The sequence below is a fragment of the Methanobrevibacter acididurans genome, from assembly GCF_046197875.1.
GTDB lineage: Archaea > Methanobacteriota > Methanobacteria > Methanobacteriales > Methanobacteriaceae > Methanobrevibacter_A > Methanobrevibacter_A acididurans.
On record NZ_CP166991.1, the window covers coordinates 1,175,515 to 1,290,857 of the forward strand.

Sequence of the window (115,343 nt, forward strand, 5' to 3'; positions counted from 1 at the left end):
TAGTTGAGTGTTGTATAGTTCTGTTAATACTGTTGAGTACATCATACTGTTTCCAAAACTTATTAAGGAGTTTATCATGTTTTTGGGTGGTTGTCTACTTCTTCCTTCCATATGAAATTTTTCTGGTAGGATTTCATCAAATTTTGTATAGTATTCTGCCCGAATTCTTCCTTCGACATTTAGGATTTCTGTGATTTTCTTGGTTTGTTTTAGTCCTTTTAATGTTTCTTCTATTTGGTTTTCTATTTTATAGTAGGATAATACTTTTTGTATATTTTTTGCTGATCCCTCTACAAAAAGTTTAGCTAATTCTAATCTTTTATTTTTTTCTATGTAGAAAATAGATTGTTTTATTATCAAATCTCCTGAGAGTAAGGATTCTCTAGGATAAAATGTACCATTGTAATATCCATAATAATTGAAAAAGTGTACAGGTATTCCGTTTCTAGCAAATAAGCTCATGACTTGTGATGAGAATGTTATTTGTCCATATGCATAGATTGAGTATATTTTGTTAATAGGTAATGGTTTTTTACCTTTTTCATTTATGAAATATATGGTGTTTTCTTTTCTTTTTAGTATTCCTTCTGATAAGAGGTAATAATTTTTCTTATTCACATTAATATCCTCCTTTAAAAGTTTTAAAATATTTTTATGAAAAGCAAAACTCTAAATAAGAACATTTACGACATATTTTTGATTTTTTAGGTTTAATCATAGGATTGGAGTTTATAATATTAATTTCTTTAATGATTTTTTTAAGTTCCTCTTCATTTTCATGATTTAATTCTATTTTAGTTTTTTTCTTAATTGAAGGATAATCTAAGTATCCAATAGTATTTTTAACATCTTTTACTTCTCTTAAATAGTATAAATAGTAGAGTAATTGGTATTTATCTGGTTTTTCCATTTTATTTGATTTTTTCACTTCATGTACTTCAAGTATGTTCTTGTTTTTATGAATAAAATCTATGTTAATTTTATTATCTATTAAAAATTCTTTTTCTTTTTTATAAGTAGTTTCATGTAATATTTTGCCTAATGAAACATTATCTGATTCTTGTTCCATTTTAATATGATGTGAAAATAGCCATAATTTTGTTTTACAAATAAAATAATAATTTATTTGAACTCCATTTACCCATTCACACATTGTTTTATCCCCTATTTTTTCTTATAGTTTTACGTGAATTTAAAAAAAGTTAGTTGATATCGGTTCATAATTAAAACCTTTATTTAAGGAGTATAAATCATTTTCAGTATCCCCTATCATGTTTTTAGGTATAATATAAAAGTAGGAAAAGTGATTTAAGTCATCTTCAACTTCACTTTTCAATTCTTCATTGCTTAAGCTTATATTGAAAATAAACTTGTTTAAAATTGATGAAAATTCTTTTTTCAATATTTTATATTTAAGATAATCCTCATTTTCTAATCTTTCTAGTTGCTTTTTATAAAATTCTAATATTTTTTCCCCATCTATACAGTTTTTTATAATGAAATCTTGATCTTTTTCCTTAAGATATTTAATTTCAGAATAAGTGAATAAAAAATGTTCTTTTTCTTTTTTATACAAGTCTTGAATTTCATTTAAATTCATAGTTTCTATAGTTTTAGTTAATTCTAAACCATAAGTTATTGGTAATTCTGTTTCTACAAAAATTGAATATTGACTTAGTGAATCATCTATAATTTGTATTCCTGTTTTTTTATCCATTAATTTTGAATATTGTAACTGATTCCAGTTTATTATATTTTCACGATCAGTTAATATGAATTTATCCTCATTAGAATCATTTAATTTATTAATATCTTTTGATACATGTTTATAATAGTTGATTATGTCATTATAATTGTAGTTCTGGTTTTTTATAATGTTTTTAGTTTCTTTTATACGTGTACTTTTCTCTTTATCATCATAAATGTATTCATAATAGGATTTATTATGTGAATCTTGGATATTGGTTAAGTAAATGTTTCCTTTCTGATTATAATTATCATATTTTTTGTATAATTCCCCATTACGATTACATCTTCCCCTTACTTGTTCTATAGAGTCTAAGGTTGCGAAATCTCTAAAAACAAAATCAAAACTAACATCTACTCCTGCTTCAATACTTTGAGTACTTACAAGAATATAATTAGAATCATCATCTTTTTGAGAATTATTTATTTTTCCAATAATTTTTGATTTAGTTTGACTAAGTAGACTACTGTTTAAAAGATCTATACTGAAATTTAAATCTTCACAATATTTTGATAATTTTTCATATATTAATCTGGATGTTTTAATTGTGTTTAAAACTATTAAACCTTTATTATAACCTTTATTGAAATTTTCTTTAATTTTAGTAATATAATATTTAATGAAATCTTCATTTTCTATGTTTAAAATTTGAAAATCTTGAATTTGTGTCCTATTAAAAAGGGAATGGTTAAAATAGAAACTAGGATTTTCTATTAAATTATAGGTAGAATAAGAAATCTTAGATGATTTATCTAATTTTAAATCATTAAATTCAGGTAATGTAGCACTCATTATAATAAAATAAGTATTATAGTTTAAGGCTAATTCATTAATAAGGTAATATAAACTATTCCAATGTTTAAGTGGTAAAGATTGTATCTCATCAAGGATAATAACTGAATTACTTAAACTATTTAACATATATTTATTACTTTTATAACTATTTATAAGAGTATTAAATAAACTTACAAAAGTAGTACAAATTACAGGGTAATTGAAAAATTGGTCATTTAAAATAATCCTTGATTTATCTTCATCACTTTTACTTGTAAAAATGGTTTCAGTTGCTGAATAAATCTTCCTAATTTCTGAATCATCTTCACTTAAACCATAATCATCACGTATTCTATCATAATTTTGTTCTATTATATTAATAAAAGGCATACTATAAATTATCCTATTAGCACTTGTCTTAGATATAATATCTATTGCAAGTTTCATTGAAGTGTTAGTTTTACCTCCACCTGTAGGCATCTTTAAAAAGAAAACCCTATTACTTGGCTTATTTTTTAATGATTTAGATAAATTAGTACTTGCTTCTTGTAACATTTCTAATCGTAAATCATTAATGTTTTCTACATGTTTTACAGGGTTTTCCCAATTTTTATTATAAGATACATTATAAAATGAGCTTTGCATTCGTTTTAAAAGTTTAGAATCAATATTATTAGTGAAGGTTTGAGAATTAAATTCTTTTAATGTTAAGTTCTCTTTAGAACTTGCAATAACATCACTTGTTATGAGTAATGAGTAAATGTAATTATAGAAAAATGAAACTGTTGAAGAATTTTTAAACTTATCACTAGTAAATATACTTGTATTATTTTTTTGGAAATCTTGCATATTTTTAACTGAAAAACTAGTATTTAATTCTTTACTAGATGCAATACCTAAATACATTAGCAATAAATTATAAGTTAATTCTGTATTTCCCTTTAAAGAATATGCAAATTCATTTTCAGAGTATACATCTTTTAATTTAGAGTGATGTCCATAAATTATATAACTTAAAAGGAGGATAAATGGTTTATTAACTTTATCAATATTAATATATTTTGATAAAAAAAGAATACTGCCTGTTAAAGAGTGATTAGGATCTAATTTTTTAACAAAAGCTAAATTCCAATATTTATTAATGAAATCTTCTTGTTCTTTATGAATAATTGGAATATTTTTATTTAATCTATTTAACTGGAAATTAAATGATAATTTCCCGTAATCATGGAAAAATACAAAATCATGTATAATTTCAGTAAAAGATTTAAAATCTAAATTAATAAAACCTTCATTTTGTAATGATTTATGGAAATTTAAAAGCACATCATTATTTATTAAGTTATTAAAAACAATAAGTGTTTTACTTAAGTGATCATTTAAAATTTCATCAGGATGAGCGTAAAATATGAATTTATCATTATTTAATTTAATACTTGATGATAATAGTTCATATTTTACATTCTCAATGCTCATATTAGGTTGATCCATTTATTTTCCCCAATTTTTGAAAGTTCAATTGTACATGAGTCTTTAAGTTCAAAGTGGTCAAAGTAACAATTTTCACCAGGTCCCACTCCATAAAAAGAGATTGTTGAGAATTTAAAATCTGTGAAATTCTCCCTTTTTATTGGATAATCTTTAATAATATATTCAAAATAACTTTGAAGGTTTCTCATACCATTATTAGATTGGAAACTAAAAACAATAGTTGCATCTTCCATATTTGATTTGTTAGTTACTAAATTTGTATTGTTAATCAGTTCCCTGTTTAATGATCCATGAATTTCAACAGGATTATTAAAGAAGTCATTAATATTATCTGTTGTGATGATTTGGGATTCATAAGGGATTATGTTTTTTAATTCATAATTTAAGGGGAATTCATTTCTACCCATATACAATGAGTAAATGGTTGTTTTATCTTTCAAACGTTCAATGAATATTTCTTCTTCCTTTTTTAAAGTATCTGGGAAACTTAAGTATAATTTATAGTAAGGATTTATTAGAACATCTTGATGAATGTTTATTATTGAATTAGATACATTATTGAAGGTTACTCTTTTACTTTTTAAATCAAATAATGGTTGAACACTAATTTTGATATCATATAAATCTTCAATTTCACATTTAATAGTATAATCATCAATAATTTCATAACTATTGTAATCTATCCCTAATACTGCACCTATCATTCCAATGATGCTGGTTTTTGGAGGGATAAGGTAAGTTAGTACACCTCCACTAGTTGCAAATCCTTTAGTGAAACATCCAAATCTACTCCAAATATCTAATTCTATGATATTTTGATATTTCATATAATTTTTCACCATCCCTCCCTAACATTTTTTATATTAAATCATTAGGGGTGAATTTGTTGATTTTACTATTATCTGGCACGTTTAATTGGATTTCATCTTCATCAAAGTAAATATCAATGTTTTCAATATATTCATCATATTTATTTAATTTTGATAAAAGTTTATCCATGTTTAATTCAATTTGCCCAATACCCATACCTCGGGTTTTCTTATTATTTATACTTACTAATTCTTTTAATTCACCAATACTTATTGCAGAAACCTTACCTTCAATATTTGATATGTTTTTAAATTTAATTAACATTAAAAATTTAGAATCAGTTTTTTTACTAGTACTTTTACGAAGGTTAGTTCCAAACCATAATGATTTCTTAAAAAGTTCTAAGTCTTCTTCACGTAAGAGATTTGGATAATTATTTGGATTAACAGATATATCATAGCTTATTATTGCATCATCAACAACATATTCAGATCCATTAGTTTTCTGTGTACCTGACTTTGTTGCAAATGGAGCCCCGATTTGTAAACGTTTAATTTCTGCATCATTTAAATCTATACCATAACTTAATTGTATAGGACCATAAATTTGTTTAGAATCTTTTTTGAAACTAAATGTTCCACCAAACATTCTAACATCCGGAGAACTTTTTAATAATTTTTCAAAATCATTACCAAAAATGTTTTTCATCACATCATCACGTGTTTGATATTTAGCATCCTCAAAATTAGCCCCATCAACCAATCGCGGATAAAAGAAAACAACATCCTCATTATTTTCAAGATTTTCCAAATTTTCTTTAATATATCTACGTATATTATATTTAATACATTTATCTGTAGTGAAAACTTTACCATCAAAGTTTCTGGGGCTGTTATCTATGAAATCACCATTAGGATTACCCATTACAGTTTCTGTTAAATAGATTCCTTGATAATAATTTTCTACTTTTTCTTCTACCATTTTATTCATCTCCTTTATAAACATATCCACTATTTAAAATATTAGTTGTGTAATATCCTGTGAAAAGTAATAATACATAATCTTCGTAATCAAAACCTGTTTCTTCATTAAAAATAGAATTTATATCCTTTTCAAACATACTAAATACATATTTACCTTTTTGACTCATTTGTCCTATATAAAAATTATTTTTTTGTAAAATTTCAGTTACGAAAATTTTCCGTATATTATTACGATTCACATTACTAATAAAATTATTAAAAATAGATTTTTTATCTTTAACTGATTTAGTGTTATCAATAAGCCGTATGAATTGACCTATTAAAAAGTATTTACATGCAGGATCAGTTTCAATTATTTTATCAATTTTTTCATAGTCATTTTTAAAATTAGATTTATCTTCTTTTTCTTGTCCAAAAATCTCTTTTAAAGAGATTATACTTTCATTATTTAACATTTTATCACCCATAAATTCTTTTTTTAACATAAAATAATAATTAAGTCTTTTAATAATAGGAAATTTCGCCTTCTCCCTTAAATTTTTCTCAAATTTTATTAAAGAAGTTAAAACAATATCATTTATCATTTTCTTATTTAATGCATCAGGATTTAATTCATAAATAAAATCAAAAATATTATTCATATAAGTAATAAAAACTGATGTAATATTTGAATCAAAACCTGAGAAAATACCGGATCCTCCAGTTATATCCTTTGTGAAAATTTGGTAAAAATGTATTAATTTAGGGAATTTATAACTTCCTTCACTATCCACATCATAGAAAAATTCTCGAAAAATTGGTTCTAATCCAAAATAATTTTGAATTTTATCCAATTTCCCCTTATACTGTTTAGGTACAGTTTCTTTAAATAAATAATTTAACTCACATTCATCATATAATTTTAAATCTTCAAATTTAACAAGAAATGCTTTATAATTTGTAATATACTTTTTAATACTCATTACAACATTTTCTTTTTGATATATCATTAAATCAAAATTAAAATCATTACTTTTATCAATTAAAAAACGATTTAATTTATCAAACTTATTAGTTTCAACATTAGCAATCTCTAAAAAACTTTTAAAACCTTCTTTATTTTTACTTTTAGGAATAACCATTAAATAATTATTACCCATAATATTTTTCAATTTACTGATTGCATAAACCATACTTGAATTACATTTCCTACATAAATGTAATTTAGAATTTAATAAATCCGCATGGTAATTAAAACTTGTTTCAGGCCGGAATGCAAAGCATTCTAAACTTGGATAAGTCACACCTTTAGATCCACAAATACTGCAAGTACCATAATCAAAATCAAGTATGCTTTTATCTCTTAAGATTAAGAATTTTGAGTAGTAATAAAAAAAGTCATTAATTAAATCATATTTATCCTCAAAAACACAAAGTAAATAAAAGTTACTTCTTTTTTCAAAACCTTCAGTCTTTTTAAAGTCTTGAACTTTCTCAGTTAAAACTTCTAAGTTATCTTGTAAAAATTGATAATATTTAGCTATTAAATTTTCCACTTCAGTTAATGTAACATTTTCAAAAAAATATTTTAAATTTCCATATTCCTTTGTATTAAAACTGCATTTATCTAAGTAGGATTCTTTATACTCTGGTATGATTTTATTTGCTACTTCAGTGAAGTCTTTACCATTAAGGTTCGCTTTTAAGCTTCTATCTATTTTTTTTTCTAATTTAGAATTAATATCTAATTTAATAAGAAATGGTGTGAATCCTAATAAATTACTATTTGATGGTATTATGCTACTTTGAGTTGTTGTATGATACAAATCCTTATTAAAAGCTGAATCTTTATAAAAATGTTTCTTGTACTCTTTCTTTTGTGTGATGTTTCCTAAATGAAACTCATTACCCCTATAGTTTATTTCAAAAATATAATCCGTATCCCGTATATTTTCCCCAAAACCATCAAGTTCTTCTTTTATTAACCAATTTCCAAATTCTACTAAGTCATTTATCATATGTTACCCCTCATTACCATTAATATTTAACATACCAAATCCTAGTGAACCCTTTTCACCTACCCCTACATTATATGCGAATTCTATTAATTTAGGGTCACCTTCTAATTTTAAATCCATAAAATAAGCCCTATGATACGTTATATCCTCACCTGTTTTTATACTTATTCGTCTACTTTTAACTTTACGCATTTTAGAGGAAAAATTAATTTCCTTACTTGTAGTTTCTAAATTATTAAATTCCAAATATTTACGAATTAAATTAGTTCTCAAATTACTGAAAAATTTATCACCAGGTTCTAAATCCCAAATCTTCAACTTACCATCAACTTCCCTTTTAGTTCTAACAAGAACTGGAGAAATAGTCTTAAAATCCATAGAATCACTTATAAAAGGTAAAGGTAATAATTCAATCCGATCAACATTAACATTTTGCCCATTAAAATTAACCACACTATCATCAACATAAGATTGAATCATAGTTTTAATAAGATAATCATTAGGTGAAGAAACAAAAAAATTAAAAACCCCATCACGAGAAATAATACCCTTTTTAGTTATTCTATGATTAGGAACCTGAATTTGACTAAAAGTAAAAAACTTAAAAGATTTACTAGAATGTAACTTACTAGCTAAATCCAAATCACTAATATTCTTATAAATAATACTAGAAAGAAGATAATTATAATTAAATGGTATGAAAAAATTCTTCCCCTCAGATTTTAATGTAATTTTAAACCTCATATAAAAATACCTTTACAAAAAAGAATATAATAAATCTTTCTATTTAATTCTAAAAATCTAATTAAATTACTTTTTATGATTTTCATTTTCAAAATATTCTTCAACTAATTTCAATACAAAATCTTGCATACTCAAATCTTGACGAATACAAGAAATATGAATTTGCTTTTTAAGCTCTTTTGGTACTCGAACATTAAGATTAACTAGTTCATTCTTTGGACTCATAACCTTTTACCTCAAAAAATAACATTTTTTTTATAATTATATATTATAATCAAAAAACTATTTAAATATTATTATCATTCAATTAATTTAATATTTTCAGAACACAAAAAAAATATTCTATTATATTATGGGAATTAAACAATATAATAAAAAAAATAAGAAAAAATAGTAATTATAATTATTTAATTTTTGTGAAAGTTATTAGTCCTAAAAATTAAAAAAATGGCTTTGTAAAAACCCAAAAAATATTATAAAATCACTTCTTAAAAAAATAATTTTTTTATAAAATAGAATAAGTATATACTTTTAAAAAATTAAAACCTATAAAATTGACCAAAATATATTTTTTAATAAAAAAATTTCTTTAAATAGTAATTTAAACATTTAAAGAACATTTTGATTATAAATTTAAGGACTTTTAGCCCAACTCTCAAATACTAAAAAAAATATGTAGGATAAAAAAATTTAGAAATAAATAGAATTAGTAATGTTTAAACTTTAACTGCATCTGTTTTCACAAGATTAAACATTTCTTGAACATTATCAGAAATGTTTTCTTCAGTTACAGGTATATTTAATAATTTTTTTCGTGAAACATATTCTTGAGCAAATGATCTACTCATGAACTTAACATTTTTAAAATCCATTACAATTTTTTCATAATCTTTATTTTCTAATTGTTTAAATAAATTTTCAGCATTTAATCTTATACCTAAATTAGAGGTAAATAAATCTGCTAAGTATATTTTTTTAATATTCAATTTTTTCATACCTCCCCAATACACATTTTTTTAATGAATTTTAATTAAATTAAATTTAATAAATTGATAAAATAATTTTATTTATTCATATAATTATAATTCTATTTTCATAAAAGTTTTGAATATAAATAAAAATAATCATTAACTTTTTTTTACCTAATTTAATTATTCTAAATGTTATAGATAATGTTTTACTTTTTACTTAATTTTAAGGGACTTTTCTCTTAAATGTTACATTTTTATAGAAAAACACTTTTTTTTCGTGTTCATAATGTTACATATATAACTATGAATTTATCATACTATTTATTATATAATATATTAATATTAAATAAATTTTAATATTTTATATTAATTTGTATAAATGTTACATTGTTACCTTTTTCTGAAGAGGGTGCCCCCCTATATAATAATATAATATAATTTACAAAAAAAATTTTCCATATAAGGGGGGGGTCTTATTTAAAATTTAAGTAACTTTTAAAAAAATATTAATATAAAGGCTCCGTTTTAAAATCTAAGAATTTTAAGCTTAGCTAAGCGTTACTTTTTTTAAGGTAACTTTCAGGTAACATTATTAAAAATGTAACATTTTTTATCATATTTTTAAATATTTAAAGAATCTTTAAACTCTGTTTAATCCATTTAATAGGTTAAATCTTTGATTTATGAGTTTATAGAGAAATAATAATTTAATACACAGTAAACTGTTTCAATATATTTGATTAACTCAGTATTATTAGTTTTCATTTAGTATTTTTATTTAAGAATTATACAATTTAGTTCTGCTCCCATATTCTTTTTATGTTTTTCACTTTTAAAAAAAAAACATTAAACCTATTTTTTAGATTATTTGTTTAAGTAAAAATATTTTTTTACAACATTATGTTGAAATTTCCCAATAAAACAAAATCTAAAGATTCTAAGTCTTATACTTCTTCTAAGTATGTGTTTCTTAAAACATTAGCTACTCTTACACATGTTTTTTTATAATCTGGATTAATATTAACATAATTAGTATAATAGTTTTCTTGAAAATCTAAAAATTTAGATTCAAACACCTCATAAATATTTTTAAAATTTTCCAAGTTATTATCTTTAAAATATTCTTTTTTATAAATAAAAACTTCTTTTAAATCTTTTAAAATAATATTAACTAACTTTAAAGCATTTAAATTAACATTATTAACATCACTTAGAATATAATTTAAAATATTATGGATCTCTAAATAATTACTAAATTCATCTTCAAGCACATAAGTTTCTTCAATATGATTTAATAAAGCTTCAGAATTCAATAAGATTCTTTTAACTAAAAATTCTTTATAATTTAAAACTTGAAATTTTTTAGGGATAATAATAAAAGATGAAGCATCATCTAAATTATCAACAAATGAAGGTTTTTGAAAAAATTTAATAAACTTATTAGAATCAATTATAAGATTATTTAATAAATTACTCTCCCGAATTTCTTGAACACACATACCCCCCTATAATAACACCTTCATAAAAAAAATAGAACATTTATTTTAATATTATATTGTTAAAAAAAACTTATATAAATTTTGGGTTTAAGAAATCAAAAAAAATTTCCGTGAATATTAAAATAAAGGAAAATCTAAATTAAAAAGATAATTAATTTAAATTATGCCAATTTTTATTTTTAAAGTATGACTTAATGATTCTAAATAATCAACATAATCCCAATTTTTTTCAGAGTCTAAAGCTTCCACATTATATTTTATATTTTCAATAAATTTTAAATCATTTTGTAAATTTGTTAATTCATTCCCATATCGAACTTTTTGTCTAAAATTAATTTTTTTAAAAGATTCTATTTTAGGCTGATTTTTTATATATTGATTTAAAAATTTCCAAAAATTCTCTTTAAAAAGATTTACTGCCATATTCAATATAGAAACCATATACTTATCATTGTCATGAAACTTTTCAATATATGAACATATAAATCGCTCAATTTTTTCTTTTTGTAAATCATTTTCATATTCAAATAATATATTTATAGGATTTTTATCTAAATATGAATAATTTTGATCATTTATTAAATTTACAGATTTTAAAATAATGTTTTCAATTCCATTTATATCCCATATAAAAGACATACCTTTCGCACGATTTAAAAATTTAATTTCATTATTATCAATTTTTCTTTTAATATATTCTATTAAAAAATTTTTATCATTACATAAAAAAATTTTCATATCTTTAATATCAAAAAGTTGATTTTTACTTTCTAAAAAAAAGATTTCCTTTAAAATCTTAATATCACATTTATTTTTAAAAAAATATTCTTGATATCTTTTACAAAACTTATCACAAACGTTTATTCTTTCAGAATTTTTTTGAATACATATGTCTGTTATATAAGTTATTATATTAGTATGACTATAAAAATCATTATTAAACTCATCCTTATTACTTTGAAATGTGTCTTCAAAATTTGTATAATTTTCTAAGTTATTTAAATAAAAAATATCCGCCCTTTTAACAAAAATAATAAAAAGTTTTAATGATTCTAAATTAATTAAATTCTTATTTAAAATCCCAAATAAAATTTGTAAATATAAATATTGATTTTTATTATTATAATTTATAAAAAAGTTATATAATTTTTTTATATCAATTGAATCTTTATTTAATAAAAATTTTAAAATTTGTTTAATTGTAGATCCATTCAATTCAAACAACAGATTATTAGAATAATAATATTTAAATGATGAACAAAGCAGATTGTTCTCACAAATACTTTTAAAAACATATTTTGGTATCAAAAAATTTAAGTCAATAAGTGTAGAAACAAAACTTATATCATTTAAAATTTGTTTAACATATATTAAATCTTTATTTTTTAAATCTTCACTTATACTTCTTTTATTTAATTTATTTAAATCTTCAATTTTTAAATAAGGATCATTACAGAAGTAAGTATTTAAAAATGACATTTTATCCGATTTAATAAATAAATCCATATTAACTATTTCAATTTTATATTTTTGTAACATTTCTAAATACTGTTTAATTAACACTAAATCTTCATATTTATTAGAATCAAATTTATCATTGAAAAATTCAAAGAAAAAATCTTTTTCATTTGCATAAGCAGTACCCATATCGTTATAATAAAAATTCGCATAACTTATATAATCTTTAATAAACTTCTTAATTTCCATTGAAAAATCATCATATAAATTAAATAATTTTTTTATACATTTGCATCTGAAAGTTAATAATGAATCAAAGCTTCTTAATTTGAATTTTTGAATAAACCAATTAACATTTTTACCAAAAACAAATTCATATTCCCATTTTAAAAATTTTGGGACATAATATACAAATAACTCAGATGAAATTGGCTTAAATTTATTTTCTTCTAAAAATTCTAAAAATTCTAAAAATGTAAATTGTAATTTTAAATCAGAATATAAATTAAAATTTTGAAATATGCAATTTTCATACAATGCATGGGATACTTCTAGTAACATTGAATGGTTTTTTAATACAATTGATTTACACAAATTTACTGATTGATTTATATAATTTTAAGTAATCTAAACATTTCTGATATTTCTTCTTTAGTTAATCTATCAATGTCATCGATTATGCATAATACTTTATGATTTACAAGTTCTTCATTGATACTGTTTTTTAATTGGTTTAAAGTTTTCTCTTCAGAATTTTTAGGAGCAAATTCTTCAAAAACATTTTTTAAACTATTACTAAAAGAACCTAATGTTTCTGAAATAATAGTTTTTGTTAAGGATAATTTATCTAATTTTAAGGAATACTTTCTTAATTCATCTTTTAAATCATCACCGGTAATGCTATTTATTAAATCTTCAAAAAATAAGTGTATTAATTGGTTATATGATGAATAAAGCCATGGATGGAAATTAACAATTTCAATTTCTGAATTTATTTCTTTTAAATGTTTTTGTGTAAGGTTTAATACTGAGGTTTTTCCATCACCCCATTCACCCATTAAACCAATAACTAAACACTCATTAACTTCACCTTGATTGTAATGATTATTAATATTTTTAGCTAGATTTTCTGCAAAATTATTTCTATTTAAACCTTCTTGATCTTCTTTAACGGTGGTAATTGGAGCATCTAAATCAAACATTATATTACCCCTTTCATATTTATGTTTGTTGTTTTTCTATTTTTTTGAGAATCATAATCCTTAAAAATTTTCAATTAATGAGTATTTTCACTTAATTTTTTTATATCTTCATATAAAGTTTTTAAATGTTTATCTCCCATATCTATGAGCGGTTCATACATGAAAGAATTTATATGTATATTTTCAGGTGTCATCAAATTGACTCTTTCTAATATTTTAGATTCAGGTGTGTCTTTCCCATATTTTTTGGTGTATATATCATATAATTGTGTTGTTTGATTAGTAGTTATATTTTCACTTTTTAAAGATAGTTTGCTTAACATAAATTTATCTGCTAATAATCGTATAGCCATTGACATCACGATTTTGTTTTCTAAATTTATTTCTTTGATTTTTTTTCCAGAAAGTTCGTCTGCTTGTTTAAAAATTAAATTATAAATTGTTCCATTATATGGTTTATTATCAATTTTAATTTTTTCTTTATTTATTCTAAATTTTTTAAAAACATCTGTAAAGTCATTTAGAGTTAAATTTTTTCCATCATCTTTATAATGTAAAATTTTAGTTAAATTTACATAAACTTCTTTATAATTTAAATTATCATCAGAATCTTCTAATAATTCTGTTAAATTACGTATAAATGGTATTATAGCTATTAAAGCATTAACGGACCCTGATTCTATTTTATTTTTTAAAGCTTTAAAAATATTTTTAGTATTTTGTTCAATGTTGAAAGATTTAATATTTATTTGGTATTCTTCTTTTACTGCATAATATGTATTTTCAGTACAAATATTAAGTCTAGATTTTAAGGTTCTATAAAAATCAAAATTATGTGTTAATATTATCATAGGGAATTTATCATCATTTGATAATTCTTTTAAATATTGAATTATTGCATATTTATTTTCATAATCAAATGAGTCTGCAATATCATCTAAAATTAAAATAGTATCTTCATCAACTTTTTTTCTTAATTCAATTTCATATAAAACGTTTAATAAATATAATGCTCTTTTTTGCCCTTCACTATAAAATTTTTTTAATTCTTCCCAAGTTATAGATTTACCTGGATAGTCTTTAGATTTAAACTTAAATGTAGGTACTTTATCATTTAAAATTACATTATTTTTATTTGTTAATTCTAATTCAAAATCTAAGAAAAATCTTTTATTAAATAAATCAGTTACATTTCCCCATTCTGTATTTTCCTTATTTGATTGTTTTCTTATTTTTTCTAAATCTGGAGCTTTTTCATTATATAAATCAATTAATTCATAATATGAATCTTTTTCTTGATTTAATATTGATAACCAATATTCTTTTTTTAATTGTAGAAAACTTTCTTCATGTAATCTTTTAATAAAAAATGGGTTATCTGATAAAAATTTTTTAAACTCAATTAAATCTTTATTTTTACTAAGTTTTTTATCAATATCATTAAATTTGTTTTTTAATTCTTCATTATTAAAAATTTTATCATTTTCTTTTTCTATTAAATTTTTTAATTCTTTTAAATTAGAAACAGGAGTTCCAATCCGATTAAATTTGATTTTGTGTTTTGCATTGAATAAATTATTTTTTTTAATAGAATTCATTAAATTTTTAAGCTGTGTATTATTAAATTTATCTTTAATATAAATAGGAGATTTATCTAATAATTTATCCAAACTTTTAATATACTCATCAATACTTTCTTTTACTAATTCATCATTTAAAGCATCTTGAACATTTTTCCCAAATAAAAGATCATATTTTATATTAACATCCATATCCTTATTATCTTTCAAATCATCTTCAATACTTAATAAAATTTTTAAAATATTATCTTCATTTTTGAAAACATTTTGAAATTCTTTTTCAATAATATCTTCAACATTATTATTTTTAGGCACTTTAATTTTAGAAAGATTTTTTAATAATTTTATAAGATTGTCTTTTTTTACAATTATTTCTTTAGTTATCTTATCAAATTGATCTCTACATTTTTTATTAACAATTAAATCATTATATTCCGTTAAATCATAATCTTCTTTTAATGATTCAATTACCAAAAAATATTTTTTAAAATCCTCAGAACTATATAATGGAACTTTTTCATTATTTAACTCTAAACTAACTTTATAAACAGGGTCCAGATCACACCAATTATTTTTAGGACAACCATCAGCACATAAATCTCTAAATGTATTAGTAAAAGAAGTCTTCATAGTCCCATTAGGAGCATAAATTAAAATAGTATTATAATTTACATCCTTTTCTTGATTTTGATAATGTTTACTGAAATAAAAATTATCAGATAAATATTTAATCCCATGACAATTTTTAAAACAAAAATCCAATGATTTCATAATTCTCTTGACACACCTTTTAAATTATTTAATAAAAAAAATAAAAAAAATAAAAAAATTTAATTTAATTTAATATATTCATAAAAACCTTCTATATATCTATGAAAGTATTTTCCTTTAGAGGATGCATTCATTAATCTTTGGTAAATATATCCTGGAACATTTTTATATTGGTAAATACCGCCACTATTGAAAGCTATTTCTAAGATTTTTAAATTTTCATCATAACCAACAGACGCTAAATCTGAGGAAGATACTGGTGTTCTTATCAAAATATCACCTCCTAAAAATTTTTATAGGCGAAAAAAAATTTGTTAGTGATAAAGGATTTATAAAAAAATTAATTTTTTTAGAGTTATGGTGGCTTTGAATTAATTTTTTAAAATAAAAGATTTATCCTAAAAAAACTTATTTCTACTATTATTATATGGTTACACATATTTAATTCTTTCGGTTATTATTATACTTAGTACTCTTATAACTTATATTTTCATCAACCATGAAAATAAATAAAATGATAATCATAAAATAAATTATTAAATTTATAAGTAATATGTATACTCAATACAATAAATATATAAATAATGAAATAGTGTGTATACATAATTAATTATACAACCCAGTAAATAACATATCAACATTACAACCCCCCACAAAAAATTAGGATAAAATTATAAAATTTTAAGAATTAAATGCGAAACCTAAAGTAAATATTTTAATCAATAATTAGCCCTATTAAAAAATTTCCAATAATTGAAATATTAAATAAAAAATTTATGAAATAAAATATATTATTAATTAAGAGGTAATGTTTATGATATTTTCTGAAAGATATAAATTAAAACCTGAACAAGCTTTTCAAAAAGAAAATATGAATCAATCTTTAAAAGTAAATATTTGGCATATAACTTATGAAAATTATTTTTTTAAACTAGATGAATATCAGCAAACAGCTAAAGAGTCCATAACTATTGAATTAATTTGGACAAAAATTTTTAAATTTGATATTAATAAAATACCAAATTACTATGATGCTTCAATAGCCAGAACTTTTCGAAAAACATTTTACCAATTAAAATGGTATGAAGTATATGATTTAATCGAAATCATCCTAAAATATGAAAACAACACAAAAAAGTATATAGAAGCTTTAAATAGAAGTTTTGAAGAGAATAATAATCTTTACAGAATTTTAAACAACAAAATAGTCCCTATAACAAATGATATTGAAATAAAATCAATAAAAGATAATTTTAAAAACCCTTATGATCCTGTAAAAAAACATATCCAGAAATCTTTAAATCATTTATCTAATAGAGAAAATCCCGATTATGCAAATAGTTATAAAGAGTCCATTAATGCTGTGGAATCCCTGTGTAATGTTATTTTAGTTGAAAAAGGTTATAAAAAAAAGAAGGTAAAAAATTACCCCCTAGGAAAATCTTTAAATATAATATTTAATTCTACAGAAAATGAATTCGATAAAAGTTTAAAAGCATGTTTTTCTACATTTTATGGGCATGCATCAAATTATAAAGGCATACGACATGGACAAGAAACTGAAGAAGAGGTAAGTTATGATGAAGCTAAAGTAACATTGATAATTTGTTCTGCTTTCATAAATTATTTACAAACATCAATTTTAGAAAATTAAATTATTATAAAACATATCTCTTAAGTTTAGGGTTATAGTTATAACTTATAGTTATAACTCTTTTCTATACAGGACCTTCGAAGGATTATAGTTTATTATATTATTATATTAAAATAATTTATACTATTAAGGAGTAATTGTATATGTATAATGTAAACGTAAACAAGTATTCTATTTACAATTCTTGTGTGGAAAATATTTAAATCTAAAAAAAAGATTATCATTAAATGAATATAATTAATTTAAACAAGAGCATGATGAAAACTAAAAAAAATAGTAAAAAAAAATTTTATAATTTATTATTAAAATCATCCACTTCTTTATTTAAATTACTAATATTTTCCTGTAAAACTTGCATATGAAAATCCTTCATAAAACTTGTTTGCTGCTTATTAGCCTTTTCAGGAACACTGAAAATTAAAACTTTTTCTTCTTCATCAAGAATAGTAGTGGTGCTTGAATAAATCATATCACCGGGGCGATACTTTAAAATCTCAACATCCCCTTGTATGGGTATGGTGTAGGTTCTAGTCTTATCCTCTACTTCCTCAAGTATTTCACCATATTTAATATGAGGCTTCTCCAATCTAGTATTCACTGTTTTTAAGTAATCTTTTAATAATTTAGTGTTTTGTGTTAAAATCTCAACCATAAAATCCTCCCCTTTCTTTTATTTTATTTTTTTTAGTCATTAAAGTAGTGATGATTTTTAAAATTTAATTTTAAATGCCAACGCCAAGCAGTATTAACAATATTAGTCAAACTACTATTAACCGGCCTCCAACCCAACTTTTCCCTAATCTTACTACTATCAGCAACAAGAATAGAAGGATCACCAGCCCTACGCTCACCAACTTCAACTTCAAACTTAATACCAGTAACACTCATACACTCCTCAATAACCTGCTTCACACTAAAACCAGTACCATGACCCAAGTTAAAAACATCACTACAACCCCCATCTTCGAGGTACTCATAAGCAAGTAGGTGTGCTTGTGCTAAATCCTCAACATGCACATAATCCCGGATGCATGTTCCATCAGGTGTTGGGTAATCTGTTCCGAAAATTGTTATATTATCCCGTTTACCAATAGCAGCATCCAAAATCAAAGGTATTAAATGGGTTTCTGGGTTGTGTTGTTCTCCAATTTCACAGTCAGGATCATCTCCAGAAGCATTAAAATATCTAAGTGAAACATAATGTAAACCATAATCCTCTGAACGTTTTTCTAATTCCTTTTCCACATGCACTTTAGATTCACCATAAGGGTTAATTGGTTTAAGTGGATGTGATTCTTTAATAGGAATACTTTCTGGTGTACCGTAAACCGCTGCAGTACTACTGAAAATAAATTTATTAACATCATATTCTTGCATTACATTTAATAAATTAACAGTATTTTCATAATTATTATGCATATACTTTTCAGGACACTTAACAGATTCACTTACACTTGTAAAAGCTGCAAAATGCATAACAGCACTAATATCATAAGTATTAAAAATATCCTCTAAACCTTCCCTATCTTCAAGGTCACATTTAACTAATTTACCCCACTTAACAGAAGACTCTTTACTTTCACAAAGATTATCCACAACAAGAGTATTATAACCCTTATTGTTTAATAGTTTATTTACATGGGAACCAATATATCCGGCCCCACCAGTTATTAAAATCATAAATAATAAATTCCCTAATTTAATTCTTTACTTACACATTTAAGTGCTTCATCAATAATTTGCCACATATCATAATATTTATAAGTGCCTAAACGACCACCAAAAATAATATTATTCTCCCTTTTACTTAAACTTTCATATCGTTTATATAATTCATTGTTTCTCTTATTATTTATAGGATAATATGGTTCCATACCTTTCTTCCATGCAACTGGATATTCATGAGTCACAACAGTTTTATTAGTTTTCGTGTTTTCAAAATGTTTATGCTCAATAATACGAGTAAAAGGCACCTTTGAACTTGTATAATTAATAACAGCATTACCCTGATAATTACTAGTATCCTTAATTTCTGATTCAAACTTCAAACTACGATACTCTAACTCACCATAACAATAATCATAAAACTCATCAATCATACCAGTAAAAACAAGTTTATCCGCAATGTTCATCCATTTATCCCTATCTTCAAAAAAATCAGTGTTTAATTTAACCTCAACACCTTCAAGCATCTTTTCAATAATTTGAGTATAACCACCAACAGGTATTCCTTGATAATTATCATTAAAATAATTATTATCAAAAGTAAAACGTACAGGTAAACGCTTAATAATAAAAGAAGGCAAATCCTTACAATCCTTACCCCATTGCTTCTCAGTATAACCCTTAACTAACTTCTCATAAATATCCTTACCAACTAAACTAATAGCTTGCTCCTCTAAATTACTTGGATTTTGAATATTACAGTCACGTTTTTGAGACTCAATCATACTCTTAGCTTCATCAGGAGTCATAACACCCCACATTTGATAAAAAGTATTCATATTAAAAGGCAAATTAAACAACTCACCCTCAAAATTAGCAACCGGTGAATTAGTATAACGATTAAAACAGGCAAACTGATTAATATAATCCCACACTTCCCTCTTATCTGTATGAAAAATATGAGCACCATACTTATGGACATTAACCCCCTCAACCGTTTCAGTAAAAACATTACCACCAATATGATCCCGCTTCTCAAGCACTAAACAAGCCTTACCTTGCTTACTCATCTCACAAGCAAAAACACTACCAAACAAACCAGAACCAACAATCAAATAATCATATTTCATATTATAACCTAAAAAAAATTTATTAAAGTTTTCTTAATTTTTATTTCTCAAGTAAGGATAATAAACATTTTTATATAAACTTCTTAAAAGCTTATTTTTTATAAAAAACATTCTCAATTTAATCTTAAAATCTGTACATCTTAAAGGAACTTCTTTAATTTTTAAATTATTATGAAAAATAAAAACATTAAACAAATATTCAGAAATAACACCTAAAACACGAGGCCTACTTGATAAATCATTATTTTCATACATTTTAAAAAGTATTGGAAAAATCCAATCACAATATTTGTCAATAATTTCCTTAGAAGATATAAACATGTTAAAATTTGATATAGGATAATATCCATGAAAAACATGATTAAATGATTCTACATACTCGGGAAAATCCTTTTTAATAATTTTATATGCTTCATCAAATAAATCATGAAATCCAAAATAAGTTTCATAATTTGTTCCTTTTAATGGTTCTGCACCATTACATAAAATTATATCATTGTTTTGAAGAATATTTAAAATATCCACTTTATTCAACAATCTTCCACCAAATTTTTTATTAACAAAATATCTTCTATAATGACACAACCCCACAATATCAGCATCTGAGTTTTTATTCAACCAATATAAACCAGTTAATTCAGAAAACTGAAAATTCATATAAGATATATTATCCCCTGAATCATCACTATAAAAACCATAGTTATCTTTACCATTACTTCCTATTAATAAAGGAATGTAAATTTCACTATTTTTAATATTTTTTTTAATGACATTAATTAATTTTTTATTATGAAAACAAACATAAATACTAATTTTTTTTACCAAAAATACCACCACATTTAAACAAGAAAAATTACATAAAGGATTTATAAATAAATTTTTATAATTAATAAATAGATTTCTTATTAATTTTTATTCTATAAATTTTTTTTAAAAATGAATTATTTTGTAAACTGAAAATTATTCTTGAATATAAAATTGCTTTTTTATATTTCTTTTTTAATATAGCATTATTTATCATATTAGCCCATTTTTGATTTAAATTTATAGAAACTCCAATATATTTTTCTAAATCAAAAATTTTATTCAAAATTTCTATTTTTTCATCATTAGATGATTGAAATTTAGCAAAATAACTAATTAAAACTAACATATATCCATTTGAGAGTAATTTTAATACATTTGCATTATCATTTTCATTAATTAAGTCTATAATTTTATAAAATCCTAAAATATAATTCAAAATCTTTTTTTTATCAACTGTTCTAGACATAGAATTAGTGTCTTCATCAGAAGTAGGAATTATATAATTATATCCATAAAAATCATTTAAATATAATGCTTTAGATATGTTAAACAAATAATCAATTATAAAATAAGCATCTTCAGGAAATCCTTTTTCCAAACAATGAATATTATTATTTATAATAACTTTCTTTTTAAATATTTTATTTACCATTGAAGTATCTTTAAAAGAATTATCATATTTTTTAGGATTACAAATTAATTCTTTATTATTCCCTACAAGGTTTACAGCATCTTGAGTTATACCATCAAAATAAATTTTAACACCACAAGATACTAAATCCACATTTTTTTGTACCATACTATTGTAAAGAATTTCACAAATATCTTTAGAATAAGTATCGCCACAATCAATAAACATTATATTATCCGAAGATGCTATTTTTACTCCCCTATTTCTAGGTTTACCTGGAGATCCAGAATTAATATTTAGATAAATAGGATTAATATTTTCATATTGAGTAGATAACTCTTTAATTAACATTTTAGAATTATCCGTAGAATTATCATCAACTATAATTAATTCAATATTTGAAAATCCAATAGTTTGGTTAATAATAGAATTAAATGTTTTCATTAAAGAAAATTCCTTATTATACACAGGCATGACAATACTAATTTTATAACTCATTTCTTTTATACTCCTAAAACATAAATTGGTAACATTTAAAAAAAAAACTTAATTTAATTTATTAATTACAATATTTCTAAAATTTGATAAAAATACTATAAAATTTGGAAATACTCCAAAAAGTTTATAACAAATATTAATAAACACATTAAAAAATAAAGAAACGGTAGTTAATCTAGTAAAAATTGAATAATTTTTATAATAACTTTTAGTTTTATTTAATAAAAATATTTGAGTTTTTTTATCTTCATGCAAATCAGTGCACAGAAACCATTTAGTCCAACCTAAGAGTAATTCTCCCTTAAAATTTAAAAATGGATTATCGTACTCTTCTAATAAATTAAAAATACTTAAAAAACCATTAGTCATATTAATAAGATTTTCCTTTTTAAAAGTTACAGAAATTGATTCTCCAAAATTTCTTACATTATATGCATAACCATAATAACTATTTAATATTATTATCCCTTTTGCAACTAAATAATATTTTACTGGAAAATAAATATCTTCATTTTGGGCATTTTCTGGGAAAAAAATATTATTTTCTAAAATTACTTGTTTCTTATAAATTTTATTCCATAATTGAGTAGTGAAACCTACACTGATAATTTTTGGAAAATCATTAATAGAATTAATTTTTATAAAATCAGAACAGCTGTCTAAGAAAGAATCTGGATTATTAATAATTCCATTTGAATTATAATTAAAACGTGAACTAACTATATCAACATTATTATTAATAATAGTATTATATAATTTCTCACACATTTCAGGATAATAAAAATCATCACTATCTAAAAACATTATATAATCTGCAGAAGCTATTTTTAATCCATTATTTCTAGGTAAACCTGCAGATCCACTATTTTCATTTAAAAAAATAGAAATAATATTATTATAATTATTTGATAAAACTTTCAACAAATCCTTAGTTCCATCACTCGAATTATCATCAACTAATATTAACTCAATATTATTAAAACCTAAACTTTGGTTAATTATAGAATTTACTGCAACCATTAAACAATTCACTACATTATATGTGGGAATAATTATACTAATTTTAGGTTTAATTTTAATCTCTCCTCAATTATAACCATTAATATTATTCTACAGTTACACATTTAGCTAAATTTTTAGGTTTATCCGGGTCTAAACCTCGCTCAATTGCAATATAATAAGATAATAATTGTAAAGGTATAATATAAACTAAAGGTGCAATTAAATCATCCACTTCATCATTTATTAAAAATAAATCATTTGCTTTACTGATTAATTTTTCATCATTAAAAGACCCTACAGCTATTACATCCGCTCCACGAGATTTAACCTCTTCTAAATTACTCATTGTTTTTCTATGATTTTCACCAGGAGGTAAAACCACTACAACAGGCACTCCTTGATCTATTAAAGCAAGAGGACCATGTTTTAATTCCCCAGCTGCATATCCTTCACCATGAATATAAGTGATTTCTTTTAATTTTAATGCTCCCTCTAAGGCTATAGGATAAGCATAACCACGACCTATAAAGAAAAAGTCTTGTGCATACTTATATTTTGATGCCATTTTTTCAATAATTTCACTATCTTTTAAAATATCCTCAAAATATTCAGGTACTTTCTGTAATCTTTCAAGTAAATTATCATCATGTGCTAAAAGAGCTGCAAATAAGTAAATACTTGTTAATTGACTTACATATGTTTTTGTTGCTGCAACACCAATTTCCGGGCCTGCTTGAGTATGTATCACATATTTTGCACGACGTGTTGCTGAACTTCCAGCAACATTTACTATTGCTAATGTTTTTGATGTTTCATTTGCAATATTCAATGCTTTAAGAGTATCTGCAGTTTCACCAGATTGAGAAATAAAAATTACTAAAGTTTCATCATTTAAAGTATTCTCAGAATATTTAAATTCAGACGCAAGTAATACATCTGTTGGTATTCCTGCAAGTGATTCCAATAAATATTTACCTGTTAAACTTGCATGGTAAGATGTTCCACAGGCTACAAAAACAATACGATTAATATCTGATAAATCATCTGTAATTTTTTTAATATTATCTTTTTCAGTTAATGTGTTTTTTATAGCTGTTCCTTCTTCATTGATTTCTTTAATCATAAAGTAATCATAACCCTCTTTTTCAGCCATTTCAGGAGTCCAATCAATAGTTTCCACAACCTTTTCTATTACTTGATCATGTTCATCTTTAATTGTCACCCCTTCAGTTGTAAGTGTAATTAACTCTCCTTGTTCAGGGAAAACGATATTATTTGCATATTTAAGTATTGCTGGTGAATCTGATGCTACAAAATAAGCATCTTCACCCATACCCACAATTAAAGGACTATCTTTTCTTGTTGCTACAACTTTATTTGGTTCATTTTTACTTATAGCTGCAATTGCATAAGCACCATGAATAATATTTATCACTTCTCTCATTGCAAATTCAAGATTTAAACCTTTTTTCATATATTTTTCAAGCAAATGTGGAATTACTTCTGTATCAGTATCTGATTTAAACACATGCCCCTCTTTTTCTAAATCTTCTTTAATATCTAAATAGTTTTCTATAATTCCATTATGAACTACTGCTACTGTTTGATTTTCATCAGTATGTGGATGTGAATTAATTTGATTAGGATCTCCATGTGTTGCCCAACGTACATGTGCAATACCACAATCACCTTCCATATCTGCAAGATTTAATTTCTTATCCACATCAATGATTTTTCCTGCATCTTTTTTAATGTTAATTTCATTGTTTTCTGTAGCTATTCCTACTGAATCATATCCCCTATACTCTAATTTACTTATACAATCAAGAAGTATAGGTGCTGCTTTTTTGTTTTTAAGTACACATCCAACAATTCCACACATTTTATCAATTATTCCCTTAATTTTTTTTAATTAATATGTTATATTTAAAAGAAAATTTTTATTAATTCTAAAATATTTTCCCCTATTTTTATAATAGTGATTAAAATAATTAATTATATAAATCTTTAATATTATAATTATATCTTAAGTTTTATACTTATTATATATTATATCAGAAAGTTTAGTATATAATTCTTATTATTTGAAACCTTTAAAAAGGATTAATAAAGGTTTATTTTTGATAAAAAAAATTATTTAAATAAAAAAAATGTGTTGTTGATTATATTATGGTAGATTCTAAAAATTTATTATATGAAGGTAAAGCTAAAAGTGTTTATGGAACTGAAAATCCTGATGAAGTTATTATGGAATTTCGTGATGATATGACTGCAGGTGATGGAGCACGTCATGAAACTATGGGTAAAAAAGGATATTATAATAGTATTATTACTAGTAAAATTTTTGAAATTTTAGAAGAAAATGATATTAAAACTCAATTTTTAGAATTGATTAAACCTGGAACTTTAAAGACTTTGAAATTAGATATGATTCCTATTGAAGTTATTGTTCGTAACCGTGCCACTGGTAGTCTTGTTAGAACTTATCCTTTTGAAGATGGAACTATTTTAAATCCACCTATTGTTCAAATGGATTATAAAGATGATGATTTCCATGACCCTATGTTAAATGAAACTATTGCAGAAGCCCTAAATCTTGCAACAAAAGAAGAATTAGAAACCTTAAAAAGTTTAGCATTAAAAATCAACCAAATATTAAGTAAAATGTTTGAAGCTATTGATATTATTCTTGTTGATTTTAAAGTTGAATTTGGAAAAGATTCCAAAGGAAATATTATTCTTGGTGATGAAATTAGTCCAGATAGTTGTAGATTATGGGACAGTAAAACCCTTGACATGTTAGATAAGGAATTATTCCGTCAAGGACACGACGATGAAGTTATGAATGCTTATGAAGAAATTTATAATCGCTTATTAACTGATTATGATAAAAAGAAATGGAACTTATAAATTAAAAAAAATGGTTGATTATTTTATGATATTTGATGTAGAAGTTAAAATAACATTGAAAGATGGTATGTTGAATCCTGAAGCAAGTACTATTGAAAGATCTCTTGCTTTACTTGGTTATTCTGTTAATAATACTAAAACTAGTGATACTATTAAATTTAGTATGGATGAAGAAGACCGTGAAAAAGTTAGAAGTGAAGTTGAAGATATGTGTGAAAGATTACTTTGTAATCCTGTAATTCATAATTATAAAATCACTGTTATTCCACAAGAAACAAGTTGTGGATGTAGTAAATAAAGATATGAGGATTAATATTATGAGTGTTGGTGTAATAAGATTTCCAGGATCTAATTGTGACCGTGATGTTTATCATGCAATAGAATTAGCTGGTGGAAATCCTGAATATATTTGGTGGAATAAAGAAAATATTAGTGACCTTGATGCCGTTGTGATTCCTGGAGGCTTTTCTTATGGAGATTACCTACGTGCTGGTGCTATAGCTTCTAACACTCCAGTTGCTGAAGGTATTAAAGCACTTGTTAAAGAAGAAAAACCTGTTCTTGGTATTTGTAATGGTGCACAAATATTAGGTGAATTAAAATTAGTTCCTGGAATCTTTATTACTAATAAGGTTCCTCGTTTTAATTGTGAATGGATAGATTTAAAAGTTGGAACAAATCGCACACCATTTACAAGTAGCTTTAAAAAAGGACAAACTGTTAAAATACCTATTGCACATGCAGAAGGTAGATTTTATAGTGAAAATATTGACCAATTACATGATAATGATCAAATAGTCTTACAATTTAAGGATAAAAATCCTAACGGCAGTATTGAAAGTATTACTAGTGTATGTGACAAATCAGGATTAGTATGTGCTATGATGCCACATCCAGAACGTGCTTCAGAAGAAATTTTAGGATCTACTGACGGTTTAGAATTCTTTAAAGGAATGCTTAAAAAAATATAAAAAAGGTATATAATTATGGTAGTTACTTTAATAGGTGCAGGTCCAGGAGACCCCGACCTCATAACATTAAAAGCAGTAAAAGCTTTAAAAAAAGCAGATGTTATAATTTACGATCGTTTAGCTAATGAACAAATATTAGAACATGCACCAGAAAATGTTAAGTTAATTTATGTAGGTAAAAAAGCTGGAGAACATTATAAAAAACAAGCTGAAATTAATCAGATTATTGTTGATAATGCTAAAAAATATGATAATGTTATTCGTTTAAAAGGTGGAGATCCTTTTGTCTTTGGGCGTGGAGGAGAAGAAATACTTGAATTAATTAATAATAATATTGATTTTAATGTTATACCTGGTGTTACTTCTGCTATTGGAGCCCCTACTAGTTTAAATTTACCTGTAACTCATCGTGCTGTTGCAACAAGTTTTACAGTCGTTACAGGCCATGAAGATCCAACAAAAATAGATAAACAAGTTCATTGGGATTACACTGCAGATACTTTAATTATTTTAATGGGTATTGGCAATATTAAATCTAATACTGAAGAAATAATGAAGTATCGTGACCCGGATACTCCTGCTTGTGTTATTGAAAGTGGAACATTACCTGAGGAAAATGTAATTTTTGGAAATTTAGGAAATATTGCAGAAAAAGAGATTCATACACCTGCAATACTTGTTATTGGTGATGTTATTAATGTTTATAAAAAAATTTATAATTTTAAAAATCAAAAATTAAGTGAATAAAAGTTTATTTTATTCTTTTTCTGATTTTATTGCTTTTTTTAGGCGAAAACTTATGTATTGTGTTCCTCCTCTCATTACTCTTTTAAATTCTGTCCAATCAAGATTGGCTAAGAATGTTTTTCCAATATATGCAAATGAGAAATAGTATTTACTCATTAAATTGTCTCTTAATTTTTCTATTTCTTTATGGTCTGCATAAGGGTAGTCTACTAAGCAGTTTAAGTATCCATCTTCATTTAACCATTTGCTGTAATCTTCAGTGATTAAGTATCCATTTTCTTTTGCCCATTTGTAGAATCCAGTTCCTGGGAATGGTACTGCTTGTTGGAAGAAACACATGTCAGGGTATAATTTTTTTGCAAATTCATATGTTTCATTAATAGTTTCTAGGTTATCTCCTGTTAAACCTATCATAAAGCATCCAAATACTTTTAAGTCTAGTTTTCTTGCATTGTTTGCAAAGTCTTGTGATTGTTTTAGTGTTATTCCTTTATGTGTTTCATCTAATACTTTTTGGTTTCCTGATTCATATCCACATACAAGTAGTCTGCAACCTGCTTCTTTCATTTTTTTCATTGTTTCATAGGTTAAGTCTACTCTTGTATTACATGACCAGACTGGTTGTATGTTTCTTTTTAGGATTTCATCACAAAAGTTTTGTACCCTTTCTTGGTTTACAGTGAATGTGTCATCTTCTATGAATATTTCTTTGATTTCTGGCATTTCTTTTAGGATGTATTCAAATTCATCAGTTAAGTCTTTTATGCTCCGTGTTCTGTAGTTTCGTCCTCCCATTGTTGAGGGGTATGAGCAGAAGTTACAATGGTTTGGGCATCCTCTTGATGATACTATTTGTATCATTGGTTTTTGTGCAAATGCATATGCATAATCGTTTACATCTAAAAATTGTTGATATACTTTACTTACATATGGCAATTCATCAAGGTTTTCTAATTGTGGACGATCTGGTGTGTGTTTAATTTCACCATTTTCACGATAAGATACTCCTAAAACTTTTGATATATCATCTGTTTGTATTATTTCTGGTACAGTGTAATCATATTCTTGTCTTACAACATAATTTATTCCTTCACATTCTTTTAATACTTGTTCTGGTAATATTGTTGCATGTGTTCCCCCAACAATAATTTTCACATTTGGATTTTCCTTTTTTATTTGATTTATTGTTTGATAATCATATTCACATGTTGCAGTGGTGATTTCTGTCATGATATAATCCGGATTATAATTTTGGACATCGTGTATTGTGTCTTCTTGAGTATATTTTCGTGTTATGCAATCTATTAATTTACAGTTTAATCCTTCTTTTTGGCAGACTCCTACACAATATGCTAGCCAGTAAGGGTAGTATAATGTTCCTGATTTTGTTTTTTCTGGCCATCTGCTTGCTCTACTTATATCGAATTTATATGGTAAATTTAAAAATAAAATTTTGTTCATAGTAAATAAATTCCTTAAATTATTTAATTAAATTTTTAATTATGAAAAACATTAACTTATTATAATAAATATTAATATATCTATTAAAGTATTATAAAGTTTTTTAAGGAAATTATTTGTATGAGTGAAGTGAAGAATCTTTTTAAAAATTCTAGTTGGATGATGATATCTCAAGTCATTACCAGTATTTGTGCTTTTGTTTGGACAATATTAATTGCTAGATACCTTGGAGCTAGTGATTTTGGAATAATGTCTTTTGCAATATCTTTTTCAACAATGATAAATATCTTTTTGGATTTAGGAATAGGTACTTATGCTACTAGAAATATATCACGTAAAAACAAGTTAGCCAGTGAATACTTAGGGAAATTAATTCCACTTAAAATTTTATTAACATTTTTAATATTATTTATAAGTTTAATAATTTTAATTTTAATGGGTAAAAATTATTTAAGTACAATAATTACCCTAATTTTTGTACTTGAAATTGCTTTCATGTCATTTAGCGGATTACTTCAAGGAGTATTTCAAGCTTTTGGAAAAATCAAATATCAAGCTATTGGAAACATAATATACAGTTTTATGCTTTTAATTTTTGTTTTCATAACTATCTATTTTAAATTAGGATTAATTTTTATTGCATGTTCTTATGCTTTGAGTTTTTTAATATTATTTATTTATTCTTATAAAAAGACCTTGAAGAATATCACCGTCCCTAAGTTTAAAATAGATTACAATTTTTGTAAAAAAGCTGTTAAATTATCTATACCTTTTGCTTTGACTGGATTTTTTTACACTATTTATTTTTCTATAGATACTGTTATGTTATCCTATTTAAGTGGAGATTATGCAACTGGTATTTATAATGCTTCTTATAAAATCATTAATGTTTTAACAACATTTTTCCCCGTATATCAAGCTGTAGTTTTTCCTTTAATGAGTAAACTGTTTGAAGGATCTGAAGATTTACTTAAATTAAGTTACAGTAAATCAGTCAAATATTTATTAATAATAATAATGCCTATTACTTTAGGAATTAGTTTGTATGCTACTCCTTTAGTTACTTTGATTTATGGTAGTGAATATTTGATGTCTGGTCCTGTTATGCAGGTGCTTGTGTGGACTGTTGGTTTCTTGTTTGTTAATGGTGCTGCTAGTACTTTATTGAATGCTTCTAATAAGGAAGTTTCTGTTACTAAGATTTATTGTGTTGCTGCACTTTTTAATGTTTGTTTAAATTTAGTATTAATTCCAAGTTATTCTTATCATGGTGCTGCTTTAGCTACTGTTTTAAGTGAGATTCTTATTTGTATTTTAATGGTTTATGTTGTTAGAAATACTCCTTATTGTCCGGATAAAAGTATTTTTAAGGATATTTTTAAGATTATTTTAGCTAGTGTTGTGATGTTTGTTGTTTTAGATTTTACTGGTTTGAATATGTGGTTTGGAATTATTGTTGGAATTATTATTTATAGTGTTTGTATTTTAGGTTTTAAGACTTTAGATAATGAGGATAAAGCTTTAGTTCATGACATTATTAAATAAATATTATGAAAATAATAAATATTATTGATTAAAAGATTTTTGTGAGGTTTTAGTTTTATGGATAAAAATGATTCAAAGAAAGTTGTTGCTATTACTCGTCCATTGAATCGTGTGAGTGAAGCTGTTAATATTGTTGAAAGTGAAGGTGCAATTCCTTTGGTTGTTCCTACTCTTGAACTTTGTTTATTAAACACTCCTTCTTTAAAAAAGTTAATGACTGATGCAAGTGATTTGGATTGGTTGATTTTTACTTCTGCAACTAGTATTGATAGTATTTTTAATTTTTATCCTGATTTTTTAGATAATTTAAATAGTAAGTGTAAGATTGCTGTTATTGGCCATAAGACTGCTGAGGTTGCTATTAAGAATCAGTTACCTGTTGATATTATTCCTGAGGATTATACTGCTGAGGGTTTACTTGAATGTTTTAGTACTATGGATATGAGTGGTTTGAATGTGGGTATTCCTCGAACTTTTAGTGCTCGTAAGATTTTACCTAATGAGTTAAAGAATATGGGTGCTAATGTATTGCTTGCAGAAAGTTATAAAAGTGTTATTCCAGAGGATACTGGTAAAATTGAAGTTTTAATTAGTAAGATTTTAAATGATGAAGTTGATGCTATTACTTTTACTAGTCCTTTAACTGTTAAGAATCTATTTGCAGTTGCATCCGATTCTGATAAGGTTAAACTTGCTTCTAAAATGAGTAGTAGTGTTTTAACTGTTTGTATTGGTCCTATTACTTATAAGATTCTTGATGATTTTAATGTGGATTGTATCTATCCCAATACTTATACGGTTAAGGATATGATGGAATTATTATTCCAAAAATTATAAAAAGGTTATTCTATAATGAGTTATGATTATAAAATTAGTATTGTAATGCCTGTTTTTAATGCAAGTAAGGATTTGAGTTTTGCATTGGATTCTATTTTAAATCAAACCATGAACTTAAGTGATATTGAAGTTATTATGGTTGATGATTGCAGTACGGATAATAGTTTAAGTATTATCCAAGAGTATTGTGGGAAATATTCTAATTTTAAGGTTATTGAACTTAAAGAGAATATTGGTGCTGCTTATGGTCCACGTAATATTGGTTTAAAACATGTTACTGGTGAATATGTGATGTTCTTGGATTCTGATGATAGATTCCATGAGAATGCATGTGAAACATTATACCATACCATCAGTAGTAATGATGCTGATATTGCTTTTGCACGATATCGTAGAATTTATCCAGAAAAAAAACTTATTTTAAAATCTTACTCTCCATATACTGATAATATTAGTGAATATAAGGATGATTTAGTTGATGGTGTTAATTTAACTGGAATTACTAGTTTTTTATGGAAACATTTTTTTAGTCGTTTAATTTATGGTAAATTAAAGAATTTAAATAGTGATAAAATCTTTATTAAAAACATTAATGATCATCCCGAACTTTTTAAGATTTTACCTAGTATTTGGACTAAAATTTATAAGACTAACTTTATTAAAGAACATAATTTAGAATTTCCACCATTTATTTCAGGTGAAGATTTAAATTTTGTTGTTAAAAGTTTCTTTTTAACCGATAGTATTATTTTTTTAAATGAAACAATTATTCATGATTATTACATGAGAAACACTGAAAACGATAAATCTATTACTAAGAATATTAATTATTCTCTTGTTTATGATTCCCTTGATAGTTATTATCATTGTAGTGAAATTTGTAAAGATTTTAAATTTAAAAAAAGTAATATTATCCTTAATCCTTTCTTACTTAATTGGATAAGTTTGTATAAACAATCAAATTTAAGTAAAAGTGAAAAAGATGAATTGTATAAAATCATTGATAGTATGAGTGGAATTTATAAGAATGGTTTTATTTCTCGTTTTTTAATTTTTTTTATTAAGTTATTATTAAAAACTTAAATATTTTAGTTTAAATAAAGTATAATTAATATTTATTATATAAGGTGGATTGATTTTTTTATGTCAACAATGATTTGGCCAATTTATATAGATCGTAATAAAAGTCGTGGTGAAGGTCGTAAGGTTTCACTGGATAATGGTGTGGCTGGTCCTAAGCTTAAAGAGGTTTATCAGGCTGCTAAGAATTTGAAGTTTAATCCTGAGATGGAGGAGGATGCTTCTTATCCTGGTGAGTGGTATAATCATAGTGGTAGGGTTTTTGTTGAAACTCCTATTCCTAAGAAGAATATTCTTATTGCTATTAGTGAAGAGATTAAGGTTTTACGTAATCGTAAACAAAACAAGAAAAGATAAAATTTTATTATTTTGAAAGATTTTTATGGATAATGTGAGTTTACCTGCAGAGATGCAGGAGAAGTATGAGGAAGCTAAAAATTTAATACTTGAAGCTAGTAGTATTCAGGTTTATAGTCATATTGATTGTGATGGTATGTGTGCTGGTGCTATTATTAGTACCGTGCTTGACAGGTTAGGCAAGAAACATGATTTGGACTTTGTTAACTTGGATAAATTGGAAGATTTGAGTATTGATCATGATTTAACTATTTTTAGTGATCTTGGTAGTGGTCAACCTGTTGATAAGAATGCTGGTAAGGATTCTAAGATTCTTATTCTTGATCATCACCCTCCACTTAGGAGTATAGATTATAATGATGATGTGGATTATACTTATTTAGAAGTTAATCCTATGTTTTATGGTATTGATGGTTCTGATAATGTTTCTGGTGGTGGTTTATCTTATTTTCTAGCTAGAACTTTTGGTTATAAGGATTTGAGTTGGATTGGGGTTTTAAGTGCTGTTGGTGATATGCAGAATAGTAAAACTGGTAAGCTTGTTGGGTTAAATAGGATTATACTCCAGGATAGTGTTGATTCAGGTTACGTGAAGTGTAATAGTGATTTGTGTTTGTATGGTCGTGAGACTCGTCCTTTATTTGTAGCTATGGCTTATTTTAGTGATGTGAATTTACCTATTACTAATAATCGTAATGAATCTATTGCTGTTTTAGATGGTTTAGGTATTCCTCATAAAACTGATGATGGTAGACAACGTACCCTTTGTGATTTAAGTAATATGGAGAAGGGTGAGTTGTTTAGTGAGTTGGTTCGTATGATGAGTAAGGTGGTTCCTGAGCGTTATGTGAAGTATATTCCTAAATTGGTTTCTGCTGATAGTTATGATTTCTTGTATGAGGATAATCATACTTTCCTTCGGGATGCTAGTGAGTTTTCTACTGCTATGAATGCTTGTGGTCGTAATCAGGAGTATGGTGTTGCATGTGAAATCTTGAAAGGTAATCGTAGTGATGCACTTGATGCACTTGAAGTTGTATCAAAAACTCATAAAATGAACTTACGTCAAAGTATTGAAAAAGTCACCAAAGAAAATAAGATAGTTGAGATGGAAAACCTACAATACTTTAACGGTTCTGGTATTAAAAGTGAGATTGTAGGTACAGTTGCTGGGATGATTTTAAGTTATGGTAACTGGAGAAAACCAATGATAGGTTTTACACAAGTTAGTGATGATAATCCTAATTGGAAAGTAAGTCTTCGATGTTCACGTTTACTTGCTTATGATGGAATACACTTTGGAAACATCATTCGTGAAGTGTCTCAAAGTCTTGGTGGAAATGGTGGAGGACACAGTGTAGCTTGTGGAGCATACATCCCTTATGATAAAAAGGATGAATTCTTAAATTTATTTAATCAAAAACTTGAAGGAAAATTAGATGTATAAAAAAAAATATATTTTATTTATATGAGGAGGTTAGTGTTTTTATGAAGATTTTTAAAAAAAGAGGAGAAATGACTCATTTTCAAATTTTAAGTGAAATAAGTAAAAATGAACCTAATCTTAAACAAAAAGATTTAGCAGAACGATTAGGAATAACTATTCAAGCAGTATCCGAGAATCTTAAAACATTAATTGAAGAAGGTTATGTTTCATCAGAGGATGGTCGTTCCCCTTATACAATAACACAGAAAGGTATATCTAAAGTTAAAAAAGATGCAATAGCCTTACGTAAATATAGTGATGAAACATTAGAAATAATGAATTATTATAAGTCTATATGGCCTGCAATAGCAACAGAACCTATAAAAAAAGGGGATAAAGTAGGATTATATATGGATAATGGTTTATTATATGCAAATCATGAAAAACATGATGCTCAAGCTGAAGCAATAAGTGATGCAGAATCAGGTTTTGATGTAGCATTAAACCAGTTAACTGGTCTTATAAATGTAGAATTAGGTCAAGTTTTAATTATTGCACTTCCCACTATTAAACAAGGCGGATCCAAGAAGGCCAATTTTAAATTAATTGATGAAATTTATAATGAGACTTATACTGAGTGGGGTCTTAAAAGTTTAGATAAAATTGCTGTAGTTGGAACTATCAGCCATGTAGTAGCTAAAAAATTAGGTATTCCTGTTGATATTGAATTTGCAGCTTCTCAATCTTGTGTAAGTTGCAGTAGAAAAGGTTTAAACACTCTACTTTTAACTGTTGGTAATATGAGTAAAAATATTGTTAAAACATTAGAAGATAATGATGTTAAATACAATATTGTTGATGCTAAATTATAAAAAAAAAGAGTATGTTATAAAAAGGTTTAAAAAAAAAAAATTTTAATTATAAACCTTTAAAATTATTTATTTTTATTTTCTAAATATTTTATAAGCAAAAGAAAAATTTTTTTATTCTTTTGCGAATTTAAGTAATGCTGCTGCAATGTCTATTGAATTATAGTCTTCTTCGATTAATTCTTCAATAGTGTGAATATATTTATCTAAGTTTTCTTCTTCTATTGTTTCTTTGATTTGATCTATTAAAAGATTGGTTTTCATTATTTCCATATCTTTATAGGATGGAGCTTTTTGTTGTTTTATCTTGGTTTTAGTGTATCTTTGAATATCTCTTAGTTTATATATTTCTTTTCCAGCAACAAAGGTAAATGCGTATCCTGCTTTTCCTGCTCTTCCTGTTCTTCCTATACGGTGTACGTAGTATTCGTTATCGTTTGGTACATCATAGTTGAATACTGCTTCTACGTTAGGTACATCTATTCCTCTTGCTGCTACATCTGTTGCTACAAGTATTTCGATTCTACCATTACGGAATTGACCCATTACTCTGTCACGATGGGATTGTTTCATGTCCCCATGTATTCCTTCAACACTGTATCCTCTACTTTTTAAGTCTCTGACTAATCTGTCTACTCTTTTTTTAGTGTTACAGAATATTAAGGATAAGTCAAGGTCATATACATCTAATAATCTTGATAATGTTTCGAGTTTGTTTTTTTCTCTTACTTCAAAGTAGAATTGATCTATTTCTGGTACGGTTAATTCGTGTTGTGCTACTTTTAAGTGTTCTGGGTTTCGTTGGTATTTTTTAGTTAATTTTTTTATTGCCTTTGGGAAGGTTGCACTGAAAAGAAGTGTTTGTCTTTTTTTAGGAGTGTATCGAAGGATTGTTTCTATATCTTCACGGAACCCCATATCTAACATTTCATCTGCTTCATCTAATACTACAGTTTCTATTCCTGAGAGATCTAATGTTTTTCTTCTTATATGATCCATTATTCTTCCAGGTGTACCTATGATTATATGCACTCCTTTTTTAAGTACTCTTATTTGTCTTCCAATTGGTTGTCCACCATATACTGGTAATATGTGTAATTTTTCCATACATTGAGATAATTTTCCAAGTTCTGTTGCTACTTGTATACTTAATTCCCTAGTAGGACAAATTATTATTGCTTGTGGTGATTTATCTGGTATGTAAATTTTTTCAAGTACTGGTATTCCAAATGCTACAGTTTTACCTGTACCTGTTTGGGATTGTCCCACTACATCTCTACCATTTAATGCTTCTGGTATTGCTAAAGATTGTATTGGACTTGGTTCTTCAAATCCCATCTTTTTTACTGCTCTTTTCAAATTGTCATTCATTTCGAAATCGTTAAAATCGGTTATTGCCATAAAAATCTGTTTTCCTTATATTATTTAAGTTTGTTCTTTAAAAAAATTATGTTTTAAATTAAAAAATAGTTTAAATTATTATCTTGTAAAAATAAGTTTTTTAATAATAAAATTTTTATAAATAATAAAAAATAAGTTTTAATAAAATTCTCATCATTTTTTATATAATAATATTATATTGTTTTATATTATATTTAAATTAGTTGGATAAAAAAAGGGAAAGGAAGACTAATAAAAATTTCTTAAATTATTGTTGGAAGTATGTATACTATTATTATTGTTCCTTTTTCTGTTTTGATTTCTCTTATATTAGTTGTTACTTCTAATTGGTCTTCTTGTAATAATTTGTTTGTTTCTTTTTCCACTAATTTTAAGTGTTGGGGGTTGTAGTTTTGTGTTGGTTTGATGTGTCCGTTTTTTTCTATTCCGTATATTATTGCATATTTTAGTAGTTTGTCTTTTTTTATGGATTTTTTAACATGTTTTTTTATGGTTTTTGCAAATTCTTGTGGTTTTGTGTTTATTGCATCTTGGGATTCATATTTAACATACTTGTTTTTTTCTAATTTTTTATTTTCAAATTCTTTTTCTAAATTTGTTTTAGTAATTTGTGTTTGTAAACTTGTAAATAGTGTTTCTAGGTTATGATTTTTTAAGTTTTCATTTAAGTATGTTAAGTAGTAATCTTTTAGGATTGTTTGGTTTTCTGGATTGATTTTTTGTATTAATTTTATTAGGTATTTTGTTGTGTCCTTAAATTCTGGATCTATTTTTATTTGATTGTAAATTTTTAGGTTTCCAATTTCAAGGGGTGTTGAGGATTTTGCTTCTCCTACATGGATTAAGTTTAAATTTTTTTCAGTGAATATTGATTCATAAATTTGTTTTAAGAATGCAGGATTTGGTTTGATTCCTGGATATTTGCTTGTTGTAAATGTTAGAGTGTATTTGTTATGATTTTTTGTGTGTATACGGTTTTCTTTACTAATTTTGTTTTTGTAAATATATTTTTCATCTTCAATATAGGTTTTACTGGTTTTATTATGGGTGTAATTGTCTAGTGTTGTTGTTATAGGTATTAAAGTGTTGTAAAATTCTGTGTGTTTGTTTAGTTCTTGTGTTTCATCAATGTAGTATTGGTAGAATTCATTGAATGTTAAGTTTTTACCGTAGAGGTTGATTTTGTTTATTATCCCTGTTTGTGTTCCTATTTGGATGGTTGCATCGGATTTTATGTTTTCTTCTAGGATCATGTTTTTGATTTCATTATTTTCAAGGGGTAAGTGTAGTGGGTATTGGAAGTTTTCAAGTTTTATTTGAAGTATTATGTCACTTATGTTGGACCATTTGAGGTTTTCTAAGTGTATTCCCCAGAACTTGGCATGTCCTTTACTCCATTTTCTGTTTTTTTCATAAGCGGAAAATAGTATTCGGTTGTTTATGGTTTTTATTATTCCTGCACGAAAGATGGAATCATAATCTAAGAGGTTTTCTGTTTGTTTAGTATGGTATAGGATTATTAAATCTTTATATAATAAGAGGCATACATTGTATTTGGATTGTTTGCTGCTGGAGTTTAAGGATTCACGGAATGTGTTTAGTAAGTCGTTTACATCACGAGGGTAGGGTTGTGGGTATGTGTTTTTTAGGTTACTTATCCATGTTTTTATTGAGGTATTGTTTGGTGTGATGTTTATAAATGGTATGTTTTCTCCAAGTGTGTGTTCTGCTAATTTTTTTAGGAAATCTTTCAATTCATTATCAAGTTTTAAAACTGTTTTTTTAGGGTTGTCTTCTTGTGTTTCCTCATATTTTGCAGGTTTACTGTATAATAAGACTTGTTCTACGTTGTTGTTTTCTTTTTCTATTAGTGTATTCATTATACTTTTTCTCCCTTTGATGAGTATTGACATTGTGTGTTGAATCTACAACTTTTGCATTTGTTTGGATTTTTTGTGTGCATGAATGGTTTTTCACCTTTTAGTAGACTGTGCATTCTTTTTATGGTTTGTTCTATATTGTATTGGTTGGTTTCATCAAAGTTTTCTTTGTAGAATATGTTTGGTGTTCCTCTTTGTCTTAGTGCTCCTATGATGGGTCTTGGATCTTTTGTTGTGTCTTTGAATGCTAGGCAGTATGCTCGTATTTGATCTATTTGTGATTTGTATGCACGTTTTCCTGGTTTATCATCGATTATGACTATGTTTTCTGGTGTCATCCATATTTCATCTATGAATCCTCTTATTCCATATTTTTTACTTATTATGAACATTTCACGGGTGATGGTTTTTTCTTCATGACTTATTTCTATTGTTTCTTCTAGTGTTGCTGGTGTTGCGTGTGCTTTGAAGTTGTCTTCTAATTTTTGATGTTCTTGTGTTCCTTTTTTCATGGATTTTGTGTCTGGGGCTGTGATTCCTTTTAGGTGTTCTAGGTATAATTGGTATTCGCAGTATCCTAGTTTGTTTAACCAGCTTATTGAGAAGTTGTTTATTCCATCGTATACTTTTAAACCTTTGACTTTGGGATGTTTTGTAAGGTTTATGTTTGAATTGTAATTGTTTATTGATTTGTTTTTCATGAAAATTTTTGTCCTATAATGTCTTAACAATTATGGTTTTAGATAATTATATTTATTAAAAAGTTACATATAATTTTTTATAAATAACCTTAATATTTTTTTTGGAAAAAATTTATAAATTTTTTATAAAAATCTTTTAAGGGTAGAACAAAAATTTTTTTAGTGAGATAAAAAAAACAGGATATAAATCTTTTAATAAAGTAGTAGGGGCTTGTGGGATAATATAATGGTTAGTAAAGAATATGAGGAAGTGGAGTTTAATTTATTTCAACAATTTTATTTAGAGGATAAATTGGATGATGAGATTAAGCAATTTACTATTACCTCCGATGATATATTGGATAAGTATAAGAGTGGTAGTTTAAGTGAGGGTGATGTGTTAAGTGTGCCTTTTAGTTTTGATAAGGTGGATGAGTCTAGTTTTATTAAAATTAATAGTATTAGTGAGGATAAGATTCATTTATCTTATTGTCATGTTAATCATATGCTTGAGCGGGAACGTAAACATGAGAGTGAAATTGAACAGTTTAAAAGGTTAGGGTATCCTAATGAGTTACATAAAGGTTATATCTTAATTGTGTGAAATGATGAAATTATATTTTATAAAATATTTTATTTATTATAGTGAAATGGTAATATGAGAAAATTAGTAGGGCCTATAATTGTTATTTGTATTGTGATTGCTATATCTGCATTGTTTTTAAGTGTAGTTATACCTCACGAAGAAGCAGAGACAACTGACACTAGTAGTGTTAATAATAATCCGGATTTACCTCATGATATGACGGTTACTCCATCTACCGAGGTTGGTAATGGTATCCATGTAATTAAGGAGAATAATAATGGTGTTTATATTGCTAGTTTGAATAGTAGTGATGGGCAAACTTATTATTTTACTAGTAGGGAAACTGTTTATAAGTTATATAAATCTAATAAGGGTAATTGGACTGAACCATTTAATTGTACTGTTAAAAATGGTACTGTAAATGGTGTTGAAAGTGCTCATATTGTAACGGATATTAATTAAAATTTAAAGGGAAATGAAACATTTCCCCCTTAACTACTATTTTTTTATGAATAATTTTTAATATAATGAGAATCTAATAATATAAATAATTATAATTTTAAAAAAAATATTTTAGGTAATGATATATTAATTAAATAGGATTTAACCTTTTTAGGGAGAATGTTTTATTTATGAATAAGCTAGATAGTGATGCTGAATCTAAACTTAAGGAGTATATTAATCAGAAATATGATTATATTAGAAGATTTGGTTATGAATTTTATGGTGATAATAATATTTTTTTATACTCTGAGCATGATATAAAGGATATTGAAGTTAATGATGAAGATGTGGATTTTATTGAAAACTTGTTAAATGCAAATTTTATTGGTTTAATTAGTCTTAAAGGGAAACATGGCTTCTTATATCAAATAAAATAAAACATTTTTTTTTATTATTTTTTTTATAAATCTTATTTTATTCCCCCCATTATTTTTTTTATTATTTTTTTTTAATCCTATTTTTTTAAAAAACAAAATTTTAGTGTAGTAATTTTTTATGTTATATGAGAAGAATTTTTTTGAAAAGAATCCAATGCAAGTGGATGTGCGGGTTGCTCTTACTTATCCTAATGATTATAAGACTGCTATGAGTAATCTTGGGTATCAAATTGTTTATGGAATGTTAAATGATCGTATTGATATGTATTGTGAACGTGTTGTGATGCCTTTTACTCGTAGTATTGAGACTGGTAGTCCTTTACATGATTTTGATGTTATAGCTTTCAGTTTGCAGTATGAGGAGGATTATTTTAATGTTCTTAAGATGTTGGATGATGCTGGTATACCTTTAAGACGTGAGGATCGTGGGGATGATTCTCCAATTATTATGGCTGGTGGTCCTTGTGCTAGTAGTAATCCTAGTGTTTTAAGTGATTATATTGATATTTTCATTGTTGGTGAAGGTGAAGAGATTTTAGATAAGGTTTTTAATCGTTTTGCATTTATGGTTAATCCTCATAGTCAATTAGAGAGTTTAAGTAAAATAAGTGGTGTTTACCTTCCAGGAATCACAGAGGGATGTGTTGATTTAGAGATTGTTGATAATATGAATCATGCTTATTATTCTCGTAATCCTATTATTACTGAAACTGATAATCCTGATTTTAGTCCTGTTTTTGGTGAGGCTATACTTTTAAATATTAGTCGTGGTTGTAGTCGTGGTTGTAGGTTTTGTATGAGTAGTTACTTGTATAGGCCTCAAAGGGAGCGTAGTGTTAAGAGTCTTGTTGAGTATTGTGAAAGTGTTAAGAATCAGTATGGTTTAAATAGGGTTGCTTTTATTGGTGCAGCTGTTAGTGATTATTCTGATATTGAGGAGTTAATAAGTGAGTTAGAGGGTAAGGGTTTTGAGATTAGTGTTCCGAGTATGCGTATTGAATCTATTACTCATAATATTTTAGTTAGTTTGAAGCGTAGTGGTTTAAAGACTTTAACTATTGCACCTGAAAGTATTTATCGACTGAGAACTTTAATGAATAAGGATATTAGTGATGAGGAGATTTTTAATGTTATAAGTGATGCGCTTAGTTTAGGTTTTAATGTGAAATCTTATTTTTTAATAGGTTTACCTACAGAAACTGATGAAGATATTGAAAAGTTAATCACATACATTAAAAAAATCAACGAGTTAGGTAAGGAAATTAAAAATAATGATACAAGTACTAATAATATCACATCTAGAAGTGATAATTCTACAGGTAAAATGAGTTTCAGTATTAACCCTGTAATTCCAAAACCACACACACCACTTCAATGGTACACATATGATATGAAATCCAATAAGAAAAAAATAAAACACTTAAAAAAAGAGTTAGGACAATTAAATATTAAATTTAGCAGTGCAAGAATAGGCTTAATCCAATACATCCTAGCATGCGGAGACCATAATACAGGTAAACTTTTAGAACAATCCTTAACTGTGAAACTTAGTACTCAAGATTGGTTAAACAATATTCCATCATATGAATTAAATGATAACTTACCATGGGATAATATAAATGTACGTGCAGATAAAGAATTCTTAAAAGAGGAATATAATAGAATATTAAATAATGAATTAACACCATGGTGTGAAAAAGATGGTTGCTATAACTGTGGACCATGCAAACCAGAAATGCGGAAAATTAAAAAAACTAAAGGAGTGTATTAAATTTATGGTTAAACCTTCAAAAAGAGTAGAATCAATAGAATTAAGTCAAATACGTAAAATGTTTGAAGCAACAAATCCAGATGCAATAAATCTTGGAATAGGTGAACCTGACTTTCCAGTGCCAAGAAATATTAAAGAATCAATGAAACAAGCCATAAATGAGGATTATACACATTACACTCCAAATAAAGGTTTTGAGGATTTACGTTTAAAGATTTGTGAAAAATTCCAAAAAGATAATAAAATCACCACTACTCCAGATAATGTTATAGTAACAAGTGGAGCAAGTGAAGCATTATATGATTGTGCACAAGCATTATTTGAAAAAGGTGACGAGGTACTAATACAAGACCCAGGATTCTTATCTTATGAGGCAATTATAAGACTTGCTGAGGCAAATCCTGTACCTGTAAGCACACCATTAGAGGATAATTTTAAATTAAAAGCAGACCGTGTAAATGAATTAATAACCCCAGATACTAAGGCTATAATAATTAACAGTCCATGTAATCCAACAGGGGCAGTTATAGATAAAAAAGACATTAAAGGTATTTGTGAACTTGCAGATGATCATGATTTCATGATTATAAGTGATGAAATTTATGAAAAAATCATTTATGGAGACAATAAACATTATTCTCCAGGAGCCTACACAGACAATGTTATAACACTTAATGGTTTTAGTAAAACTTATGCAATGACAGGTTTAAGAATTGGATACTTGACAGCACCCCCAGAACTTACTGAGGAATTATTAAAAGTTCACCAATACAATATTGCATGTGCAAGTAGTATTGCACAGAAAGGTGCATATGAAGCTTTAACTGGACCACAAAACTCTGTTAAAAGTATGGTTAAGGAGTTTGAAAAACGTAAAAATCTTATTGTTAAAAGTTTAAATGACATGGGTTATAAAACACCTGATTGTGAAGGAGCATTTTATGCTTTCCCAAGAATTAATAATCCTGAAGAGTTTGTGAAAACTGCAATGGATAAAGGAGTAATCTGTGTATTAGGTAAAGCATTTGGACCAACTGGTGAAAAACATGTTCGGATGAGTTATGCTAATAGTTATGAGAATATTGAAAAAGCAATGAAGATATTAGAAACAATATAAAAAAATGATTATGGGTTGGTGTTTTTTAGAAGATGGCAAATATATTAAGACATAAAGAAGGAAGAAAAGCTGTATTTATAGCTATAATAGGGAATGTTTTCTTAACAATATTCAATATACTTGTAGGAATAAATAGTGGAAGTTTTGCTTTAATAACTGAAGGGGCACATACATTATCTGATGTTGCAACTAGTATAATAGCTTTTTTAGGATTTGAAGTAGGTCAAAAACCTGCAGATGCAGAACACCCATTAGGTCATGGCCGGGCTGAAGCTATTAGTGGACTTGTAATTGTTATATTTCTTTGTATGGTTTCATTTGAAATATTAAGATCTGCAATTATTAAATTATTCTTTGGAGGAGAAATTACAACCCCTACACTTTTAGCTGCAGGAATGGCAATAGTTGGTTTAATTATTAATCTTCTTATTAGTCATCAAATAATTAAGATTGGTAATAGTATTAATAGTCCAGCTATAGTTGCAGATGGTCATCATCAAAGAACTGATCTTTTTAACAGTCTTGCAATATTAATTGGTGTTATTGTTGCTAATTTAGGTTACCCCATTATTGACCCAATAGTTGGTTTAGTTATTGGTATTATAATTCTTTACACTGCATTTAAAGTAGGTAGGGATAATATTAATAATATTATGGGTAAAGTCCCATCGGAGGAGTTGATTCAGGAGATTCATGATACTGCTGAAAGTGTTCCTGGTGTTTATGGTGTTCATGATATTCGTGTGAATTATTTAGGTTCTTATGCAACTGCTACTTTACATGTTTCACTTGATCCTGATTTAAGTTTAAATGAAGCTCATAAGATTGCTCATCTTGTCCAGAATAAAGTAGATGATAAGGTGGATCTTATTGAAGGTGTTACTTGTCATACTTGTCCTTTAGGTTTAGAATATGATCATGAGCAACCTATTGATGAATAAGAATTAAATCTTTCCTTATATTTTTTTCTCTTTTTTTTAATTATATTTTTATAAGAAAAGCTAGCTAGAATAAGTATTTATTTGTATTAAGTTAAGTTATAATTTTTTTAAATAATAAGAAAACGCCGGGAACGGGATTTGAACCCGTGTGATCCAAGGGATCATCGGATTAGCAGTCCGACGCCGTACCAAGCTGGGCCATCCCGACATTTGTATTTTAAAAAAAGTTAATCTTTTATTTAATAAAACATGTTTATTAAATTAGATATTCATACAATTTGTATTTTGTATTTGAATATATATAAAGTTTTACATTTATTATTTTTATAAAAAAATGGCATGTTCAAAAGTGGACATAATTCAACGATGTTGGTTATCTTAAAAGCTAACTCCACCTCGCGGTTCTACAAGCATCAGATGTTAACAGTAGAGCTGCTCCTTTCCAGGCCTGACACATTCCCACAATAAATATGATTAACTTATGCCCTCCAGCATAAATCCCATAACCACTGATCCTGCAGGACGAGACTTCTATATTAGCTTCCAAGGCCAGCATAGCATCCAAATGCCGCCTCTTGAACTTCGACCGCACCCAAGGGGATTTGTGCTTACAAAGGACCCCTAACCCTCCAGTCTAGCCAATACTAATTTAAGTCTTTAATCATATATAAATGTTAGTAAAAAAAGGTAATATTAATTGAAAATAAAATTAAAAAAAATTTAAACCATTTAAACAAATGATTTTATATTATAAATCTTCTTTAATTGCTTTAATTATATCACCATCAGATATAATACCAACAATTTTCTCATTTTCCATAACAGGTAACTGATTAATAATATCACTATGAGGGGCTTTATCATTCATTAAACAGATAGCCTCTACTAAATCATCATCAGGTGAGACAAAAGCAACATCTGTTACCATAACCTCATTAACAAGGGTTCCTAATTGATAGTTATCTAAAATAAGATTGTGTCCTAAATCAGTTGCAGATACAATTCCTACCATTTTATCATCTTCAACTACAGGCATTGCACTGATCTTCATTTTCATCAGTTTTTCAAATGCAAATACAACCTCCTCATCAGGTGTGGTTGTAAACACATCCCTTGTCATTAAATCCTTAACTTTCTTGTTTTCCAACATTTTTTTCTCCTCCATATGTTTTAGTAATATACTTTATTATTGAATCAATTGTTGTGATTACATCAATGTTCTCAATTACAGGAACATCATAGGTTTTAGCTTGTGATACAATATAATTTTGAGTTTTACGAATTGCATTGAAATGTTCTAAATATCTTTGTAATGGTCTTCTAGCCCATGTTTGCCTACATCTAGAGTAGAATCTTCCTTTGTGCATTTTTTCATTACTTAAGGATAATGTGAACATTACAACATTATCTTTTTCCATTAAGTCTTCTCGTATGAAACCTGGAACAATATGTACTCCTTCTATAATTATACTAATTCCTTCTTTAAGTGCTCGCTCTATTACAGCTTCTACTCCTACACTTACGGTTTCCACGTGACTTTTATATCCTACGATTATTGCATCATATTCTGGTGGTGGGGGTACACGTAGCACATTACATGCTGTGTAACTAGATTCATGTATTACAGGACTTAATTCTTTGGAGACTATTTTACGCATTACTTCACGTATCATATCTGTACTAACCATATTTTTTATCCCTAAACGGTTTGCTATTTCAAATGCTATTGATGATGTCCCTATACCTGATGCTCCACCAATTAGGATTATTAATGGTTCTTGGCTTTGTCTTATTCGTCTCCAGTTTATATATTTCTCTGCTATTAAAGGATTTTCTTTCTTTAATTCTGTAACTATATATTCAACTAATTCATCAACAGATATTTTAGTTATATTATTTTCTTTTAACTTGGATTCTATTATTGCAGCCATAGCATATGCTCGGTTAGGCCCTACTTCTGCACGAGTTAATGAACGGGATAATACTCCTTTTGAGAAGGGTTCTGTATATTTTTTCCCATTAACGGTTCCTTCAACTAAAATCATAGTTTAATCAAATCCTTTTATATTAAATATAGTTTATTAATCCTTTTTTTAAAGGCTTCTAATGTTTTTAAATTTAAAAAATCCAATTTATTATAATTGTTTTAATACTTAAGAACATTAAATAACAGTTTTTCATATTATTATAATTTAGTATCTAAAAAAAAATATTAATAAGTTTTTCTATTTAATCTTAACAGAAAAAATTAGTAAAAAAGGATTAAAATAATAATTTTATTTATCAATTCTTTTAGAATCTGTAAATAATTTATCCCCAGATTTATAACCTATTAAACACATTAATACACATAAAATACTTATTATTGTAGTAATTAGTAAGGTTATTTGGGAACTAAAGATTAAACCTGGAAAATTTGATGGTTTTATAATAACATTACCCATAATTAATGCAAATATTGTTGTTAAAATACCTACACTTGCAGTTTGCCCTATTATTCTCATTGTTGCTACAGCTGATGATGCCATAGGCGTATCTTTTGGAGGCACACTACTCATTATTGTGTTAACATTAGGTGATGCGAATAATCCATAACCTATCCCTTGTAAAAACATTGAAATTATAATAACATATAATGGGGTTGTTTTATTTAATGGTATTATTAATAATAATCCTATTGTAACTATTCCCATTCCAATTGCTGATATTTTTTGTGGATCAAATTTATCTGAGAGTTTTCCAGAGAATGGTGATACAATTGCCATCATTAATGGTGTTACTATTAATAATAATCCAGTTATTTCTGTGTTGAATCCTCTAATGTATTGTAAGTTATAGTTAAGTATAGTTGTTACTACAAATGTTGCAATATAACTTAGTATACTAGCTAGATTTGATGATAAGAATTTCTTGTTTTTGTATAAATTAATATCAAATGCTGGTTGATTGGTGTTTATTTCCATTTTAGCAAATAGTATTAAGAGTATTATACCAATTAGTGTAATTATTAATCCTTGGATTGTGTTAAGTGTTGAGAATCCATAAATTAAGAGTAGTATTCCTACTGCAAATATTGTTGATCCTTTCCAGTCAAATTTTTCATTTGCTCCTTTAATCCATTCGTCTTTAATAAATAGTAATAGTATTATGTTTATAATCATTACAGGTACCATTATCCAAAAAATACTTGCCCATCCATAGTGGTAGGTTAATATTCCTCCTATTACTGGTGCTAATGCTATTCCAATATAAACACAACTAACATTTATTCCTAATGCTTGTCCCCTATTTGTTGTTGTTATTGCTTCAGTTATCATAAGTATTGTGTCTACACATAATCCCGCCCCACCTATTCCTTGAATTATTCTAAATAAAAATAATAAGGGTATAGTATTTGATAGTGGTGTTCCTATTGTTCCGATTAGCATTAAGATTAATGACCATAGGAATGTTTTTTTAATTCCATATTTTCCACATAGTTTTCCAAATGGTATGGCGAAAATTGCCATTGTTAAAAGGAATATGTTTGTTACCCAATTTTGCATTATATTACTTAAACCAAATACAGTTGCCATTTGAGGTAATGCTATAGGTGTTACATTTCCAATGTATGCTCCGTGTAGTGCAGCAAGTGATGCTGCTGCTATTATTATTATATCTTGTTTTAATTGATTTTCCATAATATTTTTCCATTTTTAAAAAGAAAATTTGTTTCATTTATATAAACAAAAGTATAAAGCCTTAAAAGTTTATGATTGTATTAACTTATCTTTAGATTTAACACCAATATAAGAAGCATAAGCAGCTAGTATACTAATAATTGTAACAATTATAAATGTGATTTTGATAGAGAAAATTAATTCTGGGAAATTAGCAACTGCAATAACAACATCTCCCATAATAATTGCGCAAATAACAGTGAAAACTGTCATACTAATAGTTTCACCCATAACACACATTGTAGCAAGGGAAGATGAAGCCATAGGAGTATCTTCTGCTGGAACACTGCTCATTATAGTATTATTATTAGGTGATGCAAAGATTCCATAACCTATACCTTGGAAACATAATGATAATACTAAAACTGGTACTGGAATATTTTTATTTAAGAATATTAAAATAAATAATCCAATTGTAACAAGTCCCATACCTAAAGTTGTTAATTTTTGAGGATCCACTTTATCTGACAAGTAACCTGCAAGTGGTGATGAGACCGCCATAAGTACTGGTGAGATTGCAACAAGCAAACCAGTTTGTGCTGTATTCCAACCCATAATATATTGAAGATAATAAGATAAAATTGTTGTAACAGCAAAAGTTGCTACATAACTTAATAGGGAAGCTAGATTACTTGATAGGAATCTTTTATTCTTGTATAAACTCATTTTAAGGATAGGATCAGGTACTTTTAATTCAGTTTTTATAAACAAAATTAGTAAAACTACACCTATAATTGCTAGTATTAAACCTATTGGTGAAGTGATATTTGAAAATCCATATATAAACATTATTATTCCCATGGCGAAGACTATGGATCCTTTCCAATCAAATATATCATTTACTCCTTCATACCAATCATTTGGAATTAATAAGAGGACTATGATATTGAGTAATACAAATGGTACCATTACCCAGAAAATGCTTTGCCAACCAAAATCATAAATTAAAACCCCACCTAAAAATGGTGCTAAGGCAATTCCTAAATATACACATGCAAGATTAATACCGAAAGCTTTACCCCTGTTTTCAGGTGATACTACCTCTGCAATTATTAATGGTGTGTCAACTGATAAGCCTGCAGCACCAATTCCTGATAGTATCCGAAAAGCAAATAAGAGTATTGCTGAATTAGATAATGCTGTTCCTATTGTACCAACAAGGAAGAGTATGCAGGAGTAGATGAATGTTTTTTTAACACCATATTTTCCACAAATTTTTCCTAATGGTACTGTAAATACTGCCATTGTTAAGATAAATGATAAAGATACCCAATTTTGGAGGATGTTATTTAATCCGAAAGCTAATGCCATTTTAGGTAATGCTACACTTGCAACATTAGCACTGTATGATCCATAAAACACACCTAAACAAGAAGCTAAAAGTGCATATATTCCTATTTTTTTATCTTTTTCCATTTTAATAAACATCCCATAAAAGATTAATTTTAACTTATACTTTTTTTAGTATTTTAATTTATCATTAGATTTCATACCTACTAATGATATTAAAACACTTATACCTGCTAAGATACATGCAATTACTAGTGCATAATGACAGCTTAACCCTAAACCAGAATAGACTTTTGGACTTATTACAACATCCCCAATTACAAATGCAAATATTACAGTTAATAATCCCATAGCCATTGTTTGACCTATAACACGCATTGTAGAAACACTTGCAGAAGCCATACCAGTACTTTCAATTGGTACACTACTCATTATAGTATTAGTATTTGGTGAGCTGAATATTCCGAAACCTGCCCCTTGTAATAGCATTGCAATTATAACAATCCATAATGGAGTATTTTTATTGAGGAAAGTTAATATGAATAATGCTAATGTTACAAGTCCCATACCAAATGCTGCAAGTTTTTGAGGATTAACCTTATCTGATAGTTTACCTGATTGTGGAGTTATAATTGATTGAGTTAAAGGTGTGGCTACTAATATTATACCTGTCATTTGACTTGTATATCCACATATATATTGAAAATGATAATTAAGAATTGTAGTAACCCCATAAATTGCAACATAACTTATAAGAGAGGCAATATTTGAGGATAAAAATTTATGATTTTTAAATAATTTAACATCAAAAATTGGGTATTCCACTTTTAATTCATACAAAGCAAAACACAAGAGAAATATTATACCCATAATGGTTATAAACAATCCATTTAATTCGTTAAGTATGGTAAAACCATACATAAAACAAATTATACCTATAGTGTAAAATATTGAGCCTTTATAATCTATTGGATCATTTTCCCCTTCCCTCCATTCGTTTGGAACTTTAACTAAGATTATGGCAATTATTAATAAAACAATTGGTATTGTGATTAGGAATATACTTTGCCAACCTAAATTATAGGTTAAACTACCTCCAAGAAATGGTGAAAGTGATAATCCAATATAAACAGCACCAATATTTATACCTAAAGCTTTACCACGATGTTCTTCTGGTATGGCTTTAACAAGCATAGCAACAGCAGTTACAAAAATAGCTGAAGAAGCGGTTGCTTGAAAAACCCTGAAAAAGAATAAGATTGCTGCATTGATTGATAATATTGTACCGATTGCTCCTACTGCAAACATGGCCTCTGAGATTAAAAATGATTTTTTCAAACCCCATTTACTGCAAAGTTTACCGAAGGGTATACTTAAAACTGCAATTGTTAAAAGGAAAATATTTACAACCCAATTCTGTAAGATAATGCTTAAATTGAAATAATTCGCAATTTGAGGTAAAGCTATAACTGATACATTAGATGTGTATGCTGTTATAAAAGATGCTAATGATACTGCAATTATTAAATAAAAATTCATTGATTTATCATTTTTAGACAAAAAATTAAACTCCTTGAATAATTAATATTTTTCTTTTGATTTTTAGAAATTAAATTATAAATTAGTGTATGAAAATTAAAATAAAATAAAAAAGTGGAGGGGGTTTTATTATTAAAAACTCCTCCTAAAAAATGAATAAAATAAAAAAATTTTTTTTAGTTTTTAAACTGTTAAATCTTCTTCAGTATTGTATTTGTCTTTAGAGTGTATACCTACAAGACAGGTTAATACAGCTATTACACATAATATTACACTTATTATACAAGCAATTTTACTACTGTACATTAATAATCCATAATATTTAGGTATTATTGGAACACTGCCCATAATAATTGCAAATAGTACTGTTAGCATACCACTACTTAATGTTTGACCTATAACACGCATTGTAGCAACTGCTGATGATGCTGAAGGTGTTTGTTTTCGTGGCACACTACTCATTATACTATTAGTATTAGGTGAACTGAATAAACCATAACCTACCCCTTGTAAGAACATTGCAAATCCAATTACATACAATGGTGTAGTGTCTGTTATGAATACAAGTATAAATATTGCTATTGCTACAAGACCCATACCTATTGCTGCAAGTTTTTGTGGATTTATTTTATCTGAAAGTTTACCTGCAAATGGTGCAAGTACTGCCATCATTACAGGTGTTATGATTAATATAAACCCGGCACTTTGTGAATTCATACCCATTATGTATTGTAAGTGGTAATTGATTACGAATGTTATGACAAATGTTGCAAGATAACTTATAAGTGATGCAATATTTGAGGATAAGAATTTATGATTTTTAAATAGTCTCAGTTCAAATATTGGATACTTTTGACGTAATTCAAATGCAGTAAAACCGATTAAACCTATTAAACCAATCACAGTTAGGATTAATCCAAGAGTAGTGTTGATTATAGTGAAACCATAAACAGCACATATTATAGCAATACTGTAAATTACAGAACCTGGAATGTCTATTGGATCATTTTCTCCAACTTTCCATTCTGATTTGATTTTTTTAGGTATTAAATATAATAGTAAGATTAAGAATGGTATTACAATATAGAATATACTTCTCCATCCAAGGTTATAGTTTAATATTCCTCCAATAATTGGGGCAAGTGATAATCCGATGTATACTCCGGTTACTGTGATTCCTATTCCTTTTCCACGTTCTTGTGGTGGTAGTGCTGATACTACTAATGCTGTTCCACAAACATTTAATAATGCTCCACCGATACCTTGTAATGCTCTAAATCCTAGTATTGTTGCTGTGTTAAATGATAATGCACAGCCTATTGATGCTAATAGGAATATGAACACTCCAATGATTAATGATTTTTTCAATCCTTTTTTACCAACTAGTTTACCTGCAGGTATACTAGCTGCTGCTATTATTAAAAAGAAGATTGTTGCTATCCAGTTTTGTTGAATATTACTCATCCCAAATTCTAGGGCTATTGTTGGTGATGCAATTACAGTTGCATTACTTAGGAATGCTGTTAGAAATGATCCTAAGGCACATGCAAATATTACATATTTTTGCATTGATTTATCAACATTCATAATTTATCGTTATTTTAAACCTCCAAATTTTTATATTTTTTAAAATATAATTTTTATGGAAAATTTTCTTATTCAGTTAAGTCTATTATATTTGCAGTGAAGTCCATGTTATCATCCACATCAATGAGGATTGCATGGTTTTCTTCTAATGTTCCTGGATTAAAAATGATAGTGTCTCCAATTTTATCTTCACCTATTGCTTCATGTACATGACCACAAAGATTTATGTCAGGTTGGAATTCTTCAATGATTTTACGTAAACTAATACTTCCAACATGATTACCATCAGGAATTTTATCTACCTCTGTATCAAATGGGGGAGCATGAGTAAGTAAAATTTTAATTACTTTAGCATCATCTTTATAAACAAAGTCAAATTCTGCAAATAATTCTTTTAAAGCATCATATAAATCAGGATCTTGGAATTCACCTGGAGTGTCAAATGGTGTTGGATTACTACCACCAAAACCAAATAATATAACATCTTCATATGCTACTAAATTATTATGGATACAAACTGATTCAGTATCATTTATAGCATTACATATTCCTTCAGGATCACAATTTCCTGGAATACATATAACATCTACATCTTTACTTGCTATGTTATCTATAAATTCTGGGACGAAATCTAATGGTCCGAAATCAGTTAAATCTCCACTGACTAAAACTAAATCAATATCATTATTTTCTAAGTATTTATCTAAATTAGGATTAGATTTTCCATGAATATCACTTATTGTTAAAATTTTCATAAACTATCACTCAGTATTATACAAATTTTTTTATTACTATATTAAAGTGTATAAGAACTATAATAAAAAAGTTTATACTTGAAAATTTTAAAAAAAATAAGGTATACCTTGTAAAAAAATGTTTTATTTAAAAAAAGTTGTATTTTATGAAATTTTATATGAAAAGAGAGGATTAAAGAAAATATTAAGTTTATTTAATAGTCTCTTTTTTATTCTTCATTGAAGAATGGGGCCATTTCACGAAGGCCTTTTTGAACGTTTTCTTTATCACCATAAAATGATAATGTTACGTCGTCTTCAAATTCAATTATTAAATTAAAATATTCAGCTATGTCTTGGACTCTTTCTTCTGATATGGGTTTGGTGAGAGTGATTCTTCCACTTGAAAATCCGGGAGGTGTGTTTATTACGAAATGTGAACCTAATTGTGGAACTTCAACTACTTTTTCACCTTTATTTGCTTTTTTAAGTGCGATTTCCCATTTTTCCACATATGTGGGTCCTACTTTTTTAGCTAAACTTATTAGAGATTCTTGGATTCGAGTTAGGCTCATTTCAGCATTCATGTATTCTTTCATCATTTCTGGTGCTGTTTTGTCTCTTTTGTAAAATCCTATTTGGGATCTTACTAGTCCTAATTCTGTGTTAATAGTGTGTGGTATTTCATATCCTTTTTTTTGTAAGTCGGATAGTAAATCCACAGTTATCATCCAAGATTGTTCTATTGGTAATGGGTTCATAAGTGTCCTTCTAATATTTTAATAGTTGAATTGTTTATTTTTGCATCTTCTTCTTTTAATTCTTCTTTGATTTGTTCAATATTATCATAATTTTCTAAGAAGAGAACATGGTGACTTGTTGTTCCTGTAATATCTAATATTGCGATTTCTGTTTCTGGTACGAGTTCTTTTCCTTCGATTGTTGATTTGAATTGTACGTATGGTGCCATGTCTTCTGGTACATCTTTGTATCTAAATATTCCGCCTAGTGTTGCTATAAACATTGTTTTTAAACTCCTTTAAAATTTTTTTTTAAATTTTTTTTCTTTGTTTAAGATTTTAATCATTTTCTATATTTACTATTTTATGTTAAATATATTTTATTGTTATTATTTATAAAGAACTATAAAAATGTTTGTATAATATAAAACTAAATTTTTTTTGAATAAAAAAAAGGGAAAAGATAAAAAAAACTTTTTATCCAAAATCCCTTTAATTAATTAAAGAAACTATTAAAAATTTTATTCTCCGAGTTTTGCGAGAACTTTATCAGCAGAAATTACTTGAGCATCAAAAGTTAATTCTTCAGCACTTAAACCCATAGCTAAACCGTAAAGTTGAGCTAAATGGAAAACAGGTATATCAAAGTTAGTACCGTATTTTTCATTTACTTCTTTTTGACCTACATCAAATTGTAAATGACAGAATGGGCAAATATCAATAATACAGTCTACTCCAGCTGCATCCATGTTTTGGAGTTTTTCATAAGTGTAACTAGTTGTTACATCTTTATCACGGGATCTTAAACCTCCACCTGAACCACAGCACATCATTTTTTCAGCATAAGGGACAGATTTAGCACCAGTTACTTCAACTAATTCATCAAGAATAGTTGGGTTTTCTGCGCTTTCTTCAATATGAAGTTCAGCTGTTGGTTTAAGGAAGTGGCAACCGTAGTGTACAGCAACGTTTAAGTTTAAAGATTTGGTAAACATAGATTGAAGTTTATCTAAACCTATATCATTGTATAAGAATTCAGCTAAATGTCTAACATTAGTTGTTCCTTCAAATTGTTTATCAGTAGTTTCAGCTAAAATACCATTAATTTCTTCTTTTTTAGCAGCGTTATCTTTTAATAATCTGTTACAATCAGATAAGGAACCGAAACAACCATTACATTCGGTTAAAACATCATCACCCATACCTTCTGCAATAGAAAGGTTACGTGCTGCAATACTTGCCCAAGTGTTTTCATCGAAAGAACCGAATACTCCAGGAGCAGGACAACAGGAAGCTCCTTCCATATCTTTAAGTTCTACGCCTAATTTATCAAATAATAATCTTGTTGATTTTTCTATACCAGGATAACGATTTTCCATGATACATCCTAAAAAATATGCAATTTCCATTTTATTAACTCCGTATAATCATTATAAATTTTAATTTTTTATTCTTTTAATCCGCCAGTACTTTCATCATATCCGATTAATTCATCGAAATCACATTTTTTACAAATGTTTTGTACTTCTTTTAAAGATTCAGGGAATGAATGAGTTGTAGGTGGTAATTCTGGAAGACCAATTCGTTTTCTCATTGCTTTAGTTGCATCATTAATTGGTACTCCGTGACCAGTGTTCATTACGAATACTCCAGTCATTTTGTGTGCTTTTGCCATGTATCCTGCATGAGAAGCTTCTCTACGTGCTTGTTTTACAACATCTACAATTTTTACTCCTCTAGGACATCTTTCTTGGCAAGTGTAACAAGTAGTACACATCCATAATGCGTCATCGGTTATAACTGCTTCTTTTAATCCAAGTAAACAGTTTCTAACTAATTTTCTTACTCTGTATGGGGTTTTTCTTCCTGATGGGCATGTTCCTCCACATGTACCACATTGGAAACAAAGATCCACACTTTCTACACCTGCATCGATGAATTTTTGATGGAATTCTTCATCCATTGCATCCATACCATATACTTCGTTATCGTCTAATAAAGTCATTTTATCGCTCTTTTTATCTTTTTTAGTTTCTTCTTTAGAAGGTTTTTCTTCAATAATTTCTTCTTCAGAAATGTTGTTTTTAACAACTTCTTTATCAAGTTCTTCTTCTTGACTAATTACTTCATCAAGATCTAATTCTTCAATTTCTTCTTTTGGAGTTTCTTCTTCGTCAGGAATTTCAATTTTTACAGATTCTGGTTCTTTTGGAGTTGGTTTTTCAATTTCAACTTTCCCTTCATCTTCAGGAGTTACTACATTAACTTCTGGTGCTTCAGGAGATTCTGGTTCTGGAGTTATTACATTAACTTCATCTTCAGGTTCTTTAGAAACTTCAGGTTTTGTTGAAACTTCAATTTTAACTTCTTTTTGAACTTTTGGTTTTTCTGCATTTTTTGAACTTGTGACTTTAGTTTTTGAAACTTTTAAAGTTTTTGTTTCTGTTGAATTTGATTTGACAGAGTTTTCGTTAGAAGCAGATTTTCGATATTGTTTTATTTTTTCAACTTTGTCTTCAGAAGATGTCTGTTCTGGTTGGGAAGGTTGTTCGATGTCTTGACTTTGATGTTGAGCCTCATATTCTGCTTGGCTTCTTTCAATATCATCTTTAGCTTCTTTAACCATATCTTTTAATTTTTTTAATACAGACATTTATAAACACACCTTGGATAATCACTGGTCATTACCTCAAATCCTTAATTATAATTACTTAAATTTGATATATAAAGCTTACTAAAAAAATTTAAAGTGTCACCTTAAAGGTGACAATTATTATCTTATACATAAAAAATAATGATTTAAGAAAACCTATAAAAAATAGTTAAAACAAAATAAGAAAACATGACAAAAAAATTCGAAATAAAAAGCCACGACGGACCTGGAAGACTAACCAAAAAAAACAATAAACTAACACCAAACTTAATAGACTTAAAAAAACACCATATAACAAAAGACACCGAAACAGCATACAATGTTGAAAGAGAAATAGCCGAATATGGGGTTAGAAAAACATTAGAACAAGCACAAAAAGAAACCAACGTCAAGATAGCAGTAATTCAAGGAAGTAAATATATCGACTTAAGATGTAAATGTGCAGAAGAATTAGAAAACTTAGGCTTTGATAATTTAATAATTGCAAACTCTGATGATTTACTCCTACACCCACAAGACTTAATAAACTTAATCATAAAACTACGAGAAACCTTAAAACCAACAACTTATTTAATATTCCCATTTGCAGAAGCATCATTCATACCTTTACTCTCATACTTAGGAATAGATGTATTTAACATTGAAACTGCAGAATACTATGCAGCTTTAAATGTTTTAATAAGTCCAACAAAAAATTATGACTTAGAAACTTATCCAATCTACAATTTCACACCCCAAGGATTAATCAATTATAATAAAAAAACATTAGACCTTGTATTACGTGAAGTACGTGAACATATGCATAATAATTCACTTAGAAACTTAGTAGAAGAACGTACAAATACCAGCCCACAAAATACTGCAGCATTACGTATCTTAGATAAGGACCATTCAGATTACTTACAAAAATATACACAATTATACTAAAAAAAAGTAAAAAAAAGTAAAAAATTTAAGATTTATATGGATTAGATGCACTATAAGCTACACCATTAACATATAAAGTATAAGAACCATAATTAATAGTTCCAAGATTAGTTAAACTAGACACATAACTGTTTCCAGTTAAAGTCCAAGTAGATCCAGATCCAATAGTTACACTAGTAGTTCCATAAGAACCTGATGGATTAATAGCACCAGTATATGTACTTGAACTTAAAGTATAACTAAGACTACTAATTGAATCAACTATAATATTACCAGTTAAATCTTCACTAAGAGCATTGAATGTTAAGGTTCCACCATTAGAACCACTAGTTCCCCATTCACTTTGACTACTAACTTTTAATATGCATTTAATGTAGAAGTACCTACAGCAGCATCTCCACTCATACTTTGATAAATGAAGAATCCACATGAATCCACATATCCACTACTATTTGCACGATTACCTTTAGCATAACCTGTTAAATTACAATTATTTAATATTATACTGTTTTTACCTTCAATACATCCGATTTCTGCAACATAAGAAGTACCTGTACAATTAGTAGCACTTATAGAACCTGTTGAATATATACATGGAGAACCTGATCCACTAGTTTGTCCAACACCAGTATTTAAAACACAATTAGTTGCATTTACTGTACCTTCACCACGATCAGTAGCAAGAGCAGCACAGCTTCCACCACGAGTATTAATAATAACATTATCTGCTATGATTGTTCCACCATAAGTTGCATCTAAACCACGAGATTTATCTTTATATGTTGAAATATTCACATTATTAACATAAGCTATAGCTCCAAAATTAGAACTAGCACTATTAGTTACAAATATAGCATTTGCACCAGTAGCATTAGTAATAATAGAACAATCACTAATATTTAAAGTACTTTTAGCTAATACTAGTACTGCTGCATTGGTTCCATAGAAATCAAAATTTTCAGAGTTAGAACTTGATACATCACCAGTTTTTGTAATAGTTGAATCTGTTAAATTTAAGTTTCCACCATTCTTTACAAGAATTACATTTGTATCAGAAGAACTTGTTGAATAAGCACCATTAGATGCAGTGACTGTTTCTCCATTCACAACAAGTTTACCTTTACTAGTAGTATTATTACTTGTACCATTACTAGTTACAGTTATAGTTGTTGCTGCAGAAGAATTAGTGTAATTATCCTCACCTGAGAAACTTGCACTTACAGTATAAGATCCTGGATATAAGTTTATTTGTAGGTCTGCTATACCATTTGTATCTGTTGTTGCCCAATAAACTTTACTTGCACCATCACTTAAACGAGTAAGATTTAATGCTATATGATTTCCTATTATAGCAGTTCCGTTAGCATTTTTAAGAGTTGCTGTGAAGTTTTCACCAGCACCATAAACTTCTGTAAATGGTTGTACGATTAATACAGTACTTGATTTATTTGTTGTTGAATTTGTTACAACGATTATTGTATTAAAACAACTACTGGAAGTGTAATTTAATGTATCGTTTCCTTCATAACTTGATGAGGAAGTATAATAACCTGAGTATAAATTGATTTCTAGTTCTGCTATACCTTTTGTATCTGTTGTTGCCCAATAAACTTTACTTGCACCATCACTTAAACGAGTAAGATTTAATGCAATATGTTGTCCGCTGATAGGTGTTCCGTTAATTGTTGTTAATGTTACTGTGTAATTTTCACCAGCACCATAAGTTACTGTAATATTATTTCCAGTTAATGTGGTTGTTGGACCTGTTATATTTTCTATAGGACTTGGTCCGGTACCATTAGGACTAGTACCATTAGGCATATCAGGCGGAGTACCATTACCAGTACCATTAGGTATCTCAGGTGGAGTGGTATTTCCATTATCAGTTAAAATATTTCCAGTATTTGCCTCATCTGAAATGTTTGTTGATTCAGATGTTACGGGTGTTGTATTCGTATCTGAGGCAAATGCTAGAGGTAGGGAAATTAAAGCAATTATGGAAACAAATAATAAAGAGAATATTAATGCTTTTTTAGCTTTCATATTAATTTTTCCTCCTTTTAATCTAATTTTATTTTCCTTTTTTTTTAGAATTAAATGATTGAGGAATAAAACCCTTTTAAATTATTTTTTTTGTTTTTTGAAATTTTATTATTAGAAGATTTTATTTCTAAAAAAAAACTTTTCATTTTATTTATTTAAAAACTGTAAAAAAAATTTTTTAAATGGTGTTTTTTACAGTTTCTGTGCTTAATAATAACTGGTAAGTCTTATTTAAAGTTTTCCTTTATTTTTCTATTTATTGTTAAACTGTTTTTATATTAACAAATGTGTTTTTTGTAAGATTTTTTTATAAATAAGAACAAAGTTTAGGCATACCTAAACATTTATATAGTTCTTTTGAACTAAAATAAAAACAGATTTAGGTAAACCTAAATTTATAATTTTTTTAAAAACAAAAAAAATAGAAAAAACATAAATAAAGAGGTTAAAAAAAAGGATGAAAAATAAAAACCAAAAAAGAAAAGGAGAAAAACATAAATTAAACAACCTCCACGACGGAGAATACGGCAAAATAGTTTCCTACAAACATATTGAAAACCAAAACCAACAAAAACAAGAACAAAAAGAACTCAGAAGACATTTAATGAGTATGGGATTCGTGGAAGGTGCAGAAATAAAATTTATTAAAAAAGCACCACTAGGCGACCCTTGCAAAGTAAGGATTAAAGGATACGACTTAGCACTCAGAAAAGAAGAAGCAAAAAACATTGAAGTAAAAATAAACTAAAAAAAAATATTAATAAACCGGTAAAATGACCAATGACTCCCCCCACTATATAAAGAAAGGTTTTTCCTTTATTAAATTTTTAAAAAGGACCAAAAATGAGAGAGTCATCGATGATAAAAACGGAGAATACCAAAGATGAAAACAATTAAAATAGGTTTTGCTGGAAACCCAAATGTTGGTAAAAGTACTCTTTTTAATTACCTAACAGGTATGCACCAACATGTAGGAAACTGGCCCGGAAAAACCGTTGAAAAAATGGAAGGAACTTATAAATTCCAAAAAAATAATGAAAAATATGAATTTAATATAGTGGATCTTCCAGGAAATTATAATTTAAGTGCAAAAACAATAGAAGAACAAGTATCCATTGACTTCATTGTAGATAAAGAGAATGATGTAATCTTAAACATTATAGATGCTGCTAATATTGAAAGAAATATGTACTTAACCGTACAATTAATGGAATTAAAGGCAAATATGGTAATAGCTTTAAATATGAATAAATTAGCTGAAAAAGAAGGATACAATATAAATGAGAAAAAAATATCCGAGTTACTTGGAATTCCAGTGATAAAAATAGAAGCAAGTAATGGACAAGGAGTAAATCAGTTAGTTGAAGAAATAATAAAAGCTAAAGAAAACCCTAAAGATTCCAGTGAAAAATTAGTTTATGGATATGAATTAAAAGAGCACTTAGAAGAAATAAGTAAAGAAATAACTAAAGATCCAGAATTATTAGATGTTCCAGATTATTGGACTTCAATTAAATTATTAGAAAATGATGAAATCATAACCCAGAAAGTTAAAAACTCAAGAGATGGAATACAAATAATAAAAAAAACAGAGAAAGTAAAAAAACATTTACAAGAAGTTTTTAACGAAGACACAGAAGAAATTCTAGCTAATGCAAGATACGGTTTTATTGATGGACTTATGAAAGAAGCTGTCGTGAAACCTAAAATAGATAAGGAAACAACTACTGATAAAATTGATAAAATTGTAACTAATCGTATACTTGGAATACCAATATTTTTAATTATAATGTATTTAACTTTTCAAGTAACATTTGCAATTGGAACACCAATACAAGATTTAATAGATACTGGTTTTGGAATGCTTGGAAATCTTATACTTGGAGTTCTTGGAGAATCATTTTTAAGTAGTTTTCTTGTTGATGGAATAATAGGAGGAGTAGGTGGAGTACTTACTTTTTTACCAATAATTTTCTTACTATTCTTTGTATTAAGTATATTAGAAGATTCAGGATATTTAGCTCGTGCTGCATTTGTAATGGATAAAGTAATGCATAAATTAGTAGGTTTACATGGGAAATCTTTCATTCCTATGGTTTTAGGATTTGGATGTTGTGTTCCTGGTGTGATGGCAACACGTACATTAGATAGTAATCAAGATCGTTTAACAACAATGTTGGTTGTGCCTTTTATGAGTTGTAGTGCAAGATTACCGGTATATGCATTATTTACAGCAGCATTATTTACAGCATACCAAGGAGAAATAATATTCAGTTTATATCTTTTAGGTATTATTGTGGCTATTATTGTAGCATTAATATTTAAGAAAACATTATTTAAAGGATTATCAACTCCATTTGTTATGGAATTACCAACATATAAGGTTCCAACATTAAAAGGTGTACTTATACATACTTGGGAAAGAGGAGCAGTTTTTCTTAAAAAAGCAGGAACTATCATACTTGCATTATCTATCCTTGTATGGGTATTAAGTAGTTTACCTGTTGGTGTAAGTTATGGATCTGAGTTTAGTTTGACTGGACAAATTGGTTCATTTATAGCGCCAATATTCAGTCCTTTAGGTTGGGGTCAATGGCAACCATCTGTAGCTATATTATTTGGAGTACTAGCTAAAGAAGTAGTTGTATCAACATTCAGTTCACTTTTCGGAGTGGCTGAAGCAGGTGCAGGTATAACATTAGCATTACAAGGAATGTTCACTCCACTTGCAGCATATTCATTCTTAGCATTTGTATTATTATATATGCCATGTTTTGCAACTGTAGCAACTATAAAACGTGAAACTAATAGTTGGAAATGGCCAATAGTTTCCATGGTGTTATGTTGTAGTGTAGCATACATTGTATCATTCATAATTTATCAAGGTGGTATGCTTTTAGGATTAGGATAAAATTTAAAAGATTCAATCTTTATCCTTTATTTTTATATAAATAAAATTTTTTAAAAAAATATAAAAACAAAAAGGAGGTGAATAATATGTTAAGTATAAGTGGAATATTTGGAGTTAAAAAATTAGAACCTGAGGGTTGGCCAAAAATCGATTTTTTAATTTTTTGTAATACTTTTTTTTATTTTATTTTTTTAGTTATTATTTTTCATGTTTTTTGTTTTTGTTGTCATTTTTGGGTGTGAATTTTTTTTTCATGTGTTTTATTTTCTTGGTATTGTTTTATATTAATTTTTTGTGTTGTTTTTTTTATTTTAAGTGTTTTTAAATAGTTATATTTATATACTAGTATTTATATATATTAATATTAATTATTATTAATTTGTTGGTGTTAGTTATGGATATTGAACAGTCTAGTTTTAAATTGGAGCGTTTAGATGATGATATTCCTAAGGATCATCTTTCTCGTTTTATTGTGCGTTTTGTTGATGAATTTTTCCCAGTTTTAGAGGTTGAAGAAAACATGGGAGGAAAGGGTAGGCCTGTTTTACCGGTTCGTGAAATGTTTAAATTAATTATTTATGCTTTTAATGAGGGTGTTACTAGTTCTAAAGTTATAGAAGATCATGCTAAGTATCATAAAATTTATTTATATGTTTCTAATGGAATTAAACCTTCTCAAAGAAGTATTCGAAGATTCATCCGTGATTATGGTTATTTGTTTAATGTTTTTATTGGAAGTACTTTACTTTTTGCAAATGAATTAGGAATCACAGATTTTAAGCATATATCCATTGATGGGACTATTAAAAAAGCATACAACTCTAAATTTAATGTTTTACATGAAAAGGACATTAATACTTTAATTCAGTATTATAGTGGATTAAAGTTACCTAATAAGAAAATTAAAAAGCTCCCACGTCCAGCACGTAATTTGATTGAACGAACAGATTTAAACAATGAAGATAAATTAGAATTATTATTTGAGTTACAAACTCAATTAAAGATGTCTGGTCAAAATACAGTACCTGTAAATGATGTTGAAGCTCGTTGGATGCATAATAAACAAGGATTAAATGAGGTTGCATACAATGTTCAAAGCGCTGTAGACACCGTTTCCAAACTTATTTGTGCAGTAAAAGTTTCACAAAAACCAACAGACCATTATGAATTACCAGAAATAGTGAAAAATGCAATAAATAACATCAACGATGAACCGGAATATGTAAGTGCAGATACAGGATACCACACCGAAACTAGCTTCCAATACTTAGAAAAAAATAATATTAAAGGATTAATACCAGATAGAAAACAAACTCGAGAAAACACAGGAAGATTAAGTGAAAACCCATTCCATAAAGACCACTTCAAGCATGATCTAGAAAAAGACACTTACATTTGCCCAAATAAACAAGAACTACCTTTCCAACAAGAAATCAAACATTACTTAGAAAATGAAACAAAACCTTATAAAATCGAAAGAAGATATTGGAACTACAATGCATGCCAAGACTGCCAGGATAAAGAAAAATGCTACAAAGGAACACAAAGACAAATAACAGAATTCACAAGTAACACAGCCCTAAAAATGAAAAAACAAATGGAAACAAAAGAATACAAAACCATGTTTAAAAAAAGATCAAGCACAGTAGAAGCACCATTTGGTACACTTAAAACCTACTACCACATAAATGAACTACCAACAACAGGAATACAACACACAGAACACATACTAGCACTACAAGCACTAACATACAACCTAAAAAGACTAAACCACATAATCAAAAACGAATACGACGAAACAGACAACATAAACCAATTCATAGAAAAAATAGGAGCAACACTCAACCTAAAATGCAAAACCACAGAAAAATAAAAAAAAGTAATACCAAAAAATATCAAAAATTATTTTTGGCCAACCCTCAACCTAAAAAAGAAAAAGAAAATAAAGATAATAAAAAAGATAGTGAAAAAGAATAAATTTTTGGAGGATTTTATAACAATGCAATGTAGATTATGTGGATATGAATTTACAGAAGAGGAAGCTAAAACTAGTTGTCAAAAGACACAAGGTTGTAGTAAATGTAACTGTAACTTACTTATATGTCCTAAGTGTGGATATGGAAATGATCCAGTATATGGAACCGAGTTTGGTTTCATTGAAAAATTAAAAGAAAAAATTAAAAGGGAATAATGAAAAAAATATTGGAGGAAAAGATTTTATTTACCCTCCACTTAAAAGAAAAATATGAAAATTAATTCTAAAAAATATCTAAAAAAAGTTTTTAATTTCTTTTTTGGATGTTGTAACTAAAAAAAAATTAATAAATAATCTTATATTATACTCTTTTTTTAATTAGTATTGTATTTTAGCAGGCCCCATTAGTTTTACAAGGTCTTGCACCTGAAAAACTTAAACCAATGAAACTCATAAAGAATGTGAATCCTTTTTCGAATAGTTCATCTTCACTGTACATATTATAACCTGATATGGTTCCATCACTAATATGTTTACTGATTTCTTTAAATTTTCCATTTTCAAAAATATTTTCGTAGTATTCTTCAGGTATGTCGAATAATAAATCAACGATTGGATTATTATATGAATTAGTGTTTTCTGTTAGTTCTAATTTAACATTGTCTTTATCTATTATGGTGATTATTAAAATTTCATTAGAACTTATTCCATTGATTATTCCTATTTTTCCATTAGGTTTTATTTTACCTAATATTCGGGTGTTATTTTCTGCCCATTGTTTCCATTTATCTAAATTGTAAACACTTGCCATTATATTCACGTTCCCTTATTATTTTATTAAAGTTTCACATGAAACATTTAATATAATTAATTAGTATTATTAAATTCATGGTATTTAAGCATTATATAGTTGAATTTAATCTGAGAAGTGTATATGAAAACTAGTAAAAAAAGGCTTTAGAAATAGAAAGTATGAGAATTTCTTTAAAAAATAGTTAAAACAAAAGTTTTCATCTTTTTTTATAGGGAAAATGGAAAAAATTAAGATTAAAAAAAATGTTTTTTTTATCCGTTATATAATCTTAAATGTGTTTTTTATTTTTTTAAATACTTTTTTTATGGAGAAAAAAATGTTATTTTTATAATATGTATAAAAAATTTTTTTTGATATGAATTCTCTTAAAAATGGAGTGGAAAATGTAAATTTTTATCCTCCAACATCAAATCTTTTTAAATAATCAGTGGTTTATTTCCATTATTTTTTTTAGATAAGATGGAAAAGAATAAAAACAATTTTCCTTTTTTTTATTTGTGAGAAATTTGTTTTATTTTTTTAATCCAAATTTTTTCCTTTTTAGACATACAAACTCTTTTTTTTATAAGAGATAAAATATTTTCCATTATAAAAAAAATATTCCTTTTCTAAAAATTTTTTTGGGGGGATATGAAAGGATTTTTTTTATAATAAATTTTGGGGTGGAATTTTAAAAATATTTAATTGTTTTTTTTAGAGAATATGTTTTACCATACCTCCTATATTTTTTTTATTTAATATTTTCTCAAATTCTTTGTTTTAAACCGTTTTTTTTCTCTTTATTTATTCTTTTTATTTTTTTTGGGATTTTTTTAAAAGATCAAAAAAATATTTTCTAAAATAATTTTTTTTTAATCTTTAAAATATTTGAGTTTAACATGGACTTAATTCCATGTCGAACCGTGTTTATAGTTAAAGTTGATTAAGTATATAAAGGTTTGTCTTTTTTATTATAAAAATGATAAAAAATTTATGAAAATTTTATAATAATATACAGTTAAATTAATAAAAAACTGAATATAAAAATATGTTTTTTAAAATAAAATATATTTAAATACATAAAAAATGATAAAAAACTAAAGGAAATAATAAGTTAAAACCTAAAAATAGACATAAAAACGGCTTTAAACATTAAAAAACACAAAAAAACCTTAATAAAACTTATCAAAAACTATTAATCAATCGATTAAATTAATAATAAGAAGAAAACCATAATATAACATCCCATAACATCACCACCACTAAAACCTAAAAACCAAAATACAAGAGATAATACAGGAAAAAACATACTAGATAGGTTAATTATACTAAAAATAAGGCATACATTAATTTTTAAGGAAAAAATAAGACAAAGAATAAGAATTTAAAGAAAAACAAGATTCTAAGAATATTTTAAAACAAAATTAAATAAAAACTAAGCAATCAAACAAATAAAGAAAGAACACAGAGTAATAATGATTAAATTAATATAAAAACCATTAAACATGAAAAAAATAAAAGAAAACAAAGCAATTATAATAAAAAACACAAACATAAACACAAAACTAATAAAAAAGAAAACCAAAAATTAACTATTTAAAAAGCTAAAAGAGAGTAAAACAAGGAAATCAGACAAAAACAAACAAAAAATCAAGAAAAACAAGACAAGATAAGATTTTTATATTAAAAAACTAAAAACAATATAAAATCTAATAAAAGTCTAAAAAAGATATAATAACAGAGTAAAAATGAAAAACAGAAATTAGTAAACCTTTTTAAATCTATGAAAAATTTATAAAAAAATATAAACAAAAATACTAATACAGAAAAAAGAGTCTAAAATTTTACTCTAAGAAGGGAAAATAAAATCATGAAAATTGAAGATAAAAAACAAAAATTAAGACTAGAAATATGGAATGAACTATACCAAAAAAAATTAAGTCACAGACCCCAAGGTGATTACAATAAAATACCAGATTTTAAAGGGAAAGAAAAAGCAGCAAATATTTTAAGAAAAACATCTGAGTATCAAGATGCAAAAACCATATTCGTATCCCCTGATTCAGCACAAATCCCTGTAAGATACAATTGCATAATCGACAATAAAACCCTCATTATGGCCACCCCTAAATTAGAAAATGGTTATTTAAAATTAAATAAAGAAGCAAAAAATCATCCACAAGAAGCAAGCACTAAAGAAGGAGCATTCAAATACGGTGCAAAAATAGATAAATTAAGTAAAGTTGATTTAGTTATAGAAGGATGTGTAGGTGTAGATCTTAAAGGAAACCGGCTTGGAAAAGGTGGAGGCTACGGTGATAGAGAAATAAGTGATTTATATAATAAAAAAGTTATAAACAATAAAACTCCAATTGCAACAACAATCCATCCATTACAAATTAAAAATAAAATTCCTATGTTAAAACATGATTGTAAAATTAATATGATTGTAAGTTCCCAATCAAAAATCTATATAAAAAGTTAAAAAAAAATTAAAAAAATGGTTTAAAAATTTAAATTAAACCAAAACTACCTTATTTTTTTATACGTGGCGAATATTTGTATAATCACTAATTTCAGAGTTAAATGTTGCAAGATTTTCCACACTTAAACCATGAACATCATTATTACCAGTTATTCTTGCAAATGTTTTAATTTCTTCACATGAAACATTTAAGAAATTTGCAACACGTTTAACTGCTGCATCTTCCTGAAATCTTGCGCGTAACTCAGGATCCTGAGTAGCTACACCTACAGGACAGTTCCCAGTTCCACAAATACGGTACTGTTGACAAGCAGCAGCAATAAGAGCAGCTGAGGCAACAGCCACAGCATCAGCACCTAAGGATAAAGCCTTAGCAAAATCACCAGAAACTCTTAAACCTCCAGTAATTACAAGACTAACATCACTATGATGTTCATCTAAGTATTTACGAGCACGATAGAGAGCATAAATTGTAGGAACACTAGTAGAGTCACGAATCAATTTAGGACTTGCACCAGTAGCACCACCCCGACCATCAATAGTTATAAAATCAGGTTCAGAATATAAACAATACTCTAAATCTTCTTCAATTCGACCAGCAGCAATTTTAACACCAATAGGACGACCTTCAGATTTTTCACGAAGCATACTAACCATAGTTTTTAAATCTTCCTTACCCTCAATTTCAGGGAAATTAGAAGGACTTATAATATCTTCATTAGGATTCTTACCCCGTATTTCAGCTATCTCAGATGTGACTTTAGCACCAGGTAAATGCCCACCCATTCCAGGTTTAGTTCCCTGACCAATCTTAATCTCAATAGCATCACTAGTTTTAAGATTTTCACTAGTTACACTGTACTTATTCGGAACATATTCAAAAATGTATTTATAAGCTGAACTTTTTTCTTCAGGAAGTATTCCACCTTCACCACTACACATTGCAGTTTTTGCAAGAGCACTTCCCTTAGATAAAGAAACCTTAGTCTCTCTAGATAATGCACCAAAAGACATGTGTGAAATATAAACTGGACTTTCAAGAACCATTGGTTTTTTAGCATTCTTACCAATTATTGTAGTTGAATTTACCTCCGCATCCTCATCTAAAGGTGCAGGGTTTAATTGATTAGCTATAACAAGAATATCATCCCATGAAGGCATTGGTAATTGTGTTCCCATACCATCAATTATACTTTCACCATGAACAGCCATACGATGCATATCAGTCATTTTTGGCATCTTTGCATCTGTTCGGATAGTTTCAGGAGGATAATCTAATGGAGTTTCCTCTTCCTCAATTTGTTCCTCTTCTTCTTCTAATATTTCTTCAAACTTATAAGATGGTTGTTTACAGAATGGACAGACATCAATTTCAGTTATTTTTTTACCTGCTTCCTCTTCATCATAAATAAATCCACATACACTACATTTAAATCTCGCCATTTTTTCTCAAAATCTCCTTAATATATTTTTTTTAGATAATTTTTGATCCTTTTAACACTAATAAAATTATTAAAAATAGTAATAAAATAAGAACCAATATACCTTCTTTGGTGTTTATAGGTATAGGTGCACATGTGCCTTTAGAACATGTTTTTTTGTCTTCTTCTTTCATAATAAACTTCTAAAAAAAAATTAAATAAATTTTAAAGGGGAAAAGTGAAATAAAAGTAAAAAAGTAAAAATTAAAAAAAATGAATTATTTTTCCCCTTTTTTATTTATAATAAATCAAATTTTTTTAAATAAAATTAAAATATTTTTTTTATTCATAATTTTTTGGTCTTACTTGGAAGTAAGATCTTGGATGGTCACATACTGGGCATACAGTTGGAGCTTCTTTTCCAACAAATATATGGCCACAGTTACTGCATTGCCATTCTACTTCTTCATCTTTTGCAAATACTTTTTCTTCTTTAACATTATTTAAAAGAGTTCTGTATCTTTCTTCATGTTCTTTTTCTATGTCAGCTACTGCACTGAATTTGTATGCAAGTTCATCAAAGCCTTCTTTTTCTGCAGTTTCTGCCATTCCTTTATACATTTCAGTCCATTCGTAATGTTCACCATCAGCTGCATCTTCAAGGTTAGTTGCAGTATCAGGTACTTGGCCTTCATGCAAATATTTAAACCATAATTCAGCATGTTCTTTTTCATTACCTGCAGTTTCTTCAAATATGTTTTTAATTTGAACATAACCGTCTTTTTTTGCTTTGCTAGCATAATAAGTATATTTATTTCTAGCTTGAGATTCTCCAGCAAATGCAATTTCTAAATTTTTTTCAGTTTCTGTTCCTTTAAGTTTTTTATAGTCCATATTCTTTTTGCCTCCATAAAAAGTTTAAAAAATTTTTATATAATAAATTGTTTTATTATACTTAATAATATATCTTTCTAAAAAAAAATTTCATAAAATAAAAAAAAGAATTCTAATTTTCTTTTATTGTAAGAAAATTATTGTATTAATTATCCTATTATAATCTTCTATTTCTTCTGCTGAATCGGGACAACTAGTTAATTCAAAAACATACATAGATTCCTTATGAAAAATAAATGTTGTATGTAATTGTAACATTCGATCATCCATTTTAGCATTAGCTACTATTTCAATTGAATTTGCACCATCAATTGACCCAATATCTGAATGTATAATGTTCCAACCCTGATTAATAAAACTATTATTTAATTCTTTTAAAAGTTCATTTGTAGATTTATCAGTTTTTTCTGGATAATTGTAAATTGTTATAATGCTTGGTATTTTATTAACTACTTTAACTAATGCTTTAACACATGAGGGACCTCTTGTTTTAGGATCTTGTTCTTTCCACATATCAGAATAATTAAATGAAATGTTTTCATTTTGATATATTTTACCTAATCTTGCCATTAATAATCAACTCCAACATAATCTTTCATATAATCCTCATTACATACCAAAATTTAATATTAATACATTAAATGATATATTTAAGTGTAAAAAAAAGGTAGTATAGAATAAAAAAAAAGATTATTATATTTTTTTCTACTTTTAAATGAAGTATTGATAAATTTCTATTCCTATGCCCCTATATCCACAATCTGGACAATATTTTTCAACAATCTTTTCATCTTCTACTGCTAGTACTATTGTATTGCTTCCACATTGAGGACAAAGCCCTTCAACATTCTTTATCATAAATTTATTACTTCCATATACAAAATTTTTTATTTTATTAAAGAAAAATTATTCTTAATTTAATAATTGTTAAAAATATCTTTTTTTATCTTTTATAAAACTTGTTAATTTATAACCTGTTTTATTTAAAAGTTAAACTTTTAATAATTTCATCAAGATCACTATCTTCAGGATTATTTAATCCAAAAGTGAAATAATCAAAAAGGTATGCATCTTTATTATGGATTAAACCAATAGAACGAGTTTTAAGTGGTGGTTCATGTGTCATGTCTATTGCTTGAAATTTATGAACATCAAAATCTTTAATACTGGTTAAACGTGAATCTATAATTTTTAAAGTTTCACTTCTTGGTATTGTTTCTACAGCAGACTTAAGATAATTTAAGTTTATACCATCTTCAGGATATTTTAAAAGCATTATCCGACTTTTTTTATGTTCATGATCTAATATTAGTATACAATTATCAATATCATGTTCTTTTAATTCCCAAAATGAAGGGTAAGTTAATTTTAATTCATTATTTTCAAATTCCATTTTTTCCTATTTTCTCCATCTTTTTTTTAAGAATCTATTTTTTTAAACTGAGTAAATATTCATATCATTATCTCTTTTTTTATGAATATATTGAATATAATAATAGTAAATAATGTAAAAATTAGAAATAGGGGAAAGGCTCCTTTTTATTTAATTAAAAAATTATTTTAAATTATGAAAAAATTTTAAAGGGAAAATAATATTCCATTATAATTTTTTTCCTTTCTTTTTCTTGGGTGAGAATGTATAAAAAATATTTTTTTTATAAAAAAAGAAATAATTTATAGATATATTAAAATCTATTAAAATTCATTTTTTTAATAAAAATATTTTCTTAATGTTTTAAAAAAACCTTTCCCCTGTTTGATTATATTTATTCATTGTACTTAAATAATATACATACCATTTTTTTTATGAAAATTTATTATTTTTCAATTGCTCTCGGACTTTTTTTATAAAATAGGTAATATGAAAAAATAATAGTATATAGATAAATTAATTTTTTTAAATATGAAAAAAGGGAGGGTGTAAGTATAAAAATGCAAATGCAAAAAACATTATTTGACATAATAGAAGAAGAAAGCACCATATTTCGCGACCGGGAAGTTTTTCAAAATAATTATATGCCTGAAATATTGAAGTATAGAACACAACAAATAGAAACTATGGTATTTTATTCAAGAAAGATTAAAAGAGGATATGCTCCAAGTAATATGGAAATAAAAGGACTCAATGCAACTGGAAAAACAAGCACAGTTACTAAATATATACAATTAATAGAAGAAGCATGCCCTAATGTTATATCTTTAATAATAAATTGTCAAATGCATAGAACAGAATACACTATACTTAGTGAAATTTATAAAAAAATTTTCAAGAAAAAAACACAAACCAACACTTTAAACACAATTAATATTTACGATGAAATAATGACTTACCTCACCAAGCATAAAAAAGTGCTAATTGTAGCTTTAGATGATTATGACGCTATAAAAAATAATAATGAACTTAATAAAGTATTATACACGTTACTTAGAGCCCATGAAACATATCATGAAGTTAAAATAAGCATTATAACAATAACAAAACCTCAAAAACATATCATACTTAATTTAAATATTAGTACAATATTTTTACCAATGAATATTTACTTCCCCACATATACCAGATCTCAAATAAAGGATATATTAAAACAGAGAATTGAATTAGGATTCTATCCTGGAGTAGTAAGTGAAGATTACCTGGAAAAATTAACAGATTCCACTTATAATTCTGGAAATATCCGTGAAGGTATAAAAAAATTATTAGATGATGGTGAAAAAGCAGAATATTATGGTGAAACAAAAATATAATTTTTCCTGCTTTAAAAAAAAATTATATTTTATTAATGGTTAAAATATTAATTATTAATTTTTATGTTAAATTTATAGAATTTATACTACTCAAATCCTATTTTTTTTATATAATAATTTTTATCTTTTATATAATTTCTTCATTAACCCCTTCAATGAAATATGATTTCTTTAAGGATCTGATTAGTATTTAATAATGAAATTTTTTTCTTAAATCCTAATTTAAGTTTTATAAAATTTCATTCCCGCTTCAATACTTTTTTTAACACATATCTTTTAAATCCAAAAAAAGGTTTTAATATAAATTGAAAATCCTTCCATCCCCTTCATTAAATAAAAGCATTCTCAATTATCATATTCTTAATTTATTAAACCTTTCTTTTTTTTTTTGAATTAAAAGTTTATAGTTCCCTTATTTTTTTTTAATGGACATATATTTTTATCTATTTAAAATCTGAATCATTTTTTTCTGTGATTAAATTTTTAATAAAAAATTAAGAGGGAATAAATACAAGTTACCCCTTTTATCTTTTTTTTAATATAATTTTTAGGATTCTCTTAAATTTTAATGTGAAAACATTTCTCTTAAAAGATTAAACCTTCTAAAAATATATCATTCCCTGTTTTTATACATATTTTAATAAAAAATCAATACTTAATTTTTTTTTAACCCCTTTTATTAATTTTATGAAAAGTTTAAATTCGTTTTTTTTTAGTGAGATGATAAAAAAATATTTTCCTATATTTGTGTTAAATAAAAAAAACTTCTCATATTTTCTAAATTAAATTGATTTAATATTTTCTTTTATACATATGTGGGGACATTGAATATTTTAGCTTAAATGAAAAAAATTTTCAACCCATATTAAATTATTTTTTTTATAAAATATTTACCTTAAAATTTTGTTTAAAAAAAAGATTAACTATGCTTATTCCTAAATTTTTCTTTAATAGATTAATTTGTTTAAAAAAATCTTTTTAGCACAGTATAATAATTAACCTCCTATATATAATAATATATAAGACACCCATTAATTCATCACTCATATTATAAAAATAATAATATTTAAATTTTACTAAAAGATTCAAATAGAAAAAGTGTTAAATTAAATTTGGAATTTGGGAAAACTTCCTAATTTCATATAAACTTCAACATCAGAACATAAAAGTTTAGCATAATTAACAGAGTAATCATATAATTTTATAGCATTAATCTTGTTAATTGGACGTAAACCATGGGCTAAAACACTATTGTTACGTTTTTCAAGTTCACGTTGGACTTTATTATCTTTAATATAATAATTTCCTATTTCATCATTTAAGTATCTTAACATGTTAAAATCATTATACATTGCAAGGGTAAAAGTAGATTTAGAACTTGTGAAATTTTTAATATTTAACTTAGTTAAAATATCTTGATAATTTTCACTTGCATAATTTTTAAATGAATTTTTATTAATATCAAATTTAAAATTTCTAATTGAATCATTATCAACAATACCTAATTTGTTAAGTTTTAATTGAGCAACTAACTCCATAACACGATATAATCTTGCAACTGCATCATCATATTTACCTTCCTTAATACGACGATAAGCATTATTCAATAAATCTGGAAGATAAAAATAAATATTATCATTATTAAGATTGTTTTTTTGGGAAATTTTACGTTCTAAAAACATTTGATTGTTTTTCAACTGACTTAAAAATCCATTATGATCCTTTTCAAAACTAGTAACAACTGCTTTATCCTCATAGATTAAGTTTAATAAATCCTTCAAACATTTATCAAGGTTTATTTGTGAATTATCACAAGTTAATTTTATATTGAATTTATCCCAGGAATCATAAATATCAATAATTTTAATATATAAACTGGATAGTTTCTTTAAAAAAGGTTCTGTGAGTTTAGATTCTGCGGTTTTTAAATTTCTTCTTGCAGCTTGAAATTGATAATTATTAAAAAATTCTTTACCTCTTTCAAATTCATTTACTGCATATAAATCTAGGGGATTTTTTTGTTTTTTAATTTTTTCAAAACCATTTTTAACTATTCCTAAACCATTTTTATCTCGTCCATTTTCAGAAAAAGTTCCTACATAAGAATATTCAATGTTTTCTCCTACTGCTGCTAAGACTAAACCTGAAACCATAGGTTTAGTTCCTCCAGTAAAATCCATAACTACTTCAAAATTATTATGTTTTAATTCTTTTATAGCATGATGTGCTTTAAAATAAGATTCTTCTAAACTTTCGGGATTAACAATTTCTTTATATAATACTTCTCCATTAAATTTTGTTTTTTTAAGAACTTCTTTAGCAATTTTTAGTGTACCTTTAGAATGTAGGAAGTATACACAATCAGGTTTTAATTCTTTTATACAAGTTATTAGAGGTTCACTTGTTCCTCCAACACTTAAAATTAAAGCATTTAATCTATTATTTGTTTTCATTACCTTAAACACAACCCCATAATATGTTATTTTTTTTATATTAAATTAAAAAAAAGAGAGAGTATGATACCTATTTTTAATTATTTTATATTTATTATTTTTTTATTTAATAAAATATTTTATTTAAAAAAAGAGTTTTTTATATATTTAGATAATTGGTATTTAAAAAAAGATTTATAAAAAAGGAGATATATGAAAAATATTTAATTTATCTCCTTTTATTTATGTTTAAAAAAAAATTTTTTATGTTTTATCCTTCTTCATCAGGAGGAACGCTTTCACCAGGGTTAGAACCTGAACCTGAAGATGAACCTCCAGAACTGGATCCACCAGAACTAGAACCTGAACCTGAAGATGAACCTCCAGAACTGGATCCACCAGAACTAGAACCTCCAGATGAACTTGTTCCACTAGAATCAGAACTAGAATGGTGAGTAGTTCCAGATGAGCTAGAACCAGAACTAGATCCACTAGAACTTGATCCACTAGAACCACTATCTGCGGTGGTTGTATTATTTGTAGCATTAGTAATATTAGTGGTATTATTAGTAGCTGTGACATTTTGGTCTATTGATCCACTGAACATCATTGCAGCAGCACCTACACCTACTATTAATATTATAATCGCTAATACTAATATAATTAAATTTTCGGTTTTCATTAATATCTTAAATCCTATTTATTTTTATATAGTATTTATTTTTACAAAAAAAATATTTTAAAATTTTTTTGCTAGTGATAAAGTATTAGTTGTTTTTTTTATAAAAGTGTATTGGATGTTTGGTTTGTTTAAGTGGGAAGGTTTATATATGAGTTTTTTTAAATAATAAAAACGATGTGAATTAAACTTCATGTCTATTGGTAAATTTTAAAAAACAACCATTTTATAATCTCCAAAATTAGAATGGAAACCAATATTTTATTAAATCACGGGTATAATTATTAAATTAATTTATTTACATAATAAATCCTATAAACAATTACCTAAATATAAAAATAATAACAAAAATAAATTAAAAAGTTTAATTACTCCTAAAATAGTTATAAAAAATAAAAATAGTTATACCCTGCCTTCTTTTAAATTATTTTTTCTTACCTTATTATGGATTTTTTTAAGATAATGTGATAATTTTCTAATTTTAAAAATTTATCTATTGAACAAAAATTATTTTTTTAAAAATTACATTATAAGTATAAAGCAAAAATTTTATAAATGATAAGATTAATAATAAAAAACGATGTGAATTAAACTTCATGTCTTGGGTTAATAAAAATAAAACAACCATTTTATAATCTCCAAATAATATAAAAAATGGAAAAAAACATTTATTAAACCCTAAAAAAACAAAATTATCAAAAAAATAAATTTTTAGATAAAAAAATATTAAGGGATCACAAAAGATGAACTTAAATTACCTCAAACAATAAGAACAAAAACTTTTTACCCGTCCTTTAACTATTAAAAGATTATCTAAAAATTTAAATTGATAATTTATTAAGCTTAAAAAAAAATTATCCTTATTCTTAACATACTATTTTAAAAGAGAAAAATTGTATACAGCAAAAATTTTCTAAATTTTTAGGATAATAATAATAAAATATATAAATAATAACAAGAGTAATATTAATCATGGATTAAAATCCATTTGATGATTTAATGAAATAAAACCATTGAGTAATCTATAGGATTAAGCAAACTGTTTACTAAATTTCATTACAAAAAAAGAAAGAATAATATAAATTTTAAAAGAAAAATATATTTTAACTTTACTTATTAATGAAATGAGTAATAATTAGAAAATTTTTTTAAAAGAAATTTTTTGATTATAACTATAAAAAATTATTAGGAACTAACCACTGTTAAAATAAATTATTTAAAAAAAAATAATATTGTTCTTTCTTTTTTAATTTTTTTTAAAAAAAAACTTACTTTTTCTTAAACATTATCTAAGACTTCAGATGGTGCATCTGCTATTTCAACAAGATATTCTGCTTCTACTATATGTAATTTTGAAGGGATAACAATACAATGTAAAGGTCCACCAAAATCATAATCTATTAAGTTTTTAATATAATCAGCTTTAACTATATTATCTTCAGATCCTACACGTGCTATACCAATAGCTAAGGTATCAGGATTTATTAAGCCTTCACCTTGTTCATTATAAATTTTCATTAAATATTCTAATCCTTGATTAACTGTCATGTATCTATCTTTGTGTGCTTGAATATCTAATAAGACTAAGGTGTGGAAATCCATTTTAAGATTATTTTCAATTGCTTTGTATGGTGATTTAGGGAAGAAGTTTTCATCAGGGAATGGGATTGTTGTTACTTTTCCGAATTTATATGCTTGAAGACCACTAATTCCTGGAGCACTTGAAAGAATTGAAGATCCATGTATCACAGTATAAGGTATTTTCTTTTTATGAACTTCTACTAAGAAGTCAGAGTGGGTTGTTGCAATTAAAGGATCTCCTCCTGTTATTAATGCTACATTTAATGTTTCAGCTTCTTTTAAGAAAATGTTTTCTTCTTCTACTTGGTTACGGTTAAGTATTATTATTTTTTTACCTATGATTTTTTCAATATCTTTAAGATTGGAACCTATTAATTTACTTGTGAAAAATTCTGCATATATTTTATCTACTTTTTTCAGTGCATTTAATCCTTTAAGACTGATGTCTTCTACATTGAATAATCCTAATCCTATTAAATAAAACATTATTTCTTATTCTCCCACATATTTTTTTTATGATTTTTTTTAAGTAATTATTATGAAAATAAAATTAGTTAAATTAACTTACTATTAATAATATAAGTATTGTTTATATTTAATATTTATATAATGGATTATATTTATTAGATTTATTTTATAGTAATTTTCTAATAGAAATTCAAACACAAATAAACATTAGAATGAATGTTTAAATGGATGTTTTTTAATATAATACCTTGTTTAATTAATGCTTGTAATTGAATTATTAAGTGATATGATGAAAAGTTTAAAAGTAGAGTTACATCATCTAAATGATGTGCGTAAAATTATTGCAGAAAAAGAATTAATGAATATGAACTATAAAATCAAAACAGATAAAAATTACGGTTACATACCCATAAAAGAAATTGCCACTCCAACATTAATAGAAGAAATAAAAAACACTTTACAACTACCCGAATTAAACATCACCAATTGTGAAACAGAATTAGTAGCAACAAAACATTACCCTAAAAGTATAACTGAAGCACTAAAAGGAAAACTAAACCCTACAGAAATTGAAGAACTAAAAAAAAGTTTCGACACTATAGGAAACATTGTAATACTAGAAATACCCAAAGAATTGGAAAAATATAAAAAAACCATTGGAGAAGCAACATTAAACTTCACAAAAAGAACAAGTGTATATATGAAAAAAAGTCCAATAGAAGGAGTAACCAGAACAAGACAATTAGAACTTATTGCAGGGGAAAATAATCCTGTAACCATCCATAAAGAACATGGTACTAGATTAAAATTAGATGTTACTAATGTATACTTTTCACCAAGACTAGCAACAGAACGTAAAAGAGTATCCGATAATGTAAAAGAAGATGAAAAAATATTAGATATGTTCTGTGGAATTGGACCATTCCCTATAGTTATAGCTCATAATAAAAAATGTCAAATAACAGCTGTAGATATAAATGAATATGCTATAAAATATTTAAAAGAAAATATTAAGTTAAACAAATTAAAAGGAAGTATAAACCCTATATGTGGAGACATTATTGAAGTATCCGAAAATAATTTAACAAACCAAAAATTTGATCGGATAATAATGAATTTACCTGGATTAGCATATCAATTCTTAGATTTAGCAATAAAACATGTGGAAAATGAGGGAATAATAAATTATTATGAATTTAGTGATAATTTTGGACAAGGAATAGAACGTATACAAAAAGCAGCACATAAACAAAACAAAAATGTTGAAATCTTAGAAAATCGGAAAGTGAAAAGTAGTAGTCCTGGAATGTGGCATGTTGGTATTGATGCTAAAATAACTGAAAAAGAATAAAAAAAAGGTTTATAATGGTTTAATTATTCCTTCTTCAGTTATAATTCCTGTAATTAAATCTGAGGGAATGATATCAAAAGCAGGATTAATTACTTCTGTTCCTTTAGGACATATTCTGCATTTACCATAGTAACGTACTTCATCACCATCACGTTCTTCTATAGTAGTATCGAAAATATTTGCTTCTTTATCAAAGGTACTTAAAGGAGCTGCAACATAAAATGGAACATTGAAACGTTTAGCTGCAAGAGCAACCATAAGAGAACCAATTTTATTTATAACTCCACCATTGGCTATACGGTCTGCACCTATAACAACTTTATCAATCATTTTTTGACTCATTAAGTAACCTGATGCTACATCAGGGATTAATTTAACTGGAATGTTTTCTTCTTGCATTTCCCATACACTTAATCTTGCTCCTTGACCTCGTGGACGTGTTTCATCACATATAACATCTATTTTTTTACCTTGATTATGAGCAGATCTAATAACCCCTAAAGCGGTCCCATAATCTACACATGCTAATGCTCCAGCATTACAATGAGTTAAAATTGTATCTCCATCATCAATGATTTCTGAACCATATTTTCCAATATTTAAATTGGTTTCTATATCTTCATTATACATTTGTATTGCTTCTGTTAAAGGATTATCTGATTTAAGAACACGATTTACTGCCCAGAATAAGTTAATTGCAGTTGGTCTTGAAGCTTTAATTTCTTTTGCAGCAATTTCTAAATCAACACCTTCTTTATCTGCAAGTACCATACCAAATGCTGCTGCAACACCAATAGCTGGTGCTCCTCTAACTGTCATGTTTTTTATTGCTTGTATAACATCTTGGTAAGTATTACAATAAACATAAGTTAATTCATCAGGTAATTTAGTTTGATCTATAAGTTTTAATTTATTATTTTCCCATTCTAATGTTTTCATATTAATCACAGTTTAAGTTAAAAAAAATTATTGTAAATTAAGTATTTAAAAAAAAGATTAAAAAATTAAAAAAATTTTAATTATTTAGTAATGACTTTGTGGTGTTCTTCCAAGGTATCTATCTGAGCCATGTTTTCCTGGAATTCCATATGCATCAGCACGGCATTGAGTACATGCACGGAATACTGGTATTATTTCTTCTACTTCATCTCTTACTTTTTCCATCATTTCGCATCCAGGTCTTTCATAATCTTTCATTTTGTTTAATGGAATTAAAGGTAAGATATTCATTATTGATGCTCCTCGTGCTTTAACTTCTTTTGCTATGTCTACTATGTGTTTATCGTTTAATCCAGGTATTAGTACTGTGTTTACTTTAACAACTACTCCATCATTGGTGACTTTTTCTATACCTTCTAATTGGTTTTTGAGTAATATTTCTGCTGCTTCTTTTCCTTTGTATACTTGTCCTTCATATACTACAAATGAGTAAATATCTTTTCCTATTTCTGGGTCAACTGCATTAACTGTTACTGTTACTGAGTTTACTCCTAATTCTGCTATTCTATCTGCATATTTTGGTAGTAGTAATCCATTGGTACTCATACATTTTATTAGGTCTGGTTTTTCTTTTCCTATTTTTTCAAAGAATTCGAATGTTTCATCGTTTGCTAGTGCATCTCCTGGACCTGCTACTCCTACGACTGCTATTGGTCCTTCTTTTGTAACTTCTTTTACATGTTCTAATGCTTCATCAGGTTTCATTACACATGATGCTACTCCGGGTCTGTTTTCTTCTGTGTTGAGTGATCTTGTACAGAAGTTACATGCTATATTACATTTTGGTGCTATTGGTACGTGTGCTCGTCCTACTTTGTCATGTATTTTTTCATTGAAACAAGGGTGTGCTCTAGTTAGATGTGCAAATTTTGATCCATTGTGTTTTCCTTCTTCTATTTTTTTTCCTTGGTTTGGTTTTTTTGTTTCCATAAGTATCATGATCCCCATTTTTTTATTAATTTTTAATTTTTTTTCTTTTACTTTTGTTTATTTTTTTATTTTTTATGTATTTAAGTTTATGATTTTAATTTTTTTAACGTAATTATAGTTAGTATAAGGGTAAACTATTATATAAACTTAACTATTGTTATAATTTATTTTAATAAAAATATTGAAAAAAGTATTAAAAATGTTTTAAAAAAAAGAAAAAGAAAAAGAAGAAAATAATTTAAACAAAAATTAAGGACAAAAAATCCTTAACTTTCATCATCATCATTAATATCTTCTAAATCTCCATTTTTATTTGTTTCATATTCTTCCTCATATCTTCTTCTTCTCATAACAGAAGTAGAAGTAGTGGTTGCTTGAACATTAGATGTATTTGGAGTGTTGCTAGTAGATTCAGAATTTGCACTAGAAGATTCTGCATTACTAGATGCAACATTATTTGTTTGAGCATTAGCAGTAGCAGCGTTAGCAGCATTTTGAGCAACAGTTAAACCATTACGATCTAAACCATTTGCATCATAACCTGCTGCATTATATCCAGCAGCATTGAATCCATTTGCATCATAACCATTACTATCAAATCCATTACTATCTAAAACATTATTGGTACTATCGGTATTTACAGTAGAATCAGTAACACCATCATTATTAACAGTATCACTTACTCCAGAATCAATAACAACATCACTATCATCAGTAGGTGTATTATCATCCACATCAGTAGTAGTATCATCACTTGCATCTGAAGCTGGTGTTTCTATAATAGGAACACTATCATCATCTACAGGAGTATTAGTATTATCATCACCAATAACATTATCAGAACCATCATCTACAGGTACATCAGGTGTAACTGGAGTTTCAGGAACTACAGGTTCAGTAGGAGTAACAGGAGTTTCAGGTTCAGTAGGAGTTGTAGGTTCACTAGGAGTTGTAGAATCATCCTTATCACCCTCACTTTCACCAGGTTCAGTAGGAGTTGTAGGTCCAGTAGGAGTTTCAGGTTCATCAGGATCAGGTACTTCTTCAGCTTCATTTACAATTAAACTAGAAACATAAGAATCTAACATAAAGTAAATATTACCGAAAGGTAAACTTGCTTTAGGCATACCATTAGAAACATTTCCTTGAGTACTATTACCAGATTCATTATCTGTAGCATTCATACCAAAGTCAAGGGAGAAATCAGGAGTTACAGTATCATTTCCTAAACTAAATACAACAGTAAATACACCAGATTCATTAACAACTTCAACAGTAAGATAATTGTTTATAGTTATACCAGTAACATCACTATCAGTTACTGAATTATTACCCCACCAGTTAGAATCTGCATTATTATCAGATCCACCGTTAACGAATAATCCACCTTTTACATTATTGTAAATTCTATTATTATTAATAGTAATATTGTTGGAACCATCTAATTCAATTCCATAATATCCATTATTAGTAATTGTATTACCAATTATGTTAACATTATTAGAACCAAATGAGATAATACCAGTACCTTTATTATTACTAATATTATTATATTTAATGTTTCCATCTTTACAATTTGCAAGGTAAATAGCATTAGATGAAACTAATTTACCATTATTTGTTATAATAGAGTTAAGTATATTGAAGTCATTTACATTCTTTAAGTATATTGCATAGTAAGGTACTTTATTAATTTCCACATTTTCAATATTTAAATTGTTAATGTTTCCACTATTATCTGCAATTGCATATATTCCACTGTCACCAGTAGATGCAAGTTTTAAATTAGATAAGGTTACATCACTTATTTTATCATTACCTTTTGCTTCTAATCTAACAGCAGAGTAAGTAGCACTTATATTACAATTATCAACTTTAATGTTAGAACTAGTAGATATAGTTTTACTACTTTCATCATTAGAGTAAATGTATATTCCATAATTAGAAGCTTTAAGGTTACTGTTTGTAATACTTGAATCTTTAACATTAGCTAAGTAAATAGCATTACCTTTAGTAACATCAATATCTACATTATCAATATTAGCTGATCCTCCAATAATTTCAAGTCCATTTTTGAACATTCCATTAATGATTACATTATTAAACTTGGAATTTATAACATTATCAGCATATACTGCTTGGTTAAGAATTTTTTTACTTGATGTGAAGTTAGAATTTGATATGTATAATTGTTCTGTACCAATTGCATATACAAACCCATTAGTGTATTTGGTATTGTCAAAATTACTGTTACTTATAGTGACACTGTCACCATTATTACAGAATATTGCACTACCCATACCAGTAGAGGTTTCGTATAATCCATTGTTAGTAAAATTACAGTTATCAACAACTACAGTACCATTAGTACGTATAGCAGCTCCTGCATCACCAGCCATATTATTTTCAAAATTACTGTTATATATAAGTAAAGTTGCATCTGCACTATTTATAGCTCCACCACGAGAAAGACCATCACTTGCTCCAATATTATTAGCATTAGATAAAGTGTTTCCGAAGAAATCAGAATCTGAAATGGTTAAGTCTGAATTGTAAGCTCTTATAGCACCACCATAGGAATAAGCACTATTATATTTAAATTTTGAATTTGTAATACTACTCATACCTTTAGCATTTGAAAGATAGATTGCTCCACCTTGTGCTTGTTTATTAGTATTAGTTACACTGTTTTTGTAGAATGTAGTAGAATCAATAGTTACAGGATTAATAGAGTATATAGCTCCTCCACCAACTTTAGCAGTGTTGGTATTAAATTCAGAACCTGTAATAGTTAAACTACCAGCATTATAAATTGCACCACCATTATTTGCAGTGTTACCTGTAAAAGTTGAATCTGTAATGGTTAACTCATTATTATTATAGATTGCTCCACCATTACTGTTTACTTTATTATTAGTAAAAGTTGAACTTTCAATAGTTGCTTTACCAGTGTTGTAAACTGCTTCTCCATTATTATTAGTAAAAGTTGAATCAATGATACTTAATACACCATTATTATTGATTGCTCCACCATTAATAGTATTTTTAAAAGTTGAACCAGTGATAGTTGCATCTGCATCTTTTTGATTATTGATCACACCACCATTGTTTCCATTGTTACTATCAAATGTAGAATCAGTAATAGTTAAACTACCTAAATTGTAAATTACACCACCATTATTAGCTTTATTATTGGTGAATGTAGAACCAGATATAGTTAATACACCAGTTTTACTATTATATATTACTCCACCATAATTACCTGCATTAATGTTAGTAAAAGTACAATTAATTATATTAAGTAATCCATTGTTCCATGCTAATCCACCTTTATCTCTTCCATTAAAATTAGTAAATTGAAGATTTTCAAGGGTTAAACTAATATCTTCACTAATACTGAAATATCCACCATTACTTTGACTAATAGTTACAGTAGCATCAGGTGCTGCTGTTAAAGTTAAATCTTTATCAATGGTAGTTTTTCCATTAAGAACATAATTTCCACTAGAAATTATTATAGTAGAACCAGATTGAGCATTTTTAATTGCATCATTAATATTATTATAAGGATTATCTGAGGTACCATTACCATCTTGAGTATTGGATCCATCAACATAAACATTATTGGATTGATCATCACCTATACTAGATAATACTTCATTAGAATAAGCATTATTTGTATTATCTGTAGCTAAGACATTTCCACTTTGAGAATTAGAGTTATCATTAAGATTATCATTTACAGTACTTGATGTATTCCCTACATCGCTAATTTGAGTACTAGTAGATAAAACAGTGTTTGAGTCCCCTAAATCCCCATTAGTAGTACTAGGAGCATCCGCAGCAAAAGCAGAACCCATTGCCACAGCACACACCATACTAAGTATAAGCACAACACATATAGGAATCCATTTGTCTACTTTAGAGTTTTCACTTTTCACGATTTTCACCTCCTTCATGCCAAATTAAGATAAAAATTATTTTTGTAATTTGTGGAAAATTTTTTCCACTCCTTATAATGATAGATAATATGACATTACTATTATATAAATATATTCTATTAATAGCAAACAATTATAGAAAAACTAAAAAAAATAAAATTTAATATATGCATTAAATAGTCTTATTTTCCAAATAAAAACTTAAAACATAAATAAATAACTAAGAAATAGTTATTTAAATTTTTAAGTAAAATAGATTTTACTATTTAAAATAAAAATATTTTGAAAATCTTAAAGAAATTAAAAAAAGGATATTTTAAATAAAAAGAGAAGAATTGAAATTTTTTAATATAAATATTCTGTGTTTTCTAATTCCTCTATAAATTTTTGACAATGGTCAATCCATTTATCTTTGATAAGTTCATCTGTAGCAACTACTGCAACTATATCATTTTTAGACATATCTTTTATTATTTTAAATCCTTCAGGAACTATACGGAACATTGCATCATAACATCTTCTTTTAAGGTTTTCATATGGATTATCTATAACCCAATTATCTACTTCTTTTTTTCCAGATAATTCTATAATATATCTACTTGGTTGATGAACATTTTCTCTTCCTAATTCTTTCCATAATTTCTTTAAAATATTAGGTAAAAAATTTTCATCATTAATAGTTATTGTAGTTAAATCCTTTTCAGGATCATAAACTGAACTTGAAACTTCATTTAAATGTTTAGCTTTAGAAGTTTTCTTCATTTTCATTGCCATAATGAAAACTACTTCATTAGGATTTACGTATGCTTTTAAATCTGAGAGTGCAGGAGCTAATAACAAATCTTGTAAGATTTGTTTTGTTATCATTTCATAAACTTTTGCCCCTTCATGATCATTTGATTCAATTATCATAACTTAATTAACCTCCTCATAAAAAAATAAATAATTTTTTTTATTGTTGGTTTCTATTTCCCATTCCACTTACAAGTAAAGCAGAACCTACAGCACCAATATGTTGTGAGTATTCTGGCACTATAACATCTATTCCACCTAATGTTTCACTAACAGCTTTAACAAGTCCAGTGATTAAACTAGTACCTCCAACTTGTATTAATGGTTCTCTTATATCAATTTCTTGAAGTTGTTGTTCATAAACTTGTTCAGATACACTGTGACATGCAGCTGCAGCAACATCTTCTTTTGATCCACCTGCAGCAAGGGTTGTAACTAAATCTTGTATACCAAATACAATACAATAACTGTTTAATTGTGCTCTTCTATAATTTCCTTTAACAGCTAATGGTCCTAATTCTGTAATATCAACATCTAATCTTCTACTAGTCATATCAAGGAATCTTCCAGATGCTCCTGCACAAATTCCCCCCATAGTAAAGTTATCAGGTATTCCATCATTTACTGTAATAACCTTATTATCCATACCACCAATATCTAATACTGTTGCTTCTCCTTTTTGATGGCCTGCAAGGTATACTGCTCCTTTAGCATTAACACTTAATTCTTCTTGAACTAGTTCTGCATTTAATTTTTTACCAATAGTTAATCGACCATAACCAGTAGTTCCAATTCCATCAATATCATTCCATCCGTATCCTGAGCTTTCAAATGCTTCATCTGCAGCTTTATTTACAGATTCCATAATATCTTTAGTTAAAGTCCAACCTGTACCTATTACTTTATTATTTTCCATTAACACTGCTTTTGTTGTAGTTGAACCTGAATCTAAACCTAATGTTAATCCTTCTTGTTTTTCACGTGCAAGAATACTTCTTCTAGTTACAGTGGTTGCTAAAGCTTCCATACGTATGAAAAGTTCATCTGCTTTAGTTCTTTCAGTAAATGAGTAAGTTACAACTGGTATACGAGTGTTATCTTGTAAGTATCTTCTGATTTCATTTCTTACAAGTGCTGCTTCAGCACAACGGAAACAAGAAGCTACAAAAACAGCATCAGGTTTACATCGACCTTCAACAATACTAACTGCTCTTGCTATCATTAATTTTAAACTTGAACTTTGTGCTGAGAAACCAAATTTTTCATATGCTTCATCAATATAATCTAAATCTATTTCTGGAAGTATGATTTCTGCACCAAAAGTTAATGCTGCTTTTTCTATTTCTTTTTGTATCCCACTATATTCTGTACCACAGGATACTAATGCAATTTTAACCATTTAGTAACCTCCTTTAGATTTTAAAGATGCTACAAGATCATCTTTACTCACTTTTCTTTCTTCTTCAGTTTTCATGTGTTCTTCAGAAGGTGTTTCTTCATTATTATTTTGAGTTTTTGAACTTTCTAATGGTTCCTCTTCAAGATTGTCTTCAGTGCTAATATCTTGATTTCCAGAACTTTCAATTTGTTTAGATTTTTCTTTTAAAGCTTCTGGATTATCCAAACTGTCTAAAAATTCATTAACTTGATTAACCATATCCATTGCACCTTCACGACTACTAGGATATTCAAGTTCTAATTGCGGAATATCTTTTTTACGTAAACAGAAAATACTTAATTCATTAGTACGTTGACAACCAACACAACCAAACCCATAAGGTGCACCATCAACAAGTATTGCTGCTTCTGCTTCATCTATAAGAGGGCCTATAATTGCCATTCTTCCACGAACACCAGAAGGAACTTCAATTGCAGCATATTGTAATCCTTTAATAGGATCTTCTTCAGTAATATTCATTGGAGGAGAATCTATTTCTGGATCTTTAATTTTCTTTCTCATTTCTTTTTGTAAAGCTAAAGCTGTATGACCTTTTCTTTCTATTAAATCTGCTAATACTAAAGAGTTAGGGGGATAAATTGCTACTTTCACCATATTAAATCACACCATTTTTTTTATTAAAATCATTCTTTTATTATTTTTTTTCTTTTTTGAGGGTTGGCCATAAATAGTTTTTGATATTTTTTGGTATTACTTTTTTTTATTTTTCTGTGGTTTTGCATTTTAGGTTGAGTGTTGCTCCTATTTTTTCTATGAATTGGTTTATGTTGTCTGTTTCGTCATATGTGTTTTTGATTATGTGGTTTAGTCTTTTTAGGTTGTATGTTAGTGCTTGTAGTGCTAGTATGTGTTCTGTGTGTTGTATTCCTGTTGTTGGTAGTTCATTTATGTGGTAGTAGGTTTTGAGTGTTCCGAATGGTGCTTCTACTGTGCTTGATCTTTTTTTAAACATGGTTTTGTATTCTTTTGTTTCCATTTGTTTTTTCATTTTTAGGGCTGTGTTACTTGTGAATTCTGTTATTTGTCTTTGTGTTCCTTTGTAGCATTTTTCTTTATCCTGGCAGTCTTGGCATGCATTGTAGTTCCAGTATCTTCTTTCGATTTTATAAGGTTTTGTTTCATTTTCTAAGTAATGTTTGATTTCTTGTTGGAAAGGTAGTTCTTGTTTATTTGGGCAAATGTAAGTGTCTTTTTCTAGATCATGCTTGAAGTGGTCTTTATGGAATGGGTTTTCACTTAATCTTCCTGTGTTTTCTCGAGTTTGTTTTCTATCTGGTATTAGTCCTTTGATATTATTTTGTTCTAGGTATTGGAAGCTGGTTTCGGTGTGGTATCCTGTATCTGCACTTACATATTCTGGTTCATCGTTGATGTTATTTATTGCATTTTTCACTATTTCTGGTAATTCATAATGGTCTGTTGGTTTTTGTGAAACTTTTACTGCACAAATAAGTTTGGAAACGGTGTCTACAGCGCTTTGAACATTGTATGCGACCTCATTTAATCCTTGTTTATTATGCATCCAACGAGCTTCAACATCGTTTACAGGTACTGTATTTTGACCGGACATCTTTATTTGGGTTTGTAACTCAAATAGTAATTCTAATTTATCTTCATTGTTTAAATCTGTTCGTTCAATCAATTTACGTGCTGGACGTGGGAGTTTTTTAATTTTCTTATTAGGTAACTTTAATCCACTATAATACTGAATTAAAGTATTAATGTCCTTTTCATGTAAAACATTAAATTTAGAGTTGTATGCTTTTTTAATAGTTCCATCGATGGATATATGCTTAAAATCTGTGATTCCTAATTCATTTGCAAAAAGTAAAGTACTTCCAATAAAAACATTAAATAAATAACCATAATCACGGATGAATCTTCGAATACTTCTTTGAGAAGGTTTAATTCCATTAGAAACATATAAATAAATTTTATGATACTTAGCATGATCTTCTATAACTTTAGAACTAGTAACACCCTCATTAAAAGCATAAATAATTAATTTAAACATTTCACGAACCGGTAAAACAGGCCTACCCTTTCCTCCCATGTTTTCTTCAACCTCTAAAACTGGGAAAAATTCATCAACAAAACGCACAATAAAACGAGAAAGATGATCCTTAGGAATATCATCATCTAAACGCTCCAATTTAAAACTAGATTGTTTAATATCCATAACTAACACCAATAAATTAATAATACTTAATATTAATATATTTAACTACTAGTATATAAATATAACTATTTAAAAACACTTAAAATAAAAAAATAAACACAAAAAATTAATATAAAACAATACCACTAAAATAAAACACATTAAAAAAAATTAACACCCAAAAATGACAACAAAAATAAAAAAAACATGAAAAATAATAACTTAAAAAAATAAAATAAAAAAAAGTATTACAAAAAATTAAAAAATCGATTTTTGGCCAACCCTCTTTTTTATTGATTCATTAACAATACTTTTAAATTCATCAACATCAATTGGTTTAGGTTTAACTATTTCAACAGGTCTTGGATTCTTTAATGCTTCACCAACATAATCCAAAAGTTCATATTCTCTTTCTAATTGGTGAAAACCTTCACGAGGACCTAAACGATGCCCTCTACAACGACGTGGGTCACCTGGTGCGAATCCACGATCTTTTGTAAAAATGTTATATGGATCTAATTTACGTATTTCAATAATTGCTTTTTTAACATCTTCTTTTTTCCCACTAACCATTGCACCATAACAGGTTTCTTTTATTGTGAGTGGTAATCCAAGTAAATGTAATTCACTTGTTAATTCACTTTCACTAACATTAGCTCGTGGTCCAAGAATAATCATACGATTTACAACTTCAGGATCTAAATCTTCAGAATCTAATTTTGGACTCATAGTAAGATGTGCTTCTGCTTCTTTCATAATTAATCCTTCCTTATATTCTTAAATCATAATATTTATTATTTTAATGCTTTTTTAATACTTTCATCCATCATATCAGTATCTTCAGGGAATTCTTCAGTATCTAATTCTTCTAATGTTTCTTCATCAATATGTTCAGGGTTAACTTCTCGTAGGTAAACTATATCATTCTCTTTTAAACCATGAATATCATTTAAATCAGATACTACTTCACCTATAATATTAGTTCCATCGAAAGGTTCCGCTGTAGGACCAAACTCATCATTATCCTTTGTACGAATTCCAATAATACCAAGATTCTTACGACTCATATTAGTTACCCCAATACTTCCAGCTTTAACAATATCCTTTGGAGTGTTTTCAGGTAAAATACCTTTAGCTTCCCTATCATCACCTGCAAACATGAAAATATGCATATCTTGCACTGCAAAGTATACTTTTAAAGTTCCAATTGGTTTTTCAACTAATCCAGTTAATTTATCAAAGTACCATCTTGTACGTGGAGCCTTATCAGTCATTTTAATAAGAATTAAATCAGTTTTATTTAATCCTTTAGTTTGAACTTTTCCCGCTTTTATAATATCCATTGTTTCATTAGGGATTTGTTCAACTATAATAGCATCATCCTCAGTAACACCAACACGTTCCTGTTTAATACCCCTATTTTTTAATTCTTCCTCAACTTCTTTCTGTGTTTTTGTTAAAGTTTTAATAGGTTCAGGATTAGAATGAATTGTAATAACATCCCCATAACTTGCAATATCTATTAATTCCATACCTTTAACAACTTTACCTATTGTAGTGTGACTATTAACTCTAACACGATCTTCACGATAAATATAAATTTTTCCTTTACCTTTACCAGAATTACGTAAAGTTACAGTACCTCTTTTACGTTCTGTAATCTCTTCAACAGGTTTAGTGATTCCTTGTAACCAAAATTCTCCAATGAAAGAATTAGATTCATAATCAACCTTAATAGTATTATCATGAATAACTGAAAAGAATTGTTCAACAGATTTTGAAGAATTAACATTAGGTTCAACAAGACAATATGTGAATAATTGATTACCTTCAGCTAAAGGTGTGCTTAATTCACTAACAGAAGATGAATCTGTTACAGTACTACGCTCTATAATAGGTTCAACACTAATTATATCATCATCATCAGTTAATTGACGTAAAGTACGAACTCCACCAATAACTTTAGCAAAAACACCATTATTTGTACCTTCAGGAACACCATAAACATTTTCCATATCTTCTTTTGCAAAAATTATATGAGTCGCATCACGACTAAAACCAGAAAGACTTAATAAAACATCTCTATCCCAATATTTATGATTTTCTTTAGATGGAGTAAAATCAGTAGTAACAGGCCCTACTGCAACTTCATTATTACTAGTCCATCTAACACTTAAACCATTAAAATCAGAATAATGAGATTTCCAAAAATCAACTAAAGGTTTAGCTTCAGGAGCATCAGACAATTCTATAATAACACTACCTTTAGGAGATTTAATTTTATATTTATTAATATTCCCTTCTAATTCAGATTGTCCCTTAATTAAACAAATTAAACTACCTTGACTATAAGGAGCATTACTTATATTAATTGCATCCTTTATTGTAGAACCTTCAGGAATATCAACATCTTCACCATTAATTTTAACTAACATAAGTTTCCAAATCCTATTAACTTTTTTTTATTAACTTTTTTTTATAATTAAATTATATTTACCAAAAAAATGTATATACATTAACTTTTCTTTAATTTATAATACGGGATTAACCTTTTGATTAAATAAAACTAAACGTTCATCCTTATATTCAACATATAAAGATTTTTCACTAATTACATCACCAACAACAGACACAGTAAAATCAAATTTAGAAAGCATATCAATAACTCCTTGAGTATTCTCAACAGGAGAAGTTAAAACAAATGCTGCACCAGGATAAGATTTTAACCAATCCTCCCAATCCACTTTAGGATTTCGGGGAATAGATTCTAAACGAACACAAGCACCAACATCAGAGCATTCACATAACATTTCAAGAGTACCTAATACTCCAGGATTACTTATATCTTTACCTGCAGTAACAAGTCCAGATTCACCTAAATCTTTCATAACTTTAATTTGATTTTGAACTAAAGTTTCATCTTTTAAATAAGTAGTATCCCAATTTAAAGGGAAATCATGGTGTTGTCTTCCTTCAATATCTATAGCAACTAATACTTTATCTCCAACATTAGCCCCAAAACTGGTGATTAATTTATCTTTATTAGCAATCCCAATAATTGCCATTCCAATAGAATCAAAATCTGCATCAGGGTGAAGATGTCCGCCAACTAAAGGAATATTAAATTTTTCACAACCATCTTTAATCCCTTTCATAAGCTCATCATAAATTTTATCATGCTTAATTGATAATATATCCACCATTGCTAAAGGTTTTCCACCCATTGCTGCAATATCATTAACATTAACAAGAACACTACAATATCCTGCCCAGTAAGGATTTGTGTTCATCAATTGACCCCATATACCATCTGCTGCAAAAAGTATCACTTGATTATTCCCAATATCAATAGCTGATGCATCATCGCCAAAGTCTAATAAAACATTCCCTGAAATGTTATAAACAGATTTTAGAGAGTCTGTAACTTTACTTATATCATTTTTTCTGGTTACACCATTAAAAGACTGAAGAGATTTTATAAGATCCTTTAAATCCAAAAACATACACCTCATAATTTCTAAAAGATAATAAATTATAAAATTTTATATTAATTAACTATTTTAAAATCACAATTTATATTATTTACTATTTTAGTAATTGTTTCAAAAATTTCATTAATTTTATAAGATCCTTTAAATCCAAAAACATACACCTCATAATTTCTAAAAGATAATAAATTATAAAATTTTATATTAATTAACTATTTTAAAATCACAATTTATATTATTTACTATTTTAGTAATTGTTTCAAAAATTTCATTAAGCTTCAAAGTTTTAAAATCATCCAAGTTACAATCCTTTGGATATTGAATTTCTAAAATTTCATTGAAATTAAAAACTTTATCAAAAATTTCAGCTCCAACAATATCATCATAACCAGATTCTACTTGTATAATTTTAGATTCATTTTTAACAAAACCATGCTCTACAACTTTATCTAAATCCCCATCTGTTATTCCAATAATTGGGACATTAAAACGATAAAGAATATCTGAAGCCACTAAAGTTGTATCATCACCTACAGTAATAACTAAATCATTATCTTTTAGTTTATAAATATCTTCAGCAGCATGATCTAAGTAAGCAATACTTAAAATTGTAGAAGAATTATCCTTGTTTAATACTCGAGGTTCAATATCATCACTTCTGCGAAGTAAACCTGTTTTAATAATTGCAGTATTTAAATCTATTTTCCCTAATTTATCCACACCGTGTTGTTTAATATTCCCTCCAATAATATCTGTAATAATACCATCTTTTGCAACAAGAGTTAACTTATCAGATGAAGATTTTCCAATAACCATTCCATTTACAAGGATATTTTCACCTGGACTTACCCCATGAACTGGACGAACAATACTACCTTTTAAATCTGGAATATTATTAGTAAAATGTTTTAACCTTACATCTTCAGGTGTTACGATATTTAATTCTAATTGACTAGCTAGTTTAATTGCAAAATCATCAGCAGTTAAAGTTTTATATTCACTTCTAGCACCAGGATGTATATTTAATTTAGTTTCATTACCATCCCAAACAATAACACTACCATCATTTTCCCCTGGACGTTCAATTTGTATGACTGGTGTTAAATCATCAGTTAAATATTGACTATAATGATTAAAAACTTTATAACCAAACACTTGACCTGTTGTGGAAGATTTACCATAATTTAATAAGAAAATACAATCTAAATTTTCATCCTTAAATTTCTTTAATGATTGACTAGGAAGTAATTTCTCTTTAATATTTATCACATTTTCAAGGGAAGCATCAATAACTGCAGTTCTTCCCATTGTTCCACCTAGCCTACAATGAATATTACCATAATTTGATAATATATCTAAAATATATAAAGCATACCCTGAATCTATAATATTCGGGCCATGTACTACTACTCCAATTTCCATAAATAATAAACCTACAAAAACAAATTTTCTTTTATAATTACTTTTTTATTCTGCGTTTAAAAAGTGAAGACCCACACACTTCACAATCTTCATAAGGATAATCTTCAGGATAATCCCGTTTACAACCATTACAAGTTTTAACCCAATTATACACACCATTAATACCTTTAGTAATAATACTACTATAAGGAATACCTATAATCTTTAAAACATTCTGTATAGAATAATCATCAGTTAAAACTTTAACATTACTATTAGTATTCTGAATATCTAAGGCTAAAGCTATTAAATTCTTATCCGGTTCAGATAATCTTAAACTATCACCAGATTTTTTAATAATTTCATCTAGTTCTAACTTAAATTTATCATTAGGATTACGGACAATTAAATTACCCTCATCAATTGCTTGATTCAAACGTATTTGAGACTTTAAATCCTTAACTTCATGAGTTATATCAGATACTGTATAATTAACATTATTACCCGGTTCATAACCATTAATAAAAGCAGAAGCATCTAAAACATAAACAACATTATTCATATTAATTATATATAGATAATAAAAAATATATACCTTACTCGGAAAAAATAATTCTAAGAAAAAATTAAGGATAGGATGTAAATAAAAATGATAAGCGAAACAATGGAATCCCATAAAAAAGATAGTCCCTCAGATATAAAATGTGGAATCATCACATTAAGTGATAGTTTAAAAGAAAAAGGTAATGAAGGAATAGAAGAAGATTTATCAGGACAATATTTATTTGAAAGACTAAGTGAAAAATATGAAGTATCCGCATATGTACTTATAGCAGACGAATCAGATAAATTAATACAAGCTATATCTAATATGAATAGTAAAGGAATAGATGTAATTTTCACAACAGGTGGAACAGGACTTGAAAGTAGAGATATAACTATTGAAACATTAGTTCCAAGATTTGATAAAGTAATACTCGGTTTTGGGGAAGAATTCCGTCGAAAATCCTTTGAAAAATTAGGTTCCGGAGCATTACTATCCAGATCAACTGCTGGAATTTATAATAAAACAATCATTTTTGCATTACCCGGTTCACCTAATGCTGTTGAAATGGGTTTAAATTTAATATATCCTGAAATAGGACATCTTGTAAAACATGCAAGAAAATAAGAAAAAATAAAATAATTAAAAAAATTCATTAACACTAATTAAAGGTTCTAAAAGAATATTTGCATCTTCAAATGCCTCAACAGCACCTTCTTCACGGTCAACACAAACAAAAGCTCTACTAACATTACCACCATTATCTTGGATTGCATGTATAGCTTTAAGTAAAGATCCACCAGTTGTAGTAACATCTTCTACAACAATAACATCATCACCTTCACATAATTCACCTTCAATAAGTTTACTAGTACCATAACCCTTTTTTTCTTTACGTATCATAAGTAATGGAATACGTGACTCTAAAGATACAGCAGTAGCTATAGGAACAGCACCTAAAGCAGGTCCTGCAACTTTATCAATATTATCATCACTTATTTTATCAGTAATTAATTTAGCAATAGTTGATAATATTTCAGGATTAGTGATTGCTTTTTTCATATTAACATAATAATTACTTTTTTTACCACTAGCTAGAGTGAAATCTCCCTTTTCAAAAACTTTATTTTCTTTTAAAATTTGAATTAAATAATCTTTATTTGACATAGAAATCTCTTAATAAAAAAAAGTTTTTTTTTATTCCTCTTCGGATAAATCTTTTAATAATATTTTATCCCCAACTTTACTCACCATATCTACAGGAATAATATCTTCACTTTTTTTAATATTCATTTTTTCTTTAATATTGCCTTTATTAATTACTAAACCTGTTATTTGATATGTTTCAGGATCTATTTCAAAATCAACAACTTTTCCAAGTATAGTAACATTTAAATTTAATACTTCTTTTCCTAAAATTTCTTTAGTTCTCATTTTATAAACACAACTCCTAAAATCATTATTTTATTTATTTTTAAAAAACGGTTCTCTTTAATTTAATAATATTATTTTATACATTCTAATTATTTATACCTTTAAAAAAGTTTGACATTATTAAAGGTAAAAAAAAATAATTAAAAAAAAGTGTTAAATTGGAGAAAATATTTTAATAAGAATCTAAATCTTCTTCAGTAATTCCTTTATCCTGAAGACGTTCTTCTTCATCTTCATCCCCTTTATTCCAATTAACAATACCATAAACCACACAAAGAAGTGTAGATAAAATTATTAAAACATAAACACCCCAAATCCATGGATCAGATATACCAAAAACCATCATTAGGATTCCTCCTTAACTTTCTTCTTATTAAAACCTCTAAATGAATTTGTTAAATATTTTTCATCTAATGGTTTTGTGAGTAAGGAAACTACAACTAAAAAGATTATACTAATTGGTAATGCAATTATCATAGTATCAACATAAGGCCAAGGCATAGTTGATATTAACATAGGATAACCAGTTAAGAATTTACAAATTCCTAAAGATGTTGCAGTTTTTCCAAAGACAAATATTAACCAAAACAAACTTGAGAATACTCCAGCTAATATACTTGCAATAGCTCCTTCACGAGTTGCACGCTTCCAATAACATGCCGCCAAATAAGCAGGAAGGAAAGAAGCAGCACAAACACCAAAGAATAAACTAGTACCTAAAGCTACTATACTTCCAGGTAGGGATAAACCTATAATAAGAGATAATACTATAGCTACAAGAATACCTATTTTAGAAAATGTAGTAGATAAATTATCAGATAACTTACGTTTATGTAAAGTTTCAATTATATCATGCCCTAAAGCGGTTCCTTGAGTATGATACTGACCACTTAATGTACTCATGGAAGCTGCAATCAATGTTAAAAGGAATAAATATACAAACCATTCAGGCATTGCCATGGAAATAAATGTAGGAATTATTTTATCAATATTACCTGCAACCATATTTACTGCAATTTTTCCAAAATTATCAAAGAAAAACACATTAGAAAGGGATCCAACAATATATGCAGTAGTTGGTATTAATGCAATGAAAACTCCTCCAATTAAAATAGAACGATTTAATTCTTTATCAGATTTCACTGTCATAAATCTTACTGCAAGTGATGGTTGTGCAAGTGCACCAATTCCAACCCCTAAAATTGTAGTTGTTACAAGATTCCACCAATAAGGTGAAGATAATGTAGGGAAAGAAGTCCATCCCGTTCCCCCATCAGCCGCTGCCGCAGCTGGATATAAATGAACCATATTAGATAAAGCCATGTTTGCATGAGATACTCCACCTAATTTCGCATATACAAATACAAGTAAAATAGCCATACTAACAAACATTATAGTTCCTTGAAGAGCATCAGTATACATAACTCCCTTAATACCACCATAGAACACATACACTGCAATAATTAAAGATAAAATCAGAAGTGATAAACTAAAATTAAGAGCTAAACTAGTTTCCATAAATCTAGCAGCACCAATAAGAACAACTGCAGCATATAATGGCATACCACAGAATATAATTAAACCACTAGCAACTTGTATAAAACGACTATTAAATCTACGACCTAAAAATTCAGGAAATGTAACACTACCTAAATTATGTCCAATACGACGTGTTCTTTTACCGAGAAATGCAAATGCTATAAATATTCCAACTATAACATTTAACCATGCTAACCATAAAATTCCCATACCATATTTACCAGCAATTCCCCCAAAACCAACAATAGCAGCCGTAGATATAAATGTTGCCCCATAACTTAAAGCCATAATATAAGAATTAGTATCACGACCGGCTATTAAAAAGTCTTCTGAAGAATTTGTTCTTTTATAAGCAAGATAACCTATAAGGATTACCATTATAAAATATATTGCAAATATTGCAATTAACAAAGAATAATTCATAAAATTTTAACCTCATATACATAATAATAAATAAAAAAACTATAAAAGATGAAAGCTACTAAAAATGTACATTTAATTATTTCACCCCAAAAAAATAGGTAGTACAATATAAAAGAATTAACCATCATTTTAAGTTATTAATAATTTATAACTAAAATAATATTTAAATATTCTATATAATATATTAATAATTCAAAAATTTATAAACATTAAATAATAAAAATAAATAAAGTTATAAAATTAAAGATTCATGTTTTAAAAAAAATTTTTATATGAGGATAAAAAATATGATTTGGAATGAAGCCGCAGAATGTATGGACGAAGAAGATAAAAAGGAATTACAATTATCATTACTACAACAAACCGTAAAAAGAGCATATGATAATGTACCTTTCTATAAAAAATTATTAGATGATGCAGGGGTAAAACCTGAAGATATAAAAACATTGAAAGATATTGAAAAAATACCATTCACAACAAAAACTGACCTTAGAGCAGCATACCCATTTAAAATGTTTGCTGTACCAGATGAAGAAATTGTGGAAATACACACATCTAGTGGAACAACAGGAGTACCAACAGTATCAGGTTACACAATAAAAGATTTAGATATATGGGGAGAAATGACTGCAAGAGGACTTGGAATGTGTAATGCAACCAAAAAAGATAGAATCCAGAATTGTTATGGTTATGGATTATTCACTGGAGGTTTTGGAATACATTACGGTGCAAGAACCGTAGGATGTACTGTAATCCCAATAAGCGCAGGAAACACAAAAAGACAAGTAGATACCTTATTAGATTTCCAAAGCACAATATTAACATGCACTCCCTCATATGCAGCATATATCGGAGAATACCTTAAAAAAGAAGGTTACAAACCAGATGATATAAGCTTAAAATATGGAGTATTCGGAGCAGAAATGTGGACCGAAGAAATGAGAAAAGGAATAGAAAAAAGTCTCGGAATAACAGCATTAAATATTTATGGACTAACTGAAGTAATGGGGCCAGGAATAGCAATAGAATGCCCAGAACAAACAGGACTACATGTAGCAGATGATCATTTCTACCCAGAAATTATAGATCCTAAAACTGGAGAAACATTACCAGATGGAGAAAAAGGAGAATTAGTACTTACAACTTTAACACGGGAAGGTTCACCAATAATCAGATTCCGTACAAAAGACATAACCACTTTACATAAAGGTAAATGTGCTTGTGGAAGAACAAGTTGTAAAATAGAACGTATAACTGGAAGAAGTGATGATATGCTTAAAATTCGTGGAGTTATGGTTTTCCCATACCAAATCGAACGTGCATTATTCAAAACTGAAGGCATAGAACCAACCTATCAAATCCATGTAACAAGACCAGGATTACTTGATGAAATTGAAGTGAAAGTAGAAGCATCACCAGATATGTTCTCAGATGAAATGAAAGAATTAAGCACACTTGAAAACACATTAAGTAAAAATATACATAATGAAATAGGATTAAGAGTAAATGTAACACTTGTTGAACCAGGATCATTACCTAGAAGTGAAGGAAAAGCAATAAGAGTAATTGATGAACGTAACTTTGAATAAGGAAAAAAATAATTTTTAAGGGAATGAAATTTATGAAAATAAAACAACTATCAGTATTCATAGAAAACAAAGAAGGTAGACTTAAAAACGCATTAAATGTATTATCTAAAGAAAATATTAATATTCGAGCATTATCTGTAGCAGATAGTGAAAAATATGGTATACTCCGTTTAATCGTGAATGACAACGAAAAAGCAAAAAAAGCATTAGAAAAAGAAAATTTAATTGTGAAAGAAACAGAAGTTATTGTAGTTGGCATACCAGATAAACCTAATGGATTAAACCACATACTTGAAATATTAGAAAAAGATGGAATTAATGTTGAATATATTTATGCATTCGTAAGTACAAAAGCAGATGAAGCAGTAGTAGTTATGAAAATTGAAGACATTGAAAAAGGTTTAAAATTATTAAAAGAAGCAAATTCAACAATCTTAACTAGAAAAGATATAAATAATTTATAAATAAAATTAAACCTTTAAAATTTTTTTCAAAAGATACACCTGAATGGAGCTTAATAAAACATGGAATTCTGCCCTAAATGTGGAAAAATGCTAATTCCTAAACATAATCAAGTAAAATGTAGCTGTGGATACAGTAAAAACTTAAACAAAAAAGATATAGAAGAACAGTACACGATGGCTGGAGAAAAAAAACATAACGAAGAAGTTGTTTTAATTGATGGTGATGTTGTAACCTTACCAACAACAAAAGGAAAATGTTTTAAATGTGGAAATACACAAATAGCTTGGTGGATGCGCCAAACAAGAAGTGCTGATGAAGCACCAACTATTTTTTACAGATGTACAAAATGTGGAAACACTTGGAAAGGACATGACTAAAAAAATGGGAAAATTAATTAATTATTAATCTATTTTTTCCTACCTACCACTTTTTTTAGAGTCAAATATATATTAAAAAATAGTTTTAAAAAAAATGGGAAAAAGGGGCTGTCCCATAAGTGAAAATTTTTTTTAGAAAAAATTGAGGGGATGTGCTGTTTTTGGGTGTATTTATGTTAATTTTACACTTGAAATAGCACCTAACCATTTTTTTAATTAGTAAACTTCTGTTTATTAAGTGTTGATTTATTTAATTGTAGATTAGATTAAATAGGTTTGTTATTTTTTTTATTTATTTTATATGTGATGTTTTTTTTAAATGAGTGTTGTGTTTAAATTTTTATGTATTTTTTGTATGTTGTGTGCTATTGCTTTAAGTGTTAATTCGTGTTTTGCATTTTTAAGGTGTTTGCGTTCTACTTTTTTGCATTTATAATTTTTTTTAAGAGATCCGAAGTATCCTTCACTTAAGGGTGCTCTTTTTTGATACATGTTTTCCCCTAGTTTTGAGTTGAAATCTTGTCTTAATTTACTCCGTAATGGGTGTTCTCTGTCCATTATTTCCCGGACTCTGCTTTTTGTACAATCATTGTGGAATTTACAAATTTTACACATACTGGTAGAATAAACACGATAAGACACATTATTAATCTTTCGATTATGCTGATAATTTAGTATTTGGTTTTGTGGGCAAATATAATTGTCTTCCTTTTCATTATAAATGAAATTAATTTTACTATAGCTTTTTATTTTATTTCCTTTTTTATGTTTCATGCTTTCCACTCGATTTGGGATTAATGGTATGGAACCATTAATGAAAGCGTGTTCTAGTGCTTGATTGTTTAAATATGCATTATCTGCTAAATAAAATTTTGGTCTTTGACCTAAATTTTCTTCAACCATTTTCATCATTTTAAGCATCTGATGATGATCAGTTGGAGCTTGAGTTAAATACTCAGCAACCACCATTCCATTGTGACTATCCACTGCAACTTGATAATTATAGTTTAATCCCATTTTATCCTCTTTATCTTTCATCCAACGTGATTCAGGATCCGTGAAACTAATCGTATGCTTACCATCATAATTTTCTTTTAAAAAAATTAGAAAACCCTTAACATAGTCTAATTTACTTTTACTAATTAAACAAGTTTTTAAAAGTTTTAAACCATTCTTATTCAAATTTTCATCTATTTTATCCACTAAAGGTTTTAAATCTAGGCATGATTTACCTTTTTGAATGTATTTTCTTAATTTAAACCATGTACTGTTCTTACTTTTCTTATCTGAATATTTTTTAATCAGTTTTTCTAGGAAATTTATTTCCTCAATTTTTATTAAATTAAAATTATTAGCATTTGCCTTTAAAATAGTCCCATCAACCGCAACACAATTATTATCAATCAATTTAAGTTTTAAACCCAAAAACACAGTATAATAAAATAATTCACCAATCAAAAACTTATTATATTTAAAAAAACGTGAAATAGTTGATTTACTAGGCTTCTTATTATTTAAAATATAATTACAAGACTCATCATTATTATCTAACCAATCAGCTAATTTCCTACAACTTAAAACATTATTAAAAACACCCCAAACAAACAAACCCAATAATTCATCAGGCAAATACTTTTTAGGACGACCACGACCCATATTAAAATCTTCAAAAAAAGAAGGAAAATCCTCTTTAAACTTACTCACAATAAATTTAACAGTAAAAACCAAACCCTCATCCTTTAAATTATATCCAGGAACATTTAAAATAAAATCAGCCTGCAAATCAGCTTTAAAACTACAACAAACCATAAATTAAAACCTATCCGTACTTTTTTCAATTTTGTATAAAAAAAAAATTTTAAAAACCACAAAAAAACAGTGAAAAAACCAAAAAATTTAAATGCCACAAAACACATAAAAAAGTAATGTGGATTTGGTTTTTGTTTTTTGTCGTTATTAAACTATTTATCAATCCACACATTTATAATTAACTATTTCTAAACGATAGAATAACTAAAACAACTTCTATCAATCAAAATTTATACAAAATAAGAAAAATAACAAAATCAAAAAAGTAAAAAAAGAAAAAATTAATTATGGGACAGCCCCAAAAATAGAATATTTATTCAATAAAATTATTTTAGACATGTAAATATATAATCTTGAACAATATCTCTTTTAAAATTCTTTTGGAAATCATGTTTAACTGTTTCAAAAACCCTGCTTCCCTTAGAAGTTAAATTATAAAATTTAACTTGATGATTATTATGCATACCTTCATGACTTTTAAGTAATCCTTCTTCTTCCATTTGATTTAATATGGGATAAACTTTACTATGACTAACATTTTTAATTAAACCAGCTTCAATTTGGGGTTTAAAAAATTCATCTATTTTTTTCATCAAATCGTAACCATGAAGAGATTTTTTTGAAAGATTCCATACAATTAAACTTCTCATTATACCATTAGAAATATTTTTAATTAGGACTTTATTTTCTTTAAATAATAAATGTGTTTCATCTTCATTAATTAATTCATCATTCCTCATAGTAAATTCACCATTAATAATATAGAAATTTTCATATCATTAATTTAAATTTTTTTTATAGAAAATTTAATTACGTACTAATAATACATCAGTACTTGCAGTTACAACAACTCTTTCAGCTACACTTCCTAATAAAAACTTTTGAACTCCACTTCGTCCAGATCCGGATATGATAATTAAATCTACATCATCTTCTTCAGCTACTTCAACTATTTTTTCAGCTGCAAAACCTACAACAACTTTTGTGGTGATATTACAATCTGAATCAAATTGTTGTTTCATGTGTTCTACATTTTTTTGAGCTTCTTCATAGAATGTTTTATTTATATCATCAATATGTTCTTTTTTTTGGAATACATAAGGGACTAATTTATTAGCAACTGATAATATAATTATTTCCCCATTGGGATTTAATACTTTTTTTACTCTTGAAATTTCTTCTTCTGAATATTCTGAACCATCTGTAGGTAATAAAACTTTATCATACATATTTTTTTCCACCTTAATTTTTTTTATTATCCTTTTATTTTAAGGATAAAAGTTAACATGTATAATTTTATACATGTTGATAAAAAAACCTATAGTTTAAATAGTATATAAAATTAACGAAAAAAAAAGAATAAAAATAAAAAAAAGAATAAAAAATATTTAAAATTTAATATTTATAAAATCCTTCACCAGCATTAATACCAGTTTTTCCAGCATCAATTTTCTCTTTAAGCATAGCTGCTATTTTTCCCTCAATAGTTTCAATATCAGATGCATTAGGGTTCATAATAACAATATTATAAGCAGTAGTTAAACCTACAATATCTAAAATTCTGAAAGGTCCAATAGGTGCACCTGTAGCAAGTACCCAAGTTTTATCAATAGTTTCAGGATCAGCTACACCTTTTGCATATAACATTTCAGCAGCATTTAAAAATGGAACTAACATAGAGTTAAGTATATAACCAGGTTGTTCTTTTTTAAGTTGTAAAGGAACCATACCAATTTTCTCAGCAAAATCAACCACTATATCATAGTATTTTTGATCAGTACCAGCATGCCCCATAACTTCTGCAGTATTATTCTTCCAAATAGAATTTGCAAAATGTAATGCAAGATATTTTTCAGGACGACCAGTATACTCAGCAAATGCACTAGGAAGTAATGTAGAAGAATTAGTAACAATAATAGTTTTATCCGGAATATTTTTAGCTAATTCTTGATAAAAAGGAATTTTTTGTTTTGGATCTTCAGCAATTGCTTCAATAATTAAATCAGCATCATTACCTGCTTCAGCATAACTTGTAGTTAAAGTTATATTATCATATGCTAATTCAGCTTTATTTTTCAATTCATCGATTTCATCATCAGTTAAATCTTTTTTATCAGTAAACCCATTACAATATGCACTTGGGTCTGTTTTCATTTGTTCAAGAGTTGTTAAATATATATTTTTTACTCTTTCAAGTTTAGGTTTAGCTCTTCCAATAGATCCTTCACTTCGTAACCAAATTGTTACATTGAATCCTTTAAAAGCAGTTTGAAAAGCTATTTGACTACCTAAAACTCCTCCACCTGCAACTACTATATTTTTCATACTCATTTATTAAACCTCCAGCAATTATAAATAAACATGTAAACCTAGGTTTTATAAGTATATAAAATAATATGATTTGATTTTTTAATGAATAAAAATATAAAAAATAGAAAAAATTGCGAGAGGGTTGGCCAAAAATCGATTTTTTAATTTTTTGTAATACTTTTTTTTATTTTATTTTTTTAGTTATTATTTTTCATGTTTTTTGTTTTTGTTGTCATTTTTGGGTGTGAATTTTTTTTTCATGTGTTTTATTTTCTTGGTATTGTTTTATATTAATTTTTTGTGTTGTTTTTTTTATTTTAAGTGTTTTTAAATAGTTATATTTATATACTAGTATTTATATATATTAATATTAATTATTATTAATTTGTTGGTGTTAGTTATGGATATTGAACAGTCTAGTTTTAAATTGGAGCGTTTAGATGATGATATTCCTAAGGATCATCTTTCTCGTTTTATTGTGCGTTTTGTTGATGAATTTTTCCCAGTTTTAGAGGTTGAAGAAAACATGGGAGGAAAGGGTAGGCCTGTTTTACCGGTTCGTGAAATGTTTAAATTAATTATTTATGCTTTTAATGAGGGTGTTACTAGTTCTAAAGTTATAGAAGATCATGCTAAGTATCATAAAATTTATTTATATGTTTCTAATGGAATTAAACCTTCTCAAAGAAGTATTCGAAGATTCATCCGTGATTATGGTTATTTGTTTAATGTTTTTATTGGAAGTACTTTACTTTTTGCAAATGAATTAGGAATCACAGATTTTAAGCATATATCCATTGATGGGACTATTAAAAAAGCATACAACTCTAAATTTAATGTTTTACATGAAAAGGACATTAATACTTTAATTCAGTATTATAGTGGATTAAAGTTACCTAATAAGAAAATTAAAAAGCTCCCACGTCCAGCACGTAATTTGATTGAACGAACAGATTTAAACAATGAAGATAAATTAGAATTATTATTTGAGTTACAAACTCAATTAAAGATGTCTGGTCAAAATACAGTACCTGTAAATGATGTTGAAGCTCGTTGGATGCATAATAAACAAGGATTAAATGAGGTTGCATACAATGTTCAAAGCGCTGTAGACACCGTTTCCAAACTTATTTGTGCAGTAAAAGTTTCACAAAAACCAACAGACCATTATGAATTACCAGAAATAGTGAAAAATGCAATAAATAACATCAACGATGAACCGGAATATGTAAGTGCAGATACAGGATACCACACCGAAACTAGCTTCCAATACTTAGAAAAAAATAATATTAAAGGATTAATACCAGATAGAAAACAAACTCGAGAAAACACAGGAAGATTAAGTGAAAACCCATTCCATAAAGACCACTTCAAGCATGATCTAGAAAAAGACACTTACATTTGCCCAAATAAACAAGAACTACCTTTCCAACAAGAAATCAAACATTACTTAGAAAATGAAACAAAACCTTATAAAATCGAAAGAAGATATTGGAACTACAATGCATGCCAAGACTGCCAGGATAAAGAAAAATGCTACAAAGGAACACAAAGACAAATAACAGAATTCACAAGTAACACAGCCCTAAAAATGAAAAAACAAATGGAAACAAAAGAATACAAAACCATGTTTAAAAAAAGATCAAGCACAGTAGAAGCACCATTTGGTACACTTAAAACCTACTACCACATAAATGAACTACCAACAACAGGAATACAACACACAGAACACATACTAGCACTACAAGCACTAACATACAACCTAAAAAGACTAAACCACATAATCAAAAACGAATACGACGAAACAGACAACATAAACCAATTCATAGAAAAAATAGGAGCAACACTCAACCTAAAATGCAAAACCACAGAAAAATAAAAAAAAGTAATACCAAAAAATATCAAAAATTATTTTTGGCCAACCCTCTGCGAATAAAAAAAATAAAAATAAAAAAAAGAATAAAAAATATTTAAAATTTAATATTTATAAAATCCTTCACCAGCATTAATACCAGTTTTTCCAGCATCAATTTTCTCTTTAAGCATAGCTGCTATTTTTCCCTCAATAGTTTCAATATCAGATGCATTAGGGTTCATAATAACAATATTATAAGCAGTAGTTAAACCTACAATATCTAAAATTCTGAAAGGTCCAATAGGTGCACCTGTAGCAAGTACCCAAGTTTTATCAATAGTTTCAGGATCAGCTACACCTTTTGCATATAACATTTCAGCAGCATTTAAAAATGGAACTAACATAGAGTTAAGTATATAACCAGGTTGTTCTTTTTTAAGTTGTAAAGGAACCATACCAATTTTCTCAGCAAAATCAACCACTATATCATAGTATTTTTGATCAGTACCAGCATGCCCCATAACTTCTGCAGTATTATTCTTCCAAATAGAATTTGCAAAATGTAATGCAAGATATTTTTCAGGACGACCAGTATACTCAGCAAATGCACTAGGAAGTAATGTAGAAGAATTAGTAACAATAATAGTTTTATCCGGAATATTTTTAGCTAATTCTTGATAAAAAGGAATTTTTTGTTTTGGATCTTCAGCAATTGCTTCAATAATTAAATCAGCATCATTACCTGCTTCAGCATAACTTGTAGTTAAAGTTATATTATCATATGCTAATTCAGCTTTATTTTTCAATTCATCGATTTCATCATCAGTTAAATCTTTTTTATCAGTAAACCCATTACAATATGCACTTGGGTCTGTTTTCATTTGTTCAAGAGTTGTTAAATATATATTTTTTACTCTTTCAAGTTTAGGTTTAGCTCTTCCAATAGATCCTTCACTTCGTAACCAAATTGTTACATTGAATCCTTTAAAAGCAGTTTGAAAAGCTATTTGACTACCTAAAACTCCTCCACCTGCAACTACTATATTTTTCATACTCATTTATTAAACCTCCAGCAATTATAAATAAACATGTAAACCTAGGTTTTATAAGTATATAAAATAATATGATTTGATTTTTTAATGAATAAAAATATAAAAAATAGAAAAAATTGCGAATAAAAAAAATAAAAATTTAAAAAAAATGTAATGAAAAGAAAAATTTAAAATTCTCTTAACATTTTAGCTATTTCTTCCTTTTGATAACCTAATTTTAAAAGTAAGTTTTTAATAGAATCATCAGGTTTCTTACCATGAATTTCTTTCCAATTCTTAAAATCATTTTTCACAATAGCATTAACAAGTAATTGGATAGTAATTAAATCATCACCATCTATTGCAACTAATATTTCTTTTCCATTAAAGTATCTTTCAGGATCTACAAGGTCAAATTTTCCAGCACTTTTATCCCACTTAATTATTGCATTCTTTATTTTATATGACATGATTAAAAGTCTCCTAAAAATTTATATATTTTACTTAACAGCATTATATCCATTTTCAATAGCTTTAATATTCATTTCATGGAATTTAGGTTTAAGATTATTTTTCATAGCTTTAATAATATCGTTTTTAGATAAAATGAAATCATCACTAGCTGTTAATGCACCTAATAATACCATATTCAATGATAAAATACTTCCAGCATCTTCAGCTAATTGATTACCATTAAGAGGATGCACATTATTATATTCTTGTTTTAAAGTAGGAATAATCTCATTTTCAACAGATGGATATCTTTCACCTGTTTGTGAAATTGTTGAAGGGACAATAGGTATTGTGTTAAAAACAATTTTAGTATCATAATTTGCTTTATTCAAACCTCGAACAACTTCTATTGGTTCAAAACCAAGAACCATATCAGCTTTATGATTCTCAACAATACTACTTTTATAATCACCAATTCGAAGTTCAGTAGAAACTGAACCTCCTCTTTGACTCATACCATGAATTTCACTCATTGCAACATCATAACCTTGAGCCATTGCAGCTTCACCAATAACAACACTAGTCTTAATGATTCCCTGACCACCTACACCACAGATGTAAATATTATAAGTACCATTAGACATAACTATTCACCATCCTCTTTTTTAGCTTTTATAGCTTTTTCCGGACATATTTGAGCACATGCCACACATCCAAAACACATATTACTATCAATAACTACATCATCACCTATTTTAGATATTGCAGGACAAGCCAATTCATCCACACATTTATAACATTTTGTACAATTATCTTGAATACTCATTGGTTTTCGTTTTTTAATCCCTTTAATAAGTGTACATGGGAATTGTGTTATTACAACACTAACTCCTTCATATTCTAATGCTTCTTTATAAATATCAATAGTTTTTCTTATACTATGAGGATTAGTTGTTCTAATAAATTTAACACCAATAGCTTCAACTAATTTCTCAATATTTATTGCAGGAGCTTCATCCCCAACACCATCAACAGGTAATCCAGGATTTGGTTGGCCTCCAGTCATAGCAGTTATACGATTATCTAATATAGTTACAACTAAATTCTTATTATTATTATGAACAGCATTAATAAGAGGAGCTATTCCACTATGGAAAAATGTACTATCTCCAATAAAACTACAAACATATTGATTAGTGGATTTACTAAATCCACATCCATCACCAATACTGGAACCCATACTTAATAAGTAATCTGCAGCATTATACGGTGGACTAATACCTAAAGTATAACATCCAATATCAGAAGCAAAAACCATCTCAGATTCAGGTATTTCTAATTCTTCTGCAGCTTTACCAATTGAATAATAACTTGAACGATGAGGACAACCAGCACATAAAGTTGGTTGACGATTAGGAATAGAATCTTTTAATTCTTTTATTGCAGGGGAATCTTCATTATCTTCAAATTCATAATAATTTAATATTCTGTTAAATGATTCTTTAACAATATCTTGACTATACTCATGAACAAAAGGGAATGTTCCATTTCTTTTCCCATAAACTGGAATATCTAAACCATTTTCTCCAAGGATTGCTAAAACACTTATTTCAAGTATTGGATCTACTTCTTCAACTATGAAAATTCCATCTAAATCTTTCACAAAATCTAATATTAAATCTTCACTTACAGGATATGATAATCCTAATTTAAGTATATCAATACCTAATTTATCCTTGTTGATTACATCATATGCATAATTAAAAGCACTACTACTTGAAATTACACCAAATTTACCATATAACTTTGCAGGAGTACCAATATTATCAAAATGATAGACTTTATTTAATTCAGATTCAAATGCAAATTTTTCTAAAGAATCTATCTTATTTACAAGAACTGTGTGCATATCTAATGCATTTGCAGGTACAGGAACATATTGACTTGGATTTTTATCAAAGTGTCCTCTAGGCCAATATTCACCATCCCGTATATCTTCCTCAGATTTAGGAATGTCTCCTAATGTTACTGGTCCTCTCATATGAGATACTCGTGTTGTTGTTCTAACAATTACAGGTAATCCTATTTCTTCAGATAAATTATAAGCATAAACCATCATGTCTTTTACTTCTTGAGGATTACTTGGTTCTAAAACTGGAAGATTGGATTGTCTTGCAAAGTTTCTTGTATCTTGCTCATTTTGAGAAGAGAAAGTTGATGGATCATCTGCAACAAGTATAACCATTCCAGCATTCACCCCACTATATGCAGTAGTCATTGCAGAATCACTTGCCACATTCATCCCAACATGTTTCATAAAAGTAAATGATCGCAAATTACTTACAGCAGCAGTTGCTGCTATTTCCATTGCTGTTTTTTCATTTGCTGAGAATTCAAAATACATATTAGCATTTTTTGCTGTTAAAGATAAAATATTACCTATTTCTGATGAGGGTGTTCCTGGATAAGTTGCACTTACTTTTACTCCAGACTCAAAAGCACCACGTACTGCTGCTTCATTTCCAAGCAAAAATAGTTTTTCTCCTTTTTCACCTTTTGTTAATTTTTCATAACTCATAACGATTTCACCAATTATTAATAAAAAAATTTCAAATTTTATATAAAATTATAATATAATTATCTTTAGTTTTAATAATAAATATATATTTTTATAATGAAAAAATAGAAATCATTAAAAAAAAAATTTATGAAAATTAATTTCACATTATTATTAATAAGAATTTTAAAATAGTACTTAGCATAAAACATTAATTATTATAAATTTATATAAATCTTAAAAAATTTTATCAATATAAAAAGAAAGGTAGTCATTTTATGAAAATTAAAGTTCACGTATCACGTTTCAATAAAGACACAGATGAAAAACCATATATTGAAACTTATGAAATTGAAAAAACACCTCAAATGAAAGTTTTAGAAGCATTAAATTTAATAAATGAAGAATATGATGCAAATTTAAGCTTTAGAAGTAGTTGTAGAGCTGGACAGTGTGGATCATGTGCAGTGAGAATTAATGGAAATCCAGGATTAGCTTGTAAAAAAGAAATAGCAAACGAAACAACAATTCAACCTTTAAAATTACCAATAATTAAAGATTTAATAGTTGATCGTTCCTCAATCGAAAATAAAGTAAATGATATGGATTTACATCTTGAAACAAATGATCCTGAAGAATTAATGAAACCTGAAGAAATGGAAGATACATTAAAAGTTAGAAGTTGTATAGAATGTTACAGCTGTTTAACAGCATGCCCCGTATATCAAAATTTCCAAGAAGACTTCGCAGGACCTTATTTCATGAGATATATTAGTAAATTCGAATTTGATCCAAGAGAATTAAAAAATAGGTTAAAAGAAGGATTTGAAAACGGATTATATGATTGTACTAGTTGTGGAAAATGTGGAGCAGTTTGTCCAAAAGATATTAACAGTTTTGGAGATGCTGTTGAAAAATTAAGAGCAATTGCATACAGTGAAGATGAAGGACCTTTAGAAGCACATAAAAAAATTAAAAAAATGGTTGAAGAAACTGGTCGAAGTGTTACCCATCCAGAAAAAGAAGGATTTATAGAATCTTATAATAAAAACAAAAAACAAACCAAGGAAAAATCTAAAGTTGCTTTATTCACAGGTTGTATGGTAGATTACAGATTACAACATGTAGGTGAAGCTGTAATGGATGTTTTTAAAGCTAATGGTATAAATGTTGATGTTCCAGAAAATCAAGTATGTTGTGGCTCACCATTATTACGTACAGGGCAACGTGATGCAGTACAAGCATTAGCTGATAAAAATAAGGAAGTATTTAAAGATTATGATACTGTAATTACTATTTGTGCAGGTTGTGGTGCAACACTTAAAAATGACCATCCTAATTTCGGCAATAAATTAAATGTAATGGATATTAGTGAATTTTTAATCGATAAATTAGATACTAGTAAAATGAAACCATTAGATATGAAAGTAACTTGGCATGATCCTTGCCATCTTGGTAGAGGACAAGGAATCAAAGATCAACCACGTGAAATTATAGATATGATTCCTGGTGTAGAATTTGAAGAAATGGAATTCCCATGTCAATGTTGCGGAGCTGGTGGAGGAGTTAAATCTGCCAGACCAGAAATTGCCCTAGAATTAAGTAAAAACAAAGCACAAATGATTAAAGAAACTGGTGCTGATAATTTTATCACAATATGTCCATTTTGCCAATCCAATATTAAAGATGGATTAGAAGCTATAAATGAAACAGAAATTAATGGAATGAATCTGGTAGAATTATTAAAATTAACTTACAGTGAAGAAAAAGAATAATAATGGAGTTTTAATATTTATGCCCGGCACAGTAAGTGAAGAGGAAGTAATTGCAAATAAAGAATTAATACCTAAAACAAAAGATAAAGAAGAAGTTGAAGAATCTAAAACTGAAAGTAAATCAAAATCTACTAAAAGAGCTCAATTAGTAAGTAATGATTCAACTGTTGATGAAGGAACTTTACGCTTACAAAAAAATATTTATGTAGTTTTTGTAGAATGTGAAACTAGTGGAAATGTTGGTTTCTTAGCTCGTACAATGGCAAATTTTGGATTAAAAAATTTAGTTCTTATAAATCCGTGTGAATTAAAAGATGATGCATATTACCAAGCTATGCATGCAAAAAATCTTGTTGAAAATGCTATAATTTGTGATAATCTTGAAAGTTTCCTTAAAAAGTATTCTATTGATTTTATTATAGGTTCTACTGGAACTCCTGGCGGAAGTTATAATCTTTCTCGTATACCAATACCTCCTAATGAATTAGGGGAAAAAATGGATACAAATACTAATATTGCAATTCTTTTTGGAAGAGAAGGTGATGGCTTAACAAATGATGAAATTGATAAATGTGACATAATAGTTAGTATTCCTACAGATCCACATTATCCTATAATGAATATAACTCATGCTGCGGCTATTATTTTTTATGAAATCTTTAAAAACCGTAACCATTTCCCAGTAGAGGGTTATGATGAAAGTACACAAATAGAAAAGGATTATTTACTTAAGGACATGAAAGAATTGATTGATACTATTAAAATTCCAGACCATAAAAAACGTAATGGTCTTAAAACTTTTAAAAACATTATTAATCGTGCATTCATAACTGGACGTGAAGCTCATACTCTCATTGGAATACTTAGACGATTAAAAATGAGAATTGATGAGAAATAATTAACTCATCATATAATTTTTCTTTTTTTAAAAAAAATCTTTAATAATAAGTGAATAACTTATTTAATATAAAAAAACATAAAATAAAATATTATATTTTTTTATAAAAAATTATTTTTTTCAGGAATCAAATATTTATGGCTATATTAAGTGATAAAGATATTAAAAAATTATTGGATGAAGGACATATTAGTATTGAACCTTTAGACAATAAAGAAAAGCAAATACAACCTTCATCAGTAGATTTACGTATCGGAGATGAATTTAAAGTATTTCGTGTTATACGAACACCTTACATAGATCCAAAAGATAATGAGGAAGTGGCAAGTTACATGGAATCATTTAAAGTACCAGAAGGTGAAGCATTCATTATACACCCAAATGAGTTTGCACTTGCAACAACACAAGAAACCGTGAAATTACCTGATGATATTGTAGCACGTGTTGAAGGTAGATCTAGTATGGGTAGATTAGGTGTTACTATGCATGTAACAGCAGGATATATAGATCCCGGATTTGAAGGCAAAATAACCTTAGAAATTAGTAATATTGGTGCAATGCCAGTAGCATTATATCCTGGTCAAAGAGTATGTCAAGTAGTATTTGAAACAATGACTAGTCCATCCGAAATCCCTTATGGTCATCCTAGTAGACATAGTAAGTATATGGGACAAGAAAAACCTGAAAGTAGTCGGATTAAAATGGATTATGAACTTAATAAATAAAAAAAGATTTAATTATACTTTAACTTTTAAAAAAAATAATTTTTTTATTATTACTCATTCTTTTTTTTATAAAAACTAATTATCAAAAATAAATATTTATAGGAGTATTAAATTTATGAATCATGACAAAATGATGAATATTGGAGCAAAAAGAGGTTTCTTATGGCCTTCATTCGAAATTTATTCTGGAGTAAGTGGATTTACTGATTATGGACCATTAGGTGCAACATTAAAAAACAATATAATGCAAAAATGGAGAAAACAGTACACTGCAGGTGAAGGATTTTATGAAATAGAATCACCAACAGTTATGCCAAAAGAAGTATTAAAAGCTTCAGGACATGTAGATAACTTCACAGACCCAATGACAAAATGTGAAAAATGTGGAGAAGTATTCCGTGCAGATCATTTAATTGAAGAAGCAATCAATAAAGATGTTGAAAGCTTAGCTAATGAAGAAATGGACCAAATCATAATAAATAATACAATAAAATGTCCAACTTGTGGTGGAGAACTAGCTAAAATTTGGAATTATAATTTAATGTTTAAA

104 protein-coding genes, 1 tRNA gene, 1 other RNA gene and 2 pseudogenes (2 of these 108 only partly in view) are annotated in these 115,343 nt (G+C 27.1%); 34 read left to right on the forward strand and 74 right to left on the reverse strand.

The window, feature by feature from the left end:
* From cas1b to ACA135_RS05870, 14 genes are all read right to left on the reverse strand, one after another.
* Positions 1-618: the 5' portion of a type I-B CRISPR-associated endonuclease Cas1b gene (gene cas1b, locus ACA135_RS05805; protein WP_409197819.1), read on the reverse strand. The gene continues 351 nt to the left of window position 1, outside the view; only the first 618 of its 969 coding nucleotides appear in the window; its start codon is at positions 616-618; its stop codon lies off the left edge, out of view.
* Positions 619-652: 34 nt separating this feature from the next.
* Positions 653-1,153, reverse strand: a complete 501-nt coding sequence (gene cas4, locus ACA135_RS05810; RefSeq protein WP_409197820.1) for a CRISPR-associated protein Cas4 — start codon at positions 1,151-1,153, stop codon at positions 653-655.
* Positions 1,154-1,192: 39 nt separating this feature from the next.
* Positions 1,193-4,012 (reverse strand): CRISPR-associated helicase Cas3', encoded by a 2,820-nt coding sequence (gene cas3, locus ACA135_RS05815; protein WP_409197821.1) that lies wholly within the window; start codon positions 4,010-4,012, stop codon positions 1,193-1,195.
* Positions 3,994-4,839, reverse strand: a complete 846-nt coding sequence (cas5, locus tag ACA135_RS05820) for a CRISPR-associated protein Cas5 (protein ID WP_409197822.1) — start codon at positions 4,837-4,839, stop codon at positions 3,994-3,996. The genes cas3 and cas5 overlap by 19 nt, the downstream gene beginning before the upstream one ends.
* A 31-nt stretch (positions 4,840-4,870) precedes the next feature.
* The gene (locus tag ACA135_RS05825; RefSeq protein ID WP_409197823.1) at positions 4,871-5,803 is read right to left on the reverse strand and encodes a type I CRISPR-associated protein Cas7; all 933 of its coding nucleotides are present in this window, start codon (positions 5,801-5,803) and stop codon (positions 4,871-4,873) included.
* 1 nt (position 5,804) lies between these two features.
* Positions 5,805-7,802: a hypothetical protein gene (locus ACA135_RS05830; RefSeq protein ID WP_409197824.1), complete on the reverse strand. Its 1,998-nt coding sequence runs from the start codon at positions 7,800-7,802 to the stop codon at positions 5,805-5,807.
* Positions 7,803-7,805: 3 nt separating this feature from the next.
* Positions 7,806-8,546: a CRISPR-associated endoribonuclease Cas6 gene (gene cas6 / locus ACA135_RS05835; RefSeq protein WP_409197825.1), complete on the reverse strand. Its 741-nt coding sequence runs from the start codon at positions 8,544-8,546 to the stop codon at positions 7,806-7,808.
* Positions 8,547-8,612: 66 nt separating this feature from the next.
* Entirely contained in the window at positions 8,613-8,771 is a 159-nt protein-coding gene (locus ACA135_RS05840) for a toxin-antitoxin system HicB family antitoxin (RefSeq protein ID WP_409197826.1), read from the reverse strand.
* Positions 8,772-9,262: 491 nt separating this feature from the next.
* Positions 9,263-9,532: an STAS-like domain-containing protein gene (locus ACA135_RS05845; RefSeq protein WP_409197827.1), complete on the reverse strand. Its 270-nt coding sequence runs from the start codon at positions 9,530-9,532 to the stop codon at positions 9,263-9,265.
* Between the two features lie 929 nt (positions 9,533-10,461).
* Positions 10,462-11,016, reverse strand: a complete 555-nt coding sequence (locus ACA135_RS05850; protein ID WP_409197828.1) for a hypothetical protein — start codon at positions 11,014-11,016, stop codon at positions 10,462-10,464.
* Positions 11,017-11,172: 156 nt separating this feature from the next.
* On the reverse strand, positions 11,173-13,035 hold the full coding sequence (locus ACA135_RS05855) for a hypothetical protein (protein WP_409197829.1): 1,863 nt from the start codon (positions 13,033-13,035) through the stop codon (positions 11,173-11,175).
* Positions 13,036-13,082: 47 nt separating this feature from the next.
* Positions 13,083-13,676 (reverse strand): P-loop NTPase fold protein, encoded by a 594-nt coding sequence (locus ACA135_RS05860; protein WP_409197830.1) that lies wholly within the window; start codon positions 13,674-13,676, stop codon positions 13,083-13,085.
* 74 nt (positions 13,677-13,750) lie between these two features.
* Positions 13,751-16,027 carry a hypothetical protein gene (locus ACA135_RS05865; RefSeq protein WP_409197831.1) on the reverse strand — a complete coding sequence of 759 codons (2,277 nt, stop codon included), beginning with the start codon at positions 16,025-16,027 and terminating at the stop codon, positions 13,751-13,753.
* Between the two features lie 59 nt (positions 16,028-16,086).
* Entirely contained in the window at positions 16,087-16,299 is a 213-nt protein-coding gene (locus ACA135_RS05870; RefSeq protein ID WP_409197832.1) for a KTSC domain-containing protein, read from the reverse strand.
* 542 nt (positions 16,300-16,841) lie between these two features.
* Between ACA135_RS05870 and ACA135_RS05875 the strand changes: the two genes are divergently transcribed.
* A complete protein-coding gene (locus tag ACA135_RS05875; protein ID WP_409197833.1) occupies positions 16,842-17,681 on the forward strand; it encodes an AbiJ-NTD4 domain-containing protein in 840 nt (279 codons plus the stop codon).
* 289 nt (positions 17,682-17,970) lie between these two features.
* On the opposite strand, the gene ACA135_RS05880 is transcribed toward ACA135_RS05875, so the two are convergent.
* The 7 genes from ACA135_RS05880 to glmS form a co-directional block, all read right to left on the reverse strand.
* The gene (locus ACA135_RS05880; protein WP_409197834.1) at positions 17,971-18,333 is read right to left on the reverse strand and encodes a hypothetical protein; all 363 of its coding nucleotides are present in this window, start codon (positions 18,331-18,333) and stop codon (positions 17,971-17,973) included.
* Positions 18,334-18,365: 32 nt separating this feature from the next.
* Positions 18,366-19,361 (reverse strand): UDP-glucose 4-epimerase GalE, encoded by a 996-nt coding sequence (gene galE / locus ACA135_RS05885; protein WP_409197835.1) that lies wholly within the window; start codon positions 19,359-19,361, stop codon positions 18,366-18,368.
* 14 nt (positions 19,362-19,375) lie between these two features.
* Positions 19,376-20,476 (reverse strand): UDP-galactopyranose mutase, encoded by a 1,101-nt coding sequence (gene glf, locus ACA135_RS05890; protein ID WP_409197836.1) that lies wholly within the window; start codon positions 20,474-20,476, stop codon positions 19,376-19,378.
* A gap of 33 nt (positions 20,477-20,509) precedes the next feature.
* On the reverse strand, positions 20,510-21,301 hold the full coding sequence (locus tag ACA135_RS05895) for a DUF4422 domain-containing protein (RefSeq protein WP_409197837.1): 792 nt from the start codon (positions 21,299-21,301) through the stop codon (positions 20,510-20,512).
* Positions 21,302-21,362: 61 nt separating this feature from the next.
* Positions 21,363-22,412: a glycosyltransferase family 2 protein gene (locus tag ACA135_RS05900; protein WP_409197838.1), complete on the reverse strand. Its 1,050-nt coding sequence runs from the start codon at positions 22,410-22,412 to the stop codon at positions 21,363-21,365.
* A gap of 48 nt (positions 22,413-22,460) precedes the next feature.
* Complete coding sequence (locus ACA135_RS05905; protein ID WP_409199095.1) at positions 22,461-23,492, reverse strand: glycosyltransferase family 2 protein; 1,032 nt, start codon at positions 23,490-23,492, stop codon at positions 22,461-22,463.
* A gap of 25 nt (positions 23,493-23,517) precedes the next feature.
* Positions 23,518-25,296: a glutamine--fructose-6-phosphate transaminase (isomerizing) gene (glmS, locus tag ACA135_RS05910; protein WP_409197839.1), complete on the reverse strand. Its 1,779-nt coding sequence runs from the start codon at positions 25,294-25,296 to the stop codon at positions 23,518-23,520.
* 287 nt (positions 25,297-25,583) lie between these two features.
* On the opposite strand from glmS, the gene purC reads away from it, so the two are divergent.
* Genes purC through cobA form a run of 4 tightly spaced genes read left to right on the forward strand, consistent with a single transcriptional unit; the run spans position 25,584 to position 28,042 of the window.
* On the forward strand, positions 25,584-26,324 hold the full coding sequence (gene purC, locus ACA135_RS05915; protein WP_409197840.1) for a phosphoribosylaminoimidazolesuccinocarboxamide synthase: 741 nt from the start codon (positions 25,584-25,586) through the stop codon (positions 26,322-26,324).
* A gap of 25 nt (positions 26,325-26,349) precedes the next feature.
* Positions 26,350-26,622: a phosphoribosylformylglycinamidine synthase subunit PurS gene (purS, locus tag ACA135_RS05920; RefSeq protein WP_409197841.1), complete on the forward strand. Its 273-nt coding sequence runs from the start codon at positions 26,350-26,352 to the stop codon at positions 26,620-26,622.
* Between the two features lie 19 nt (positions 26,623-26,641).
* Positions 26,642-27,295, forward strand: a complete 654-nt coding sequence (gene purQ / locus ACA135_RS05925) for a phosphoribosylformylglycinamidine synthase subunit PurQ (RefSeq protein WP_409197842.1) — start codon at positions 26,642-26,644, stop codon at positions 27,293-27,295.
* Between the two features lie 15 nt (positions 27,296-27,310).
* A complete protein-coding gene (gene cobA, locus ACA135_RS05930; protein WP_409197843.1) occupies positions 27,311-28,042 on the forward strand; it encodes a uroporphyrinogen-III C-methyltransferase in 732 nt (243 codons plus the stop codon).
* Positions 28,043-28,051: 9 nt separating this feature from the next.
* On the opposite strand, the gene ACA135_RS05935 is transcribed toward cobA, so the two are convergent.
* Positions 28,052-29,503, reverse strand: coding sequence for a B12-binding domain-containing radical SAM protein (locus ACA135_RS05935; protein WP_409197844.1), 1,452 nt, complete (start codon positions 29,501-29,503; stop codon positions 28,052-28,054).
* 120 nt (positions 29,504-29,623) lie between these two features.
* Between ACA135_RS05935 and ACA135_RS05940 the strand changes: the two genes are divergently transcribed.
* From ACA135_RS05940 to ACA135_RS05965, 6 genes are read left to right on the forward strand one after another with little or no spacing between them, the layout of a single operon-like run.
* Positions 29,624-31,048, forward strand: a complete 1,425-nt coding sequence (locus tag ACA135_RS05940) for a flippase (RefSeq protein WP_409197845.1) — start codon at positions 29,624-29,626, stop codon at positions 31,046-31,048.
* 57 nt (positions 31,049-31,105) lie between these two features.
* Positions 31,106-31,885, forward strand: a complete 780-nt coding sequence (locus tag ACA135_RS05945; RefSeq protein ID WP_409197846.1) for a uroporphyrinogen-III synthase — start codon at positions 31,106-31,108, stop codon at positions 31,883-31,885.
* Positions 31,886-31,900: 15 nt separating this feature from the next.
* Positions 31,901-32,968, forward strand: a complete 1,068-nt coding sequence (locus ACA135_RS05950; protein WP_409197847.1) for a glycosyltransferase family 2 protein — start codon at positions 31,901-31,903, stop codon at positions 32,966-32,968.
* A 60-nt stretch (positions 32,969-33,028) separates the two neighbouring features.
* A complete protein-coding gene (locus ACA135_RS05955; protein ID WP_409197848.1) occupies positions 33,029-33,322 on the forward strand; it encodes a signal recognition particle subunit SRP19/SEC65 family protein in 294 nt (97 codons plus the stop codon).
* Positions 33,323-33,347: 25 nt separating this feature from the next.
* Positions 33,348-34,769 (forward strand): single-stranded-DNA-specific exonuclease RecJ, encoded by a 1,422-nt coding sequence (recJ, locus tag ACA135_RS05960; RefSeq protein ID WP_409197849.1) that lies wholly within the window; start codon positions 33,348-33,350, stop codon positions 34,767-34,769.
* A gap of 41 nt (positions 34,770-34,810) precedes the next feature.
* Positions 34,811-35,620, forward strand: a complete 810-nt coding sequence (locus ACA135_RS05965) for a winged helix-turn-helix transcriptional regulator (protein ID WP_409197850.1) — start codon at positions 34,811-34,813, stop codon at positions 35,618-35,620.
* 111 nt (positions 35,621-35,731) lie between these two features.
* Here the strand turns inward: ACA135_RS05965 and ACA135_RS05970 are convergent, their stop codons facing one another.
* The 3 genes from ACA135_RS05970 to cas4 (ACA135_RS05980) all read right to left on the reverse strand — a co-directional run bounded on the left by ACA135_RS05970 (position 35,732) and on the right by cas4 (ACA135_RS05980) (position 39,599).
* Positions 35,732-37,018 carry a DEAD/DEAH box helicase gene (locus ACA135_RS05970; protein WP_409197851.1) on the reverse strand — a complete coding sequence of 429 codons (1,287 nt, stop codon included), beginning with the start codon at positions 37,016-37,018 and terminating at the stop codon, positions 35,732-35,734.
* A 242-nt stretch (positions 37,019-37,260) separates the two neighbouring features.
* Positions 37,261-38,898: a hypothetical protein gene (locus ACA135_RS05975; RefSeq protein ID WP_409197852.1), complete on the reverse strand. Its 1,638-nt coding sequence runs from the start codon at positions 38,896-38,898 to the stop codon at positions 37,261-37,263.
* Positions 38,898-39,599: a CRISPR-associated protein Cas4 gene (cas4, locus tag ACA135_RS05980; RefSeq protein ID WP_409197853.1), complete on the reverse strand. Its 702-nt coding sequence runs from the start codon at positions 39,597-39,599 to the stop codon at positions 38,898-38,900. The genes ACA135_RS05975 and cas4 (ACA135_RS05980) overlap by 1 nt, the downstream gene beginning before the upstream one ends.
* A gap of 226 nt (positions 39,600-39,825) precedes the next feature.
* On the opposite strand from cas4 (ACA135_RS05980), the gene ACA135_RS05985 reads away from it, so the two are divergent.
* The 6 genes from ACA135_RS05985 to ACA135_RS06010 all read left to right on the forward strand — a co-directional run bounded on the left by ACA135_RS05985 (position 39,826) and on the right by ACA135_RS06010 (position 44,874).
* Entirely contained in the window at positions 39,826-40,182 is a 357-nt protein-coding gene (locus ACA135_RS05985) for a hypothetical protein (RefSeq protein WP_409197854.1), read from the forward strand.
* Positions 40,183-40,236: 54 nt separating this feature from the next.
* A complete protein-coding gene (locus tag ACA135_RS05990; protein ID WP_409197855.1) occupies positions 40,237-40,626 on the forward strand; it encodes a hypothetical protein in 390 nt (129 codons plus the stop codon).
* 170 nt (positions 40,627-40,796) lie between these two features.
* The gene (locus tag ACA135_RS05995) at positions 40,797-41,045 is read left to right on the forward strand and encodes a hypothetical protein (protein WP_409197856.1); all 249 of its coding nucleotides are present in this window, start codon (positions 40,797-40,799) and stop codon (positions 41,043-41,045) included.
* Between the two features lie 118 nt (positions 41,046-41,163).
* The gene (locus ACA135_RS06000) at positions 41,164-42,816 is read left to right on the forward strand and encodes a radical SAM protein (RefSeq protein WP_409197857.1); all 1,653 of its coding nucleotides are present in this window, start codon (positions 41,164-41,166) and stop codon (positions 42,814-42,816) included.
* A 4-nt stretch (positions 42,817-42,820) separates the two neighbouring features.
* Positions 42,821-43,933, forward strand: a complete 1,113-nt coding sequence (locus tag ACA135_RS06005) for a pyridoxal phosphate-dependent aminotransferase (protein WP_409197858.1) — start codon at positions 42,821-42,823, stop codon at positions 43,931-43,933.
* Positions 43,934-43,965: 32 nt separating this feature from the next.
* Positions 43,966-44,874: a cation diffusion facilitator family transporter gene (locus ACA135_RS06010; protein ID WP_409197859.1), complete on the forward strand. Its 909-nt coding sequence runs from the start codon at positions 43,966-43,968 to the stop codon at positions 44,872-44,874.
* Positions 44,875-44,997: 123 nt separating this feature from the next.
* Here the strand turns inward: ACA135_RS06010 and ACA135_RS06015 are convergent.
* The 13 genes from ACA135_RS06015 to hdrC all read right to left on the reverse strand — a co-directional run bounded on the left by ACA135_RS06015 (position 44,998) and on the right by hdrC (position 57,136).
* Positions 44,998-45,082: transfer RNA gene (locus ACA135_RS06015), tRNA-Ser, on the reverse strand.
* 123 nt (positions 45,083-45,205) lie between these two features.
* Positions 45,206-45,519: signal recognition particle sRNA (ffs, locus tag ACA135_RS06020), an RNA gene on the reverse strand.
* Positions 45,520-45,622: 103 nt separating this feature from the next.
* Positions 45,623-46,024: a CBS domain-containing protein gene (locus ACA135_RS06025; protein WP_409197860.1), complete on the reverse strand. Its 402-nt coding sequence runs from the start codon at positions 46,022-46,024 to the stop codon at positions 45,623-45,625.
* Entirely contained in the window at positions 46,002-46,919 is a 918-nt protein-coding gene (locus ACA135_RS06030; protein WP_409197861.1) for a 2-phosphoglycerate kinase, read from the reverse strand. Before ACA135_RS06030 ends, ACA135_RS06025 begins: the two co-directional genes overlap by 23 nt.
* Before the next feature lie 231 nt (positions 46,920-47,150).
* Entirely contained in the window at positions 47,151-48,554 is a 1,404-nt protein-coding gene (locus tag ACA135_RS06035) for an MFS transporter (protein ID WP_409197862.1), read from the reverse strand.
* Between the two features lie 69 nt (positions 48,555-48,623).
* On the reverse strand, positions 48,624-50,009 hold the full coding sequence (locus ACA135_RS06040; RefSeq protein ID WP_409197863.1) for an MFS transporter: 1,386 nt from the start codon (positions 50,007-50,009) through the stop codon (positions 48,624-48,626).
* A gap of 45 nt (positions 50,010-50,054) precedes the next feature.
* Entirely contained in the window at positions 50,055-51,443 is a 1,389-nt protein-coding gene (locus tag ACA135_RS06045; protein ID WP_409197864.1) for an MFS transporter, read from the reverse strand.
* Positions 51,444-51,605: 162 nt separating this feature from the next.
* Complete coding sequence (locus ACA135_RS06050; RefSeq protein WP_409197865.1) at positions 51,606-53,009, reverse strand: MFS transporter; 1,404 nt, start codon at positions 53,007-53,009, stop codon at positions 51,606-51,608.
* 68 nt (positions 53,010-53,077) lie between these two features.
* Positions 53,078-53,764: a metallophosphoesterase gene (locus tag ACA135_RS06055; protein WP_409197866.1), complete on the reverse strand. Its 687-nt coding sequence runs from the start codon at positions 53,762-53,764 to the stop codon at positions 53,078-53,080.
* A 209-nt stretch (positions 53,765-53,973) separates the two neighbouring features.
* A complete protein-coding gene (locus ACA135_RS06060) occupies positions 53,974-54,504 on the reverse strand; it encodes a DUF2096 domain-containing protein (protein ID WP_409197867.1) in 531 nt (176 codons plus the stop codon).
* Positions 54,501-54,767: a DUF749 domain-containing protein gene (locus ACA135_RS06065; RefSeq protein WP_409197868.1), complete on the reverse strand. Its 267-nt coding sequence runs from the start codon at positions 54,765-54,767 to the stop codon at positions 54,501-54,503. The genes ACA135_RS06060 and ACA135_RS06065 overlap by 4 nt, the downstream gene beginning before the upstream one ends.
* 237 nt (positions 54,768-55,004) lie before the next feature.
* Entirely contained in the window at positions 55,005-55,892 is an 888-nt protein-coding gene (gene hdrB, locus ACA135_RS06070; protein ID WP_409197869.1) for a CoB--CoM heterodisulfide reductase subunit B, read from the reverse strand.
* A gap of 38 nt (positions 55,893-55,930) precedes the next feature.
* Positions 55,931-57,136: a CoB--CoM heterodisulfide reductase subunit C gene (hdrC, locus tag ACA135_RS06075; protein ID WP_409197870.1), complete on the reverse strand. Its 1,206-nt coding sequence runs from the start codon at positions 57,134-57,136 to the stop codon at positions 55,931-55,933.
* Positions 57,137-57,325: 189 nt separating this feature from the next.
* On the opposite strand from hdrC, the gene ACA135_RS06080 reads away from it, so the two are divergent.
* On the forward strand, positions 57,326-58,063 hold the full coding sequence (locus tag ACA135_RS06080) for an archaeosine tRNA-ribosyltransferase (RefSeq protein ID WP_409197871.1): 738 nt from the start codon (positions 57,326-57,328) through the stop codon (positions 58,061-58,063).
* Between the two features lie 25 nt (positions 58,064-58,088).
* Here the strand turns inward: ACA135_RS06080 and ACA135_RS06085 are convergent, their stop codons facing one another.
* Together ACA135_RS06085 and ACA135_RS06090 are read right to left on the reverse strand one after the other, a co-directional pair.
* Positions 58,089-58,493, reverse strand: a complete 405-nt coding sequence (locus tag ACA135_RS06085; RefSeq protein ID WP_409197872.1) for a hypothetical protein — start codon at positions 58,491-58,493, stop codon at positions 58,089-58,091.
* Entirely contained in the window at positions 58,421-60,106 is a 1,686-nt protein-coding gene (locus ACA135_RS06090) for an Ig-like domain repeat protein (RefSeq protein WP_409197873.1), read from the reverse strand. Before ACA135_RS06090 ends, ACA135_RS06085 begins: the two co-directional genes overlap by 73 nt.
* Before the next feature lie 457 nt (positions 60,107-60,563).
* Between ACA135_RS06090 and ACA135_RS06095 the strand changes: the two genes are divergently transcribed.
* From ACA135_RS06095 to ACA135_RS06110, 4 genes are all read left to right on the forward strand, one after another.
* Positions 60,564-60,854, forward strand: a complete 291-nt coding sequence (locus ACA135_RS06095) for a ferrous iron transport protein A (protein WP_409197874.1) — start codon at positions 60,564-60,566, stop codon at positions 60,852-60,854.
* Positions 60,855-60,989: 135 nt separating this feature from the next.
* A complete protein-coding gene (gene feoB, locus ACA135_RS06100; RefSeq protein ID WP_409197875.1) occupies positions 60,990-63,017 on the forward strand; it encodes a ferrous iron transport protein B in 2,028 nt (675 codons plus the stop codon).
* Between the two features lie 394 nt (positions 63,018-63,411).
* Entirely contained in the window at positions 63,412-64,890 is a 1,479-nt protein-coding gene (locus ACA135_RS06105) for an IS1182 family transposase (protein WP_409197876.1), read from the forward strand.
* Between the two features lie 126 nt (positions 64,891-65,016).
* On the forward strand, positions 65,017-65,208 hold the full coding sequence (locus tag ACA135_RS06110; protein ID WP_409197877.1) for a hypothetical protein: 192 nt from the start codon (positions 65,017-65,019) through the stop codon (positions 65,206-65,208).
* Positions 65,209-65,383: 175 nt separating this feature from the next.
* On the opposite strand, the gene ACA135_RS06115 is transcribed toward ACA135_RS06110, so the two are convergent.
* Positions 65,384-65,803, reverse strand: a complete 420-nt coding sequence (locus tag ACA135_RS06115) for a hypothetical protein (protein ID WP_409197878.1) — start codon at positions 65,801-65,803, stop codon at positions 65,384-65,386.
* Positions 65,804-67,655: 1,852 nt separating this feature from the next.
* Between ACA135_RS06115 and ACA135_RS06120 the strand changes: the two genes are divergently transcribed.
* Positions 67,656-68,270, forward strand: coding sequence for a 5-formyltetrahydrofolate cyclo-ligase (locus tag ACA135_RS06120; RefSeq protein ID WP_409197879.1), 615 nt, complete (start codon positions 67,656-67,658; stop codon positions 68,268-68,270).
* Positions 68,271-68,327: 57 nt separating this feature from the next.
* On the opposite strand, the gene ACA135_RS06125 is transcribed toward ACA135_RS06120, so the two are convergent.
* The 6 genes from ACA135_RS06125 to ACA135_RS06150 form a co-directional block, all read right to left on the reverse strand.
* Positions 68,328-69,713, reverse strand: coding sequence for a glutamate synthase-related protein (locus ACA135_RS06125; RefSeq protein WP_409197880.1), 1,386 nt, complete (start codon positions 69,711-69,713; stop codon positions 68,328-68,330).
* Between the two features lie 31 nt (positions 69,714-69,744).
* Positions 69,745-69,885, reverse strand: coding sequence for a hypothetical protein (locus ACA135_RS06130; RefSeq protein WP_409197881.1), 141 nt, complete (start codon positions 69,883-69,885; stop codon positions 69,745-69,747).
* 148 nt (positions 69,886-70,033) lie between these two features.
* Positions 70,034-70,585, reverse strand: a complete 552-nt coding sequence (rbr, locus tag ACA135_RS06135) for a rubrerythrin (protein WP_409197882.1) — start codon at positions 70,583-70,585, stop codon at positions 70,034-70,036.
* Between the two features lie 123 nt (positions 70,586-70,708).
* Positions 70,709-71,155 carry a PsbP-related protein gene (locus tag ACA135_RS06140; RefSeq protein ID WP_409197883.1) on the reverse strand — a complete coding sequence of 149 codons (447 nt, stop codon included), beginning with the start codon at positions 71,153-71,155 and terminating at the stop codon, positions 70,709-70,711.
* A 141-nt stretch (positions 71,156-71,296) separates the two neighbouring features.
* A complete protein-coding gene (locus tag ACA135_RS06145; RefSeq protein WP_409197884.1) occupies positions 71,297-71,443 on the reverse strand; it encodes a hypothetical protein in 147 nt (48 codons plus the stop codon).
* A 121-nt stretch (positions 71,444-71,564) separates the two neighbouring features.
* Positions 71,565-71,978: a hypothetical protein gene (locus tag ACA135_RS06150; protein ID WP_409197885.1), complete on the reverse strand. Its 414-nt coding sequence runs from the start codon at positions 71,976-71,978 to the stop codon at positions 71,565-71,567.
* A gap of 539 nt (positions 71,979-72,517) precedes the next feature.
* Between ACA135_RS06150 and ACA135_RS06155 the strand changes: the two genes are divergently transcribed.
* Positions 72,518-73,330 (forward strand): AAA family ATPase, encoded by an 813-nt coding sequence (locus tag ACA135_RS06155; RefSeq protein WP_409197886.1) that lies wholly within the window; start codon positions 72,518-72,520, stop codon positions 73,328-73,330.
* A 1,106-nt stretch (positions 73,331-74,436) separates the two neighbouring features.
* On the opposite strand, the gene ACA135_RS06160 is transcribed toward ACA135_RS06155, so the two are convergent.
* The 3 genes from ACA135_RS06160 to dph5 form a co-directional block, all read right to left on the reverse strand.
* Positions 74,437-75,783: a TIGR02710 family CRISPR-associated CARF protein gene (locus ACA135_RS06160; RefSeq protein ID WP_409197887.1), complete on the reverse strand. Its 1,347-nt coding sequence runs from the start codon at positions 75,781-75,783 to the stop codon at positions 74,437-74,439.
* A 250-nt stretch (positions 75,784-76,033) separates the two neighbouring features.
* Entirely contained in the window at positions 76,034-76,444 is a 411-nt protein-coding gene (locus ACA135_RS06165) for a hypothetical protein (RefSeq protein ID WP_409197888.1), read from the reverse strand.
* Between the two features lie 1,275 nt (positions 76,445-77,719).
* On the reverse strand, positions 77,720-78,508 hold the full coding sequence (gene dph5 / locus ACA135_RS06170) for a diphthine synthase (protein WP_409197889.1): 789 nt from the start codon (positions 78,506-78,508) through the stop codon (positions 77,720-77,722).
* A 271-nt stretch (positions 78,509-78,779) separates the two neighbouring features.
* Here dph5 and ACA135_RS06175 point away from each other — a divergent pair, with 271 nt between their 5' ends.
* On the forward strand, positions 78,780-79,841 hold the full coding sequence (locus ACA135_RS06175) for a class I SAM-dependent methyltransferase (RefSeq protein ID WP_409199096.1): 1,062 nt from the start codon (positions 78,780-78,782) through the stop codon (positions 79,839-79,841).
* 9 nt (positions 79,842-79,850) lie between these two features.
* On the opposite strand, the gene mtnA is transcribed toward ACA135_RS06175, so the two are convergent.
* The 12 genes and pseudogenes from mtnA to ACA135_RS06235 form a co-directional block, all read right to left on the reverse strand.
* Positions 79,851-80,780: an S-methyl-5-thioribose-1-phosphate isomerase gene (gene mtnA, locus ACA135_RS06180; RefSeq protein ID WP_409197890.1), complete on the reverse strand. Its 930-nt coding sequence runs from the start codon at positions 80,778-80,780 to the stop codon at positions 79,851-79,853.
* Between the two features lie 84 nt (positions 80,781-80,864).
* Complete coding sequence (locus ACA135_RS06185; RefSeq protein ID WP_409197891.1) at positions 80,865-81,770, reverse strand: radical SAM protein; 906 nt, start codon at positions 81,768-81,770, stop codon at positions 80,865-80,867.
* Positions 81,771-82,036: 266 nt separating this feature from the next.
* Positions 82,037-85,711: a beta strand repeat-containing protein gene (locus tag ACA135_RS06190; RefSeq protein ID WP_409197892.1), complete on the reverse strand. Its 3,675-nt coding sequence runs from the start codon at positions 85,709-85,711 to the stop codon at positions 82,037-82,039.
* Between the two features lie 345 nt (positions 85,712-86,056).
* A complete protein-coding gene (locus ACA135_RS06195) occupies positions 86,057-86,623 on the reverse strand; it encodes a methanogenesis marker 17 protein (protein WP_409197893.1) in 567 nt (188 codons plus the stop codon).
* Positions 86,624-86,663: 40 nt separating this feature from the next.
* The gene (locus ACA135_RS06200; protein WP_409197894.1) at positions 86,664-87,902 is read right to left on the reverse strand and encodes a methanogenesis marker 15 protein; all 1,239 of its coding nucleotides are present in this window, start codon (positions 87,900-87,902) and stop codon (positions 86,664-86,666) included.
* A gap of 222 nt (positions 87,903-88,124) precedes the next feature.
* Positions 88,125-88,556 (reverse strand): annotated as a pseudogene (locus tag ACA135_RS06205) (methanogenesis marker 5 protein); the annotation flags it as partial.
* Positions 88,557-88,662: 106 nt separating this feature from the next.
* Entirely contained in the window at positions 88,663-90,141 is a 1,479-nt protein-coding gene (locus ACA135_RS06210) for an IS1182 family transposase (protein ID WP_409197524.1), read from the reverse strand.
* 237 nt (positions 90,142-90,378) lie between these two features.
* On the reverse strand, positions 90,379-90,876 hold the full coding sequence (locus ACA135_RS06215; protein ID WP_409197895.1) for a methanogenesis marker 6 protein: 498 nt from the start codon (positions 90,874-90,876) through the stop codon (positions 90,379-90,381).
* Between the two features lie 38 nt (positions 90,877-90,914).
* Positions 90,915-92,555, reverse strand: coding sequence for a methanogenesis marker 3 protein (locus tag ACA135_RS06220; RefSeq protein ID WP_409197896.1), 1,641 nt, complete (start codon positions 92,553-92,555; stop codon positions 90,915-90,917).
* Between the two features lie 96 nt (positions 92,556-92,651).
* A complete protein-coding gene (locus tag ACA135_RS06225; protein ID WP_409197897.1) occupies positions 92,652-93,623 on the reverse strand; it encodes a methanogenesis marker 2 protein in 972 nt (323 codons plus the stop codon).
* A gap of 189 nt (positions 93,624-93,812) precedes the next feature.
* Positions 93,813-95,030, reverse strand: a complete 1,218-nt coding sequence (locus ACA135_RS06230) for a DUF2117 domain-containing protein (RefSeq protein WP_409197898.1) — start codon at positions 95,028-95,030, stop codon at positions 93,813-93,815.
* A gap of 37 nt (positions 95,031-95,067) precedes the next feature.
* Positions 95,068-95,571 carry a ribonuclease VapC gene (locus tag ACA135_RS06235; RefSeq protein WP_409197899.1) on the reverse strand — a complete coding sequence of 168 codons (504 nt, stop codon included), beginning with the start codon at positions 95,569-95,571 and terminating at the stop codon, positions 95,068-95,070.
* An 87-nt stretch (positions 95,572-95,658) separates the two neighbouring features.
* Here ACA135_RS06235 and ACA135_RS06240 point away from each other — a divergent pair, with 87 nt between their 5' ends.
* Positions 95,659-96,180 (forward strand): molybdenum cofactor biosynthesis protein B, encoded by a 522-nt coding sequence (locus ACA135_RS06240; protein WP_409197900.1) that lies wholly within the window; start codon positions 95,659-95,661, stop codon positions 96,178-96,180.
* 15 nt (positions 96,181-96,195) lie between these two features.
* Here ACA135_RS06240 and pyrE read toward each other — a convergent pair whose 3' ends face one another.
* The 4 genes and pseudogenes from pyrE to ACA135_RS06260 form a co-directional block, all read right to left on the reverse strand.
* On the reverse strand, positions 96,196-96,720 hold the full coding sequence (pyrE, locus tag ACA135_RS06245; protein WP_409197901.1) for an orotate phosphoribosyltransferase: 525 nt from the start codon (positions 96,718-96,720) through the stop codon (positions 96,196-96,198).
* Between the two features lie 30 nt (positions 96,721-96,750).
* Positions 96,751-96,987 (reverse strand): PRC-barrel domain-containing protein, encoded by a 237-nt coding sequence (locus ACA135_RS06250; protein ID WP_409197902.1) that lies wholly within the window; start codon positions 96,985-96,987, stop codon positions 96,751-96,753.
* A gap of 241 nt (positions 96,988-97,228) precedes the next feature.
* Positions 97,229-97,333, reverse strand: a pseudogene (locus tag ACA135_RS06255) (symporter small accessory protein); the annotation flags it as partial.
* Positions 97,333-98,949 carry a sodium:solute symporter gene (locus ACA135_RS06260; protein ID WP_409197903.1) on the reverse strand — a complete coding sequence of 539 codons (1,617 nt, stop codon included), beginning with the start codon at positions 98,947-98,949 and terminating at the stop codon, positions 97,333-97,335. The gene ACA135_RS06260 and the pseudogene ACA135_RS06255, both read right to left, overlap by 1 nt.
* Before the next feature lie 287 nt (positions 98,950-99,236).
* Between ACA135_RS06260 and ACA135_RS06265 the strand changes: the two genes are divergently transcribed.
* From ACA135_RS06265 to ACA135_RS06275, 3 genes are read left to right on the forward strand one after another with little or no spacing between them, the layout of a single operon-like run.
* Positions 99,237-100,538 (forward strand): phenylacetate--CoA ligase family protein, encoded by a 1,302-nt coding sequence (locus tag ACA135_RS06265; protein WP_409197904.1) that lies wholly within the window; start codon positions 99,237-99,239, stop codon positions 100,536-100,538.
* Positions 100,539-100,570: 32 nt separating this feature from the next.
* The gene (locus ACA135_RS06270) at positions 100,571-101,002 is read left to right on the forward strand and encodes an ACT domain-containing protein (protein ID WP_409197905.1); all 432 of its coding nucleotides are present in this window, start codon (positions 100,571-100,573) and stop codon (positions 101,000-101,002) included.
* Positions 101,003-101,062: 60 nt separating this feature from the next.
* The gene (locus tag ACA135_RS06275; protein WP_409197906.1) at positions 101,063-101,380 is read left to right on the forward strand and encodes a transcription factor S; all 318 of its coding nucleotides are present in this window, start codon (positions 101,063-101,065) and stop codon (positions 101,378-101,380) included.
* Positions 101,381-101,695: 315 nt separating this feature from the next.
* Here ACA135_RS06275 and ACA135_RS06280 read toward each other — a convergent pair whose 3' ends face one another.
* From ACA135_RS06280 to ACA135_RS06295, 4 genes are all read right to left on the reverse strand, one after another.
* Positions 101,696-103,189: a transposase gene (locus ACA135_RS06280; protein WP_409197907.1), complete on the reverse strand. Its 1,494-nt coding sequence runs from the start codon at positions 103,187-103,189 to the stop codon at positions 101,696-101,698.
* Positions 103,190-103,515: 326 nt separating this feature from the next.
* On the reverse strand, positions 103,516-103,929 hold the full coding sequence (locus ACA135_RS06285) for a PadR family transcriptional regulator (RefSeq protein WP_409197908.1): 414 nt from the start codon (positions 103,927-103,929) through the stop codon (positions 103,516-103,518).
* 66 nt (positions 103,930-103,995) lie between these two features.
* Entirely contained in the window at positions 103,996-104,418 is a 423-nt protein-coding gene (locus tag ACA135_RS06290) for a universal stress protein (protein ID WP_409197909.1), read from the reverse strand.
* A gap of 166 nt (positions 104,419-104,584) precedes the next feature.
* Positions 104,585-105,520 (reverse strand): 3-hydroxyacyl-CoA dehydrogenase, encoded by a 936-nt coding sequence (locus ACA135_RS06295; RefSeq protein WP_409197910.1) that lies wholly within the window; start codon positions 105,518-105,520, stop codon positions 104,585-104,587.
* 379 nt (positions 105,521-105,899) lie between these two features.
* On the opposite strand from ACA135_RS06295, the gene ACA135_RS06300 reads away from it, so the two are divergent.
* Positions 105,900-107,378, forward strand: coding sequence for an IS1182 family transposase (locus ACA135_RS06300; RefSeq protein WP_409197876.1), 1,479 nt, complete (start codon positions 105,900-105,902; stop codon positions 107,376-107,378).
* Positions 107,379-107,476: 98 nt separating this feature from the next.
* Here the strand turns inward: ACA135_RS06300 and ACA135_RS06305 are convergent, their stop codons facing one another.
* The 4 genes from ACA135_RS06305 to iorA form a co-directional block, all read right to left on the reverse strand.
* Positions 107,477-108,412, reverse strand: a complete 936-nt coding sequence (locus ACA135_RS06305; RefSeq protein ID WP_409197910.1) for a 3-hydroxyacyl-CoA dehydrogenase — start codon at positions 108,410-108,412, stop codon at positions 107,477-107,479.
* A 161-nt stretch (positions 108,413-108,573) separates the two neighbouring features.
* Positions 108,574-108,855 (reverse strand): hypothetical protein, encoded by a 282-nt coding sequence (locus ACA135_RS06310; protein ID WP_409197911.1) that lies wholly within the window; start codon positions 108,853-108,855, stop codon positions 108,574-108,576.
* A gap of 30 nt (positions 108,856-108,885) precedes the next feature.
* Positions 108,886-109,482 (reverse strand): indolepyruvate oxidoreductase subunit beta, encoded by a 597-nt coding sequence (locus ACA135_RS06315; RefSeq protein ID WP_409197912.1) that lies wholly within the window; start codon positions 109,480-109,482, stop codon positions 108,886-108,888.
* Between the two features lie 2 nt (positions 109,483-109,484).
* On the reverse strand, positions 109,485-111,416 hold the full coding sequence (gene iorA, locus ACA135_RS06320; protein ID WP_409197913.1) for an indolepyruvate ferredoxin oxidoreductase subunit alpha: 1,932 nt from the start codon (positions 111,414-111,416) through the stop codon (positions 109,485-109,487).
* A 257-nt stretch (positions 111,417-111,673) separates the two neighbouring features.
* Here iorA and tfrB point away from each other — a divergent pair, with 257 nt between their 5' ends.
* The 4 genes from tfrB to glyS all read left to right on the forward strand — a co-directional run.
* The gene (gene tfrB / locus ACA135_RS06325; RefSeq protein WP_409197914.1) at positions 111,674-113,170 is read left to right on the forward strand and encodes a fumarate reductase (CoM/CoB) subunit TfrB; all 1,497 of its coding nucleotides are present in this window, start codon (positions 111,674-111,676) and stop codon (positions 113,168-113,170) included.
* 19 nt (positions 113,171-113,189) lie between these two features.
* A complete protein-coding gene (locus ACA135_RS06330) occupies positions 113,190-114,068 on the forward strand; it encodes a TrmJ/YjtD family RNA methyltransferase (RefSeq protein ID WP_409197915.1) in 879 nt (292 codons plus the stop codon).
* A gap of 137 nt (positions 114,069-114,205) precedes the next feature.
* Entirely contained in the window at positions 114,206-114,793 is a 588-nt protein-coding gene (gene dcd, locus ACA135_RS06335; RefSeq protein ID WP_409197916.1) for a dCTP deaminase, read from the forward strand.
* Positions 114,794-114,908: 115 nt separating this feature from the next.
* Positions 114,909-115,343, forward strand: partial view of a glycine--tRNA ligase gene (gene glyS / locus ACA135_RS06340; RefSeq protein WP_409197917.1) — the 5' end (the start) only. Its footprint extends 1,272 nt past the window's final position; 435 of the gene's 1,707 nt are visible here — the first part of the coding sequence; the start codon lies at positions 114,909-114,911; the stop codon falls past the right edge of the window.

Bases quoted from the DNA above. Each gene is read 5' to 3' on its own strand.
- cas4 (WP_409197820.1), bottom strand. From the start codon at position 1,153: ATGTGTGAATGGGTAAATGGAGTTCAAATAAATTATTATTTTATTTGT.
- cas3 (WP_409197821.1), bottom strand. From the start codon at position 4,012: ATGGATCAACCTAATATGAGCATTGAGAATGTAAAATATGAACTATTA.
- cas5 (WP_409197822.1), bottom strand. From the start codon at position 4,839: ATGAAATATCAAAATATCATAGAATTAGATATTTGGAGTAGATTTGGA.
- ACA135_RS05825 (WP_409197823.1), bottom strand. From the start codon at position 5,803: ATGGTAGAAGAAAAAGTAGAAAATTATTATCAAGGAATCTATTTAACA.
- ACA135_RS05830 (WP_409197824.1), bottom strand. From the start codon at position 7,802: ATGATAAATGACTTAGTAGAATTTGGAAATTGGTTAATAAAAGAAGAA.
- cas6 (WP_409197825.1), bottom strand. From the start codon at position 8,546: ATGAGGTTTAAAATTACATTAAAATCTGAGGGGAAGAATTTTTTCATA.
- ACA135_RS05840 (WP_409197826.1), bottom strand. From the start codon at position 8,771: ATGAGTCCAAAGAATGAACTAGTTAATCTTAATGTTCGAGTACCAAAA.
- ACA135_RS05850 (WP_409197828.1), bottom strand. From the start codon at position 11,016: ATGTGTGTTCAAGAAATTCGGGAGAGTAATTTATTAAATAATCTTATA.
- ACA135_RS05855 (WP_409197829.1), bottom strand. From the start codon at position 13,035: ATGTTACTAGAAGTATCCCATGCATTGTATGAAAATTGCATATTTCAA.
- ACA135_RS05860 (WP_409197830.1), bottom strand. From the start codon at position 13,676: ATGTTTGATTTAGATGCTCCAATTACCACCGTTAAAGAAGATCAAGAA.
- ACA135_RS05865 (WP_409197831.1), bottom strand. From the start codon at position 16,027: ATGAAATCATTGGATTTTTGTTTTAAAAATTGTCATGGGATTAAATAT.
- ACA135_RS05875 (WP_409197833.1), top strand. From the start codon at position 16,842: ATGATATTTTCTGAAAGATATAAATTAAAACCTGAACAAGCTTTTCAA.
- ACA135_RS05880 (WP_409197834.1), bottom strand. From the start codon at position 18,333: ATGGTTGAGATTTTAACACAAAACACTAAATTATTAAAAGATTACTTA.
- galE (WP_409197835.1), bottom strand. From the start codon at position 19,361: ATGATTTTAATAACTGGTGGGGCCGGATATATTGGTTCCCATGTAAAT.
- glf (WP_409197836.1), bottom strand. From the start codon at position 20,476: ATGAAATATGATTATTTGATTGTTGGTTCTGGTTTGTTTGGTAGTGTT.
- ACA135_RS05900 (WP_409197838.1), bottom strand. From the start codon at position 22,412: ATGAGTTATAAAATTAGTATTGTCATGCCTGTGTATAATAAGGAATTT.
- glmS (WP_409197839.1), bottom strand. From the start codon at position 25,296: ATGTGTGGAATTGTTGGATGTGTACTTAAAAACAAAAAAGCAGCACCT.
- purC (WP_409197840.1), top strand. From the start codon at position 25,584: ATGGTAGATTCTAAAAATTTATTATATGAAGGTAAAGCTAAAAGTGTT.
- purS (WP_409197841.1), top strand. From the start codon at position 26,350: ATGATATTTGATGTAGAAGTTAAAATAACATTGAAAGATGGTATGTTG.
- purQ (WP_409197842.1), top strand. From the start codon at position 26,642: ATGAGTGTTGGTGTAATAAGATTTCCAGGATCTAATTGTGACCGTGAT.
- cobA (WP_409197843.1), top strand. From the start codon at position 27,311: ATGGTAGTTACTTTAATAGGTGCAGGTCCAGGAGACCCCGACCTCATA.
- ACA135_RS05935 (WP_409197844.1), bottom strand. From the start codon at position 29,503: ATGAACAAAATTTTATTTTTAAATTTACCATATAAATTCGATATAAGT.
- ACA135_RS05940 (WP_409197845.1), top strand. From the start codon at position 29,624: ATGAGTGAAGTGAAGAATCTTTTTAAAAATTCTAGTTGGATGATGATA.
- ACA135_RS05945 (WP_409197846.1), top strand. From the start codon at position 31,106: ATGGATAAAAATGATTCAAAGAAAGTTGTTGCTATTACTCGTCCATTG.
- ACA135_RS05950 (WP_409197847.1), top strand. From the start codon at position 31,901: ATGAGTTATGATTATAAAATTAGTATTGTAATGCCTGTTTTTAATGCA.
- ACA135_RS05955 (WP_409197848.1), top strand. From the start codon at position 33,029: ATGTCAACAATGATTTGGCCAATTTATATAGATCGTAATAAAAGTCGT.
- recJ (WP_409197849.1), top strand. From the start codon at position 33,348: ATGGATAATGTGAGTTTACCTGCAGAGATGCAGGAGAAGTATGAGGAA.
- ACA135_RS05965 (WP_409197850.1), top strand. From the start codon at position 34,811: ATGAAGATTTTTAAAAAAAGAGGAGAAATGACTCATTTTCAAATTTTA.
- ACA135_RS05970 (WP_409197851.1), bottom strand. From the start codon at position 37,018: ATGGCAATAACCGATTTTAACGATTTCGAAATGAATGACAATTTGAAA.
- ACA135_RS05975 (WP_409197852.1), bottom strand. From the start codon at position 38,898: ATGAATACACTAATAGAAAAAGAAAACAACAACGTAGAACAAGTCTTA.
- cas4 (WP_409197853.1), bottom strand. From the start codon at position 39,599: ATGAAAAACAAATCAATAAACAATTACAATTCAAACATAAACCTTACA.
- ACA135_RS05985 (WP_409197854.1), top strand. From the start codon at position 39,826: ATGGTTAGTAAAGAATATGAGGAAGTGGAGTTTAATTTATTTCAACAA.
- ACA135_RS05990 (WP_409197855.1), top strand. From the start codon at position 40,237: ATGAGAAAATTAGTAGGGCCTATAATTGTTATTTGTATTGTGATTGCT.
- ACA135_RS05995 (WP_409197856.1), top strand. From the start codon at position 40,797: ATGAATAAGCTAGATAGTGATGCTGAATCTAAACTTAAGGAGTATATT.
- ACA135_RS06000 (WP_409197857.1), top strand. From the start codon at position 41,164: ATGTTATATGAGAAGAATTTTTTTGAAAAGAATCCAATGCAAGTGGAT.
- ACA135_RS06005 (WP_409197858.1), top strand. From the start codon at position 42,821: ATGGTTAAACCTTCAAAAAGAGTAGAATCAATAGAATTAAGTCAAATA.
- ACA135_RS06010 (WP_409197859.1), top strand. From the start codon at position 43,966: ATGGCAAATATATTAAGACATAAAGAAGGAAGAAAAGCTGTATTTATA.
- ACA135_RS06025 (WP_409197860.1), bottom strand. From the start codon at position 46,024: ATGTTGGAAAACAAGAAAGTTAAGGATTTAATGACAAGGGATGTGTTT.
- ACA135_RS06030 (WP_409197861.1), bottom strand. From the start codon at position 46,919: ATGATTTTAGTTGAAGGAACCGTTAATGGGAAAAAATATACAGAACCC.
- ACA135_RS06035 (WP_409197862.1), bottom strand. From the start codon at position 48,554: ATGGAAAATCAATTAAAACAAGATATAATAATAATAGCAGCAGCATCA.
- ACA135_RS06040 (WP_409197863.1), bottom strand. From the start codon at position 50,009: ATGGAAAAAGATAAAAAAATAGGAATATATGCACTTTTAGCTTCTTGT.
- ACA135_RS06050 (WP_409197865.1), bottom strand. From the start codon at position 53,009: ATGAATGTTGATAAATCAATGCAAAAATATGTAATATTTGCATGTGCC.
- ACA135_RS06055 (WP_409197866.1), bottom strand. From the start codon at position 53,764: ATGAAAATTTTAACAATAAGTGATATTCATGGAAAATCTAATCCTAAT.
- ACA135_RS06060 (WP_409197867.1), bottom strand. From the start codon at position 54,504: ATGAACCCATTACCAATAGAACAATCTTGGATGATAACTGTGGATTTA.
- ACA135_RS06065 (WP_409197868.1), bottom strand. From the start codon at position 54,767: ATGTTTATAGCAACACTAGGCGGAATATTTAGATACAAAGATGTACCA.
- hdrB (WP_409197869.1), bottom strand. From the start codon at position 55,892: ATGGAAATTGCATATTTTTTAGGATGTATCATGGAAAATCGTTATCCT.
- hdrC (WP_409197870.1), bottom strand. From the start codon at position 57,136: ATGTCTGTATTAAAAAAATTAAAAGATATGGTTAAAGAAGCTAAAGAT.
- ACA135_RS06080 (WP_409197871.1), top strand. From the start codon at position 57,326: ATGACAAAAAAATTCGAAATAAAAAGCCACGACGGACCTGGAAGACTA.
- ACA135_RS06085 (WP_409197872.1), bottom strand. From the start codon at position 58,493: ATGTGGATTCTTCATTTATCAAAGTATGAGTGGAGATGCTGCTGTAGG.
- ACA135_RS06090 (WP_409197873.1), bottom strand. From the start codon at position 60,106: ATGAAAGCTAAAAAAGCATTAATATTCTCTTTATTATTTGTTTCCATA.
- ACA135_RS06095 (WP_409197874.1), top strand. From the start codon at position 60,564: ATGAAAAATAAAAACCAAAAAAGAAAAGGAGAAAAACATAAATTAAAC.
- feoB (WP_409197875.1), top strand. From the start codon at position 60,990: ATGAAAACAATTAAAATAGGTTTTGCTGGAAACCCAAATGTTGGTAAA.
- ACA135_RS06105 (WP_409197876.1), top strand. From the start codon at position 63,412: ATGGATATTGAACAGTCTAGTTTTAAATTGGAGCGTTTAGATGATGAT.
- ACA135_RS06110 (WP_409197877.1), top strand. From the start codon at position 65,017: ATGCAATGTAGATTATGTGGATATGAATTTACAGAAGAGGAAGCTAAA.
- ACA135_RS06115 (WP_409197878.1), bottom strand. From the start codon at position 65,803: ATGGCAAGTGTTTACAATTTAGATAAATGGAAACAATGGGCAGAAAAT.
- ACA135_RS06120 (WP_409197879.1), top strand. From the start codon at position 67,656: ATGAAAATTGAAGATAAAAAACAAAAATTAAGACTAGAAATATGGAAT.
- ACA135_RS06125 (WP_409197880.1), bottom strand. From the start codon at position 69,713: ATGGCGAGATTTAAATGTAGTGTATGTGGATTTATTTATGATGAAGAG.
- ACA135_RS06130 (WP_409197881.1), bottom strand. From the start codon at position 69,885: ATGAAAGAAGAAGACAAAAAAACATGTTCTAAAGGCACATGTGCACCT.
- rbr (WP_409197882.1), bottom strand. From the start codon at position 70,585: ATGGACTATAAAAAACTTAAAGGAACAGAAACTGAAAAAAATTTAGAA.
- ACA135_RS06140 (WP_409197883.1), bottom strand. From the start codon at position 71,155: ATGGCAAGATTAGGTAAAATATATCAAAATGAAAACATTTCATTTAAT.
- ACA135_RS06145 (WP_409197884.1), bottom strand. From the start codon at position 71,443: ATGATAAAGAATGTTGAAGGGCTTTGTCCTCAATGTGGAAGCAATACA.
- ACA135_RS06150 (WP_409197885.1), bottom strand. From the start codon at position 71,978: ATGGAATTTGAAAATAATGAATTAAAATTAACTTACCCTTCATTTTGG.
- ACA135_RS06155 (WP_409197886.1), top strand. From the start codon at position 72,518: ATGCAAATGCAAAAAACATTATTTGACATAATAGAAGAAGAAAGCACC.
- ACA135_RS06160 (WP_409197887.1), bottom strand. From the start codon at position 75,783: ATGAAAACAAATAATAGATTAAATGCTTTAATTTTAAGTGTTGGAGGA.
- ACA135_RS06165 (WP_409197888.1), bottom strand. From the start codon at position 76,444: ATGAAAACCGAAAATTTAATTATATTAGTATTAGCGATTATAATATTA.
- dph5 (WP_409197889.1), bottom strand. From the start codon at position 78,508: ATGTTTTATTTAATAGGATTAGGATTATTCAATGTAGAAGACATCAGT.
- ACA135_RS06175 (WP_409199096.1), top strand. From the start codon at position 78,780: ATGAAAAGTTTAAAAGTAGAGTTACATCATCTAAATGATGTGCGTAAA.
- mtnA (WP_409197890.1), bottom strand. From the start codon at position 80,780: ATGAAAACATTAGAATGGGAAAATAATAAATTAAAACTTATAGATCAA.
- ACA135_RS06185 (WP_409197891.1), bottom strand. From the start codon at position 81,770: ATGGAAACAAAAAAACCAAACCAAGGAAAAAAAATAGAAGAAGGAAAA.
- ACA135_RS06195 (WP_409197893.1), bottom strand. From the start codon at position 86,623: ATGATAATTGAATCAAATGATCATGAAGGGGCAAAAGTTTATGAAATG.
- ACA135_RS06200 (WP_409197894.1), bottom strand. From the start codon at position 87,902: ATGGTTAAAATTGCATTAGTATCCTGTGGTACAGAATATAGTGGGATA.
- ACA135_RS06210 (WP_409197524.1), bottom strand. From the start codon at position 90,141: ATGGATATTAAACAATCTAGTTTTAAATTGGAGCGTTTAGATGATGAT.
- ACA135_RS06215 (WP_409197895.1), bottom strand. From the start codon at position 90,876: ATGAAAGAAGCAGAAGCACATCTTACTATGAGTCCAAAATTAGATTCT.
- ACA135_RS06220 (WP_409197896.1), bottom strand. From the start codon at position 92,555: ATGTTAGTTAAAATTAATGGTGAAGATGTTGATATTCCTGAAGGTTCT.
- ACA135_RS06225 (WP_409197897.1), bottom strand. From the start codon at position 93,623: ATGTTTTTGGATTTAAAGGATCTTATAAAATCTCTTCAGTCTTTTAAT.
- ACA135_RS06230 (WP_409197898.1), bottom strand. From the start codon at position 95,030: ATGGAAATTGGAGTAGTAGTACATGGCCCGAATATTATAGATTCAGGG.
- ACA135_RS06235 (WP_409197899.1), bottom strand. From the start codon at position 95,571: ATGAATAATGTTGTTTATGTTTTAGATGCTTCTGCTTTTATTAATGGT.
- ACA135_RS06240 (WP_409197900.1), top strand. From the start codon at position 95,659: ATGATAAGCGAAACAATGGAATCCCATAAAAAAGATAGTCCCTCAGAT.
- pyrE (WP_409197901.1), bottom strand. From the start codon at position 96,720: ATGTCAAATAAAGATTATTTAATTCAAATTTTAAAAGAAAATAAAGTT.
- ACA135_RS06250 (WP_409197902.1), bottom strand. From the start codon at position 96,987: ATGAGAACTAAAGAAATTTTAGGAAAAGAAGTATTAAATTTAAATGTT.
- ACA135_RS06260 (WP_409197903.1), bottom strand. From the start codon at position 98,949: ATGAATTATTCTTTGTTAATTGCAATATTTGCAATATATTTTATAATG.
- ACA135_RS06265 (WP_409197904.1), top strand. From the start codon at position 99,237: ATGATTTGGAATGAAGCCGCAGAATGTATGGACGAAGAAGATAAAAAG.
- ACA135_RS06270 (WP_409197905.1), top strand. From the start codon at position 100,571: ATGAAAATAAAACAACTATCAGTATTCATAGAAAACAAAGAAGGTAGA.
- ACA135_RS06275 (WP_409197906.1), top strand. From the start codon at position 101,063: ATGGAATTCTGCCCTAAATGTGGAAAAATGCTAATTCCTAAACATAAT.
- ACA135_RS06280 (WP_409197907.1), bottom strand. From the start codon at position 103,189: ATGGTTTGTTGTAGTTTTAAAGCTGATTTGCAGGCTGATTTTATTTTA.
- ACA135_RS06285 (WP_409197908.1), bottom strand. From the start codon at position 103,929: ATGAGGAATGATGAATTAATTAATGAAGATGAAACACATTTATTATTT.
- ACA135_RS06290 (WP_409197909.1), bottom strand. From the start codon at position 104,418: ATGTATGATAAAGTTTTATTACCTACAGATGGTTCAGAATATTCAGAA.
- ACA135_RS06295 (WP_409197910.1), bottom strand. From the start codon at position 105,520: ATGAGTATGAAAAATATAGTAGTTGCAGGTGGAGGAGTTTTAGGTAGT.
- ACA135_RS06300 (WP_409197876.1), top strand. From the start codon at position 105,900: ATGGATATTGAACAGTCTAGTTTTAAATTGGAGCGTTTAGATGATGAT.
- ACA135_RS06305 (WP_409197910.1), bottom strand. From the start codon at position 108,412: ATGAGTATGAAAAATATAGTAGTTGCAGGTGGAGGAGTTTTAGGTAGT.
- ACA135_RS06310 (WP_409197911.1), bottom strand. From the start codon at position 108,855: ATGTCATATAAAATAAAGAATGCAATAATTAAGTGGGATAAAAGTGCT.
- ACA135_RS06315 (WP_409197912.1), bottom strand. From the start codon at position 109,482: ATGTCTAATGGTACTTATAATATTTACATCTGTGGTGTAGGTGGTCAG.
- iorA (WP_409197913.1), bottom strand. From the start codon at position 111,416: ATGAGTTATGAAAAATTAACAAAAGGTGAAAAAGGAGAAAAACTATTT.
- tfrB (WP_409197914.1), top strand. From the start codon at position 111,674: ATGAAAATTAAAGTTCACGTATCACGTTTCAATAAAGACACAGATGAA.
- ACA135_RS06330 (WP_409197915.1), top strand. From the start codon at position 113,190: ATGCCCGGCACAGTAAGTGAAGAGGAAGTAATTGCAAATAAAGAATTA.
- dcd (WP_409197916.1), top strand. From the start codon at position 114,206: ATGGCTATATTAAGTGATAAAGATATTAAAAAATTATTGGATGAAGGA.